General features: G+C 68.1%; 105 protein-coding genes and 1 riboswitch (1 of these 106 cut by a window edge). Of the genes, 52 read left to right on the top strand and 53 right to left on the bottom strand.

Translation table 11 applies throughout. The features are described from left to right. Positions 1-71 precede the first annotated feature (71 nt). The 6 genes from AC5JCN_RS00005 to AC5JCN_RS00030 all read right to left on the bottom strand — a co-directional run bounded on the left by AC5JCN_RS00005 (position 72) and on the right by AC5JCN_RS00030 (position 7,625). Positions 72-1,163, bottom strand: coding sequence for an ABC transporter ATP-binding protein (locus tag AC5JCN_RS00005; protein WP_495752946.1), 1,092 nt, complete (start codon positions 1,161-1,163; stop codon positions 72-74). Between the two features lie 42 nt (positions 1,164-1,205). Then, the gene (locus AC5JCN_RS00010; RefSeq protein WP_495752947.1) at positions 1,206-2,084 is read right to left on the bottom strand and encodes a carbohydrate ABC transporter permease; all 879 of its coding nucleotides are present in this window, start codon (positions 2,082-2,084) and stop codon (positions 1,206-1,208) included. A 4-nt stretch (positions 2,085-2,088) separates the two neighbouring features. Beyond that, positions 2,089-3,111, bottom strand: coding sequence for a carbohydrate ABC transporter permease (locus AC5JCN_RS00015; protein WP_495752948.1), 1,023 nt, complete (start codon positions 3,109-3,111; stop codon positions 2,089-2,091). A 68-nt stretch (positions 3,112-3,179) separates the two neighbouring features. Next, complete coding sequence (locus tag AC5JCN_RS00020; protein ID WP_495752949.1) at positions 3,180-4,706, bottom strand: extracellular solute-binding protein; 1,527 nt, start codon at positions 4,704-4,706, stop codon at positions 3,180-3,182. A 249-nt stretch (positions 4,707-4,955) separates the two neighbouring features. Further along, positions 4,956-6,851: a sigma-54-dependent Fis family transcriptional regulator gene (locus tag AC5JCN_RS00025; protein WP_495752950.1), complete on the bottom strand. Its 1,896-nt coding sequence runs from the start codon at positions 6,849-6,851 to the stop codon at positions 4,956-4,958. Between the two features lie 315 nt (positions 6,852-7,166). Further along, complete coding sequence (locus AC5JCN_RS00030; protein ID WP_495752951.1) at positions 7,167-7,625, bottom strand: GNAT family N-acetyltransferase; 459 nt, start codon at positions 7,623-7,625, stop codon at positions 7,167-7,169. A gap of 51 nt (positions 7,626-7,676) precedes the next feature. Between AC5JCN_RS00030 and AC5JCN_RS00035 the strand changes: the two genes are divergently transcribed. Next, entirely contained in the window at positions 7,677-8,705 is a 1,029-nt protein-coding gene (locus AC5JCN_RS00035) for a polysaccharide deacetylase family protein (RefSeq protein WP_495752952.1), read from the top strand. 159 nt (positions 8,706-8,864) lie between these two features. Here AC5JCN_RS00035 and AC5JCN_RS00040 read toward each other — a convergent pair whose 3' ends face one another. Beyond that, positions 8,865-9,773 (bottom strand): LysR family transcriptional regulator, encoded by a 909-nt coding sequence (locus AC5JCN_RS00040; protein WP_495752953.1) that lies wholly within the window; start codon positions 9,771-9,773, stop codon positions 8,865-8,867. A 131-nt stretch (positions 9,774-9,904) separates the two neighbouring features. Here AC5JCN_RS00040 and AC5JCN_RS00045 point away from each other — a divergent pair, with 131 nt between their 5' ends. The 8 genes from AC5JCN_RS00045 to AC5JCN_RS00080 are packed head-to-tail and all read left to right on the top strand — an operon-like array spanning position 9,905 to position 16,918. Continuing rightward, a complete protein-coding gene (locus AC5JCN_RS00045) occupies positions 9,905-10,912 on the top strand; it encodes an ABC transporter substrate-binding protein (protein ID WP_495752954.1) in 1,008 nt (335 codons plus the stop codon). 22 nt (positions 10,913-10,934) lie between these two features. Next, the gene (locus tag AC5JCN_RS00050; RefSeq protein WP_495752955.1) at positions 10,935-11,699 is read left to right on the top strand and encodes an ABC transporter permease; all 765 of its coding nucleotides are present in this window, start codon (positions 10,935-10,937) and stop codon (positions 11,697-11,699) included. A gap of 5 nt (positions 11,700-11,704) precedes the next feature. Next, a complete protein-coding gene (locus AC5JCN_RS00055; RefSeq protein WP_495752956.1) occupies positions 11,705-12,481 on the top strand; it encodes an ABC transporter ATP-binding protein in 777 nt (258 codons plus the stop codon). Beyond that, positions 12,482-13,246, top strand: a complete 765-nt coding sequence (locus tag AC5JCN_RS00060; RefSeq protein ID WP_495752957.1) for an SDR family NAD(P)-dependent oxidoreductase — start codon at positions 12,482-12,484, stop codon at positions 13,244-13,246. 29 nt (positions 13,247-13,275) lie between these two features. Then, on the top strand, positions 13,276-14,295 hold the full coding sequence (gene speB, locus AC5JCN_RS00065; protein WP_495752958.1) for an agmatinase: 1,020 nt from the start codon (positions 13,276-13,278) through the stop codon (positions 14,293-14,295). Continuing rightward, a complete protein-coding gene (gene speB, locus AC5JCN_RS00070) occupies positions 14,292-15,272 on the top strand; it encodes an agmatinase (protein WP_495752959.1) in 981 nt (326 codons plus the stop codon). Before speB (AC5JCN_RS00065) ends, speB (AC5JCN_RS00070) begins: the two co-directional genes overlap by 4 nt. Positions 15,273-15,285: 13 nt before the next feature. Next, a complete protein-coding gene (locus AC5JCN_RS00075) occupies positions 15,286-15,996 on the top strand; it encodes an SDR family NAD(P)-dependent oxidoreductase (protein WP_495752960.1) in 711 nt (236 codons plus the stop codon). A gap of 10 nt (positions 15,997-16,006) precedes the next feature. Continuing rightward, positions 16,007-16,918 (top strand): polysaccharide deacetylase family protein, encoded by a 912-nt coding sequence (locus AC5JCN_RS00080; RefSeq protein WP_495752961.1) that lies wholly within the window; start codon positions 16,007-16,009, stop codon positions 16,916-16,918. 263 nt (positions 16,919-17,181) lie between these two features. Here the strand turns inward: AC5JCN_RS00080 and uca are convergent, their stop codons facing one another. The 7 genes from uca to AC5JCN_RS00115 form a co-directional block, all read right to left on the bottom strand. After that, entirely contained in the window at positions 17,182-20,733 is a 3,552-nt protein-coding gene (gene uca / locus AC5JCN_RS00085; protein WP_495752962.1) for an urea carboxylase, read from the bottom strand. A gap of 3 nt (positions 20,734-20,736) precedes the next feature. After that, positions 20,737-21,390, bottom strand: a complete 654-nt coding sequence (locus AC5JCN_RS00090) for an urea amidolyase associated protein UAAP2 (protein WP_495752963.1) — start codon at positions 21,388-21,390, stop codon at positions 20,737-20,739. Positions 21,391-21,402: 12 nt separating this feature from the next. Beyond that, a complete protein-coding gene (locus tag AC5JCN_RS00095) occupies positions 21,403-22,227 on the bottom strand; it encodes an urea amidolyase associated protein UAAP1 (RefSeq protein WP_495752964.1) in 825 nt (274 codons plus the stop codon). Beyond that, complete coding sequence (locus AC5JCN_RS00100; RefSeq protein ID WP_495752965.1) at positions 22,224-23,045, bottom strand: ABC transporter ATP-binding protein; 822 nt, start codon at positions 23,043-23,045, stop codon at positions 22,224-22,226. Before AC5JCN_RS00100 ends, AC5JCN_RS00095 begins: the two co-directional genes overlap by 4 nt. Then, positions 23,042-23,863 (bottom strand): ABC transporter permease, encoded by an 822-nt coding sequence (locus AC5JCN_RS00105; protein WP_495752966.1) that lies wholly within the window; start codon positions 23,861-23,863, stop codon positions 23,042-23,044. Before AC5JCN_RS00105 ends, AC5JCN_RS00100 begins: the two co-directional genes overlap by 4 nt. Positions 23,864-23,887: 24 nt before the next feature. After that, positions 23,888-24,952 (bottom strand): putative urea ABC transporter substrate-binding protein, encoded by a 1,065-nt coding sequence (locus tag AC5JCN_RS00110; RefSeq protein WP_495752967.1) that lies wholly within the window; start codon positions 24,950-24,952, stop codon positions 23,888-23,890. 68 nt (positions 24,953-25,020) lie between these two features. Next, positions 25,021-25,128, bottom strand: a riboswitch (guanidine-I (ykkC/yxkD leader). A gap of 174 nt (positions 25,129-25,302) precedes the next feature. Then, the gene (locus tag AC5JCN_RS00115; protein WP_495752968.1) at positions 25,303-26,583 is read right to left on the bottom strand and encodes a TadE/TadG family type IV pilus assembly protein; all 1,281 of its coding nucleotides are present in this window, start codon (positions 26,581-26,583) and stop codon (positions 25,303-25,305) included. A gap of 415 nt (positions 26,584-26,998) precedes the next feature. Between AC5JCN_RS00115 and AC5JCN_RS00120 the strand changes: the two genes are divergently transcribed. Then, positions 26,999-27,970 carry a FecR domain-containing protein gene (locus tag AC5JCN_RS00120; protein ID WP_495752969.1) on the top strand — a complete coding sequence of 324 codons (972 nt, stop codon included), beginning with the start codon at positions 26,999-27,001 and terminating at the stop codon, positions 27,968-27,970. A 29-nt stretch (positions 27,971-27,999) separates the two neighbouring features. Then, positions 28,000-30,813: an EAL domain-containing protein gene (locus AC5JCN_RS00125; RefSeq protein ID WP_495752970.1), complete on the top strand. Its 2,814-nt coding sequence runs from the start codon at positions 28,000-28,002 to the stop codon at positions 30,811-30,813. A gap of 19 nt (positions 30,814-30,832) precedes the next feature. Here the strand turns inward: AC5JCN_RS00125 and AC5JCN_RS00130 are convergent, their stop codons facing one another. Both AC5JCN_RS00130 and AC5JCN_RS00135 read right to left on the bottom strand, forming a co-directional pair. Continuing rightward, on the bottom strand, positions 30,833-31,729 hold the full coding sequence (locus tag AC5JCN_RS00130) for a DUF2950 domain-containing protein (RefSeq protein ID WP_495752971.1): 897 nt from the start codon (positions 31,727-31,729) through the stop codon (positions 30,833-30,835). A 14-nt stretch (positions 31,730-31,743) separates the two neighbouring features. Continuing rightward, positions 31,744-33,234 carry a DUF3300 domain-containing protein gene (locus tag AC5JCN_RS00135; RefSeq protein WP_495752972.1) on the bottom strand — a complete coding sequence of 497 codons (1,491 nt, stop codon included), beginning with the start codon at positions 33,232-33,234 and terminating at the stop codon, positions 31,744-31,746. Between the two features lie 246 nt (positions 33,235-33,480). Between AC5JCN_RS00135 and AC5JCN_RS00140 the strand changes: the two genes are divergently transcribed. Both AC5JCN_RS00140 and AC5JCN_RS00145 read left to right on the top strand, forming a co-directional pair. Next, on the top strand, positions 33,481-33,759 hold the full coding sequence (locus AC5JCN_RS00140) for a hypothetical protein (protein ID WP_495752973.1): 279 nt from the start codon (positions 33,481-33,483) through the stop codon (positions 33,757-33,759). A gap of 126 nt (positions 33,760-33,885) precedes the next feature. Continuing rightward, on the top strand, positions 33,886-35,475 hold the full coding sequence (locus AC5JCN_RS00145; protein WP_495752974.1) for an acyl-CoA dehydrogenase family protein: 1,590 nt from the start codon (positions 33,886-33,888) through the stop codon (positions 35,473-35,475). A gap of 6 nt (positions 35,476-35,481) precedes the next feature. Here AC5JCN_RS00145 and AC5JCN_RS00150 read toward each other — a convergent pair whose 3' ends face one another. After that, positions 35,482-36,759, bottom strand: coding sequence for a hemolysin family protein (locus AC5JCN_RS00150; protein WP_495752975.1), 1,278 nt, complete (start codon positions 36,757-36,759; stop codon positions 35,482-35,484). A gap of 254 nt (positions 36,760-37,013) precedes the next feature. Between AC5JCN_RS00150 and AC5JCN_RS00155 the strand changes: the two genes are divergently transcribed. Continuing rightward, positions 37,014-37,247, top strand: a complete 234-nt coding sequence (locus tag AC5JCN_RS00155; RefSeq protein ID WP_495752976.1) for a hypothetical protein — start codon at positions 37,014-37,016, stop codon at positions 37,245-37,247. Positions 37,248-37,587: 340 nt separating this feature from the next. Here the strand turns inward: AC5JCN_RS00155 and AC5JCN_RS00160 are convergent, their stop codons facing one another. From AC5JCN_RS00160 to AC5JCN_RS00175, 4 genes are all read right to left on the bottom strand, one after another. Next, a complete protein-coding gene (locus tag AC5JCN_RS00160; protein ID WP_495752977.1) occupies positions 37,588-38,058 on the bottom strand; it encodes a hypothetical protein in 471 nt (156 codons plus the stop codon). 45 nt (positions 38,059-38,103) lie between these two features. Next, a complete protein-coding gene (locus AC5JCN_RS00165) occupies positions 38,104-38,337 on the bottom strand; it encodes a hypothetical protein (RefSeq protein ID WP_495752978.1) in 234 nt (77 codons plus the stop codon). Positions 38,338-38,471: 134 nt separating this feature from the next. Continuing rightward, positions 38,472-38,858: a hypothetical protein gene (locus AC5JCN_RS00170; protein ID WP_495752979.1), complete on the bottom strand. Its 387-nt coding sequence runs from the start codon at positions 38,856-38,858 to the stop codon at positions 38,472-38,474. A gap of 128 nt (positions 38,859-38,986) precedes the next feature. Beyond that, entirely contained in the window at positions 38,987-40,720 is a 1,734-nt protein-coding gene (locus AC5JCN_RS00175; protein ID WP_495752980.1) for a peptidoglycan-binding protein, read from the bottom strand. 82 nt (positions 40,721-40,802) lie between these two features. On the opposite strand from AC5JCN_RS00175, the gene AC5JCN_RS00180 reads away from it, so the two are divergent. The 3 genes from AC5JCN_RS00180 to AC5JCN_RS00190 all read left to right on the top strand — a co-directional run bounded on the left by AC5JCN_RS00180 (position 40,803) and on the right by AC5JCN_RS00190 (position 44,712). Further along, complete coding sequence (locus tag AC5JCN_RS00180) at positions 40,803-41,675, top strand: c-type heme family protein (protein WP_495752981.1); 873 nt, start codon at positions 40,803-40,805, stop codon at positions 41,673-41,675. Between the two features lie 61 nt (positions 41,676-41,736). Beyond that, a complete protein-coding gene (locus tag AC5JCN_RS00185; protein WP_495752982.1) occupies positions 41,737-43,119 on the top strand; it encodes a serine/threonine-protein kinase in 1,383 nt (460 codons plus the stop codon). 39 nt (positions 43,120-43,158) lie between these two features. Beyond that, positions 43,159-44,712 (top strand): adenylate/guanylate cyclase domain-containing protein, encoded by a 1,554-nt coding sequence (locus AC5JCN_RS00190; protein WP_495752983.1) that lies wholly within the window; start codon positions 43,159-43,161, stop codon positions 44,710-44,712. 3 nt (positions 44,713-44,715) lie between these two features. Here the strand turns inward: AC5JCN_RS00190 and AC5JCN_RS00195 are convergent, their stop codons facing one another. Further along, a complete protein-coding gene (locus AC5JCN_RS00195) occupies positions 44,716-45,444 on the bottom strand; it encodes a Crp/Fnr family transcriptional regulator (protein ID WP_495752984.1) in 729 nt (242 codons plus the stop codon). Between the two features lie 176 nt (positions 45,445-45,620). Between AC5JCN_RS00195 and AC5JCN_RS00200 the strand changes: the two genes are divergently transcribed. The 5 genes from AC5JCN_RS00200 to AC5JCN_RS00220 all read left to right on the top strand — a co-directional run bounded on the left by AC5JCN_RS00200 (position 45,621) and on the right by AC5JCN_RS00220 (position 49,036). After that, positions 45,621-46,307, top strand: coding sequence for a hypothetical protein (locus AC5JCN_RS00200; protein WP_495752985.1), 687 nt, complete (start codon positions 45,621-45,623; stop codon positions 46,305-46,307). A gap of 337 nt (positions 46,308-46,644) precedes the next feature. After that, positions 46,645-47,046 (top strand): hypothetical protein, encoded by a 402-nt coding sequence (locus AC5JCN_RS00205; RefSeq protein ID WP_495752986.1) that lies wholly within the window; start codon positions 46,645-46,647, stop codon positions 47,044-47,046. 290 nt (positions 47,047-47,336) lie between these two features. Beyond that, positions 47,337-47,618: a hypothetical protein gene (locus tag AC5JCN_RS00210; RefSeq protein WP_495752987.1), complete on the top strand. Its 282-nt coding sequence runs from the start codon at positions 47,337-47,339 to the stop codon at positions 47,616-47,618. 347 nt (positions 47,619-47,965) lie between these two features. Further along, positions 47,966-48,367, top strand: coding sequence for a hypothetical protein (locus AC5JCN_RS00215; RefSeq protein ID WP_495752986.1), 402 nt, complete (start codon positions 47,966-47,968; stop codon positions 48,365-48,367). Positions 48,368-48,580: 213 nt separating this feature from the next. Next, on the top strand, positions 48,581-49,036 hold the full coding sequence (locus AC5JCN_RS00220; RefSeq protein WP_495752988.1) for a hypothetical protein: 456 nt from the start codon (positions 48,581-48,583) through the stop codon (positions 49,034-49,036). A 74-nt stretch (positions 49,037-49,110) separates the two neighbouring features. Here the strand turns inward: AC5JCN_RS00220 and AC5JCN_RS00225 are convergent, their stop codons facing one another. From AC5JCN_RS00225 to AC5JCN_RS00235, 3 genes are all read right to left on the bottom strand, one after another. Beyond that, positions 49,111-49,434, bottom strand: coding sequence for a DUF1330 domain-containing protein (locus AC5JCN_RS00225; protein ID WP_495752989.1), 324 nt, complete (start codon positions 49,432-49,434; stop codon positions 49,111-49,113). Between the two features lie 111 nt (positions 49,435-49,545). Then, positions 49,546-50,031, bottom strand: coding sequence for a YbaK/EbsC family protein (locus tag AC5JCN_RS00230; protein WP_495752990.1), 486 nt, complete (start codon positions 50,029-50,031; stop codon positions 49,546-49,548). 196 nt (positions 50,032-50,227) lie between these two features. Then, on the bottom strand, positions 50,228-50,455 hold the full coding sequence (locus AC5JCN_RS00235; RefSeq protein ID WP_495752991.1) for a DUF1127 domain-containing protein: 228 nt from the start codon (positions 50,453-50,455) through the stop codon (positions 50,228-50,230). Between the two features lie 204 nt (positions 50,456-50,659). On the opposite strand from AC5JCN_RS00235, the gene AC5JCN_RS00240 reads away from it, so the two are divergent. From AC5JCN_RS00240 to AC5JCN_RS00250, 3 genes are all read left to right on the top strand, one after another. Next, positions 50,660-51,604: a carbohydrate kinase family protein gene (locus tag AC5JCN_RS00240; protein WP_495752992.1), complete on the top strand. Its 945-nt coding sequence runs from the start codon at positions 50,660-50,662 to the stop codon at positions 51,602-51,604. A gap of 61 nt (positions 51,605-51,665) precedes the next feature. Beyond that, positions 51,666-53,198 carry a hypothetical protein gene (locus tag AC5JCN_RS00245; RefSeq protein WP_495752993.1) on the top strand — a complete coding sequence of 511 codons (1,533 nt, stop codon included), beginning with the start codon at positions 51,666-51,668 and terminating at the stop codon, positions 53,196-53,198. A 119-nt stretch (positions 53,199-53,317) separates the two neighbouring features. Next, entirely contained in the window at positions 53,318-53,575 is a 258-nt protein-coding gene (locus AC5JCN_RS00250) for a hypothetical protein (RefSeq protein WP_495752994.1), read from the top strand. Positions 53,576-53,636: 61 nt separating this feature from the next. Here AC5JCN_RS00250 and gbd read toward each other — a convergent pair whose 3' ends face one another. From gbd to AC5JCN_RS00275, 5 genes are all read right to left on the bottom strand, one after another. Further along, the gene (gbd, locus tag AC5JCN_RS00255) at positions 53,637-54,767 is read right to left on the bottom strand and encodes a 4-hydroxybutyrate dehydrogenase (protein WP_495752995.1); all 1,131 of its coding nucleotides are present in this window, start codon (positions 54,765-54,767) and stop codon (positions 53,637-53,639) included. A 132-nt stretch (positions 54,768-54,899) separates the two neighbouring features. Then, a complete protein-coding gene (locus AC5JCN_RS00260) occupies positions 54,900-55,208 on the bottom strand; it encodes a hypothetical protein (protein WP_495752996.1) in 309 nt (102 codons plus the stop codon). A 91-nt stretch (positions 55,209-55,299) separates the two neighbouring features. Further along, positions 55,300-55,476: a hypothetical protein gene (locus AC5JCN_RS00265; RefSeq protein ID WP_495752997.1), complete on the bottom strand. Its 177-nt coding sequence runs from the start codon at positions 55,474-55,476 to the stop codon at positions 55,300-55,302. Positions 55,477-55,696: 220 nt separating this feature from the next. Then, a complete protein-coding gene (locus tag AC5JCN_RS00270) occupies positions 55,697-57,016 on the bottom strand; it encodes an HlyD family type I secretion periplasmic adaptor subunit (RefSeq protein WP_495752998.1) in 1,320 nt (439 codons plus the stop codon). A 100-nt stretch (positions 57,017-57,116) separates the two neighbouring features. Next, positions 57,117-59,060 carry a type I secretion system permease/ATPase gene (locus AC5JCN_RS00275; protein ID WP_495752999.1) on the bottom strand — a complete coding sequence of 648 codons (1,944 nt, stop codon included), beginning with the start codon at positions 59,058-59,060 and terminating at the stop codon, positions 57,117-57,119. Between the two features lie 205 nt (positions 59,061-59,265). On the opposite strand from AC5JCN_RS00275, the gene AC5JCN_RS00280 reads away from it, so the two are divergent. Continuing rightward, positions 59,266-59,466 (top strand): hypothetical protein, encoded by a 201-nt coding sequence (locus AC5JCN_RS00280; RefSeq protein WP_495753000.1) that lies wholly within the window; start codon positions 59,266-59,268, stop codon positions 59,464-59,466. Here AC5JCN_RS00280 and AC5JCN_RS00285 read toward each other — a convergent pair whose 3' ends face one another. Continuing rightward, the gene (locus tag AC5JCN_RS00285; protein ID WP_495753001.1) at positions 59,467-60,570 is read right to left on the bottom strand and encodes a hypothetical protein; all 1,104 of its coding nucleotides are present in this window, start codon (positions 60,568-60,570) and stop codon (positions 59,467-59,469) included. A gap of 93 nt (positions 60,571-60,663) precedes the next feature. Continuing rightward, complete coding sequence (locus tag AC5JCN_RS00290; RefSeq protein WP_495753717.1) at positions 60,664-61,665, bottom strand: GntR family transcriptional regulator; 1,002 nt, start codon at positions 61,663-61,665, stop codon at positions 60,664-60,666. Positions 61,666-61,955: 290 nt separating this feature from the next. Between AC5JCN_RS00290 and AC5JCN_RS00295 the strand changes: the two genes are divergently transcribed. From AC5JCN_RS00295 to AC5JCN_RS00380, 18 genes are all read left to right on the top strand, one after another. Then, positions 61,956-63,077 (top strand): ABC transporter ATP-binding protein, encoded by a 1,122-nt coding sequence (locus AC5JCN_RS00295; RefSeq protein ID WP_495753002.1) that lies wholly within the window; start codon positions 61,956-61,958, stop codon positions 63,075-63,077. 36 nt (positions 63,078-63,113) lie between these two features. Continuing rightward, positions 63,114-64,013 (top strand): ABC transporter permease, encoded by a 900-nt coding sequence (locus tag AC5JCN_RS00300; RefSeq protein ID WP_495753003.1) that lies wholly within the window; start codon positions 63,114-63,116, stop codon positions 64,011-64,013. A gap of 2 nt (positions 64,014-64,015) precedes the next feature. After that, positions 64,016-64,861, top strand: a complete 846-nt coding sequence (locus tag AC5JCN_RS00305; RefSeq protein ID WP_495753004.1) for an ABC transporter permease — start codon at positions 64,016-64,018, stop codon at positions 64,859-64,861. Continuing rightward, a complete protein-coding gene (locus AC5JCN_RS00310) occupies positions 64,861-65,598 on the top strand; it encodes an SDR family NAD(P)-dependent oxidoreductase (protein WP_495753005.1) in 738 nt (245 codons plus the stop codon). The genes AC5JCN_RS00305 and AC5JCN_RS00310 overlap by 1 nt, the downstream gene beginning before the upstream one ends. A 16-nt stretch (positions 65,599-65,614) precedes the next feature. Next, on the top strand, positions 65,615-66,370 hold the full coding sequence (locus tag AC5JCN_RS00315) for an SDR family NAD(P)-dependent oxidoreductase (protein WP_495753006.1): 756 nt from the start codon (positions 65,615-65,617) through the stop codon (positions 66,368-66,370). Positions 66,371-66,415: 45 nt separating this feature from the next. Next, positions 66,416-67,651, top strand: a complete 1,236-nt coding sequence (locus tag AC5JCN_RS00320) for an ABC transporter substrate-binding protein (RefSeq protein WP_495753007.1) — start codon at positions 66,416-66,418, stop codon at positions 67,649-67,651. A 62-nt stretch (positions 67,652-67,713) separates the two neighbouring features. Continuing rightward, positions 67,714-68,820 (top strand): ABC transporter ATP-binding protein, encoded by a 1,107-nt coding sequence (locus AC5JCN_RS00325; RefSeq protein WP_495753008.1) that lies wholly within the window; start codon positions 67,714-67,716, stop codon positions 68,818-68,820. Positions 68,821-68,833: 13 nt separating this feature from the next. Further along, the gene (locus AC5JCN_RS00330) at positions 68,834-70,207 is read left to right on the top strand and encodes an amidase (RefSeq protein WP_495753009.1); all 1,374 of its coding nucleotides are present in this window, start codon (positions 68,834-68,836) and stop codon (positions 70,205-70,207) included. A 41-nt stretch (positions 70,208-70,248) separates the two neighbouring features. Continuing rightward, on the top strand, positions 70,249-71,436 hold the full coding sequence (locus AC5JCN_RS00335; protein WP_495753010.1) for an oxidoreductase: 1,188 nt from the start codon (positions 70,249-70,251) through the stop codon (positions 71,434-71,436). A gap of 39 nt (positions 71,437-71,475) precedes the next feature. Next, positions 71,476-72,357, top strand: a complete 882-nt coding sequence (locus tag AC5JCN_RS00340; RefSeq protein ID WP_495753011.1) for a polysaccharide deacetylase family protein — start codon at positions 71,476-71,478, stop codon at positions 72,355-72,357. 199 nt (positions 72,358-72,556) lie between these two features. Next, positions 72,557-72,886, top strand: a complete 330-nt coding sequence (locus tag AC5JCN_RS00345) for a hypothetical protein (RefSeq protein WP_495753012.1) — start codon at positions 72,557-72,559, stop codon at positions 72,884-72,886. Further along, on the top strand, positions 72,879-73,976 hold the full coding sequence (locus tag AC5JCN_RS00350) for a CobW family GTP-binding protein (protein WP_495753013.1): 1,098 nt from the start codon (positions 72,879-72,881) through the stop codon (positions 73,974-73,976). The genes AC5JCN_RS00345 and AC5JCN_RS00350 overlap by 8 nt, the downstream gene beginning before the upstream one ends. Positions 73,977-73,994: 18 nt before the next feature. Continuing rightward, positions 73,995-75,263, top strand: coding sequence for an ABC transporter substrate-binding protein (locus AC5JCN_RS00355; protein WP_495753718.1), 1,269 nt, complete (start codon positions 73,995-73,997; stop codon positions 75,261-75,263). 84 nt (positions 75,264-75,347) lie between these two features. Continuing rightward, entirely contained in the window at positions 75,348-76,124 is a 777-nt protein-coding gene (locus tag AC5JCN_RS00360; protein WP_495753014.1) for a 5-oxoprolinase subunit PxpA, read from the top strand. 20 nt (positions 76,125-76,144) lie between these two features. Next, positions 76,145-76,384, top strand: coding sequence for an acetyl-CoA carboxylase (locus tag AC5JCN_RS00365; protein ID WP_495753015.1), 240 nt, complete (start codon positions 76,145-76,147; stop codon positions 76,382-76,384). A gap of 6 nt (positions 76,385-76,390) precedes the next feature. Then, a complete protein-coding gene (locus AC5JCN_RS00370; RefSeq protein ID WP_495753016.1) occupies positions 76,391-77,755 on the top strand; it encodes an acetyl-CoA carboxylase biotin carboxylase subunit in 1,365 nt (454 codons plus the stop codon). A gap of 21 nt (positions 77,756-77,776) precedes the next feature. Next, on the top strand, positions 77,777-78,652 hold the full coding sequence (locus tag AC5JCN_RS00375) for a 5-oxoprolinase subunit B family protein (protein ID WP_495753017.1): 876 nt from the start codon (positions 77,777-77,779) through the stop codon (positions 78,650-78,652). Beyond that, positions 78,642-79,613, top strand: a complete 972-nt coding sequence (locus AC5JCN_RS00380; protein WP_495753018.1) for a 5-oxoprolinase subunit C family protein — start codon at positions 78,642-78,644, stop codon at positions 79,611-79,613. The genes AC5JCN_RS00375 and AC5JCN_RS00380 overlap by 11 nt, the downstream gene beginning before the upstream one ends. A 153-nt stretch (positions 79,614-79,766) precedes the next feature. Here AC5JCN_RS00380 and AC5JCN_RS00385 read toward each other — a convergent pair whose 3' ends face one another. From AC5JCN_RS00385 to AC5JCN_RS00430, 10 genes are all read right to left on the bottom strand, one after another. After that, positions 79,767-80,333, bottom strand: coding sequence for a hypothetical protein (locus tag AC5JCN_RS00385; protein ID WP_495753019.1), 567 nt, complete (start codon positions 80,331-80,333; stop codon positions 79,767-79,769). Positions 80,334-80,341: 8 nt separating this feature from the next. Beyond that, entirely contained in the window at positions 80,342-82,051 is a 1,710-nt protein-coding gene (gene ade / locus AC5JCN_RS00390; protein WP_495753020.1) for an adenine deaminase, read from the bottom strand. Positions 82,052-82,125: 74 nt separating this feature from the next. After that, positions 82,126-82,452 (bottom strand): hypothetical protein, encoded by a 327-nt coding sequence (locus tag AC5JCN_RS00395; protein WP_495753021.1) that lies wholly within the window; start codon positions 82,450-82,452, stop codon positions 82,126-82,128. Between the two features lie 245 nt (positions 82,453-82,697). After that, positions 82,698-84,716: an ASKHA domain-containing protein gene (locus AC5JCN_RS00400; RefSeq protein WP_495753022.1), complete on the bottom strand. Its 2,019-nt coding sequence runs from the start codon at positions 84,714-84,716 to the stop codon at positions 82,698-82,700. Positions 84,717-84,970: 254 nt separating this feature from the next. Continuing rightward, on the bottom strand, positions 84,971-85,888 hold the full coding sequence (locus AC5JCN_RS00405) for a dihydropteroate synthase (RefSeq protein ID WP_495753023.1): 918 nt from the start codon (positions 85,886-85,888) through the stop codon (positions 84,971-84,973). A gap of 291 nt (positions 85,889-86,179) precedes the next feature. Then, complete coding sequence (locus tag AC5JCN_RS00410; protein ID WP_495753024.1) at positions 86,180-87,214, bottom strand: methylenetetrahydrofolate reductase; 1,035 nt, start codon at positions 87,212-87,214, stop codon at positions 86,180-86,182. A 16-nt stretch (positions 87,215-87,230) separates the two neighbouring features. Beyond that, a complete protein-coding gene (locus tag AC5JCN_RS00415; RefSeq protein ID WP_495753025.1) occupies positions 87,231-87,761 on the bottom strand; it encodes a methylenetetrahydrofolate reductase C-terminal domain-containing protein in 531 nt (176 codons plus the stop codon). Between the two features lie 13 nt (positions 87,762-87,774). Next, positions 87,775-88,089: a virulence factor gene (locus tag AC5JCN_RS00420; RefSeq protein ID WP_495753026.1), complete on the bottom strand. Its 315-nt coding sequence runs from the start codon at positions 88,087-88,089 to the stop codon at positions 87,775-87,777. 16 nt (positions 88,090-88,105) lie between these two features. Beyond that, entirely contained in the window at positions 88,106-88,849 is a 744-nt protein-coding gene (locus AC5JCN_RS00425; RefSeq protein ID WP_495753027.1) for a DUF1638 domain-containing protein, read from the bottom strand. A 4-nt stretch (positions 88,850-88,853) separates the two neighbouring features. After that, complete coding sequence (locus AC5JCN_RS00430) at positions 88,854-89,558, bottom strand: corrinoid protein (RefSeq protein ID WP_495753028.1); 705 nt, start codon at positions 89,556-89,558, stop codon at positions 88,854-88,856. Positions 89,559-89,850: 292 nt separating this feature from the next. On the opposite strand from AC5JCN_RS00430, the gene AC5JCN_RS00435 reads away from it, so the two are divergent. Both AC5JCN_RS00435 and AC5JCN_RS00440 read left to right on the top strand, forming a co-directional pair. Beyond that, positions 89,851-91,392 (top strand): trimethylamine methyltransferase family protein, encoded by a 1,542-nt coding sequence (locus tag AC5JCN_RS00435; protein WP_495753029.1) that lies wholly within the window; start codon positions 89,851-89,853, stop codon positions 91,390-91,392. Positions 91,393-91,403: 11 nt separating this feature from the next. Beyond that, a complete protein-coding gene (locus AC5JCN_RS00440; RefSeq protein WP_495753030.1) occupies positions 91,404-91,853 on the top strand; it encodes a GNAT family N-acetyltransferase in 450 nt (149 codons plus the stop codon). 24 nt (positions 91,854-91,877) lie between these two features. Here the strand turns inward: AC5JCN_RS00440 and AC5JCN_RS00445 are convergent, their stop codons facing one another. Then, the gene (locus AC5JCN_RS00445; protein WP_495753031.1) at positions 91,878-92,291 is read right to left on the bottom strand and encodes a type II toxin-antitoxin system HicB family antitoxin; all 414 of its coding nucleotides are present in this window, start codon (positions 92,289-92,291) and stop codon (positions 91,878-91,880) included. A 54-nt stretch (positions 92,292-92,345) separates the two neighbouring features. Then, entirely contained in the window at positions 92,346-92,543 is a 198-nt protein-coding gene (locus AC5JCN_RS00450; protein ID WP_495753032.1) for a type II toxin-antitoxin system HicA family toxin, read from the bottom strand. Positions 92,544-92,620: 77 nt separating this feature from the next. Here AC5JCN_RS00450 and AC5JCN_RS00455 point away from each other — a divergent pair, with 77 nt between their 5' ends. The 3 genes from AC5JCN_RS00455 (at position 92,621) to AC5JCN_RS00465 (ending at position 95,680) form a co-directional block, all read left to right on the top strand. After that, positions 92,621-95,050, top strand: coding sequence for a GcvT family protein (locus AC5JCN_RS00455; RefSeq protein WP_495753033.1), 2,430 nt, complete (start codon positions 92,621-92,623; stop codon positions 95,048-95,050). 109 nt (positions 95,051-95,159) lie between these two features. Further along, a complete protein-coding gene (locus tag AC5JCN_RS00460) occupies positions 95,160-95,417 on the top strand; it encodes a type II toxin-antitoxin system Phd/YefM family antitoxin (protein ID WP_495753034.1) in 258 nt (85 codons plus the stop codon). Continuing rightward, positions 95,414-95,680: a Txe/YoeB family addiction module toxin gene (locus AC5JCN_RS00465; protein WP_495753035.1), complete on the top strand. Its 267-nt coding sequence runs from the start codon at positions 95,414-95,416 to the stop codon at positions 95,678-95,680. The genes AC5JCN_RS00460 and AC5JCN_RS00465 overlap by 4 nt, the downstream gene beginning before the upstream one ends. 32 nt (positions 95,681-95,712) lie before the next feature. Here the strand turns inward: AC5JCN_RS00465 and AC5JCN_RS00470 are convergent, their stop codons facing one another. The 5 genes from AC5JCN_RS00470 to AC5JCN_RS00490 all read right to left on the bottom strand — a co-directional run bounded on the left by AC5JCN_RS00470 (position 95,713) and on the right by AC5JCN_RS00490 (position 103,788). Beyond that, on the bottom strand, positions 95,713-96,513 hold the full coding sequence (locus AC5JCN_RS00470; protein ID WP_495753036.1) for a DUF2189 domain-containing protein: 801 nt from the start codon (positions 96,511-96,513) through the stop codon (positions 95,713-95,715). A 227-nt stretch (positions 96,514-96,740) separates the two neighbouring features. Continuing rightward, a complete protein-coding gene (locus tag AC5JCN_RS00475; protein ID WP_495753037.1) occupies positions 96,741-97,850 on the bottom strand; it encodes a mandelate racemase/muconate lactonizing enzyme family protein in 1,110 nt (369 codons plus the stop codon). A gap of 4 nt (positions 97,851-97,854) precedes the next feature. Then, on the bottom strand, positions 97,855-99,000 hold the full coding sequence (locus AC5JCN_RS00480) for an iron-containing alcohol dehydrogenase (protein WP_495753038.1): 1,146 nt from the start codon (positions 98,998-99,000) through the stop codon (positions 97,855-97,857). A 104-nt stretch (positions 99,001-99,104) separates the two neighbouring features. Then, the gene (locus tag AC5JCN_RS00485; protein ID WP_495753039.1) at positions 99,105-101,117 is read right to left on the bottom strand and encodes a hydantoinase/oxoprolinase N-terminal domain-containing protein; all 2,013 of its coding nucleotides are present in this window, start codon (positions 101,115-101,117) and stop codon (positions 99,105-99,107) included. A 160-nt stretch (positions 101,118-101,277) separates the two neighbouring features. After that, a complete protein-coding gene (locus AC5JCN_RS00490; RefSeq protein WP_495753040.1) occupies positions 101,278-103,788 on the bottom strand; it encodes a GcvT family protein in 2,511 nt (836 codons plus the stop codon). Positions 103,789-104,074: 286 nt separating this feature from the next. On the opposite strand from AC5JCN_RS00490, the gene AC5JCN_RS00495 reads away from it, so the two are divergent. From AC5JCN_RS00495 to betA, 3 genes are all read left to right on the top strand, one after another. Beyond that, positions 104,075-105,622 carry a trimethylamine methyltransferase family protein gene (locus AC5JCN_RS00495; RefSeq protein WP_495753041.1) on the top strand — a complete coding sequence of 516 codons (1,548 nt, stop codon included), beginning with the start codon at positions 104,075-104,077 and terminating at the stop codon, positions 105,620-105,622. Between the two features lie 276 nt (positions 105,623-105,898). After that, complete coding sequence (locus tag AC5JCN_RS00500) at positions 105,899-107,584, top strand: formate--tetrahydrofolate ligase (RefSeq protein WP_495753042.1); 1,686 nt, start codon at positions 105,899-105,901, stop codon at positions 107,582-107,584. 157 nt (positions 107,585-107,741) lie between these two features. After that, on the top strand, positions 107,742-109,409 hold the full coding sequence (gene betA, locus AC5JCN_RS00505) for a choline dehydrogenase (RefSeq protein WP_495753043.1): 1,668 nt from the start codon (positions 107,742-107,744) through the stop codon (positions 109,407-109,409). 166 nt (positions 109,410-109,575) lie between these two features. On the opposite strand, the gene choV is transcribed toward betA, so the two are convergent. The 4 genes from choV to AC5JCN_RS00525 all read right to left on the bottom strand — a co-directional run. Further along, the gene (gene choV, locus AC5JCN_RS00510; RefSeq protein ID WP_495753044.1) at positions 109,576-110,781 is read right to left on the bottom strand and encodes a choline ABC transporter ATP-binding protein; all 1,206 of its coding nucleotides are present in this window, start codon (positions 110,779-110,781) and stop codon (positions 109,576-109,578) included. A gap of 1 nt (position 110,782) precedes the next feature. Further along, on the bottom strand, positions 110,783-111,637 hold the full coding sequence (choW, locus tag AC5JCN_RS00515; protein ID WP_495753045.1) for a choline ABC transporter permease subunit: 855 nt from the start codon (positions 111,635-111,637) through the stop codon (positions 110,783-110,785). A gap of 185 nt (positions 111,638-111,822) precedes the next feature. Next, on the bottom strand, positions 111,823-112,764 hold the full coding sequence (locus AC5JCN_RS00520) for a choline ABC transporter substrate-binding protein (RefSeq protein WP_495753046.1): 942 nt from the start codon (positions 112,762-112,764) through the stop codon (positions 111,823-111,825). 137 nt (positions 112,765-112,901) lie between these two features. Further along, positions 112,902-112,909, bottom strand: partial view of a VOC family protein gene (locus AC5JCN_RS00525; RefSeq protein WP_495753047.1) — the 3' end only. 388 nt of this gene lie beyond the right edge of the window; only the last 8 of its 396 coding nucleotides appear in the window; the start codon falls outside the window, past its right edge; the stop codon is at positions 112,902-112,904.

A 112,909-nucleotide genomic window follows, 5' to 3' on the forward strand; every position in this document is an offset into this window, starting at 1 on the left:
TCAACAAATCCTCACGCGGCAATTGCATCCCACTCGCCATCGCGTCCTCCCATGTTTGTCGTGCCGGGTCGTCAGAAGTAGGCGACGCCCGTCTTTCCAGAGAAAATGTGCCAGCGCCCGAGGTCGATATTGGCGTAGCAGCGCCCGCCCATCTCGCCCTTGAAATCCGGCTTCGTCTTGACCAGCAGCTTGGTGTCGCCGAACGAGACGTCCACCAGCATGTCGCCGCCGAGAGGCTCGGTGACCAGGATGTCCGCCGGAATCGCGCCGGCCGACTGGGTGAGGCTGATGGCGATCTGGTCGGGCCTCACGCCCATCCGGACGGTGCGCCCGTCCAGCCCCTGGCGCAGGAGCGCCGCCTGCTCGGGCCGCAGGAGCACGCGGAAGGCGCTGTGCTGCAGCCACATCGATCCGTCCTCCTCGACGATCTCGCAGTCGAGGAAGTTCATCGGAGGCTCGCCGACGAAGCCCGCCACCCACTCATTGGCGGGATGGTTGTAGACCTCCTGCGGCGTGCCGAGCTGCTGCAGCACGCCGTTGTGCATGACGGCGATGCGGTCAGCCATCGACATGGCCTCGAGCTGGTCGTGGGTGACGTAGATCATCGTCGTGCCCAGCCGGCGCTGCAGGAGCTTGAGTTCCCCGCGCATATGGGCGCGCAGCTTGGCATCGAGATGGGCAATCGGCTCGTCGAAGAGGAACAGCTTGGGCTCGCGCACGATGGCGCGGCCGATCGCTGTGCGCTGCTTCTGGCCGCCAGAGAGCTCCTGCGGCTTGCGCTCGAGCAGATGCGAGATCTCCAGCATTTCCGCCGCGCGCTTCACCTTCTGGTCGATCGTCGCGCTGTCGGCCTTCCGCAGGCGCAACGGGTTGGCCATGTTCTCGTAGACGGTCTTGTGCGGATAGAGCGCGTAGTTCTCGAACACCATGGCGATGTCGCGATCCTTGGGCGGCAGCTCGTTCACGCGCTGGCCGCCGAAGGAGATGGTGCCGGCCGAGATGTGCTCGAGCCCCGCCAGCATGCGAAGCGTCGAGGACTTGCCGCACCCCGACGGTCCGAGCACCGACAGGAACTCGCCGTCCGCGCACTGGATGTTGAGCTCCTTCACGGCGGCGGTCTTGCCGTAGTACTTCCACACGGAACTGATTTCGACGGACGCCATCGGGACCTCCCGTAGTCGATTGATCTTGTCGTTTGCGTCGCTCTACTCGCGCACGGCACCCATGGTGAGGCCGGTGACGAGGTAGCGGCGGATGAGAAGTCCGAGGAACATCATGGGGATCGTGGTGATCACGCCCGCCGCCATGATGCTGCCCCACTGGATGTTCTGAGGCTGGACGAGTTCGCGCGTCGCCACCGGAAGCGTCTTGGCCCCGCCCGACCCGATGATCGAGGCGAACAGGAAGTCGTTCCAGGCGAAGAGCACGCAGAGCACCAGGAAGGCGCCGATGCCGGGGGCGACCAGCGGCAGGATGGCGAGGAAGCCGCCGAACCGCGTGGAGCCGTCGCACATCGCGGCTTCCTCGACGGCGTAGGGCACGTTGTCGAAGAAGCCCTTCAGGATCCAGATGGCGAAGGGCAGGTTGAAGGTGGTGTAGGCGAGGATCAGGCCCGGCAGCGTGCCGACGAGGTCCAGCGAGCGGAAGATCGAGTAGAGCGGCACCATCACCGCCACGACCGGCGCCATCCGGGTCGATATGATCCAGAAGAAGACGTCGGGCTTGGCCTTGAAGTCATGCCGCGACAGGCCGTAGGCGCACATCGATCCCAGCACGACCGAGACCAGCGCCGAACCCAGCGCCGCCACCACGCTGTGCGTGAAGTAGGTGGCAAAGTTCAGGTCAAGGAACAGGTTCTGGTAGTGCTTGAAGGTTGGCGTGAAGTCGAAAAAGATTCCGATCTGCGACCACTGCCCCACCTGCGGAAGCCGGAATGCTTCGAGCAGGTCCTTGAAGGACGAGACGAACATCACGAAGATCGGCAACACCGTGAAGAGGATGTACCCGGTCAGGAAGATGATCGCGAGGACCTTCAGGACCTTCTTGGCGGGGCTGTTGTAAGTGACGATATCGCTGGAGGCCATGACGTCACTCCGTGGGCAGGTCGCCGCGCCTGGCGGCGGGCTGGTCGAAGACGCGGACGAGAAGCTTGCCGAGGATGATCGTCACGATGAGCAGCGTGAGGGCGATCGCGGCACCGCGTCCGAGCTTGAAGTAGTGGAAGGCCACGTCGAAGAGGTAGACGGGCAGAACGTTGGTCGCGTCCGCCGGCCCGCCGCCCGTCAGCGTCAGGATGACGTCGATGAAGCGGAAATTGTCCATGAACCGCAGCAGGATGGCGATCAGCAGGAACGGGTAGAGGTTGGGCAGCGTGACCGAGAGGAAGTTGCGCAGGTCGCCGGCGCCGTCGACCATGTTCGCTTCCAGCTGGTCGCGGGGAACCCGTTTCATGCCGGCCAGCGTGATCAGCGTGATCAGCGGCGTCCATTGCCAGACGTCGACGATGACGATGCCGTACATCGCGGTGTCGGCAGAGCCGAGGATCGACGTTCCGCCCAGGATGCCGAGGCTCTGGAAGAGCCAGTGGTACCAGCCGAAAGTGGAGTTGTAGAGGAAGTACCAGACCAGGCCGGCGATGACGGGGGCCATCATCATCGGCATGAGGATCACGGTGACGAGCACCTTCTCCCATTTCGATCCGTTCAGGAGAATGGCGAGCAGGACACCGATGATGATCTCGAAAAACAGGCACAGGGCGCTGTACTTGAGGAGCAGCGTCCAGCCGGCCCAGTACTTGCCATCGTTGACGACGGCGCGCTCGAAGTTCTTCAGGCCGACCCAGGCGTCGCCGCCATCGGCGCCGACATTGTGCAGGCTCATCCAGATCAGCCAGAAGAACGGATAGATGGTGATGGCGGCGAGCACGATGATCGCCGGGCCCATGAGCAGCCAGTAGTAATTCCGGGAGGCAACCGGATTCCGCTCCGCCGGGACGAAGTCGATGGTCAGCGCGCCGTCGGCGAACGTTTCTGCATGGGCGACGGCGGTGCCGTTCGACAGACCTCCACCCCGCCCGGGCAGGGCCGTCTCGGAATACGGAATCGTGGACACGTGAGCCTCCGGGACAGGCACTTGCGGGGGACGCGGCGCATGATGCGCCGCGTCCGTTCACGTCGGGATCAGAGGTCGTGGAGGTCGTCGACCTGCTTCTGGATCGCCTTGCAGGCCTCGTCCGCCGACTGCTTGCCGGCGATGCACTTCTGCGTCTCGGTCGCCACGATCTTGTGGTACTCGTTCGCCTCCGGAATCTTCGGGCCGAGCACGAAGTTCGGGTCCTTGATGCCGAAGTCGTAGACGGCGTCGAAGGTCAGCGCGTTCGGCATGGTCGTCGGACGCTGGCGGGCCTTCTGGACGTCCGGGAGATCCATCACGGACTTGCGGGTCGGGGTGCCACCGACGCCCTTCAGCACGCTGTACTGCGTGTCCTTCGACGTCGCCCAGATCGCGAAGAGATAGGCGGCGCGCTTGATGTCCTCGGAGGCGTTGCCGTTGATGCCGATGCCGCCGATGCCGCAGTTCGTGCCGTTGACGACCTTGCCGCCGTTCTTGACCCAGCTCGCCTCGCCCTTGGGGCAGGGTGCGTAGCCGGTCTTGCCTCCGGCGGCGCGGCTGGTCTTCTCGTCCTCCACCGAAGCGGCGAACTCGTTGTACTGCACCTGCATGGCGATCTGGCCGGCCTGGTAGACCGTGTTCAGCTGCAGCGTGCCGTTGGCGAGGTTGTCGGGGTGGCTGACGTCAGCCTGCTCCTTGAACTTCTGCATCATCAGCACGGACGTCTCGTCGCCCCAGTTGGTCGGGCCGGGCTTCTTGGAGCCGAGCTTGTCGTCCACCTTGAAGTCGTTCCACTGGCCGTGGCTGTACATCAGGCGCTGGATGTCCAGCTGGGTCGTCCACGCGAAGCTGCCCTGGTGCTGGGCGTAGCCGTAGGGCACGTCCTTGCCGGCGGCCTTCAGCTTCTTGAAGAAGGCGGCGAAGTCGTAGAGGTTCTTCCAGGTGGTGTCCTTGGTGAACTCCATCCGGTAGCCGTATTCCTTCTCGAAGTCCTTCGTGTACTGCTCGAACAGGTCCTTGCGGTAGAAGGTGCAGGCGACGGCGGAGTCGTAGGGGAAGGCGACGAGCCGGTCCCGGGTGTAGAAGTGGCCGCAGGCGTCGAGATAGTTCTCGAACCACGCGTCGGCGCCGACGCCCTCGGGGTCCTGCGGAAGGTTGTCGTCCTTCACGTACTTGCTGAGGTCGGCAAGCTGGTCGGCGAAGGGTGCGCCGATCGGCTTGTCCTGCACGTATTCCAGGATGAAGTCCGACTTTCCGCTGCGCAGGTCGATGCCCATCTTCTGCTGCACGACGGGCAGGTCATCGGTGAGGATCTCGACGGTGATGCCCGTGAGGTCGAAGAAGGGCTTCAGGTTCTCGCGGATGGCGAAGGACGGCGGCGTGTTCTCGGACAGGAACACGAGCTTGGAGCCGGAGAACTGCTTCCACTTGGCATCGGGTGAGGACGCGGCCTGCACCGGGGTCTTGGTGACGAAGGAGCCGAGGCTCGCCGCGATCGAACCAGCGCCGAGCGCAGTCGCCGCACCGCCGCCGAGCTCGAGGAACTTGCGCCGGGATACGCGTGAGTACAGTGCGTTCTTGGGCACGTAGAACATGGACCGTTTCCTCCCATTCATCACCGGCTGAAGCCGGCGAACCCTTGTTGGGGAGAGGATGTCAGCACGGGCCGTGCCAGACGGTGTTCACACTGTTTTCACTACGTTTTCCCCGCCAGGACCGTCGCATCTGTCGCAGGTGCCGCATGGGCCTTTGTGACAGTTGCGACACCTGTCGCAACAGGCGCGACACGCGCGTGAGCGCCTTCCGCGACAGTGCCGCGGAATGCGATGGCGGCCCTGGTGGGCTCACATGCGGCGCAGGCCGAAGACGTTGATCTTGCGATGCAGGGTGGCGCGCGAGATGCCGAGCCGCTGCGCGGCGCGAGAGACGTTCCAGTCCGTCTGGTCGAGCGTCAAGGTGAGGACGCGGCGCTCGGTCTCGGCCTTGGCCAGCAGGGCCGGGCCCTCGCCCTCCTGCTGCGCCGGGGCGCCGAGACTGGCGGGCAGGTCCGACATCTGGATGATCTCGCCCTCCGAGACGGCGAGCGCGTAGCGCGCGACATGCGAGAGTTCCCGCATGTTGCCCGGCCACGGATACTGCTTCAGCAGAAGAGCCACGTCTGGCGTGAGGCGGACCTTGCCGCGGCCCTGTGCCTCCGCCTCGCGCGCGAAGGCGGCAGTGACGATTTCCATCCGGTCGATGCGGTCGCGCAGGGCCGGAAGCGGGATGACCGCGCCGGAGAGCCGGAAGAAGAGATCCTCGCGGAACTTGCCCTGCTTCACCAGCGCGTGGATGTCATGCAGGCTCGCCGAGATGACCGAGAAGTCGACCCGGATCGGCTTGGTGCCGCCGACGGGCACGAACTCGCCTTCCGACAATACGTGCAGCAGCCGCGTCTGCAGGTGCAGCGGCATGTCGCCGATCTCGTCGAGGAAGAGCGTGCCGCCATTGGCCTCGACGAGCCGGCCCGGAGATCCCTCCTTGGCGGCACCGGTGAAGGCGCCTGGCCGGTAGCCGAAGAGTTCGCTCTCGATCAGCTCGGCCGGGATGGCAGCACAGTTGAAGGCGACGAAGGCTCCCTCGCCATGGGCGCTCTCGCGGTGAAGGGTGCGGGCGACGGTGGTCTTGCCTGTCCCGGTCTCGCCCTGCAGCAGGATCGGGAGGCGGCGGTCGACGAGGCGCTTGGTGATGCGAAGCCGCTCCGTCACCACCGGATCGTAGCCGACTAGCTCCGTCAGCGAGAACTCCGCCGGGCCCGGAACCCTCGCGGGTGCAGCGGGCGGCCGTTGCACCGGCAACGGGCTGCGGCGGCCGCTCTCGAGGCCGCGAACGAACAGCTGTGCGCCGGAGCGGGTCACGGCAGCCTGCGTCTCGCCTGACCCGTGCGGCTTGCCGAGCTCGACGACCTCGCCGAGCTTGCTGCCGATCAGCCGCTGCAGCGGAACGCGGAGGGCCTTCTCGGCGGACGGCGTGGCATCGACGATACGCTCGCCGGAGTCGAGGGCGAGCCAGTGCTCCTCGGCGATGTCGGCGAAGTCGTCATAGCGCGAGAGCCGGACCACCGTGCCGCCCGCGAAGCGGCGCGCAAAGTACATGCGCTCGATGCGCTGGGCCGCCCGGCTGAGGATGTCCCGCACGAAGCGCTGGGACGTGTGCTCGCACTCGTGGGGGGTCGTAACGTTGAGGACGCCGGCGACGCTGCCGCGCTCGCCGTGGATCGGGGCGGCATTGCAGGTGAGCTGGGTGAAGTCGACGGTGAAATGGTCGTCGCGCACGATGGAAACCGGGCAGCGCGCGGCCAGCGCCGTGCCGATGCCGTTGGTGCCGCGCAGGTCCTCCGACCATATGCTGCCGACCATGAGGCCGGCCTTGCGGCAGCCCTCGACGAGCTCCGGGCTGGAGCGCAGGAGCAGCGTCACGCCGGACTTCTCGTTCAGCGTGATGAAGTAGCCGTACGGGTTGAGGCGGGCGAAAAGCCTGTCCACCTCGCTGCGTGCCAGGGAGACGAGATCCTCGACCGGGGTGGTAACCTGGGCGAGTTCGGACCGCGTGAGAAGATCGACGGACCGCGCATGCTCGGGCTCGAGCCCGAAATCCTGCAGGCAGCGGCGCCAGGACTCGCGGACATAGTCCGGCCGGCCACCTTGCGCCGGTTGCCGGAGTGTCGAGATCACCTTTTCGCTGTGAGCGCTGGCCTGCATTTCCCGCTCCGCCCGAAACGCAGTCGTATCCGCGGTCGCGGGGAATACCGTAAGGCCGCCTCGAGTGAACGACAATGTCTTTTCTCGCTGCAGCGCAGCAAGCGGTTAGAGCTTTTGCCGGAATGCCGCGAGTTGTACAGCGTCTTGTTAGATTACTCTGAGGATATGACATCATCTCGGGCGAGAGAGGCGTGATTTGTGGAACCAAACGTGGCTGGAATACATGGCAGTAATTACTGATATACCAAAAAATCGACTGAGAAATGCGGGTCCCGAGTACGCGTGAGCGGCAGCGGACCCGGATCTGGCCTGTTTTCACGGTTTCGGCGGGTGTGTGCCGAGCTGGCGAGCGAGGAAGATGCGCGCGTGCCCCGGTGGGAAACCTGGGATGAGCCCGACACGGTCGAACCCGGAGCGCTCGTAGAACCTGGCCGTGCGTTCCTCGAACGTGTCCACATAAATCCCGGCGCACGCACTCGCCTCGGCTTCGGCGACGGCCTGGAGGAGAAGGGCTGTGCCCGTGCCGGCACCGCGGGCGTCCTCGGCTACCCACATCTGCCGGATGTAGAGCCAGCCCCAGTGAATGCTCCCTGTAATCCCTCCGATCAGACGGCCGTCGCACCGGGCCGCAAGGACGACGCGCCGGGGGCGGGCCTCGCCGAAGCGGGCCGTGATGTCTTCGGCGAGCCGTGCCTCGATTTCCGTGCCGGTGTCTCCGTCGGTCTCGCTCCCGATCGTGATCGGCGAGGGGCTTTCGCCGTTGCGGTGAAGCATGGCAACGCTCCTGCATCAGGGTAGTGTCGGGCAACGACCCGCGGAGGCGGCATGCACGGGATGTGCTGGATCACGGGCAGTGTCGCGGCGGGAGTTGCCGTCGGCAAGGGGTGGCGCGCCGCCATGGCGCTGGTGCTCGGGGCTGCCGTGCTTACGTCGCCTGTGCCGTCCCGTGCCGGAGACCCTAGCTGCGAGGTTCCTGTTCCTGCTCGCAGCGATCGCCTGGTGCAGTCCTACGCGCCGACCCTGGAGTTATGCGGGCACGGTGACGCCCGCCGCATCGCAATCCGCTCGATGCGCCTCGACGGGCAGCCGGCCTACCTGCTCGTCGACCCCGAGCGCCTGACGACCTCCCTTGAATCTGCCGCGTGCTGGTCCTGTACGCCGGCCAGCGACGAGGACATCGCCCAGACCCGATACGAGACGGTCGTGCGGCACGCCCGCGACCAGGAGGGCAAGGTGCTGGGCGAAGCCCGGCTCAACGCAGGAATGACGGGCATGACGGGCCAGGGAACGGCGGTGACGCTCGACCTCTGCCCGAGCCGGAAGCCCCTCGACCGGTGGATCCTGTCGGATATCGCTGCTCGCCAGCAGGCTGCGCCTGTCGCCTTGTCCGTGACCGGGGCGTGGATGCGCAGACATGGGCCAGACATGAACTGGCTGCGCGAGCAGGCCAGGGCGGGCGCCCTCGCCATCACCTGGGTCAACCATACGGACCTCCACCGCTTCGTCGCGGGCCTTCGTCCGGACCACAACCTGATGCTCCTGCCGGGGACCAATCCGGAGAGCGAGATCCTCGGGGCCGAGCGGCAGCTGATTGCTGAGGGCGAGACGCCGTCGGTGTTCTTCCGCTTCCCCGGGCTGGTCTCGACCCCCGCGCTGTCGGAAGCCGTCGCCCGCCACCACCTCGTCGCCATCGGCGCATCGGCTTGGCTGGCTCTCGGCCAGAAGCCCCGGCCGGGATCGGTGATCCTCGCCCATGCCAATGGCAATGAACCTCAGGGGCTCAGCGCGCTTGCCCGGCAACTCGAGGGCAACCCCGAAGTCCTCCCCCTGCGTCCCCTCACGGACCTTCGCTGAGACTGCCCGCGGCGAAGCTTTCTCCCGGCCGGGCCTGCTCATCTCACGAGGTCCACGAGCTACGGCGTGCGATTTCCCGTCCGGGTGGAGCAGACGATCGGATGGGCGAGATGGCCGATCCCGAGGCGACCAGCGACTGCCCGCTGGGGTGAACGTATCTCAGGCGATGGCCTTCTCGGTCTTGCCGGTCAGGCAACGAACGAAGTCCCGCTTCAGCGGCCTGAGCTCCCCGGAGGGATCCCAGGCGACGAGGAAGCGCGAGGTGAGGCCCCACTCGGCCGGACGCACCGCACGCATCCGGCCCTGGTCGACCCAGCGTCGTGCGGCATGGTCGGGGAGGAACCCGACATAGCGGCCGGAGAGAACGAGGATCTCCTGCGCCTCCATGTTGGACACGCTGGCATTCGCGGTGGCCTTGCCGAAGCGGTAGACGTCATCGAAATAGCGGTAGGCACGCACCGAGAAGCGCGCATCCATGAAATCCGCCCGGGAGATCGCCGCGTCCGGCATGTCAAACCAAGGGTGCCCGCGGCCGCAATACAGCGAATGCCGTTCGACGATCACGTCCCGGTATTCGAGCGACGGCACCGACTGGGAGAGCGGACCGATGACGATGTCCCGCTTTCCCTCCACGAGGCTGCGCTCCAGCGTCTGCGGGGCGCTGATCTCGAGGTCGAGAAAGACGTCCGGGTTGGCGGCGCCGAAGGCCGCGATGGCGCGGTCCAGACCAACCTCGTCCGACGTCACCACCGTGTCGAGCACGCCGATGCGGAACCGCCGGCCTGCAGATCCGTGCACCCGGCCCATCCGCGCCTCGAAGGCTTCGATGGAGCGGAAGAGGTCCTGCACTCCCTCATAGGTCTCCTCGCCCGCCCTGGTGAGAGCAAAGCCGCCGCGTCCGCGCTCGCAGAGCCGCGACCCCAGCTTCGCCTCGAGATTGGCGATGTGGGTGGAGAGCGTGGACTGCGAGATGTTGAGCGCCATCTGCGCATTCTGGAAGCCGTTGCACTCCACGACGGTGGCGAAAATCTTCAGCAGGCGGAGATCGATCCCGCTCAGGCGTCTCATGGGGCGGGCTCCTTTACATCGATGAATGCCGATGAAAGCCCGCCGATGTTCGTGATTCAAGTCGCTGCCCGGTCAGCGCTAGCCTCACGGTCCGGGATCATAGATCGTCCGCACGCCAGGAGCCGACCGACATGCGCCGTTTCCTCGCCACCGCCGCCTTCGCGGCCCTGCTTTCCTCTACAGTTTCGACCCTTCCGGCCGCTGCCGCCGACACCATCCGCGGCCTCGCGCCGACCTGGGTCGGGTTCGCCCCGGCGCTCGTTGCCGACAAGCTGGGCTGCTACGCGGAAGAGGGACTGACAGTCGACTTCAAGTTCGAGGACGATCGAAGCAACGTGCTGGCCGCCTACGCCCGCGGCGACATCGAGGTCGACATGCGGACCGTGGGCGAGCACCAGGGCCGCCCGCGCGACGCCAGCACGCCCGGGATCATCATCGGCACCATCGACCTGTCGGTCGGCGGCGACGGGGTGATCTCCGACGGGTCGGTCAAGTCGGTCGCCGACCTCAAGGGCAAGACGATCGCGGTGGAGCCCAACATCCCGGCCCGCCTGCTGCTGCAGATGGAGCTCGCCAAGGCCGGGCTCACCCTGAAGGACGTGACGCTGAAGGAGATCGCGACGGCCGACACGGTGGCTGTGTTCGCCGACAACTCCGTGGCGGCGGTGGGCACCTACGAGCCCTTCATGGGTCAGGCGGTGAAGACGGTCACCCAGCGCAACCCAAAAGTGCTCGTCTCGTCTAAGGATGCGCCGGGGCTGATCATCGACATCATCACGGCGCGGCAGGACGACCTCGCCAAGAACCCCGAGAAGTACAAGAAATTCCTGCGCTGCATCTACCGCGCGGTCGACTTCTACAAGAAGGACCCGGCCAAGTTCGCGGAGATTGCCGCGCCGCTCTACGGCCTGCAGCCGGCAGAGGTGACGGAGATCATCAACAGCTCGCTGGGCTACACCAGCTACGAGGACGCGCTGGCCTATATCGGGACCAAGGACAAGCCCGGCACGCTGTTCGGCTTCTTCGACACGGTCATGAAGCTCAACCTCGACTACGGCGCCGCCGACACCAAGCTCGATGCCAAGCAGCAGATCGACCCGTCGGTGATCACGGGCCTCTTCGACGGCAAGAAGCGCTGAAGGCAGGGCAGGGGCGGGGGCGATGGCACGCAGCCGGCGGCTTCGCCTGCAGGTCGCCGGTCTCGTCTTCGGCCTCGTCCTGCTGGGACTTTGGGAGCTGGCGGCGCGCTCCGGTTTCGTCGCGCCGCTGTTCCTGCCGCCGCCATCGACGGTCCTGGCAACGCTGTGGAACATGGCGACCCAGCGCGACCTGCTCTACCACGCCGCAGTGTCGACCGCCCGCGTCTGGGGTGCCTTCCTCATCGCAGTCGTCATGGCCGTGCCGATCGGCATCCTGATGGGCAGCTACGCCCTGGCCGGCAAGGCGCTGGAGCCGACGATCGACTTCGTCCGCTACCTGCCCGTGCCGGCACTCGTACCCCTCGCGATCATCTGGTTCGGGGTGGGTGAGGAGACCAAGATCTTCCTGCTCTGGATGGGCACCTTCTTCCAGCTCGTGCTGCTCGTCGCCGACGACGTTCGCCGCGTCCCGCACGAGTACGGGGAGATCGCAGCGACTCTGGGCGCACCGCGTGCCCGCGCCCTCATGGACGTGACGCTGCCGGCCATGCTGCCCACGCTGTGGGACAACATGCGCATCACCCTGGGTTGGTGCTGGAGTTACGTGATCGTGGCGGAGATCGTCGCAGCCGACAGCGGGCTCGGCTTCGTCATCTGGCAGTCCCGGCGCTACTTCAAGACGCCGGAAGTGATGGCCGGGGTCATCGCCATCGGCATCATCGGGCTGGCGACCGACCAGTTGCTCCGCGCCCTGCACGGGCGCCTCTTCCCCTACCTCGTCCGGTGAGCGCGATGAGCTATCTCGCCTTCGACGCGGTCACCAAGGTCTTCGACACGCAGGCGGGTCCCGTCCCGGTGGTCGAGCCCTTTTCGCTCGACATCGCCAAGGGCGAGATCATCGTCTTCCTCGGTCCGTCCGGCTGCGGCAAGACCACGCTGATGCGGATGGTCGGCGGGCTAGAGACACCGACGAGCGGGGCTATCCGTCTCGGCGGTGACATGCTTGGGCCGCCGGACCGCCGGCGCGGCATGGTGTTCCAGTCCTACTCGTCGTTCCCGTGGATGACGGTCGAGCAGAACGTCGCCTTCGGCATGCGCTACCGCCACGACCTCTCGGCAGCCGAGAAGCGGGAACGGGCGAAGCATTTCCTCGGCGTCGTCGGGCTGACGGAGTTCGCGGCCACCTACCCGAACCGCATCTCCGGCGGCATGCGCCAGCGCGTGGCCATCGCCCGCACTCTCGCCGCCGGGTCCGACGTCCTCCTGATGGACGAACCCTTCGGCGCCCTGGACGCACAGCGGCGCGAGGCGTTGCAGGTCGAGTTGCGGCGGATCCTCGAGGCGGATGCAAAGACGATCGTCTTCGTCACGCATGACGTCGACGAGGCCGCCTTCCTCGCCGACCGCGTGATCGTCTTCACCCGCCGGCCCGCGCGCATCCTGGCCGAGGTGGACGTGACCGCCGGGCTCGGCAGCCATCGCGATCTCGAGACGCGGGACGGGCGGCTCTTCTTCGAACTCCGGAGCGAGCTGCTGCATCTCGTGCGTTCCACGGCGGAGGACGCCTGAATGTCGCTGCCGGGGATCAGGGACAAGCGCGTGCTGGTGACGGGCGCCAGCCGCGGGATCGGCGAGGCGGTGGCGGCCGCCTTCGCCGCTGCGGGGGCGCGGGTCGTCATCCTCGCCGAGGATCCCGGCGTCGAGGAAACGGGGAGGCGCATCGGCGCCGTCGCCATGCATGTCTGCGACATCGCCGACGAGAAGGCCGTCGCCCGCGTCGCAGCTGCTGTCGGCGGGCTCGACGTGCTCGTCAACAATGCCGGCCTGGAACGCATGACGCCGATCGACGACGACTCGGCCACCACCCTCGCCGTGTTCCGCCGGGTGCTCGACGTGAACGTGGTGGGCACCACCATCGTCACGCAGGCCTTCCTGCCGCAGCTGCAGCCGGGGTCGCGGGTCATCAACACGGCCTCGGTGTGGGGCAGGGTCGCAGAGCCCCTGTTTGGCGCCTATGTCGCGTCGAAGCATGCCGTGATCGGCCTCACCAAGACCTGGGCCCGCGAGCTCGGCCCGCGCGGCATCGCCGTCAACGCCGTGGCTCCGGGCTGGGTGCGCACGGAGGGCTCGATGCGCTCGGCCGGCGTCATCGCCGCCCGCACGGGCCGGACGGAGGCCGAGGTCGTCGCTTCCGTCGAGGCCGCGCAGCCGTTGCCGGGCGGGCTGATGGAACCGCCCGACATCGTCGGCCCCTATCTCTACCTCGCCTCGGATCTCGCCGCGAACGTTACGGGCCAGACGCTCGGGATCGACCGCGGCGAGGCACCGTGGTGATCCGGACCTGCCAACAAAGCGAGAGCGCTATGGACGCCTTCGATCCCGCCTACCTTCCCGTCTCGGGCTTCGACCTGCCGCGTTTCGCGGGTATCCCGACCTTCATGCGGCTGCCGCATGCACCCTCGCCTGACGGCATCGAGGTCGGCATCGTCGGCGTGCCGTGGGACGGAGGCACGACGAACCGCCCGGGCGCCCGCCATGGCCCCCGCGCGCTGCGCGACTCGTCCAGCATGATGCGGATGTTCAACCAGGCGACGGCCGCGGCGCCGTTCCACACCGTGCGCTGCGCCGATCTCGGCGACGTCGGCCCCAACCCGGCGAGCCTCGAGGATACGCTGGCACGCATCGAGAAGGCCTATGCCGGTTTCGTGGCTGCCGGTGTCACCCCGCTGACGGCGGGCGGTGACCACCTCACCAGCCTGCCCGTGCTGCGCGCCGTCGCGAAAGCTGGCCCGGTGGGCATGATCCATTTCGACAGCCACACCGATCTCAACGACGACTATTTCGGCGGCTTCAAGCTGACCCACGGCACGCCGTTCCGCCGCGCTGTCGAGGAGAACCTCCTCGATCCCCGCCGCATCGTGCAGATCGGCATCCGCGGCACGACCTATGACGGCGAGGACCGCGAGTTCGCCGTCGCCTCGGGCGTTCGCATCGTCAGCATCGAGGAGCTGATGGACCGCGGGCACGCGGCCGTCATGGCGGAGGCTCGCTCCATCGTCGGTGAAAAGCCGGTCTACGTCTCGTTCGACATCGACGGCATCGACCCCTCCCAGGCGCCCGGCACCGGTACGCCGGAGATCGGCGGCTTCGACACGTTCACGGCGCAGAAGATGGTGCGGGCGCTGGACGGGCTCGACATCGTCGGCGCCGACCTCGTCGAGGTCTCGCCGCCCTTTGACGTCGGCGGGATCACCGCGTTCGTCGGCGCGTCCATCATGTTCGAACTGCTGTGCGTCACGGCGAACGCGGTGGCCCGGCGGAAAGGGCGGCCGGTCCTCGTCAACGAGCGGATCGCCGCCGTCGGGTGGAAGGCGAAACCATGAGCGACCCGAAGCCCGGCTCCAATGTCCGCAACGCCTATGACGGCGGCCGCCTCAACCTGCCCTTCGTCGGGATCTGCACCTTCGGGAAATGGCCCTACGTTTCTGACTGGGACGCGATCGACGCGGACGTCGCGGTGATGGGCGCGCCCTTCGACTTCGGCACCCAGTGGCGCGCAGGCGCGCGCCTCGGTCCGCGCGGCATCCGGGAGGCGTCTACGCTTTTCTCCTTCGGTCATGGCGGGGCCTATGACCACGAGGACGACGTGGTCTACCTGCCCGCGGGGCTCAGGCTCGTCGATATCGGCGACGCCGACATCATCCACACCGACACGATGAAAAGCCACGCCAACATCGAGCATGGCGTGCGCAAGATCCTGGAGGCCGGCGCACTGCCGGTGGTGCTGGGCGGCGACCACTCCATCAACATTCCCTGCATCAACGCGTTCGAGGGGCGGGGCGACATCCACCTCGTGCAGATCGACGCGCATCTCGACTTCGTCGACGAGCGTCACGGCGTGCGTTACGGGCACGGCAATCCGATGCGCCGCGCGGCCGAGAAGCCCTATGTCACGGGGCTCAGCCAGATTGGCATCCGCAACGTGTCCTCCACCGCCAAGGAGGGTTATGACGACGCGCGCCGGATGGGCTCGGACATCCTCTCCGTCCGGCACCTGCGCAAGCTCGGCGTCGAGGGCGTGCTCGACCGCATCCCGCCGGGCAAGCGCTACTACGTCACCATCGACATCGACGGCTTCGACCCCTCGATCGCGCCCGGCACGGGCACGCCATCGCATGGCGGGTTTCTCTACTACGAGGTGCTGGAGCTTCTGGCCGGCCTTGCGAAGCGCGGCACGGTCGTCGGCGTCGATCTCGTCGAGGTGGCGCCGGACTACGACCACACGGGCACCACGGCGATCCTCGCCGCCCAGATCCTCATGAACTTCATCGGGCGCATCATGCACGCCCGCAACGCCTGACGGGGAGGGACGAATGCGACCCCTCGAAGGCAAGCGGGCGCTGGTGACCGGCGCTTCCAGCGGAATCGGGAGGGCTTCCGCTGAGGCGCTGGCGGCGGCCGGAGCGAGTGTCGTCGGTCTCGACCGGCAGGCGCCCTCCGGCCTCCTCACTCCCACCGTTCTCGCCGACCTCACGGACGAGGCGGCTGTCGTGGCGGGCGTGGCCGAGGCGGTGCGCCGGCTGGGCGGGCTCGACATCCTCGTCAACGTCGCCGGTATCATGCGGGAGAACCCGCTGGAGGCGGTGACGGCGGACGACGTGGACCTGCACTTCGCCATCAATGTCCGTGGCACGATCCTCGTCACGCGGGAGGCGCTGCCGCATCTCGGTGAGGGCTCGCGCATCATCAACTTCGCCTCGGAACTCGCCGCGCTGGGGCGGCAGAACGCGTCCGTCTACGTCGCGACCAAAGCGGCTGTCGTAGGCCTCACCCGGTCGTGGGCGCGCGAATTCGCGTCCCGCGGAATTCTCGTGAATGCGGTTGCGCCCGGACCAACGGACACGCCGCTGCTCGCCTTCGATACGATGACGCCCGAGCAGCAGGCCCTGGAGATCGCGCACCCGATGGGCCGGATCGGCAGGCCGGAGGAGATCGCCGCGGGCGTCGTCTTCCTCGCCGGTCCCGGCGCCACCTTCGTCACCGGCCACACCCTCGCCGTGAACGGCGGGGCGGCCATGTCCTGAGGAGCGCGGAATGATCGCCAATCCCATTCCCTGGCCGAACGGAGCCAAGTGCGCCGCCTGCCTCACCTTCGACATGGACGCGGACAGCCTCATCCATGTCGAGTACCCCAACTCGGGTCACGATCGCGTCTCGGCCATCTCCATGCTGCGCTACGGCCCGACGGTGGCAGTGCCGCGCATCGTGGAAACCTACCGGCGCCTCGGCATCCGCCAGACCTTCTTCATCCCCGCCTGGTGCATGGAGCAGTATCCGGAGGCGGTGGAGGCCGTGCTGTCCGGCGGCAACGAGATCGCCCACCACAGCTACATCCACGAGAACCCGCTGGAGCAGACGCGCGACGACCAGGCGCACTGGCTCGACGCCGGCATCGAGATCCACGTCAGGATGACCGGCCGCCGCCCGCGCGGCTGGCGCGCGCCGCTCTACAACTTCTCCGGCAACTCGCTCGACCTGCTGCTGGAGCGCGGCTTCGCCTACGACGCCTCGCTGATGGGCGACGACATCCCCTATCTCCTGGAGAGCCGGGCCAATGGCGGCCGCATCGTCGAGCTGCCGTCCTACTGGGGCATGGACGACTGGCCGCAATGGGTCCAGTCCTTCGACCTCGACTACATGATGCCGATCCGATCGCCGCGCAGCGGCTTCGAGATCTACGAGCAGGAGTTCGAGGCGGCCTATGCCTATGGCGGGCTGTGGATCCCGGTCATCCACCCCTTCGCCACCGGGCGGCTGGCCCGCTGGCACGTCTTCTCCGCCTTCCTCGAGCAGAAGGTGAAGCAGGGCGACGTCTGGTTCGCCCCGATGGAAGAAATCGCAGCGCATGTGAAGGAGCTCACCGACACCGGCGTGTACAAGCCCAGGGTCGAACTCATTCCCCAGTACACGGCGGCGATGGGACGGGCGCTGCCGAGGAGGCGCTAATTTCAAGCGCTCCTGCTGTCATCCCCGGCCGGAGCCGCACAGCGGCGGAGGGGAAGGGGATCCAGCGGCCTAAGTTCAGCTTTGAGTGACCAGCGCGGGCGAGAAAAGGCCCTGGATCCCCGTCCCGGCCGTCCGGGCCGCCGGGAATGGCACCCTTCTTCGTCCACTCACCGCTGTCCCATCAGCGCCGCCCGCCGGAGCGCGGGTCTTCAGACCCGCATGTTGCCCAAAGCGCGTCTGAAGACGCGCGGTCCAGCGCGCGCTCACCCCTCCACCAGCGCGACCACGTCGCCGCTGGCGACGGTGCGGCCGGGCTGGCAGCGCAGGGACGTGACGCGGCCGGCGACGGGGGAGGCGATCTCGATCTCCATCTTCATGGATTCGACGATCACGACCGGCTGACCGGCTTCCACGGCGTCGCCTTCCGCCACCAGGATCTTCCAGACAATGCCCGTGACCGGCGCCATGACCCCGTTCTGGCCGTCCGGCACCGCCTCCTGCGGCGAGGCCGAGGCGCTGCCATCGTCGCTGACGAAGGTGTCGATGCCCTTGCGCTTCCAGTCGGCGCGTTCCTCCTCAAAGGCGGCCTGCCGCTTCGCCTGGAAGGCGGCGATGGACGCCGTCTCCGGCGCCAGCCGCTCCTGGAGGCCTCGCCAGCTGAAGGTGCCGTCCTCGATCCGGACGGGGTATTTGCCATGCGGGAACGCTTCGCGGGCGTCCCGCAGTTCCGCCTCGTCGACCGGGTGGAAGTGGATGCGGTCGAAGGGGCGCAGCAGCCAGGGCGAGCCCTCCTCGAAGGCCGGGGTAGAGCGCCAGGAGTTCCACATCTGGATCGTGCGGCCGAAGAGCTGGTACCCCCCGGGACCCTCCATGCCGTAGATGCAGAGATAGGCGCCGCCGATGCCCACCGCGTTCTCCGGCGTCCAGGTGCGCGCCGGGTTGTACTTCGTCGTCACGAGGCGATGGCGCGGATCGACCGGTGTCGCGACGGGTGCTCCGAGATAGACGTCGCCGAGGCCGAGGACGAGGTACTCGGCGTCCAGGACGATGCGCCGGACGTCGTCCTCCGAGCCGAGCCCGTTGATGCGCCGGATGAACTCGATGTTGGACGGGCACCAGGGCGCGTCCGGGCGGACGAGCTCCTGGTACTTGCGCATGGCGAGCTGCACCGAGGAGTCGTTCCATGAGAGCGGCAGCACGACCTTGCGGGACGGAACCGTGACGTCCTTTGCGTCCGGGAGCCCATCCTCGATGCGCTCCAGCGCGTCGAGGAGACGGCCCCGAGCCAGGACCTGGCTGTCGAAATGGACCTGCAGGGAGCGGATGCCCTCGGTAAGCTCGATGATCCCCGGCAGCTTCTCCGCCCGCACAGCCTGCGCCAGCACATGCACACGCAGGCGAAGGCCGAAGTCGAGCACCATGGGGCCGTACTCGACGAGGATATTGTCGTCGCCGGCACGGCGGTAGACGACGCGGATTTCGCCATCGGTCCTCTGGCGCAGCACGCCACCGGGTGCGGGCCCGGATGCTGCACTCTGCCGGACCGACGGCGAAGCGACCGGGCGTTCCGCTTCGCCCGTGCGGTCGACGAAACGGACACCGTCGCCGGGCTTCAGCTGGCCGATCTTCCAGAGTTCGTCCCGCGCAACCACGGCCGGGCAGACAAACCCGCCAAGGCTGGGGCCGTCCGGACCCAGGATGATCGGCATGTCCCCGGTGAAGTCGATGGACCCGATGGCGTAGGGTGTGTCGTGGATGTTGGAGGGGTGCAGGCCCGCCTCGCCGCCATCGTGGCGCGCCCATGAGGGGCGCGGGCCGATCAGCCGCACGCCGGTGCGGGCACTGTTGAAGTGCACCTCGTAGCGGGAGGCGAAGAGGTCGGAAATGTCCTGGGGCGTGAAGAAGTCCGGCGCGCCGTGCGGGCCGTAGAGCACGCCGATGGTCCAGTCCCGGGTCAGCTCCGGCGCTTCCAGGGCGAGATCGTCGCGCGGCTCCCCGGCGGCCGCTTTGCCGATCTTCAGGATGTCCCCGGCCTTCACCGTCCCGGTCGCGTGGCCGCCAAAGCCTCCGAGCCCGAACGTCGCCCCCGAGCCGAGAAACAGCGGCACGTCGAACGCGCCGCGCACGGCCAGATAGGCTCGCTGCCCGGCCCCGGTGATGACCCCCATCGCAAGCAGCTGCCCGGCCCGGACCTCGACGGGTGCGAAGCGCCGGACGGGCTGGCCGTCCAGTCTCGCATTCATGTTGGCGCCGGTGAGCGCGACCACCGCGTCGCAATGGAACAGAAGGGCAGGTCCTGTCAGCGTCAGTTCCAGCGCCGCTGCGCCTTCCTCGTTCGCAACGATGCGGTTGGCGAGGCGGTGTGAGCGGTCGTCCATGGGGCCGGAGGGCGGTACGCCGACGTTCCAGTAGCCGATGCGGCCCGGCCAGTCCTGGACGGAGCTCTGCGCTCCGGGCGACACGATTTCGATGGCACGGGGCCTGAACGGGATCGCCGCGAGCGCGGCCGTGGAAACATGCCCGTCGAGAAAAACCTCCGAGCCCATCACGGTTCGCAGCAGGTCCAGGTTCGTCTCGAGCCCCGAGATGCGGGTTGTGGCGAGGGCGTCCTGCATCGCCGTGACGGCCTGCACCCTGTCCCTGCCGTGGACGATCACCTTGGCGAGCAGCGGGTCGTAGTGGGCCGTCACCTCCGAGCCGCGCTCGATCCAGCCGTCGACGCGGGGGCCCTCGGCCCAGGTGACTTCCGTGATACGGCCCGTCGATGGGCGGTAATTGGCCTGCGGGTTCTCGGCATAGAGCCGGACCTCGATGGCATGGCCGTCCGGAACCAGCGTCTCCTGCGCGGGCAGGACGAATTCGCCCGCCGCCTGCCGGATCATCCACTCGACGAGGTCGACGCCGTAGACCTCCTCGGTGACCGGGTGCTCCACCTGGAGGCGCGTATTGACCTCGAGGAACGACACCTGCTCGCGCTCGACGTCGTAGATGAACTCGACCGTGCCGGCCGATTCATAGGAAACGGAACGCCCGAGCGCTGCCGCAGCTGCGTGCATCCGTTCCCGCACCGAGGCGGGGAGGCCGGGCGCGGGTGTCTCCTCGACGACCTTCTGGTTGCGCCGCTGCAGCGAGCAGTCGCGCTCGCCCAGCGTGACGATGCTGCCGTTGCCATCGCCGAAGATCTGGACCTCGACATGCCGCGCCACCGGCACGAAGCGCTCCAGATAGACCCGCGCGTCGCCGAAGGAGGAGGTCGCCATGCGCTGCACGGCATCAAACCGGTCGCGCAGCTCGGCCGCGTCGCGGCAGAGCTGCATGCCGATGCCGCCACCGCCCGCCGTGCTCTTCAGCATGACGGGGAAGCCGATCCGCTCCGCCTCCGCCACGGCCTCGTCCGCCGTGTCGAGCAGACCGCTGCCGCCCAGCAGCGGCACGCTGCTCGCCATCGCCAGCTCGCGGGCGGTGTGCTTCAGGCCGAAGGCGCGCAGATGCTCCGGACGGGGTCCGATGAAGGCGATGCCGTTCTCCGTCAGCCGCTCGGCGAAGCCGGCGTTCTCCGACAGGAAGCCGTAGCCGGGATGAACCGCCTCGGCGCCGGTCGAGAGGCAGGCTGCCACGATGGCGTCGATGTCGAGGTAGCTGTCGCGTGCCGGGGCCGCGCCGATGCAGACGGCGTCGTCCGCCGTCAGGACGGGCCGCGTATAGCGGTCGGCCTCGGAGTGAACGGCGACCGAGGCGATGCCCATCCGTTCCAGGGTGCGGATGACGCGGCCGGCGATTTCGCCCCGGTTGGCGACGAGGACCTTGCGGAACATCGTTCAGGCCGTCGCCGGGTCGAAGATCATCACCCGCACCGGCGTCGGATTGAAGCCGTTGCAGGGGTTGTTGACCTGCGGGCAGTTGGAGATAGCGCAGATCACGTCCATGGCGGCGAGGATGTCGACATGGTCGCCGGGCTTCGACACCCCGTCGACGATGGCCAGCGTCCCGTCCTGTTCGATCGGCACGTTCATGAAAAAGTTGATGTTGGGGACGATGTCGCGCTTCGTCATGCCGTGGCGGGCCATGGCGACGACGAAGTTCTCGCGGCAGGCGTGCATGTACTTCGTGTGGTGGCCGAAGCGCACCGTGTTCGCCTCGCAGGAGCAGGCGCCCGCGGACGTGTCGTGCCGGCCGCAGCTGTCGGCGACAACGACGGCCATGACGTTCCCGGCATTCGAGATCAGCCGCGTCCCGGTGGAGACATAGGCGGCGCCCTGGCCCGCTACCGTGTCCTGCGCGCTGTAGCGCTCGCTCGTGTCAGCCAGCGCATAGAACAGCGTGTCGACGGCCTGCTGGCCCTCGAGGTCGACGATGCGCAGCACCTGCCCCTTGTGGACGATGCCGGTCCAGGGCGAGTTGGCGGGAATGACGTGGTCGTACACGGCGCGAGCCGGATCGAGCACGGACGTGGCGAGGAAGGGGCTGGGCACGGGCGAAATCCTTCAGTCGCGCAGATAGGATGCGTTGTTCTCGAAGCCGCGAAGTGCCTCGGCGGTGGCGGTCCGGCACAGGTCGTCAGGCGCGGGCGGCGACAGGCGGAAGGTGATCGCCTCGACCTCGCCGGGCGCGAACGACGTGTCCGGCGCCAGCGGGTGCGGGCAGTTGGACACCGCGACGACAAGGTCCATCTCTGCCCTGAGGTCGACGAAGTCGCCCTTGCGCACGACGCCATTGCGCCAGCCCAGCTTCCCTTCGGCGCCCGAGACGACAGGGGCGAAGAAGGTGACCACGGGTGCGAGGTCGCGCCGCCCGAGGCCGTGCTTCGACGCTGCCAGCAGCATGTTCACCGAGGTCGAGCGCAGGGTCGCGTCGCCGTATTTCCTCGCGTTGCTGGCCGGGGTCGAACCGCCGGCAATGGGGTCGTGCGCGCCGCTCGTGTCCTCGACGATGGAGAGCAGCACCCGGCCCATGTCTGAAAAGAGCACGCGGCCCTTCCTGAGCGCCGCCGTCCACTGGATCTTGACGGTGTCGGCGCTGTTGAAGCGCTCGCTCGTGTCGTGCGCGTTCCACGCGAAGAGCGAGACGCCATGCGTGCCGGATGTGTTGAGCAGGCGCAGGCCCTCGCCGCGCCGCAGGAGCCCGGTCCAGTACCAGCCGCCGGGAATCGTCTCGCTGTGCAGGATGTCGGCGTCGGCGATGGTCGCGCCGTCCATGGGGGTAGGGGGCGGCAGCGCCTTCGGAGCGGCGTTCTCGCCGGCGGCCTTGAGCTCTTCGTAGCGGCGGCGATTGGCTTCGATCCGCGCGCGCGCCTCGGCGGTGACGGTCACGGCAATGCTCCTTGGATGGCCTGTTCTGTTCGGCTCGTCGTTGTGGGTGGAGTGGGTTCGGCGGGAGGCAGGCCCCAGCCGGGGCGCCCGGCCTCTCGGCGGGGCCAGACCTCGAAATCGCGCGTCACGGTCGCCCCGTAGCGCCCGGCATCGGACGGTTCGTTGCGGCGCCGCTCGAAGACGACGACGCGGGTGGCGAGCGCGAAGGCTTCCGAGAGGTCGTGCGTCACCATCACTACGGTGAGCGGCCGCTCGTGCCAGAGCCGCTTCACCAGCTGGTGGATGTCGCCCCTTATGCCGGGATCGAGCGCTCCGAACGGCTCGTCCAGCAGCAGCACCTTCGGCCGGGCGATGAGGGCTTGCGCCAGGGCGAGGCGCTGCTGCATGCCGCCAGAGAGCTGCGCAGGGTACTTCGCGACACTGTCGCCGAGGCCGACGGCGGCGAGCATGGCGCGGGCCTCGTCCTCCGCCGCGCGGCGCCTGGCGCCGAACAGACGCCCGAGAAGCGGCGCCTCGCGCAGTTCGATCCCGAGCGCCACGTTGCCGAGCACGGTGAGGTGCGGGAACACCGAGTAGCGCTGGAAGACGACGCCCCTGTCGGGACCCGGCTCACCGGACAGCTTCTCGCCGGCGATGGTGATCGTGCCCTTGGTGGGCTTCTCCTCCGAGAGCAGCATGCGCAGGAACGTGGTCTTGCCGCAGCCCGATGGGCCGACCAGCGCCACGAAGGCGCGCGGCGCGATGTCGAGGGTGATGTCCTCGAGCACGACACGGTCGTCGTACTCCTTCCAGAGGTTGCGGATGGAGAGCGCGGTCATGCCGACGCCCTCGCATCCTCGAACCAGGGGAAGAGCCGCCGCTGCACGGGAATGAGCGCCCGGTCCATGAGGAAGGCGAGCAGCGTGATCCACGCGACATAGGGGATGATGACGTCCATCGCGAGATAGCGCCGGACGAGGAAGATGCGGTAGCCGAGCCCGGACTCCGAGGCGATGGCCTCGGCCGCGATGAGGAAGAGCCAGGCCGGCCCCAGCTGCAGGCGCAGCGAGTCGATGAGGCGCGGCACGGTCTGCGGGACGACGATGCGCAGCACGATCTGCCAGGTGGAGGCGCCGAGCGTCTGCGCCTTGATCAGTTGCTGGCGCGGCAGGTCGCCGACCCTGAGCGCGATGTCGCGCACGAGGGGCGGCGCCACGCCGATGACGATAAGGGCGATCTTCGATGCTTCGCCGAGCCCCATGGTGATGAACAGGATGGGAAGCAGGGCGAGCGGGGGCACCATCGAGATGACGGTGACGAAGGAACCGAGCGCCGCCCTGAGATAGGGCAGCAGCCCGACGACGATGCCGAGCACCAGCCCGATCACGACGGCGATGACGAGCGAGATGGCGAGGCGCCCGAGGCTTGCGGCGGTGTCGACCCAGAGCAGGAAGTCGCCGGTGCGCGGGTCGGGCACGAAGGCCATGCGCCAGGCGGCGCTGCCGAGAGTGGAGAAGGCGGGAAGCAGCTTGTCGGTCGGGTTCTCCGCCAGCCTCACGCCCGAACCGATCGCGTAGGCGATCAGCACGAGCGCGAAGGGCAGGAGCGCCAGGAGGCGCGCCGTGCCGCTCCGCGGAACGCGGTTGATGAACCGCATGGCCGGCCGCCCCGCCGCTCGCCGTCAGGGCTTCGCGGCCGCCATCCAGGCGTCGGTGAAGCGGAACTTCACGTTGGCCTTGTCGCCCAGCACGGTCCCGTCCGCGAGCTCGATGCCCACCACGTCCTTGGAGGGCGCGTTGTTGCCGAGAAGGTTGTGCTGGAAGAGGAAGCTGCGGACATTGTCCATCGTCTTCCCCACCTCCGGGCTGCGGGCGAAGGCAGCCGCCTCGTCCGCCTTGTAGAACATGCGCGTCGTCTTGAGCTGTGCTTCGAAGCCCGCGAGGTCCGTGGCAGAGGCCTTGCCCATCGCCTCTCGCGCCGCCTTCCCGGCGGGCGTTTCGGCCGACATCACGGCCATGGTCTCGTACCAGATGCCGGCGAGCGCCTTGCCGAGGTCCGGGTTGTCCTTCAGCGTCGCGGTGTTCACGACGAGCAGGTCCATGATCTCGCCGGGGATCTGCGAGGAGTTGAACACCGAGGTGGCGTTCGGGCTCTTCAGGATCTCCGCCACCAGCGGGTTCCAGGTCACGACGGAGGTGACGTCCTTGGTGGCGTAGGCGGCCACCATGTCGGCATCCGACGTGTTGACCACCTTCACGTCCTTCTCCGACATCCCGACCGTCGAGAGCGCGCGGGCGAGCAGATAGTGGGAGACGGAGAACTCGACGAGGTTGACGGTCTGGCCCTTGATGTCGGCCAGCGCCTTCTTGTCCTTCAGGATCACGGCGTCGTTGCCGTTCGAGAAGTCGCCGATGATGACGGCCGTGGTATCGACGCCGCCCACGGCGGGGATCGACAGCGCGTCCATGTTGGTGACGGTCAGCGCGTCGAAGCCGCCGGCCGTGTACTGGTTGATGGACTCGACATAGTCGTTGACCTGCACGACGTCGATCTTGATGCCGTACTTGTCGGCCCACTTCTTGACGATGCCCTGCTCCGCCGCCCACGGCCACGGCATCCAGCCGACATAGATGGACCAGGCGAGGCGGAACTCGGTCTTCTTCTCCGCTTGGGCCGACCCCGTCGCGAGGACGACGGTGAGGGCGCAAGCGGCCAGGCTCTTCGTGATCAGCGTCTTCAATGTCATCGCCCACTCCACGGCTGTTGGGCCTGCGGAACTGGCATCGACCCGAGTGCCAGTACCTGGCCACTGAGGTCTCCCGGGATTTTATCCCGCCGTGCGCTCCACGGATGTCTCCCGCGGAGCCGGCAGCTCTCGGACCAGCCGTCGCGGAGCGACGCGGAACCCTAGCCACCAACTCAATACGGTGAGCTTTGCAATGGGCGTGCCAGAGGGGCCGTGCTGCCGGAGCGCGCGTCTTCAGACGCGCTCTTTGCGACTGAGGGGGAACGAGCGGGTCTGAAGACCCGCGCTCCAGGCCCGGCGTGTCGCTAAATTGGGCAGGTGGCCAGAAAGCAGGCGAAGCTTCCGGTGCCTCACTTGGCGAGGTAGGGGGTGCGCAGGGAGTACGCGATCTTGTCCCAGGCAGCCTGGAAGGCGGTGGCATCGGCCGCGTCGAAATAGTAGGTCGCGTCCGTGGCGCATTTCGACAGCATCGTCTTTGCGGCCGTGTTCGTGACCATGAACGCCACCACGAAGACCTCGATCTTCTGAGCCTTCATGTTCGTGCAGAGGGCGGATGACGCCGTGTCTGCCGTCGTCTGCGACGTTCCGTTGTGAGTGCCGTCGGCGGACATGCTCACCGTGTTTTCGCCGTCCGTCATCAGCACGACTGCCTTGCGTGGCTTGCGATTGTTGGGGTCGTAGGCAGCGGCCTCGGTGTAGGGCACCGAGGAGGACAGGACGTTCCAGCCCCATGTCAGGCCGCCCGGGACATAGGTGCTGCCCGAAGCCTTCATGTTGCCGATCTGGGTCTTGAGATTTGTGAAGTTGGTCGAGAGTGGCTGGACAGGAATGACGGGGCAGGGGCTGGTAGAGCCCTGCACGATCATCAGGCCCGGATAGGCCGGGGATGTCGTATCCACCGTGTTGTAGCCGACCCGGGATGTCGCGCAGCCTGACCAGATGTAATTCGTGATCGTGCAGTTCTTGCCCTTTTTGTCGCAGTTTGTGCTGGTCGAATAATCTGCCGGCACGTTCATCCACGAAGCGGAGCGATTAGCGGTTCCGACGTTCACGTACTGCGTGAACGGAACAAGGCCGATCTTGACGCTGGCCTGCGGGTCGGAGGTGAGCGTGTCGATCAACTTCTTGGATTGAGTGATGAGGTTGGCGATTTTGGTCTGCCCGTTGGAGGCCGGATCGCCCATCGAGCCGGTGTTGTCGAGGACGAGTGCGAGCTCGAGCTGGCTGTCCTGGCCGCGGATGGTCTCGGACGAGGCACTCAGGCTCCAGAAGGTCTGGCCGATCAGCTGCGTGACCGTGCTCTTCACGCGCGCGCTCAGCGTTACGGTGATGGTGCGCTTGTCGGCGGAGATGCTGCTCGTGGTTGTGAGGTCCTGGAGGAAAGAGGAACTCGTGGCGAGCTGGGCGCGGGCGAAGGTGTCGACCGCACTCTGGACCTGCTGCGCGGTGGAGAGCGTGTAGCGGTTCGCGGCGAGCGCCGACGCGTCTGCGATCGTCTGCAGAGTGGTTCGTGCGTGGGAATACCGCGAATAGTCCAGGCTGCAGCCGATGGCGACAACCAGCGGGACGAGGGACAGCGCGAACGGCACTGCCAGCGACCCCCTCGTGTCCTTACGGAACTTCCTAAACATGGCACTCTCCTTCTGAAGAAGAGTGAACCGCATTCGTTTGAACATTTTGCTAAGTTGCAAAAAGGTGGGAAGTAAACAACCAGTTACATTTGTTGACAGCCTTTAACGGCCTTTCACATGTCCAAGATGGACTACAGCATGTCCTGAGAAAGAAAAAGGAGCCCTGCTTTCGAGACCGAAGAAACAGCAGCCAGTAAATTCATACGGTGCCGGCGGAACGTCTCCGCCACGCGGCTTCCTACTTCCGATCGGGTGGCTTTTGCATGCCTCGTCCGACGACTCATCGGATTGTCCCTAGCGACTTCATGCAGCTAAGTACCTGAAATTATTGACTTAAGCTCAGCCATTCAATCTGCTTTGCAGAAAATCAAGAAGTTCATGCCAGCGTTGCTTGGTTTCCAGGTGAGAGCGTGACGTGTCCCAGATCCGCGTACTAGCCAGCGCATTTGCGCTTCTCCTCGTCTCTCTGTGTGCTCCGGCTCAGGCCCAGACCTGGACGGTCGAGCGCGTGCAGGGCCCGGCCTGGATCCAGGACGGCACGAAACGAACTCCTGTCGAGGTGGGCGTCGTAATCGGTCCGGGCGTGCAGATCATCACTGCTCAGGGCGCGCGCGTGAAGCTGACTGGCCCGCAGGGTGGGATGATGGTCGGCCCCAACACCTCGATCGAGATGCGCCCTGGCATGGCTGGTCTCGAGACGACGGCTGTCCAGCGCAACGGGGTGGTCGAGTTCAATCTCACCAAGCACCAGCAGCCTTACTTCTCCGTCGAAACGCCTGCCATGGCCGCGGTGGTCAAGGGAACGCGGTTCGTCGTGATGGTGGCCGGGCCGCGGAGCGATGTCGGCGTCCGCGAGGGCGTCGTCGAGGTACAGGACTTCCGGTCGGGGTCGATGGCAACGCTGCGCGCCGGCGAGCGCGCGGCGACACGACAGAGCCTTTCCGGGCTTCTGGTCGGCGGGCCGGGCGCCCTTCCGACCATCCGCCCGGGCATGCCACGCGCTCCCCTCGTCCGCCCTCATCGCGTTCTGAACGCACCGCCGGTGGGCACCGCCTGGCAGATCGGCAATGATGGCTGGGCGACGGTGACGACCCAGGAGGGACAACTGGCCGCCGCCAAGGCCAGGGCGTCCGGCCCATCCGGGAAGGCGAACGGCCGCGACAATGCCGCCGACGGCGAGGCGGATGCCAGCAACGGACGCAGCGTTGCCGCGCGGGCAGCCGGAGGCAAGGCCGATGGCGGTACATCCTCTGCCGCCGCGAACGGAAAGGCCGGCGGCGCCGGCAACAGCAATGCCGGCGGAAATGGCAACGGCAACGCCGGTGGCAATGGAAACGGCAACGCCGGTGGGAACGGCAACGGCCGCGGAAACGGCAGGGGCGCCTGACGGCGCGGCATCGAGAGAGCGAGCCCCCGATGCCAAACCGCAACGCGACCGCAGGCGTGTACCCTCACGGCGTGCGGCGCGGCCTGGTCGTCGTCGCGCTCGCATGCGCCGCCGCGGCGCTCTGGCTCGGTGGCATTCTCTCGCCGCTGGCCGACGCGCTGCGTGACCAGAGGTTTTCGGTTTCGCCCCGTCCTGCTTCGGGTCGTGTCGTCGTCGTCGCAATCGACAGCTACAGCCTCTCGCGCGTGGGCATCTGGCCATGGCCGCGCGACGTGCATGCGCGCCTGGTCAATCTGCTCGCCGGCTTCGGCGCGGCCGACATCGCTTTCGACGTCGACTTCAGTTCCCGCTCGACCCCTGAAGGAGACCAGGCGTTCGAGAGCGCGCTCGCCGATGCGGACGGGAAAGTGCTTCTCGCGGCCATGCGTTCGCTTCGCTACGACGGCAAGGCCGAGCGCAAGATCATCCCGATGCAGCGCTTCGCCGAGCACTCCTGGCTCGGCCTCGTCGACGTTTTTCCCGACAGGGACGGCGTGCTCAGGCGCTTTCCGGCCGGTGCCGTCGTCGACGGCGTGAACATGCCGTCCATGCCGGTGCTGCTGGGCGGGCGCATCGATCCACCCCAGGGCGGCATCGGCATAGACTTCTCGATCCGGCAGGAAACGATCGAGCGGATCAGGGCGGCCGACCTGCTGGACGGCAATGTGCATGCCGACCGGGTCAAGGGCCGCAAGGTCATCATCGGCGCGACGGCGCCCGAGCTGCGCGACGTGTTCCACGTTCCCACGGCGGTCGCCATGCCGGGCCCCGTGGTGCAGGCGCTCGCCACCGAGACTCTCCTGCAGCGCAGGGAAATCCGGGACGCCGGGCTGCCCGCAGGCTTTGCGGCGCTCGCCATTCTGACGCTGGTAGCTCTCGTCGGCGCTCCCAGGCTGCGCCTGCCGGCGACGCTCGCCGGTGCGGCGGTCCTGGCACTGTGCATCGAGGCGGTCGCGATCTCCGTTCAGGTCACCCGCGGTATCTCCGCCGACACGTCCGTTCTCCATGTCGCGCTGCTCTTCTTCGTCTGCGGCGCAGTCGGGGCGGAGGTGGCGGAACGCCGGCGGCTGTGGCTGGCTGCCCGGGCCCAGTCCCAGGACCTGCGTGCGCTGCTCGACCGGGTCATCGACGACAACTTCACCGGGATTCTCGTCGTCGACCGCGAAGGGGTCGTGCGTGCGGCCAGCCGTGTCGCCGGAGACATTCTGCGCCGCTCGCGCGAGACGCTCGTCGATGCAGCCGCCGGGGACGTGCTGCCCCGCGACCTGCACCTCGCGGTAGCCGCGATGCTGGCGAAGGCAGTCCAGCCGGACAGGCCGCAAACGCGCACCGGCGAAACCGTGGTCGGCAGCCGGGAGGGGCCGCGCACGATCGAATACGTCGCGACGGTCTCACGGCTGTCCTCGTCCGATCCCGACGGGGCCAGCGACGCCGGCTCCGTTGCCGTCTGCCTCACGTTCCGCGACGTGACAGAGGAGCGGGAGGCGGCACGGCGGATCGACTTCCTCGCCCATTTCGATGCGCTCACCGGGCTGCCCAACCGCAACCGCTTCATGGCCGATCTCACGACTGCCCTCTCCGGCGGAGATTCAGGGCCGGAGCGCGCGGTGCTGATCGCCGACCTCGATCGCTTCGGCTGGGTGAACGACGCCCTGGGGCAAGCGGCGGGCGACGAGGTTCTGCGCGAGGTGGCGCGGCGCATCGCCGAGGTCATCGGAAACAGCGGCATGCCTGCCAGGCTCGGCGGCGACGAGTTTGCCGCGCTTCTCACCTGCGGGGACAGCACCGCGCTCGAAGCTCTCGCCGGGCGGCTGGCCGCTGCCCTCGCCGAACCCCTCGACCTGTCACGGGTGCGCGGGCCCATGGCGATCAGCCTGGGCCTCGCGCCGCTGGCGCCGGGGGATAGCGCTGGCTCGGCACTGAGGCGCGCCCATCTCGCGCTCGCGCGAGCGAAGTCTGAAGGCGGGGCTCGTTTTCACATCTATGACGAGGAGCTCGAGCGCGCCGCTGCCGAGCGGCGTGAGATCGAACAGGATCTCTGGGTCGCTCTCGCTGACGAGCAATTCGAGGTCCACTACCAGCCGCAGATCGATCTCGCGACAGGAGAGGTGACGGGCGCGGAAGCGCTGTTGCGCTGGCATCGGCCCGGCAAGGGGTCGGTGTCACCCGGGGTCTTCATTCCACTCGCCGAAGAGCTTGGCCTGATCCACCAGATCGGTGCGTGGGTGCTGCGCAAGGCCTGCTCGGACGCGGCACAATGGCCGAAGCCGATCAAGGTGGCTGTCAACGTCTCCGCAGCGCAGATCGCCCGCGGCGACCTTCCCGACACCGTTGCCGCGGCGCTGGCCGAAAGCGGACTCGGGGCTGACCGGCTGGAACTGGAGCTGACGGAATCGCTCTTCCTCGAAGCAGATCCCAGCCTGGGCGCGATGCTGTCCGACCTTCGCGCGCGGGGCATCGGGCTCGCGCTCGATGATTTCGGCACCGGCTACTCCTCGCTGGGCTACCTGAAGTCGTTCCCCTTCACCAAGCTCAAGATCGACCAGTCCTTCGTTCGCGATCTGCCGCACCATGCGGGCTCGGCGACGATCGTCGCCGCGCTCTTCACGCTGGCGCGCGGCCTGGACCTGTCGGTCGTCGCCGAGGGGATCGAGACGGAAGAGCAGCGCGTCTGCCTGTCGACGCTGGGGAGGATCACGGGACAGGGGTACCTGTTCGCCCGGCCGATGCCGAACGGGCGCTTTCAGCGTGTCCTGGACAGGGCGGCGCCGGGATCACGTCCCGCCCTGCAAGACGCCGGCTGACCTGAGGCAGACCCCGGCCTCAGGGCTGCACGGGTTCCCATCCCGGTCCGGGATTGAAGGAGCGCATCTTCAGCGCGGCCTGCCGTGTGTCCGCGCCGAGGTTCTTCTGCCAGACCTGGCCCCGCTGGTCGCACAGGAAGGTCATCACCCCCGTCTCGCCCCATGTCTCCGGGAAGGCCATGAGGGCGAAGCCTGCCAGGAGCCGTCCGCTCACCTTGTAGTCATAGGCTCCACCCGGCGCATACGGGCCCTGCTCGGTGAGGATGCGGTAGACGTAGCCACGGTAGGACTGCAGCTTGCGCGGATCCCCAGCCTCGTGGGCGATGCGATCGCCGAGGGGGCTGCGGTCTGCGGGGTCGCGCGGCTCCCACCACAGGCCGTCCTGGCGTCCGGGCGAGCTGATCAGCCGGGCCGCGTACTGCTGCACGGGCTGGCCGTCGCGCAGCTGGGAGAAGTATTCGCGCTGGGCAGCGACATAGTCGCTGCAAGCGTTGATGGCCTCGGTTTCGTTGCGGCCGATGCGCCTGTCCAGGATGATTTGCTTGCCGGCCGCGAGGTCGAACCGCCACGCCTCCCCCTCCTTGCGCAGCGGAATGGGGAACTCCCAGCCGCCGCTGCCGAAGGTCAGTGCGGTCGTGCCATCCGGGCGCTCCGCCTTGCCGCTGCCGTTTTCGGCCAGCGCCAGGAAATCGTCGAGCCGCTTGCGGTCGGTGTCGGCATCGCCGGACGACAGCAGGTCTTTCGCGCCCGGACCAAAAATTCGGTCGAGCATGCCGCCCTCCGGGCTCCGGGCAGCCTCGACGAGCGACTTTGCCGCATCATCGGGCGAAGCGAAGGTCTGCTGCGCACGGGCCTGGGGAGCGCCCGCGAGCGCCGTTGCGAGCAGGGCGGCGAGAAGGAGGAGGAGGTTTCGCATGACTCGTTTCCTTCTCAGCGCCCGCGGCCGCCACGGCCGCCGCCGCCGCCGCGCTGGATCTGTTGCCGCCCGCCTCCGCCGCCGCCCATCTGGGGCCGGCCCCCGCCACCGCCCATCTGGGGCCGCCCGCCTCCGCCGCCGCGGTTGAAGTCGGGACGGGGAGCGCTGGCGGGGCGCTGCACCGCCTGACGGCTCGCCGCGCCGCGCTGCTCGAACTGCTTCGATGCGCCACCGAGCCGGGCATCTCCGAACGCCGTGTCCCGGGGTGGCGCAGGCCGCGTTGCCGGCCGTACAGCACCGGGGTTCTTGACCTCGGGCCGCTTGCCTTCCGGTCTCTTGGCTTCCGGCCGCTTGGCCTCGGGCCTCTTGACGTCGCGGGTATCCGGAAGCTTCGGGTTCTGGATCGCGGGGCGTGTCTCCGGCCGCTGGCCAGCGCCGCCTGCATTCGGCCGGCTGCCGGGCTGAACGGCCGGGAGCGTCGTCGGCCGGTTCAGATTGCCCGGGGCAGACGGCCGGTTCGCCGTTCCACCCCCGGGCCGCCTGTCGGGATTGGCCAGTCCCGGCTTGGACCCCTGACCGGGGCGGTAGCGGTCCCCATCGGGCCGCCAGGGCCGGGTGTTGCCGTTCCCGGTGTTGCCGCCCCCGATGGTGTTGCCGCCGCCGACAATGGTGTTGCCGTTGCCGATATTGACGTCACGATCGATGTTGATGTTGTTGTTGCCGTTCCAGCCCGGCCGGTAGCCGGGATAGCCGGGCCAGCGCGGCGGATAGACCCAGCCGCGGCCCCAATCCCAGACATTGTCGACCGCCACGCCGACCGCGACACCGAGCCCGAAGCCGATGAGGCCGGAGGCGACGTTCGAACCGGTCACGTAGGATTCGTCGTAGACGAGCATGGGATCGTAGGCGGGCACGTAGATCACCTGCGGGTCCGTCGGCTCGATGACGATGTACTCGGTCTGGCTGGTCCCCTGCTTTTGCGAGGTGACGCGCTGCTGCTTCGTCGTCTTCAGGGACCCTGCCTTCTGCGCTTCGCGCCGCAGGTCCTGGATGACCAGCGCCACCTCGTCGGGCTGGTTGACGAACGCGTCGCCAAGGTCGGTCGTGGCGTCGAGGTCCGCGTTCAACTTCTCGACCAGGTCCGGGAAGCGGGCCAGCGCCTTGACGGATGGGTCCCAGGCCTGAGCGTCGATGCCGGAGAAATCCTTCTTGGCAATTGCCGCCTTGTTTTTCGAGAGCCAGCGGGAGGCCTGCACGATCTCGATCGGGTAGGCGCTGGCGGGAAGCAGCTGGGCGAGCAGGGCGTCGGGGAACAGCGCGTAGGGCGCCAGCAGCTTGCGCAGCTCTTCGCGGGTGAAGGCGGTGTCGGCGGGAGTTTCCGCCGGGGCGGCCACGGCGGGCTGTGCCGCGTCCTGTGCCCGCGCAGCAGGCGCGGCGGCCCACAAGGCCAGCACCATGCCCATCGCTGTCCCGGCGATCCCGCCGAGTGTCCGTGCTGTCAGCATACGCGCGTCCCCCGCCGCATGGGTCCGGCTTCGTCGCCCAATGACCCACCTTACGTGCGGCATACGTTAAGCTGAAGCTCAACGAGACTCAAAGCATTTAGCCATCGGAACTCAATCCGACGGGACTGGAGGGGGCCGGGTCGTGCCCCGTAAACCATCGGTGCCGACGCCGACCGGGGCACCCCGGACGGTCTGGAAACAAGCCGGGTCCCGAGCGTTGTGGGTCTTCCAGATGGAGGACTTGAAATGCTGAAAACCACCATGATTTCCCTCGGCGCGCTTTGCCTGCTCGCCACGGCCGCTCCCGCCCAGGAGGTCCGCATCGGACCCGGCGGCGTCACGGTAGGGCGTGACCACGATGACAACTGGGAGCGCCGCCAGTGGCGCCGCGAGCACCGGTATGACCGCGAACGGACGGGCACCATCGTCGAGCGCCGCTACGGCGAGCGCTGCCGGACCGTTGTCATCCGCAAGGAGACTGACGACGGCGACATGGTGACGCGCCGCGTCCGCCGCTGCGGCTGACCCACGGCTTTCTCCGGCGCGGCGCAGGGATTTGTCCCCGCCCGCGCCGGTTGACCCGGCTGGCCCGCGCGGCGCATCGTCCCCGGCACGCGCGGGGCCCACCCGCCCGGCACGGACGGGCCATCGATGAATCAGCCGCCTCTCTTTCTCGACCGCGACCTGTGGGGCGAGGACGCGGCGTTGCGGGAAGCGGTCGTCGCGAACGGCGGCGACCCAGGGCGCCTGGGGCTGGCCGCGTTCGGGCGTGAGTGCGGCTCCGCCGAGATGGCCGAGTTCGCGCGCGCCGCAAACAAGAACCCGCCGAACCTCCGAAGCCTCGACCCCCGCGGCGAGCCGCTCGACACCGTCGACTTTCATCCGGCCTGGCACATGCTGATGGATCACGGCATGGCCGCCGGGCTGCATGTTCCCGTCGGGCTGGCCGGTGCGCCACAGGGCGGTCACGTCGGGCGTTCGGCGCGTCTCTATCTCGAATGCCAGGCCGAGGCGGGACATGTCTGCCCGCTCACCATGACGCAGGCGAGTGGTGCCGCGCTGGCCCGCGAACCCGGCCTTTTCGCCCGGCTGGCGCCGAAGCTGGCCGGCCGCTCCTACGACCCCGGCTTCGTGCCGTGGTGGGAGAAGGACGCCATCACCATCGGGATGGGCATGACCGAGCGCCAGGGCGGCACGGACGTGCGCAGCAACGAGACACGGGCGGTGCCGGACGGCGGCGCTTGGCGGATCGACGGCGAGAAATGGTTCATGTCCGCGCCGATGTGCGATGCCTTCCTGGTGCTCGCGCAGGCGCCTGCAGGGCTCACCTGCTTTTTCCTGGCCCGGCACCGGCCCGACGGCGAGGTGAACGGCCTTCGCTTCAATCGGCTGAAGGACAAGCTGGGGAACCGGTCGAACGCGTCCTCCGAGGTGCGGTTCGAGGCCTGCCACGCCGAGCGCGTCGGGCCGGAAGGCGAGGGCATCCGGACGATCCTGTCGATGGTCCAGATGACGCGGCTCGACTGCATCGTCTCTTCGGCCGCGATGATGCGGCTGGGGCTCGCCATGGCCGTGCATCACGCCCGCCACCGCAGTGTCTTCCAGCGCAGGCTCGTCACCCAGCCGGCCATGCGTCCGGTGCTAGCCGACCTCGCGCTCGAGGTGGAGGGCGCGACGGCGCTGGCCCTCAGGCTGGCGCTCGCCTTCGACGGCGCCGGCGATGCGGAGCAGGAGGCTTATGCGCGCATCGTCACGCCGGCTGCCAAGATGCTCGTCTGCAAGACGGCGCCCGACCTCCTGGCCGAGTGCATGGAAGTGCTGGGCGGCAATGGCTACGTCGAGGATTTCGGCCTCGCGCGGCTCTACCGGGAGGCGCCGGTCAACGCAATCTGGGAGGGCTCGGGCAACGTCATGGCGCTCGACGTGCTTCGCGCCCTGCGCAAGGCGCCGGACGCTGCCGCCCGGCTGCTCTCGCGACTGGCTGCCGACGCGACCGCAACGGGCCGTGCCGCTGCGCGGGAGGCCGCTTCGCTCGCCGGGGGAGGGGACGCGGAGCAGCATGCCCGCAGGATCGCGCTCGTCATCGCCAGGCTGGCCGCGTCGTCGGCGCTGCGGCGAACGCAACCCGCATTGGCGGCGGCTTACGAGGAGGCCCGCCTTTCCGGATCGGGCCGCGGCCTGTGGGGGGCGGCCTCGGTGCCGGAATCAGACACGCTAATCGCGAGGGTCCTGCCGGAGTAGGCAAGCTCACGCCTCGCGTATGGCCAGCACCTTGTCGATGCGACGCCCGTCGAGGTCCACGACCTCGAAGCGCCAGCCCATGGTCGTGACATGGTCGCCCGTCGCGGGCAGCTGGCCCATCGCGTGGATGACGAAGCCGGCCACCGTGTCGTAGCCGCGATTGTCGGGAAGGTCGATGCCGAGCCGCTCCGCCATCTCGTCGGCCGGCATCCATCCCGCCAGCAACCAGGAGCCGTCGTCGCGCTGGACGGCCTCCGGCTCCTCCGCACCCTCGTCGGACTTGAATGCGCCGGCGATGGCGTCGAGCAGATCGGCGGGCGTGACGATGCCCTCGAAATGCCCGTACTCGTCATGAACCAGCGCGACCGGCACGTCGGCGTTGCGCAGCACGTTGAGGACGCCGAGTGCGTCCATCGTGTCGGGCACGATCGGCGCTTTCCGCACGTACATCGCGATGTCGAGCGGCTCGCCCCGCATCAGCGGGCCCATGAGCTCGCGCACCTGCACCACGCCGACGATGTTGTCGGCCTCGCCGTCGGAGACGGGCAGCCTTGCGTGCGAGGTCTGCGCCAGCCTGGCCCGTTGCGCGGCAGGGCTCTCGCCGAGGTCGAGCCACTGCACCTCCGTCCGCGGCGTCATGACGGCACGGACCGGCCGGTCGCCGAGGCGCAGCACCGCGGAAATCATCTCCTGCTCCTCGCCCTCGATGACACCCGCCGACTGGGCCTCCGCGACGATGGTGCGCAGTTCTTCCTCGGTCACCACCGCGTCGGCCTGCCCTGCGTCGCCGAAGATGCGGAAGATGAGGCGGGTGGACGCGTCGAGCAGCCAGACCACGGGCGAGGCGACGCGCGAGACGAATTTCATCATCGGCGCGACGAGGCAGGCGATGCCCTCGGCATTGCGCAGGGCGATGTTCTTGGGCACGAGCTCGCCGATCACCACGGACAGGTAGGTGATCGCGCCGATCACCGCGACATAACCCACCGTGTCGGATGCGGCGCGCGAGAGACCCGTTCCCACGAGGATGTCGGCCAGCTGGCGGCCGAGCGCGGCGCCGGAGAAGGCACCCGCGAGAATGCCGACCAGCGTGATGCCGATCTGCACCGTGGACAGGAAGCGGCCGGGATCCTCTGCAAGGGCCAGCGCCGTGGCCGCCCCACGGCGGCCATTGTCGGCAAGCGTTTTCAGCCGGACCTTCCGGGCAGAAACGATGGCGAGTTCGGAGAGCGAAAACAGCCCGTTCAGGGCAATCAGGAAAACGGCGACGAAGAGTTCAAACACTCTCTGCGAGGTCCGCCCGGGCGTCCGGCGCAGACCCCTCCACTCTGTTGACGGGAGCCGTCAGGGTCGCATTCGCCCGCCCCCGCGTCAAACGCCCTCCCGCGGCCATCCCGTCGCGGAGGCCGCCGGCGCGGTTTCGTGCCGAGCCGGTTGTGGCGCACTTCACAGCGGCGGATGCGATGAGGTCCTACGCCTTGGTCATGGGCGCTGGACGCCCACCGGCCGGAGCGCCGGACAGGACTGGGGAGATCGCCATGACCAGCCGCAGCGCCCACGCCGGATCCATCCGCACCCGCAGCCCCGGTCTCGCGCAGCCCTTGCCGACATGGCTGGAGCGCCTCGGCATCTCGGCTGCCAACGAGCCCGCCGGCCCTGCCGTCCGGGTCGTGCTGGAGCGGGGTCCGGCTGCACCCTTCCGGCCCGTCCGCAGCCTGGCTGGCCGGACTACCACGGTCATCGCCGGCTCCCAGCTCGACGTCGTCGCCTGAAGCGAGACAGGTTGGGGATCGCAGGCAAGAGCGCTGCCGGAGCGCGGGTTTTCAGACCCGCTTTGTTTCGGTCATGTGAAAAGGCAAGAGCGCGTCTGAAGACGCGCGCTCCGGGTGGGAGCGCGGGTCTTCAGACCCGCCTTTTTATTCTAACCACAGGCAAGAGCGCGTCTGAAGACGCGCGCTCCGGGTCGAAGCGCGGGTCTTCAGACCCGCCTCCATATTCCAACCACAGGCAAGAGCGCGTCAGGAGTCGCGCGGTCCCGTGTCGGAGCGCGGGTCTTCAGACCCGCACTTTTCGCTGGGAGGCTCCGAGCGCGTCCGCCGACGCGCCGTCCGATCAGAAGGCGTGGAGATCGCCGTAGGATGCGAGCGAGGAGCTCGCGCCGTGCACGGAGACGCTGGCGTCGTCCCCCATAGCGGAGCCGGACAGGACCTGGGATGCCACCGCGCTGACGGGGCCGACAACGAAGTTGCCCAAGCCGTTCCCGCCGATGGCCGTAGCGCTGTTTTCGCCGCCGATGTCGAGATGGGCCAGGGGCCCCTCGACATGGCCTGAAATGTCCTGGTGGGCGGCGGCCGAAATGCCGCCGAGAACCGCGTTGCCGATGCCGTTGCCGGCGAGCGCAAGCGCCTCGTTGTGACCGAACAGGGCATGGTCCTCAGGACCGCCCTGGAACGACTGGCCGGCCAGGGCGCCCACATGTCCGGCGACGATGTTGCCGACGCCGTTGCCGGCGAGGACGGAAGCGAGATTGAACGCCCCGTGAAGGTCGGCACCGAAAGCTGCTGCCCAGCCATGGTCGGTCATGACGGCGTCTCCCTTGCCCGTGGGGCGGCACGGCCGCTCGCGGCGTCAGTGGAACTTGCGGCGAATGTCGGAGGGGTCGAGGCACAGCGTGGTGCGCACTTCGTCGAAGGAATCGACGATGTCCTCGATGGCCGTGCCCTCGACGAGCATTTCCTGGAGCACGCCCGCGACCATCACGACGATGTCGTCGTAGTCCATGCCTTCGGTGAGCTCGAGGATGGCGTCGCCCTCGTCCTGGCGTTGCATGTCGCCGGTGTGCTGAGCAAGCCGCGTGAACATCTCTGCCTCCTGTCGCCCGGCCCCGGGGGCCGGGTTTTCGTTCGATTAGGCCAGTGTCCCTCTTTGGGACGGCCTCCGCTGTGACCCGTCTCACATCGGGCCGGTCTTTCGGCCCTGAACCGCCAGCAGCCCCCTCACGTCCGGTTCCGGAGCCCGGCCAGGAGCGTCAAGGCTCCCGCAAAGGCAATGACGAGGGCAGCGTCGACATCTTCGAGCAAGAAACCGGCCAGCCGCGCAAAGGCTCCGTCCCCTGCAGCGCAGCCGCCGATGGCGGCGCCACGACCGAGACCGCAGAAGGACGCGTCGGGCCAGTAGCCGAGCTGCAGGCGAGCCATGAGGCTCGATACCAGGAGGATCCCCGCCAGCCACAAGGCACCGGCGCCGACCGCGGCGAGCCCCATCGCGAAGCGTCCGTAGTCAGGGCCTCCCTTGGGCTTGCGCACGCCCCGCACCGGGGGTGCGGCCGTCGCCACGGGCAGGCCGTGCGGCTCGTCCGGCATGCTGAAGAGAAGCGTGAGCATGGTGTCCTCCGCCGTTGGCGCCGGCGAGAGCCGGTCTGGGCGAGGGCGCACCATGGACGCCGCGATCGGCCGCGGGCTGTGAAGGAGGTCACACGTGGGGGATTGGCAACGGCAGCGGCGGCGGCCGCTCAGTCGGCTGCGAGCAGCGCCTGGTACTGGTCGAGGGTGAGGAAGCCGGTCTCGGCGACGCCGCGGCTCTTCTGGTACCAGCCGATCGCCTCGCGCGTCATCGGCCCGAGATTGCCATCCACCTTGCCGGAGTAGAGGCCGATATCCCGCAGCTTCTCCTGGATCCGCCGGCGCTGGTCCTGGCCGAGCTTGGCCTCGTCCAGCGGGATGGACGGCCTGGACGATTCCGCCGCTGGCGGGGGAGGCTGCACGGCGGGCTGGGGCTGGGGTTGCGGCTGTGCGGCCTGAGTTGCCAATGCGGCGAGCTTCTGGGCCGCGTCGGCCTCCGCCCTCTCCTTCGCCTCCTTGGCCCGGTCGGCCTCGGCGCGGGCGAAGGCTGCCTGGTCCTCGAGCGCCTTGGCCTGCGTCCTGACGCGCTCGGCCTCCGCGAGAGCCTCCTGCTTCGCCTTTTCGGCGCTGGACAGGGCCTCCTGCTTGGCCTGCTCGGCAGAGGAGGCGGCCTCCTTGCGGATCCGCTCGGCCTCGGCGATGGCGTCCCTTCGTGCCTGCTCGGCCTTCTGCGCTTCCGCGAGCGCGTCCCGGCGGGCCTTGTCGGCTTCCGCCTTGGTCCGCTCGGCCTCGGCGAGGGCCTTCTGCGCCTCGGCCTGGGCGCGCTGCGCCTCCGATTGTGCCTTCTGCGCCTCGGCCTGCGCACGCGCCAGATCAGCCTGCGCCTTGCGGCTGTCGGCTTGCGCCTTCTGCGTCTCGGACTGAAGGACCTGGACGCGGCCCTCCTCGTCCCGGGCCTTCTTCTCGGCGGCCTCGCGGGCCAGCCTCTCGGCCCTCAGCTTGGCCTCGGTCTCCGCCTGCTTCGCCGCGTCCTCGGCCTGGCGCGCGAGGTCGGCGGCGGGCGGGGCTGCCGGTTGCTCCGCCGCCGGGGCGGGGCCGGACAGGTCGACCGGCGGCGCGGTGCCCACGACAAAACCAAGATCACCCGCCGCGGCAACCCTTGCTGCGTCGGCGAGGCTCGATCCGGGAGTCCGGAGCGCCTCGGCGAAGGCGGATGCCGCGTCCATGCCGGCACCATCGACTCGCGAGAGCGGAATCCTGGGCGAGTTCGAGATCGTGGCCACCACGTTGGGCAGCACGTCGGAGGCATATTGCGGGCGGGAGTCGAGCCCCTCCATCGCCTGCGGGAACGACGGCACCGTCATGAAGAAGAAGACGCCGCCCTGCTTCGCCCGGCTGACGATCTGGGCGATGTTGGCCACGGCTAAACCACGGGACATCAGGTCAGTCGCCCGGCTGATCTCGGTGTTGGCGGGCAGGAAATAGGTCTGGCCCCCGGTGGCGATGCCGTGGCCGACGAGCACGGCGATGGCGAGGTCGGCGCCGGACGTCTTGACCGAGAAATCACGCAGGCTGGCGCGGCCGCCCGCATTGGTCGGGTTGGCGGCGAAGATGACGTCGTAGCCGCGCTCCTCCAAAGCCCCCGCGATATCCCGGGCGCGGCTCACCCCGATCGTCGATTTCGGCAACCCTGTGTAGTCCTCAGCCGCAAGAACAAGCGCTACGCGCGATCCTGCGGCCGCAGGCGATGGCATGAGGGGTGCAAGTGTGAAAAGGCACAGCACGGCGAAAAAGCCGGGCGTAGCACCGAGAAGGCGGATCAGGCCTGCGGTCCGGCAACGCCGGGCACGAACGGTCCGGGACCCGACTGCACATCCCAACTTCTGGTTCACGGGCGTTCCCATGGTACCGCTTCACCAACTGGGCTATGAATTGAACGGAGTTGACCGGACAAGGACATTTCAGTCGGCGGTTGGGGTTTTTCGCATGGGCTTGAGGCTGAGATTCAACCTGATTTTGGCCGTCTGCTACGTGCTTGGGCTTTGCCTGTCGCTTTATCCTTTTTATCATCTCTCCAAGCGTGAAGCCATAGAGCAGCTGCAGTCGCAGGCCGATGTGCTGCGCGCGCAGGCCCTTGCCGTGCGCAAGTACACGTCGGAGGAGATCCAGCCCCTGCTCGCCGACCAGTCGAGCATCCAGTTCCTGCCGCAGACGATCCCGTCCTTCTCGGCCCAGACAGTGTTCCGCAACTTCCGGGACCAGTACCCGCAATTCTTCTACAAGGAAGCGGTGCTGAACCCGACCAACCCGGCGGACCTCGCACATGACTGGGAGGCCGAGCTCATCGAGAGGCTCCGCCAGAACCCGGGGATCTCCAGCGACGTCAGCTACCGCACCGTCGACGGTGTCACGCACTTCACCGTCAGCTATCCGCTCATCATCAAGAGCGAGTCCTGCCTCGCCTGCCACTCCACGCCTGACAAGGCGCCGCGCTCCATGGTGGCGCTCTACGGCAGCAAGAACGGCTTTGGCTGGAAGCTGAACGAGACCGTCGGCGCGCAGATCATCTCCGTCCCCATGACGGTGGCCGAAGCGAAGATCTGGTGGAACCTGGCGCTCTTCGTCGCCATCACCAGCGCGATCTTCCTGGTGCTCCTTCTTCTCCTCAACGTCATGCTGAACCGGTACGTCATCGGCCCGGTCACCCGCATGGCGAAGACCGCCGAGGCGGTGAGCATGGGCGACGATTCCGTGCCGGAATTCGAGTACCCCGGTTCGGACGAGGTCGCCTCGCTTTCGCGCTCCTTCAACCGCATGAGGCGAAGCCTCGACAGTGCCATGAAGATGCTGGACCGGTGACCAAAGGCCGCCCCACCCTCCTCCCGACCGGACGCGCCGCGCCGCGGCGGGGAGGTGCGGCATGAGCGGGGCGGGACGGGGAAGAATCCCTGCCAAGGTCGGCAAGTACCGGATCGACGGCGTCGTCGGGCGTGGCGCCTCCGGCATCGTCTACAAGGGCTATGACGAGCAGATCGACCGGCCGCTCGCAATCAAGACGTTGCGCCCCGACCTCCTGGGCGACGGCCCGGAGAACGAGGAGCTTCTGAAGCGCTTCGCCGCCGAGGCACGGTCGGCGGGACGCTGCCTGCATCCCAACATCGTCACCGTGTTCGACTTCGTCGAGCACGAGGGCGCGCCCTACATCGTCATGGAGTACGTGGACGCCGGGACGCTCGAGAACGTCATCGCGTCGGGGGCGCTGCTGCCCGTTCGGCAGGTCGGCGAGATCATGGCGCAGCTGCTTCTCGCGCTCGACCACGCCCATTCCAAGGGTGTCATCCATCGCGACGTCAAGCCGGCCAACATCCTGTGCCCCTCCGCCGCGTCCATCAAGGTCGGCGATTTCGGCGTCGCGCAGATCGAGGCTCTGAACATCACCAAGCCCGGCGGGCTCGGCGCCATCGGCACGCCGAACTACATGGCGCCGGAGCGCTTCCTCGGCCGCACGGCGGATGCGCGATCCGACATCTTCTCGGCCGGCGTCGTGCTTTTCCAATTGCTGACCGGCGCCAAGCCCTTCGTCGCCAACGACCTGCCCGACCTCATGCGGCAGCTGATGAGCCAGTCGCCGCCCTCGATCCTGACCTATCGGCCGGAGCTGTGGCCGGCCCTCGATGCCGTCGTCCAGAAGGCGATGGCCCGCAACCCGGACGACCGCTACGCGAGCGCGGACGCCTTCGTGGAAGGCCTGAACGCCGCCGTGAACGCGCAACCCTCCGACGCCTTGCCGCCGCTCGACCTCACCAAGCTCGCCGACCCGCGGCCCAGGGACGTCGCGCCCGTTGCGAAAGACGAACTCACCCATACGCTGGCCGACAGGCTGTCCCCCGCCACTCTGGATTCGCTCAGCAAGTCGCTTGCCCGGGCGCTCGGCCCCATCGCCCGGCTGGTCGTCAAAAAGGCCTCCCAGCAGGCCACCGACATCGACAGCCTGCTCGACTCGCTCTCTAGGCAGATCGCCAATCCGGAGGACATCGCGGAATTCCGGCGCCAGGCCGAGGAGACTCTGCGGCGGGACGCAGGCCTCGCTCTGGCGCAGATGGAGGCCGTTATCTCGCAGGCCGAAGTGCGCGAGACGACAGAGGCGCTGCTGCCTGTTCTTGGTCCCATGGCGCGGGTGCTGGTCGCCAGGCAGGCCGCCACGGCGGTCGGGCGCGACGACTTCATCCGCCGCCTGGCCGATGCCATCCCCAACGAGCGCGACAGGACGCTCTTCCTCCGCCGGCGTGGTAAGCTCGACTGAGCTCCAGGCCCCGCGACCTGAAAGGACCCGGACCGACCGATGGAGAAAGCGCCCGACGCAGCCGCACCCGGACGCGAGCGAAGGCGCCGCCTGCGCGCGGTGTTTGCCGCCGATGCCGCGAATTTCGGCGGGCTGGTCTCGGTGGACGAGACCAAGACACTCGACAGCCTCTGGACGACACGCCGTATCGCCACGCAGGAACTCGGCAAGCATGGCGGCTGGCTGTTCGGAATGCCCGGCGACGGCATTTTCGCGCTATTCGAGAGCTCGGTGGATGCGGTGCGCTGTGCGCTCGACATTCAGGGCCGGCTCGCAGAGCAGCCGGCGGCCACCATCCTGAACCTGCGCGTCGGCATCCATCTCGGCGAAGTGCTGTTCCAGGACGAGTTGCCCTTCGGCGAGGCGCTGGTCATCGCGGCGCGCCTGGAGGGCCTTGCAGAGCCCGGCGGCATTCTCGTCTCGCAGTCCGTGATGGAGGCTGTAGCGCCAAGGATCCAGGCCGTTTTCGTCGACCAGGGTGTCCGGTCCCTCAAGCACAGCCCGCGGCAGATCAAGACCTACACGGTGCACCCGCCTGGTGCGCGCAAGGAAGAGGAACCGCCACCCGCCGAACCGCTGGACCTGACGCTCGTGCCGAACATTCGCACGACCATGCCGGCCGAGGCGGGCACGGTGCGCGGGCCGGTTCGGTTAGGCGCCGTGAGGACGGGCTCGTCGCCGACGGTGGAAGAGACGCCGCTTCCCCCACCGGCCATTCCACGCGCGACGCCTCAGCTGCCCCCTGCCGATCCAGCCGCCTTGCCGGCTGCTGCCGGACCGGAAGCTTTTTTGACCGACCGCACTGTATTCATGCCGGGGCGGCAGATCGCGGCTTTGCTGGATGGGGCGGGCGCAGCAGACCGCCCGGCCGACACGCCGGAAGCGGACGATCCTGCCTTGGCCGACACCGGTCCTGTGCCAGCGGGCGAGACTGGCACCGAAGCCCCGGCACCCGAACCGGTGGGCGTCGAAGCCCTGGAAGTGCAACCAGAGCCGCTTCCTGCTGATCCCGTCGCAGAGGACGAAGGCGATGTCACCGCCAAAGTCTCGACATCCCTCGAGCCGGATGCCCCCTCTGAGCCGGCGGAGGCCGCAATGCTGGTGGATGACTTCCCTCCGGCGGACGCCGAGGCCGGGCCGGAGGTGATCCCGGAGCCGGAGTTCGATCCCGACAGAACGGTCGTCCTGCCGCGCCGGGCGCTGAACGTCAGCTGGCGCCCGAAGCCGCTGCCGAAGGCATCGCCCTTCGAGGTGCCTGACCTGACCGCTCCTGCGCCGCTTCCTGTACAGGAGCGACCGTCCGATACGGCTGCCGCCCGGCCGCCGGCCGTTGATCCCGCCACGTGGGCGAGGGTGCAATCCGCGATCCCCGACGTCGCCCAAGCGCTCACCACCTACCTCGGACCAATCGCGCGGGTTCTGGTGAAGCGCCACGCCGAACGCTGTGACAGCCCGGAAGCACTCGTCGAGTCGGTCGCGATGGAGATCCCCGCCGAGGCGGAGAGGCAGGCGTTCCGGGACCGCGCCGCCATCCTCGTGGCCCGGCTGGGCTGACGCTCAGGCCTCGCCGAACTCGGCGATCTCGTCGATGCGCTCTAGGTCGCGAACGAGCAGGCTCCTGCGGTCCTGGGCCAGCAGCCCCTCGTCGGCCCAGCGGTTCAGCGTCTTGTTGAGGCTCTCGCGCGACATCGCCGTCCACTGTGCCAGTTCGCCCTGGGTCAGCTGGATCGAGACCTCGATGCCCTTGGGCGTCTTCTTCCCGTGGTCGCGGGCGAGGTGGCCGAGGATGCGCGCGAGGCGCTGGGGCGCCTGCCGAAGCGCTGCGTCCTCCATGCGGGCGCTCGTCCAGCGCAGCCGCTTGCAGAGCACGTCGATGACGTTGCGGGCGAGCTTCGGATCGTTGTCGAGCGCGTCGAAGAAGGTGCGGCGCGAAATGGCGATCAGCTCGGTCGCGGCCATCGCCGAGGCTCCGGCCGTGCGGACGCTGCCATCGAGCATGCCGATCTCGCCGAACACCGCGCCTTCCGTCAGGACGTTCAGCGTCACCTCGGAACCGGAGGCGGCGACCGTCCAGATGCGCATGCGTCCTTCGGCGACAACGTAAAGGGCATCCGACTCGTCGCCGACATTGAAGAGGAGTTCGCCCTTCGCAAGGGTCCGCTTCTGCGCGAGCCGGGCCATCTGGTCGAGCGTCCCCGGAGCCACGCCGGTGAACATGGCGAGCGCGGAGAGGCGAGCGAGGCGGGTCTCGGCAGCGGCCGCCCTGGGAGCCGGGGTATCGGTCATGGCCGTGGCCTCCGCGTCGGCTGAATTTCCCGTTGAGTTTAGGCGCTTGTTCCGCTTGCGCAATGCGTGAGCTGCCATCCTGTGACGTGGGTCACAGACTCCGCGGGCCTCTTTCCCGGAAATGGAAGCACGCGGCTTCGTGCCGTTCCCTCCGGTTCTCATTGCAGGGGCGTCAGATGTCCAATCTCGACTGGTTCAGGCTCTGGACGATGGAGCATGACAAGCAGCCAGTGCTGCCGTCGTCGGAGCAGGGCCAGGGCGGCGGCTTCGGTGACCCCGGCGGCGAACGCGATGGGCGCATCGGCGACCGGGACGGGTTCGACGGAGACCGTGACGGGATCCATGGCAACCCGCACGCTCACGGCGGCGATTTCGGCTATGGCGGAATGAACTCGGGCCATTCCATCTGGGCACCCGGGGATACGGGCTGGCGGCCGCATTTGTTTTCGGAAACGAGCCAGACCGAGAACCCAACCTACGGCTCCGGCCGCTCCTTCGGCCCGGATTACGAGGCACCCGGCCAGGGCTGCTCTCACTCGCCTTCCCCCTACGCCGCCCCGCACGGCGGTGACGACGGCCACGGGATCTTCGGTGGCCATGGCGGTGCCGGGGGTGACTTCGACGCGATCCTGTTCGGCCATCTCGATGCCGGCGGGCTCCATGCCGGCTTCGGCCCCGGGGCGATCGTGGTGATCCCGATCGAGCATCTCGAGATCAACCAGAACACGTTGATCCAGAACACCAACATCCTCTTCGACGCGCATGACGGGGGATCGGTCTCGGTCGGCGGCAACGTGACCGCCGTGTCGTCGCAGACCGGGCTGATCGACCACCAGCCCGATATGCACGCGATCGCCGCCTGAAACTTCTGACCGCAGCGATGCAGGCCCCGCGCTCCGGCGCGGGGCTTTTGCGTTGCGTATGAGCGGTTCGCAGCGTCCTGCCGTCCTTGCGAGGAGCTCGGTGACGAAGCAACCCCGCCACCGGGTTCAAAGCTGGCGAAAAGGCCTGGGTTGCTTCGCTTCGCTCACAAGGACGATCCTTGGCTCGCAACGAGGATCGCTCCGACGAAGAAAAAATCGCTCCTGTGAGGCACTTCACATCGAAAGGGCGGGGGCTGCGGCAAAGTCCATTCATCGGAGCCGCAGACGGCGGGGCTCCAAGATCCACCCCCTCCCGCCGCGACATCAGGAGAGCATCATGAACTTCGGCAGCAACTCCGCCACCGTCGTCGCCGGCAACGGCGCTGGAAACATCATCGCTGGCGACGTCAGCGCCGTCGCGGACCAGCACATCGGCGATCACGGCTTCGGCGGGTTCAACTTCGGACCCGACGCCAACCTCGGCTCCAACGCCGCCACGGTTCTGGCCGGCAACGGCGTCGGCAACGGCATCGGCGGATCGGTGACGGCGATCGCCGACCAGCACATCGGCGACCACGGCTTCGGCGGGTTCAACTTCGGACCCGACCTCAACCAGGGCACCAATGCCGCCACGGTTCTCGCCGGGAACGGCGTCGGCAACCTCATCCTCGGCGACGTGTCGGCCACGGCCGACCAGCACATCGGGGACGCCGGCTTCCACCTGCCCGTCCTGTTCTGACCTTCAGACCTGCCAAAACCCTCCCCCACGAAGCCCCGCGCCACCGCGCGGGGCTTTTTCGTTGCGCGCGGGCCGTTGCGTCGCGGCCAGGAGCTCCGCGGCGAAGCAGCCGGCTGTCGCCGGCTCGCGGGACCTCACCCGGCCGTACGCCGCCGCAAAAGGCCGGCCCTGTGAAGCACTTCACATCGGCCGGTCCGGGGATCGTTCAAAGTCTATCCATCGGAGCCGAGCCGGCGGGGCTCTCCGATCCAGCCTCCCATCCTCCCGCCCGAGCACAGCAGGAGACCACCATGTTCCCCTTCCTCGACCAGAACTCCGGAAGCAACTCCGCCACGGTCGTCGCCGGCAACGGCGCCTTCAACGGCATCGGCGGCTCGGTATCGGCGACCGCCGACCAGCACGTCGGCGATCACAGCTACGGCGGCTGGGACTTCGGCGGCGCCAACACCGGCGCGAATTCCGCCACCGTGCTGGCCGGGAACGGCGTCGGCAACCTCATCCTCGGCGACGTCTCGGCCACGGCCGACCAGCACATCGGCGACAGCGGCTTCCACATGCCCGTCCTCTTCTGATCTTCTGATCCGGAGAACGCCTTTCGAACGATGCCCCGCGCTCCGGCGCGGGGCATTTTTCGTTGCACATGAGCGGTTCGCAGGGTCCTGCCGTCCTTGCAAGGAGCTCGGCGACCAAGCAGCCCAGCCACCGGGTTCAAAGCTGGCGAAAAGGCCTGGGTTGCTTCGCTTCGCTCGCCATGACGACCCTTCGCTCGCAACGAGGATCGCTCCGACGAAGAAAAAGTCGCTCCTGTGAGGCACTTCACATCGAAAGGGCGGGGGGTGCGGCAAAGTCCATTCATCGGAGCCGCAGACGGCGGGGCTCCAAGATCCACCCCCTCCCGCCGCGACATCAGGAGAGCATCATGAACTTCGGCAGCAACTCCGCCACCGTCGTCGCCGGCAACGGCGCTGGAAACATCATCGCTGGCGACGTCAGCGCCGTCGCGGACCAGCACATCGGCGATCACGGCTTCGGCGGGTTCAACTTCGGACCCGACGCCAACCTCGGCTCCAACGCCGCCACGGTTCTGGCCGGCAACGGCGTCGGCAACGGCATCGGCGGATCGGTGACGGCGATCGCCGACCAGCACATCGGCGACCACGGCTTCGGCGGGTTCAACTTCGGACCCGACCTCAACCAGGGCACCAATGCCGCCACGGTTCTCGCCGGGAACGGCGTCGGCAACCTCATCCTCGGCGACGTGTCGGCCACGGCCGACCAGCACATCGGGGACGCCGGCTTCCACCTGCCCGTCCTGTTCTGACCTTCAGACAGGTCCAAACCCTCCCCCACGAAGCCCCGCGCCACCGCGCGGGGCTTTTTCGTTGCGCGAGGGCGTTCGCCCGAAAAGCCGCATGCCTGTGGTCCAGCTCACATCGAAAAAGCAGCCCGGGCTTCAGAGTCAATCATCGCCAGAGAGTACCGGCGGACTACCGCGGCGCCCCGCCGCTCCCTTCCAGCGCAAAGGAACGAGACGATGATGAACCCCCTTCTCGGTGCAGGTCCCGACCTCAACATCGGCGTCAACGGCGCCAGCGTCGTCGCCGGCAACGGTGCCGGCAACCACATCGGCGGCGACGTGACAGCGGCTGCCGACCAGCACGTGGGCGACCACGGCTTCGGTGGCGGGCTCGGCGGCGGCTTCGGCATCCCCGGCCTGAACGGCGACATCAATGTCGGCGTGAACGCCGCCACGGTCGTGGCCGGCAACGGCGTCGGCAACGTCATCGGCGGTGACGTGACCGCGAACGCCCACCAGGGTGTCGGCGACTACGCCTACCACTTCGACAACCCGTTCGGCGGCGACATCAATGTCGGCGTGAATGCCGCGACCATCGTCGCCGGCAACGGCGTCGGCAATGTCATCGGCGGCGACGTGACGGCGGACGCCTTCCAGCACGTCGGCGACCACGGCTTCTTCCCGGCCTTCTGACCGGACTCCGGCTCCCGCCGGACAGGAACGGGCCCCGCCGCAAGGCGGGGCCCGTTTCGTTCATGCGCTGTGCATCAGGCGGCGAGGATGTCGGTCGCTCGGTGCGTCTCGTCGCAGCCCTCGATCAGGAAAGCCTCGCCCACCGCGTTGCGCAGCCGGAGCGGCAGGATCTCGCGGTAGGAAGGCGAGTCGTACCAGCCGCGGGCGTTCTCCATGTCGGGGAACGCGATGACCACGAGGTCGCCCTGGAAGTCGCCTTCCAGCGGGCTGGGCCTGGCCCCGTGCACGAGGAAGCGGCCGCCATAAGGGGCGAGAGTGGAGTCGATCTTCTCGAGATAGGTCACGATGTCCGGGCCGACATCGACGGAAAGGAAGTGGCCGACTGCATAGGCTGTCATGTCTCGTCTCCTAGGTTCGGGCCGCCCCGATGGCGGCCGATGGGGAGACGATGACGGGCACCGGCGCGCGGGTCGATGACGCCGGAGGTAATCAAACCCGCGCCTGGTCGCTCATGTCTCCCTGCGCGGCTCTGCCGGCCGGAGGCACACGTCGACCCACGCCGCGCCCGTCAGCCCGGCCAGCCGGTCGGGCGAAAGCCGCACCGCCACGTCCGGGGCGACGGCGGCCGGGAGGACTTCGTCGAAATCGCGGAGCGACACGTCGCAGTAAACCGGCAATGGCGTGGCAAGGCCAAAGGGGCATACGCCCCCGACCGGGTGGCCGGTGAGCGCCTCGGCTTCACTCGCATCGACCATCCGGCCCTTGCCGCCGAACGTGTCCTTGAGGCGCCGGTTGTCGAGCCGTGCGTCGCCCCGCGCGACCAGCAGGAACGTGCGCTCGCCGACGCGCAGCGTCAGCGTCTTGGCGATGCGGCCGGGCTCCACCCCGAACGCTTCCGCCGCGAGGGCCACGGTCGCCGTGCTCTTCCCCGGGCGCAGGAGGGCGATGTCGGGTGCCTTCTCCGCAAGGAAAGCCTCGACTGTCTCCACGCTCATGGACGCTCCTGTGCGATGTCCGCCCTTTGCCGCGCAGTAGCGGCGCAAAAGCGCGAAGGCAAGGATGGCGGATCGCCGGTGGCGTTCCTGCGCGAGGTTCGGGATGAACTCGGAGGGATGTGGGAGGGGGGACCTGCAGGCTTCGAGGGGCCGGCGCGCCGCCGTCACGACGCGCCGGCCGGCTCGGGACAACCGTTCATTGGCCGCCGCTCACCGAGCGGGCGACGCTTTCGATCTGCGACCGGTGCAGCCCGATGTCGGACAACATGTGGTCGTCGAGCTGCATCAGGGCCCGGCGGGTCCTGTAGAAGCCATAGGCGCGGAAAGCGGCCGACAGGAACGAGGTGCCGAAGCCGGCAATCCCCGGCCTTTCGGCCGCCTTTTCCAGTGCAGAAAAACTCATCGAATACTGTGTCGTGGACATGGACATGTCTCCTTCCGTGAGGCAGGACCATAGATGCACCTCGCCCAGTCTGGCGTGCGGCCGCGCACGGAGCAGCTGACGCTGCACGTTCTTCGGGTTTGCGTTCCGCAGCGTTGGACCCGATCCGGATATCTCCCTGGCCACGTTCCCCTTGCCGATGCTCCCGCGCCTTGCAGAATGCCCGGCAACAGGGAGGGACAAACCATGCGCTACGACGTGTCCGTGATCGGGCTCTACATCCTCGACGTTCTCGGGCGGCCTGTGACGCGCATTCCCGACCGCGGGAATGTCGACTTCATCGAGGAGATCCGCCTGACGGTCGCCGGGACGGCGGGCGGTACGGTCGTCGATACCGCCAAGCTCGGCCTGCGCAGCCTCGCCGTCGGCGCGGTGGGCGACGACGAGAAGGCCGACTGGGTGCTCGCCACCATGGAAAAGCACGGCATCGACGTCTCCGCCATGCAGAGGCTGCCGGGCGTTCCGACCTCGGCCACGATCCTCAACGTGCGGCCGAACGGCGACCGGCCGGCGCTTCACGTGCGCGGTGCATCCGACCATTTCGACGTTCCGGTGGCGCTGTACGACCAGGTGTTCGATGCGCCGATCGTGCATCTCGGTGGAACAGGCCTGCTGAAGAGGCTGGACGGCGAGCCGAGCCGGATCCTGCTCGAACAGGCGAAGAAGCGCGGCCGGACGGTGACGTTCGACCTCATCGCAGCCAGCGCCGAGACAGCGCACCTCGTGCTGCCCCTGCTGCCCTTCATCGACTACTTCATGCCCTCCATCGAGGAGGCTCGGGACATGTCGGGGGCGGGCTCTGCCGAGGATTGCGCCGACTTCTATCTCGGCAAGGGCGCAACCTGCTGCGTGTTCACGCTGGGAGGCGAGGGCGCATACTACGCCCACAAGGATGGCACCCGCTTTCGTGCGCCGGCCTTCGACATCCAGGTGGTCGACACCACCGGATGCGGCGATGCGTTCGACGCTGGCTTCATCGCGGCCCTGCACAAAGGCATGGAGCCGCGCATGGCCGTCGACTTCGCCCAGGCCGCGGCCGGTCTCGTCGCGACGGGGCTCGGCTCCGATGCCGGCATCCGCTCCTTCGAGCAGACGCTCGACTGCATGAACACGTGGCAGCGGAAAGCCTGAGCGTTATCGAAGCCTTGACCATGGCATGACACCGTCCTGCCCCGGAGGCAGGAGCGGGTTCATGACTCTCCCGGCGCTCGGGACAGGAGACAGCATTACGAGGGCCGCGTCCATTTCGCGCGCCCGCGAAGCGGCCAGCGCGGTCCCGCTCGCCGCCGGTCTCATCGTCGTGGCCGGCTTCCTGCTGCGCGCCCTCGGGGTGCGCGGTGACCTCTGGCTCGACGAGATCTGGACAATCGAGCTCGTCCGGCCGCTGTCGGGCTGGTGGCAGGTCTTCACGGACATCCCGCACGACAACAATCACTGGCTGAACTCGGCCTGGGTGATGTTGGCGGGACCGGACGCGCCCACGCCGGTGCTGCGTGCCGCGAGCGTGGTCTTCGGCACGGCAGCAATCTGGGCGGCCGGGTTTGCGGTGCGCGGAACGCCCGCGCGCCTCTCGGCCATGGCGCTGGTCGCCCTGTCGCCGGGACTGGTCAACTACGGGTCGGAGGCGCGTGGCTATTCCGGGCTCGTGCTCGCCACGCTGCTCGCGATCGGCCTCGTCAGGCGCGAGCTGGAACGACCGTCGACGTCCGGCCCCGTCATGCTCGGTGTCGTGGCTCTCTTCGGGCTCTTCTCCCATGCCTTCATGGTCGAGACGTTGGCCGTCCTGATGCTCTGGGCCTGTGCCGCACGGTGTGCTGAAGCGGGCAGTGCAGCAGGACTGAGGCTCGCCGCACGCCTGCTATGGCCTTCGGCCCTGGCCTGCGCGGTGTGGGCGGGCTGCCTTGCATGGGCCGTGATGCGGCATGGCTACGGCTTCGGCGGCATGTTCATCGCCAATCCGGCCGACTTCGTCTCCGGCTGGGCGGAAGCACTGCGCGTGGTGTTCGGGCTGCCCGCCGCATGGCCGGTCGCGGCCTGTCTCGGCGCAGGGGCGGCCGTGGTGGCGTTCGTCGGCGTCTTCTGCCGCGACCGGTTCGGTCTGGTCTGCGCCGCCGCCTTCCTCGGTATTCCTGCTCTTCTCTTTGCCCTGGCGATCCCGAACACGGTGTTCGGGCGCTATTTCCTCGTTGCCTGCCTGTTTCTGCTGCTCGCGCTCGCCCAGGCCTTTGGCCATGCGATGCGTCACCGCGGCCCGGTGCGCATCCTCGCCGGGGCGGGACTTGCCAGCATGCTCGCGCTCCAGGTCGCCGGCACCACTGACTTCTTGGCCCTCGGACGGGGACAGTATGACGAAGCTGTCTCGATCATGCGCAGGGATGGCGGCGAGGCGAGCTATGGCAGCGACCGCGCGGCGCGGGCACAGCGGATCGTGTCTTATTATGCGGCGCGGCAGGAACTCCCCACGCGCCTCGTATCCGACGAGGCGTGGTGCGCCGACCCGCCCCGCTGGATGATCCGCGACACCCGTGGCCTGCCGGCCACCCTCACGATCTGCCCTGATCAGCCGCATGCCTACCGGCTTGCCGGGAGGTGGGAGAGCTGGCGCCATTCCGGTGCGCCGTGGAGCCTTTACCGGCTCGAGGACAGGTCCGGCGCCCGGGCGGGCATACCTTTGACCGACACGTCCTCTCTTGCTCATGAGCCCGGATTGCGGCCGAGCCTCTAGGCCGCTTTCGTCAACCGGGTGTTAACCAAAGGGGCGCTGCAATGGCGAACTGGGAAACCGGAGGTGGGGGTTGCGCGTCGTCCAAGACACGACGCCGCCTGCTCGGAAAGGAGGTTTCCGTGAACGACGGCTACTACAGCGCAGCGAAAGTCTGCATCGGCAGCGCGGCCGAGGATCTCAGCGAACTCCAGCGCTCGATCGAGGGACTGGCCACGGCCAGGCTCGGCGTGAGGGTCGGCCATCGCCGCCTCGCGCTCGAACTCGCCGTACAGCGAGCCCGGTGGGACCTCATGCGCTGCTGGGACGAGTTCGACGCAGAGTGGCGCAGGGACGACGTTCATTCCGGCGACATCCCGCCCGCGTCGACGAGGCAGTGAGGACGGCGCGCCGGATAGTGGCGACGTGCTCGCTCCGGGGCTCTGTCCTTGCTGCACAGCGTCAGAAGGCGCTTTCTAGGATCGCCTGATAGTCAGCGGCAGTGGCCTTGCGCGGGTTGGACGCGCTTGAGTGATCGAGGACGGCGGCCTCGGCGATGGCGGGAAAGACATCCGCCGGCACTTTCATCTCCCCGAGGCTGCGCGGAAGCCCGAGCCGCCCCACGAGGTCGTGCACGGCCTGCCCGATGTCGGCTCCGGCCGGCAGCCGCATGGCCTGTCGCAACGCGTCGTAGCGCGACCCCGCCACGTCTGCGTTGAAGCGCAGCACATGCGGCAGCAGCACGGCGTTCAGCATGCCATGGTGAAGCGCGAGGTGCTTGAGGCCCCCGAGGGGATGCGACAGCGCATGCACTGCGCCGAGGCCCTTCTGGAAGGTCAGCCCGCCATGAAGCGCCGCGACCATCATCTCGTGCCGCGCCGCGCGGTCTGACCCGTCTCTCGTCGCCCGCTCGATGTTGTCGGTCGCCCGCCGCAGCCCGTCGAGCGCGATTGCATCCGCGGTCGGGTTGTCGCGCGGCGACAGGTAGGTCTCGATGCAATGGGTGAGTGCGTCCATGCCGGTCGCGGCAGTCAGCACGGGGGGCAGGCCCAGGGTGAGTTCGGGGTCGCAGATGGCGCGGCGGGGAATGAGATGGGGCGAGATGAAGCCCAGCTTCCGGCCATCTGCCAGCGTGATCAAGGCCGCGCGCCCGACCTCGCTGCCGGTCCCGGCCGTCGTCGGGATGGCGATGAGGGGTGCCACCGCCGGCGTGATGCGGGCCAGCCCGCCCAGGATGACGGCGTACTGCTCCAGCGGGCCGGGATGCGTCGCGAGAAGCGCGATGCCCTTGCCGAGGTCGATGGGAGAGCCGCCGCCGAAGGCCACGACGCCGTCGCAGCCTTCCTGCCGGTAGAGGTCGAGAGCGGCGATCGTCGCCTCCTCGGTGGGGTTGGTGGGCACGTCGGAGAACACGGGCGCCGAAGCCAGCGCGGGTGCCGCGGCGCGCAGCTTGTCGAGGAGGCCGGCGGCGAGGATGCCCCTGTCGGTGACGATCAGCGGGCGGGCGATCTTCAGGTCGATCAGGTCCTGGCCGATCTCGCCGAGCGAGCCTTCTCCAAGCCTGATCGTGGTGAGATAGGTGATGATGCCCATGGCGTCCCCGCGCGCTTGCGCCCGGCGGTTCGACGGCCGCCGTGGCCTTGCGGGCAGTCTTAGCGTGCTGCCGGGACGGGACATAGCCTGGGGGCGCAGGGCGGCCCGCCCGGCGCCGCAAGGCTGGGCCGATCAGGCGAAAACGGACCGGTAGCGCCAGGTGCGCGTGCGCGACGGGGTGCGGATCCACCAGATCGTCGCGGGCAGCGCGTCGTTGCCGAGGGTGCAGGACAGGCCCCGCTCGCAGGCGCCGCGAAGGCCGGGGAGGGGCTGTTCTGCCACCTGCGCCATCTCGGGCAGCGGGGCCACGGGCGCCCCCTTCAGCGTCGGTGCAGCGGAAGCGGAGAGCGTGTTGGCGAGGATCGCCACGGCGGCCCAGAGGTTGTGGACCGGGAAAGCCGAGATCGCCGGGAAGAGGCGGGCTGCGGACACTGCGATCATCTTGCCCTCCTCTGGCTTGCGGTGACTGGCTGGATGCTGCGCCTGGCGAGCCCGGTGCGCTGTGGCCCCCCTCACAGGGGCGACGAAAAATTCACCAGGTCGGGTCGTCCGGGAGGCGTGGTGCTGCGGCGCGCGCCGGACGAGCCGGTGCCTGCAGGCGTGCCGCGGGGCTGCCGGTGAGGGATCGCCCGAGGATGGCGGAGATCTCGCTGCGGGCTGCGGCGTGGCGGACGATGCGGTGCGCGTCGAAGTCGATCCGGTTGGCCATCAGAGCCTCCTGTGGTCAGGGGCCCGGCATGTCCCTGGGCCCTGTCCTATGAGGCGAGTTTCCCGCGGATCGCCGGGTGCGGCTGTGAAGACGTTCACAGGGCAGGACTTTTTCGGAGCGCGCGTCTTCAGACGCGCCTTTCTCTTGAACAGGCGAAGGGCGGGTCTGAAGACCCGCGCTCCATGTCGTTCCTGCGGTCCCCTCTCCAGGAAGGCCGCCTTCACTCCTCGCGGAAGGCCAGCCCGATCTTCTCGGTCAGGGGGTGGGTGAGGTAGGTGATGACGCGGCGGGACTCGCCCTTGATCAGCACCTCCGCGGGCATGCCGGGCGAGAGCTCCTTGCCATGCAGCTTGTGGCGCTCCTCGTTCGGCACCGCGATCTTGACGGTGAAGTAGGCCTCGCCCGTCTTGGCATCGACCACCTTGTCGGCCGACAGGTTGGTGACCTCGCCGTCGAGTTCCGGTGCCACCGGCAGCTTCAGCGAGCTGACGCGGATGATGGCGGGCTGCCCGACATGCACCTGATCGACCTCGTCCGGCCGCACCTTGGCGCTGACCACGAGGGCATCGGAGATGGGGATGATCGACATCACGGTCTGCCCGGGCCCGACGATCCCGCCCACCGTGTGGATGGCGAGTTCCTGCACATAGCCGGCGCGCGGTGCCTTGATCTCCAGACGCTGCAGCCGGTCGATCGCGGCGAGGCGCTGCTGCTCGGCGTCGGAGTATTGTGCGCTGATGTCGCTGAGCTGCGAGAGGATCTCGGAGCGGGCGCTGCGCGTCACCTCGGCCATCTTGAAGGCCGTCTCAGTGAGCTGCGACTGCGCGCTGGCGATGCGCGATTCCACGTCGCCCATGTCGCCGCGCAGGCGGCTGACATCGCGCTCGGACTGGCGCAGCACGGGGCGGCGGATGAGGCCCTTGGACTCCAGCATGCGCATGTCGGCGAGCTCGGCAGAGGCCTGCTGGAACTCCTCCTGCAGCGACTTCAGCTTGTCGCGCAGGCCGTCGATCTGGCTCTCGGTCTGGCGCTTGCGTTCCTGAAGCTGGGAGACCTGGCTCGACCGGGTGGAACGCTTCTCCTCGAGCAGGTTCTGCTGCTGCGCGATGGCGAGGCGGAAAGCCGTGGCGGCCTGCTCGCCGGGGACGGGCGGGGGCGGCACCTGGATCTGGTCGAGATTTTTGTCCTCGGCCTCCAGCCGCGCGCGCTGGGCGGCGAGGTCGATCAGCTTGCGCTCCTGGATCGCCGTCTCGGCGATCACCTTCTGGGCGTCGAGCCTCACGAGGACCTGGTTCTCCTGCACCAGCTGCCCATCCTTGACGAGGATGGCGCCGACAACCCCGCCCTCGAGATGCTGCACGGCCTGGGCGCTGGACTGGACGACGAAGGTACCTCCCGTCACCACCGCGCTGTCCACCTTGGCCGCGACGGACCAGCCGCCGACCGACATCAGCACGGCGAGCGAGCTCACGGTGAAGATGCGCATCAGGCGGGTCAGGGACGTCTGGTTGGAGGCGAGGTCGGTCTCGAACCCGGTCATGGCTGGCTCCCCGGTCAGTCTCTTGGTGTCCTTCCCGGCCGCGCCGGGCAGGTGTCGCGGCGACCCTCGCCCGAAGCGGCCGGGAGGTCTGTGAAGCGGTTCACATGGCGGGGGCTGCGGCAATCCTGACGCGTGTCTGGTCGAGCGCCGCGGCCGCGTCCATCTGCGCTGCCTGTGCGATCTGGGCAGCCTGCGCAGCGGATGGCGCCTGCGCCGGGGTGGCCGTGAGAGGCCGCTGCGACACGATCGTGCCCGTCGGGAGCTGGTCCTGCGTGACCGGCGCGCTGACGGCCAGCGGGTCGGCGGACAGGTCGGCGACCGGCGCCGGCTTGTGCGGCTGGCCCATGCGGGGGAACAGGGCGGCGAGGACCTGCTTCTTCGGCCCGAACATCTCGGCCCTGCCGTGGCGCAGAGAGAGGATCTTGTTGGCGGCGAAGATGGCGCTCGGCCGGTGCGCCACGATGACGACGATGTGCCCCTTCTGGCGCATGCGCTGGATCGCCTCGTTGAGGGACTGCTCGCCCAGCGGGTCGAGGTTGGAGTTCGGCTCGTCGAGGACGACGAGGAAGGGTTCGCCGAACACGGCGCGGGCCAGGCCGATGCGCTGGCGCTGGCCGCCGGAGAGCACCATGCCGCCCTCGCCGACGGGGGTGTCGTACCCGCGGGGGAAGCTGAGGATCATCTCGTGAACGCCGGCGAGGCGCGCGGCTTCCACGACCTGCTCGGTGGAGGCGTCCTTGCGGAAGCGGCAGATGTTCTCGGCGATGGTGCCGTCGAAGAGCTCGATGCTCTGCGGCAGATGGCCGATGCAGTCGGCGAGCGTGTCGGCCGAGTACTGCGAGATCAGGGCGTCGTCGAAGCGCACCTCGCCGCGGGCGGTCGGCCATGCGCCGACGAGGGCGCGGACGAGCGTGGACTTGCCGCAGCCGCTGGGGCCGATGATGCCCAGCGCATCGCCGGCCTCGATCTCGAAGGACACGCCCTGCACCGTGGCCAGAGGATAGCCGGGGGGCACGATGGCGATGTCGCGCACGGCGAGGCGACGGCTCGGCTTGGGCATGGAGTGGCGCCGGTCGGCCGTCTTCGGCAGGCGCGCCATCAGGGTGCGCATGCGCTTCATCGCGCCCATCGCGGCCGAGGTGTGGCGCCAGTGGCCGATCACGGCGTCGATGGGAGCGAGAGCGCGGGCGAGGATGATCGAGCAGGCGACCATGGCCCCGGGCGACATCTGGTTCTCGATGACGAGGAAGGCACCCAGCGCCAGCATGCCGGACTGGAGGACGAGGCGCGCGGTCTTGGACATCGCTCCGAAGACGCTTGCCTGGTCGGCGAGGTCACGGGATTGCGAGATCGCACCGACGTAGCCGGCGCCCCAGCGCTTGCAGAGGTCGTCGCCCATGCTCATGGCTGCCGCCGCCTCGGTGTTGCGCTTGGCGTCGACGAGCAGGGTCAGGGTCGAGATGTGCTGGCGCTGGGCCGCGGCGGCGATGTCCTTGGTGAGCATCTGGTTGGCCATGCTGAGCGCGATCAGGAACAGCGCGCCTCCCCCGGCGCCGAGCGCCAGGACGGGGTGGACCAGGTAGAGGATGCCGAAGTAGATCGGGATCCACGGCAGGTCGAGGAGCGCTGCCGGGCCCGGCCCCATGAGGTAGTTGCGGATCGCGGCGAGGTCCTGAAGCGGATCGTGCTCGCGGGCATGCGGGCCGAACTGCAGCGGCAGGCGCAGCGTCGCGTTGAACAGCATTGGCGCGAGGCGGTGGTCGAAGGCGATGCCGACGCGGGCCATGACCTTGCCGCGCAGCCCTTCGAGCAGGCCGTAGAAGACGTAGAGCAGGAGGGCGAGCAGGCTGAGCGCGATCAGCGTCGGCATGCTCTTGCTCGACAGCACCTTGTTGTAGACCAGCATCATGAACATCGGCCCCGTCAGCATCAGGACATTGCCGATGCAGCTGATGGCGCTGACCCCGATCATCGGCCCGCGCATCGAGCGGATCGTGTCCTTGAGCTGGGCGTCGGCGCCTTGCGGGGTGGGACGATTGGTCATGACGGCAGGACCTCCAGATCGGCAGGAGCCATTCGCGGCTCCTTGCAGGCGATCCTCGGCGCTCGTCACACAGGCTTCTGTGAAGGGCTTCACACTTGGGGGGATGACGGGCCAGCGGCTGCCCCGCCGCGTGCGCCAGGACACAGGCCGGGCCTTGCACGTAGGCGTGCTTGGAACGCGCGATGCACGGGAGCATTGTGGTGACATGTCCCGTTTTCTGCGTAATCCCCTCCACAGGGCCGCATTGGTCGTGCTCGTCTGCGCCGGCGTGCTCGGCTATGCGCTACCGGAACTCGTGGTGGGCCATACGCCTGCGAGCGCGGTTCTCACGGCTGCGGCTGTAGCGGGCCTGCTTGCGACGGTGTGGCGGGCCGTGCGTGCGGCGCGGCGCCGGCGCGGCGCCTGATCAGGCGGGCGCGAGGAAATTTGCGTCCCATGGGACGCTCGCCGCGCTTCCCTCGCCCGCGACGCGGATCGCCCCCTTGGCGGGCGTGACCGATCCAACCTCTTTCCAGCCCTCGCCGGCCGGCAGCGCTCCCATCACGTGGCGAACGGAGACGAGTGTTCCGGGCGCGAGGCGGAACGCGGTCGGGATGGCGTCCTCGTTCCACGGATTGGGCATGGTCGCCGCGCGGTGGCCGAGCGCCGAGTAGCAGCGGGCGTCCTCGATGCCGAGCACGCCGGTGTGGCGCCCGTTCCAGGGCGCGTAGTCGCGTCCGCCATTGCTGAACCAGAGCAGAGTGACGGGAAGCTCCGCCGGATCCTTCAGCACGACGAGGACGTCGCGCTCCTCGTCACGCAGGATGGCGGTCCAGCCCGGCCCCTCGTGCGGAGCCTCGGCCATGGCGACGAAATCCTCGTGCCTGTCCGCGATGGGGTAGGAGCGAAGGTCCGTGTCGCCGCCCGATGCCAGAGGGAAAAGGCCCGGCTCGTCGCGCCGTGCCGGGTATTGCAGCGCGAAGCGTCCGATGGCGGGATCGGGCTCGAGCGGCGTCGGCGGTGTCTCGACGAAGCGCTTGGGCGAGAAGCTCAGCCGGCCGGTGCCGGAAAACCGCACCATCGGGTGGTGGGCGACGGACAGTGCTCCCTGCCCGCCCTCGAAGATGTGGCGCTGGTACACGAAGGGATGCCCATCCCGCAGCGTGATCTCCTTGGTGAGCCGCGCCCCCATGACGCGCCGCTCCAGGGCGAAACGCGCCGTGACGCCGCCGGGGAACGACACCGTGTCGACGCGGTGCCAGGCGCTGTTCGCGGGCCAACCGTGCGGCGGCGCCTCCTCCACGTCGGCCAGGCCGAAGGGAGCGCAGAAGAAATCGCCGGAGAGCCCTCGAAGGTTGGGGACCAGCGACGCATCGCGGCGGATCGCGTCGTCGTCCGCCCAGGGTGCCCGGTGCAGGGGAGACAATGTCCGGCCACCCGATTCGATCTCGAGCGCGGCGATATGGCCGATTTCCAGGTCGAGCGAGAGGCGAATGCCGCGGGCTTCGAGATGGGAGAGGGGAGCGGGCATGGCTGGGTCCTGCGCGCGGCCGTGATGGCCCGCTCGCGGACGATCCTACCGGTGGTCCTGCCACCCGCAAGCGCGGGCTGTGCCGTGAGGGTTCTATTCCACCGGTGTCAGGTAGGGTGCGAGTCGCTGCGGCTCGGGGATGACGGCGACGATCTTCAGCCGCGCGATGCTGCGCTGCTCGGTCATGGCCAGGTGATCGCGCCAGAACTCGGCGGCCGGGCGCACCGCGTCGGCCAGGAGGAGGTCGATCACCATCCTGACCTCCGAGACAGCGGCCCGGTCGCTGGGCAGGCCGAGATGGCCGAGCAGCCGGTTGGCGGCGCGCAGGGGCAGCTGGTTGTGCCGGATCGCCTCGACGAGCTGGGCATTCGGCGCGGTGAGGATGCACAGGTCGAGGAAGGCGGTCTCGATCTCCTCCCAGGCACCAGCGTCCTCGCGCACTCCCGCGGCGTCGGCGCGGGCACGAAGGGCCGCGAGCTCCTCGCGGTCGGTGAGCGGCGCGGCGTCGAGAAGGGCGGCTGGCTCGAGGATGCGCCGGAGTTCGTAGCGCTCCTTGATCGACTGGGCCGTCAGCGGTCCCGCAACCCAGTGGGAGCTCTGGTTCTTGCGCACGAGCCCGCGTTCCTGCAGGCGGCCCAGCACGTCGCGCACCACGGTCCGGCTGACGTGAAAATGTTGGGCGATCTCCGTCTCAATGATGCGGTACTCACCGAAGATCAGGCAGGAGGCGACGGCATCCTCCACCGCCATGGTGATACGCTCCCATGAGCCGCGGCTTTGCAGAGCCTCGTCAACATCGCCGGGGACGGCCAGGCCGAGGCGGCGCAGGTCGAGGCGGCGCGGCTCCGGGTTCGTTTCCGGACCAGGACCGCAGACGAGATACCCGCGGCCCTCGAAGCGTCGGACGAGGCCATCGGTCTCCAGGAGATGCAGGGCCTTCTGAACGGGCGCGCGGCTCGTCTGCAGCAATTCAGCGATGGGGCCCTCCAGCAGCACCAGGCCGGGCGGGAGGCGCCCGCTCTCGATATTGTCGCGCAGCACGCGCTCGACGAGCTCGTAGCGCTTCTCGAAAGGCTGGTCACGGAACCCGTTCATCGCCGCCCCGCTGGCCGTCCGCCCGGCATCCTGTGCAGCGATGGATCGCACGTTTCGCCCCGTTTCGTCTGCTTCCACTCTAAAATGGCGTTTGCATACTGCGCAATGCCGGGTTGATCGCGTGTCAGCAGCATTCCGGCACAGAAGCCCGATCCTATGCTGTGCAATTGCCCAGTCCTTAGGCTTTTGCGCGCACTCAAACTGAGCTTGCATACAAAAGTCACTGCGGCTAGCGTCCTTGGGTCGGGAGGGGTCACGGCCTGCCTGACGCTCCGGGAGAGAGGGTATCGATGGCGGCCACTGCCGAGTTGCGCCTTGCCGAGACCGCCGTGCGCAACCCGCCCGAGGTGCTTCGCCTCGAAGGCGTGACGAAGCACTATGATGGCAGGGCGGCGCTCGATGGCATCAGCCTCGCAATCCCCGGTGACGCCTATATTTCGCTGCTCGGTCCAAGCGGCTCCGGCAAGACGGTGCTGCTGCGGGTGATCGCCGGCTTCGAGGCGCCGGACTCAGGCACGGTGCAGTTCGGCGGCAAGCGGATCGACACGATGCCTGCCCATTTGCGCGGCATCGGCTTCGTCTTCCAGAACTTCGCCCTGTTTCCGCACCTCAGCGTCTTCGACAACATCGCCTTCGGCCTGACCAACCGCACGGACAATCCGGTGACGGACCAGTCCCAGCTGCAGCGCAAGGTGGGCGAGATGATCGAGCTCGTAGGCCTGACGGGCCTCGAGGAGCGCGGCGTCCACCAGATCTCCGGCGGGCAGAAGCAGCGCGTCGCGCTGGCGCGGACGCTCGTCACGCAGCCACGCATCGTCCTGCTCGACGAGCCGCTCGGCGCCCTCGACGCCAATTTGCGCACGCGCATGCGCGGCGAGCTTCGCCGCATCCGCAGCCAGCTCGGCGTAACCTTCCTGCACGTGACCGGCAGCGAGACCGAAGCCCTCGCCATGGGCGACCGGGTGGTGGTGCTCGACCGCGGCCGCATCGGCCAGTTCGACGCGCCGGATACCGTTTACAACACGCCCGCCAGCCCCAACGTGGCGCGGTTCCTCAACTGCTACAACATCTTCGAGGGTCGCATCGAGCAGGGCGCCTTCCTCGCCGAAGGAACGCGCTTCCCCGTGGCCAGCACGCTCGGCCGCGCCGCAGCGCCGGCCTATGCAGTCCGCCAGGACCTGATCGCCATACGCCCGGAAGTCGAAGGGCCCGGCCCCGGCGAGACAGGGCTCGTCGCCGAGTTCCTGACCAGCGAATATTCGGGATCGGCCGTCATGTACTTCTTCCAGCTGCCGAGCGGGAAGGTGGTGGAGGTGGAGAACCATCTCAGTCATCGCGCCCCGGCGGACCTGGAGCCGCACCACCGCTACAGCCTCGTCTGGAAGGTGGCGGAGCCGGTGGTGTTTGAGTGAGGGAGCGGAGCGCGGCGTGAAGACGAGAGACCACCGATGACCACCGTCACCGACGCCAGCCTGCCCGTGGGGGAGGCGGCAGCCCAGGCGAAGGCCTCGCGTGGCGCCTTCTGGCTGATCGCGCCCGGCGTGATCTGGATGGTGCTCTTCCTCGTCGTCCCGATCCTGATGATGGTCTACGTGTCGTTCTGGACGCAGACCACCTTCAAGATCGAGCCGGTACTCACGACCAAGAGCTGGGTCACCTTCTTCTCCAGCGACACCTATATCGGCGCGCTGTGGACAACGATCCGGATCTGGCTGCTGGTCCTCGTTGCGACGCTCGTCGTCGGCTATCCGACCGCGCTCTATGTCGGGCTCTTCGTCAAGAACAAGACGGTCGCGACCGTCCTCCTCGTTCTCTGCGTGATCCCGTTCTGGACGTCCTTCCTGATCCGCGTGCTCGCATGGCGGCCGATGCTGGGCAAGGAAGGCGCCATCAACATCATCCTTCAGGGCGCCGGCATCACCAGCGAACCCATCGAGGCACTGCTCTTCACCGACCTGTCGGTGATCATCGGCATGACGCAGATCTACTGCGTGTTCATGGTCGGCCCGATCGCCTTCATGCTGGGCCGCATCGATCCCAACGTGATCGAGGCGGCGCGTGACCTCGGCGCCGGCTTCGGTCGCATCTTCCGCACCATCATCCTGCCGCTCAGCATGCCGGGCGTGGTCGTCGGCGCCATTTTCGTGTCGGTGATGGTGCTGGGCGAGTTCGCCACCTCCGCCGCGCTCTCCGGCCGCAAGGTCAACCTGCTCGGCAACATCATCGTCACCCAGGTCGGCTCGCTCAAATGGGCGTTCGCAGCCGTGGCCGGCGTGGTGCTGACCGTGATCATGGGCATCGTCGTGGCGGGACTGTTGCGCTTCGTCGACCTCAAGCGGGAGCTCTAGAGATGCAGAGCACCGTCCTGCGCCCAGCGCTGGCCTTCTACACGGCCCTTTTCATCCTCTTCCTCTACGGGCCCTTCATCGTCCTCGGCATCCTGTCGTTCCAGGCGGGTCCGGAGGGCGGGCCGCAATTCCCGATCATCGAGTGGTCGACCTACTGGTACCGCCACATCCTGGGCCTGACGCCGCCCTCGCGCATCGCGCCGCTGCCAATCGGCGAGGGGCTCGTACGCTCGCTCGTCCTCGCCTTCGCCACCATGGTGGTCTCCACCGTGCTGGGCGTGATGTCGGCGCAGGCTTTCCGGCGCCGCTTCCGCGGCTCGGGCGTGGTGTTCTATCTCATCGTGCTCGGCATGATGGTGCCGGGCGTCCTCGTCGGGCTCGGGTCCGCGCTGGTTGCCAACTCGCTTGGCATCGACCGGCACTGGTACTCGACGGCGTTCGTCCTGCACGTCGTCTACACCTTCCCCTTCGCCTTCCTGGTGATGCTGGCGATCTTTAACCGCTTCGATCCCTCGGTGGAGGAAGCGGCGTGGTCGATGGGTGTGACGCCGGTGCGGACCTTCCGCAAGGTGACGTTCCCGCTGATCTTCCCCGGCGTGCTCTCCGCGATGCTCTTCGCCTTCACGCTCAGCTATGACGAGTTCTCCCGTACGCTGTTCTCCTCCGGCCGCGACCTGACGCTGCCGCTGGCGATCTACGGGACCTTCTCGGTCGAGATCCATCCGAACATCTTCGCCTTCGGCGTGCTGACGACGATCTTCTCGCTCGCCCTGCTCGCGGTCTACGCGATCCTCATGTCGCTCTCCGTGCGACGGGCGAAGCGGGTCGCCATCCAGGAGGACGTGTGATGGGCGTGGGACTTGCGATCGTCACGGGAGCCGCGTCCGGCATCGGGCGTGCCGTCGCCCACCGGCTGGCGCGGGACGGGCACTCGGTCGCCGTCGTGGACCTCGACGGCACCAAGGCGCAGGCCGTCGCCGAGGAGGTCGCGGCCGAGGGCGGGGCCGCGAAGGCCTGGCAGGCTGACGTGTCCAGCGAGGCGGACGTCTCGCGTGTCGTCGGCGAGGCGGAAGCCGCATTCGGGCCCACGACGGTGCTCGTCAACAATGCCGGCCATGTCCATCAGGCCTGGTTCAAGGATTTGAAGATCGCGGACGTCGACAGGATGTTCGCGGTGCATGTGCGCGGTACCTTCCTGTTCACGATGGCGGTGCTGCCCGGCATGCTGGCGCGCAAGGACGGCGTCATCATCAACACCGCCTCGCAGCTCGGCCAGATCGGCGGGCAGCAGCTCGTGCACTACAGCGCGGCCAAGGCGGCCATCATCGGCTTCACCAAGTCGCTGGCCCGCGAGGTGAGCACCCAGGGTGTGCGCGTCAACGCCGTCGCGCCCGGTCCCATCAACACGCCCCTCGCGCTCTCGATCTCCGAGGAGTGGCGCAAGGCCAAGGCCGCCGAGCTGCCCTTGGGCCGCTATGGCGAGCCCGAGGAGGTGGCTGCGACGGTGGCCTTCCTGGCCTCGCCCGAGGCGAGCCTGTTCGTCGGCCAGACGCTGGGTCCGAATTCCGGCGACGTGATGCTCTGAGCGGGGGGAGAGAGGAATGACGGAGACGGTTTTCATCACGGGCGGAGGCATCGGCATCGGACGCTTCACTGGGCTGGCCTATGGCAAGCTCGGCCATCGCGTGATCGTCACCGACGTCCTCGACAAGGAGGGCGAGGCCGTTGCCGCCGAGATCCGCGCGGCGGGGGGCGAGGCCGAGTTTCATCACCTCGACGTCTGCTCCACGCGGGAGGCGGAGAAGGTGGTCGGCGACGTCATCTCTCGCTTCGGGATGATCGACACCCTCGTCTGCAATGCCGGGATCGCCCACCGCGTGCCGCTGGAGAAGCTCACCGACGAGAAGTGGGATCACACCTTCGACGTCGACCTCAAGGGCATGATCCGCGTCATCCGCCCGGCCGTTCCCGCGATGAAGGCAGCCGGGAAAGGCAACATCATCTGCATCTCGTCCATCATGGGCGTGGCCTATGGCTGGGATGAGCACGTCCATTATTCCTCGGCCAAGCATGGCGTCGTCGGCCTCGTGCGCGGGCTCGCGGTGGAGCTCGCCAAGGCGGGCATCCGCGTCAACGGCATCGCGCCCGGCTACATCCGGACGGCGCAGCTCCTGTCGGAGGAGCACTCGCTCGGGCAGAAGGGGGCCGAGGAGGCCCCGGCCTGGATTCCCATGGGGCGCATCGGCGAGCCGGACGACATCGCCGACGTCGTGACTTTCCTGTCTTCCAGGGCCGCCCGCTACATGACGGGGCAGGTCGTGGTGGTCGATGGCGGGCTCCTTGTCGGACGCTACTAGAGCCGCCAGCGGCGAATACGTGAGTTTTTTCGGGAGGTGGAACACATGACAGACAAGACGGAACTCAGCAGGAGGCACCTGCTCAAGGGAAGCGCCGGCGCGATCGCGCTGGCGCTCGGAGGCGGCACGCCGTTCGTGTCGTCTCGCCAGGCCTGGGCCGCGGCCAGCGACATCGCCAAGCAGCAGCTGCGCACGATCGGCCTTTCGGTCACCGTGCAGGAGCGCATCCTCGACGACTTCAAGAAGAAGTCGGGCGTGGGCGGCACCCAGGGAACGGCCGCGACCTTCCCGGACGCGCAGACCAAGATCCTCTCCGGCTCGAAGGACTTCGACTGCTGGGAGACGATCGGCGAGCGCCTGCCGGCGGTGGTCCAGACCAACAACATCGACCCGATCCCGGCCTCGTCGCTGAAGAACTGGGCGAACATCCGCGACACCTTCACCAAGCCCAACCCGAAGTGGGATGCGAAGTCGCAGATCACCGGGCAGATCTGGGCCGACGAAGGCCATACCAAGCTGTGGATGGTTCCGGCCGTCTACAATTACGACTCCGTCGGCTACAACCCCGACGTCGTCAGCGCCGAGGAAGCCAACACCTGGACGGCCATCTTCGACAAGAAGTGGAAGGGCAAGTCGGGCCTCAACACCGACCCGCTCATCGCCTTCGGCCAGGCCGTGATGGCGATGAACTCGCTCGGTCTCTCCAACGTCAAGAACCCTGGCAATCCCAACGCCAAGGAAATCGACGAGGCGGCGAAGTTCCTCGTCTCCAAGAAGAAGGAAGGCCAGTTCCGCGCGCTGTGGGGTGACTTCGGCGAGCTCGTCAACCTGCTCGCCTCTGGCGAGATGGTGGTCTGCGACGCCTGGCAGCCGGCCGTGATGGCCGTGAAGGCTCAGGGCAAGCCCTGCAAGTACGCGGTGCCGAAGGAAGGCTATCGCGGCTGGAGCATCGGCCCGTCGATGATCACGGGCAGCCCGAACAAGGACGCGGTCTTCGCCTATGCCGACTACTGGCTCTCCGGACCTCCCGGCGTGACCGTGTCGGAGCAGGGCTACTACTCGCCCACGACCAACGTGAAGGCGGCGTTCGATCCCGACAAGTACGCCTTCTGGTACGAGGGCAAGCCGTGGAAGGGCGCGCCGGAGCGCGGCATCAAGGAAGGCGACCTGCGCGACGGCGGCTCGCTCGAGACCCGCGCCGGCAACGTCGCCTACTGGCATCAGTGGCCGGACGAGTACGACCACCTCATCCAGAAGTGGGACGAGTTCCTCAGCGCCTGAGGACCTGACGAAGGGCGGGGGCCACGCGGCCCCCGTCCCCATTCCAGCGAGCGGGGATGCGCGTGGCCTACGATCTGCAGCTCACCAATGTCGGGAAGGTCTACGACAACGGCACGCCCGCGGTCATCGACTTCAACCTCGACGTGGAGAAGGGCGAGTTCATCGCCTTCCTGGGCCCGTCCGGCTGCGGCAAGACGACGACGCTGCGCATGATCGCCGGCTTCGAGGCCATCACGTCCGGCGACCTCGCTATTCGCGGCAAGCGCTACAACGACGTTCCGCCCGAGCGGCGCCCGACGTCCATGATCTTCCAGAACTACGCCCTGTTCCCGCACATGACGGTGCGCCGGAACGTCGGCTACGGGCTGGAAGTGAAGAACATGCCGAAGGCCGAGCGGGATGCGAAGGTGGAGCGCATCCTCGACAAGCTCGGCCTCACCGACATCGCGGACCAGCGGCCGGACAGGCTGTCCGGCGGCCAGCGGCAGCGCATCGCGCTGGCCAGGGGCCTCGTGGTGGAGCCGGACATCCTGCTGCTCGACGAGCCGCTCGGCGCGCTGGATGCCAATCTGCGCAAGGCCATCCAGGCTGAGCTGAAGCTCCTGCAGCGCAACCTTGGCATCACCTTCGTCTTCGTCACGCACGCCCAGTCGGAAGCGCTGACGCTGTCGGACCGCATCGTGGTGATGAACCAGGGGCGGGTCGAGCAGATCTCGAGCCCCTACGAGCTCTACACGCGTCCCGATACGCCGTTCGTCGCCCAGTTCATCGGCCGCAACACGATCTTCGCCGGCACGATGGAGAAGGTGGACGGGGACGTCGGCCACATCGCCACGGAATTCGGCCACTTCACGGGCCGTCTCAACGGCCGGCTGTCGGGCGGCGACATCGCCCGCATCGTCGTGCCGTCGGAGTCGTTCGACGTGCATCCCGCCAGCGAGGCGCAGCGCGACGGCTTGCTTCCCGCCTACAAGGGCAACGTCATCGCGGCCAGGGTCGAGCAGCGCGACGTGGTCGGGCACCTCGTGCAGCTCGAGGTGACGCTCGACAGCGGCCGCTCGGTGGCTCTCGAGGGCCATGTCGAGAAGTATCGCCGCGACAGCCTGCTACCGGGCCAACAGGTGTGGCTCGCCTGGAAGGCTCAGGAAGCCACCGTCATCCCCGCCTGAACGGAGGCATCCCATGCCCGGCTCACCCGTCGACCTCACCTCGCGTTCCGCACTGCAATGGGCGGCGCTGCTCGCCTCCGGCACGCTCGATGCGTCCGAAGGCACGCGGCAGACGCTGGCCGCCATCGATGCCTGCGAGGACAGGGCGATCTTCACCCTGCCCACTCCGGAGCGGGCCGCCGCGCTCGCCGCCGCTTCCGCTGCGCGGCACAGGGAAGGGCGGCCGCTCTCCCTGCTCGACGGCGTGCCGGTTGCCTACAAGGACCTGTTCGATCTCAAGGGCGTCCCGACGACGGCCGGCTCGCGGGTGCTGGCCGATGCGCCGCCCGCGGCGCGCGATGCGGCGCTCGTGTCGAACCTCGAGGCGGCCGGCATGATCGGCGTGGGCCGCGTCAACATGACGGAATTCGCCTTCTCGGGCATCGGGCTGAACCCGCATTACGGCACGCCCGTGAACCCGCATGGCGAGGGCCGCGTGCCAGGCGGCTCATCGTCCGGATCGGCGGTCGCGGTGGCGAAGGGCCTCGTGCCCGTCGCCATCGGCACGGACACGGGCGGCTCGGTGCGCATTCCCGCCGCGTTCAACGGGATCGTCGGGTACAAGACCTCGGGCGGCCGCTGGCCCATGGACGGCGCCTATCCGCTGTCGCGCACGCTCGACACGCTGGGCGTCTTCGCGCATTCCGTGGTCGACGCCGTGCTCGTCGACGCCGCGGCGCGTGCGCTGGCGGCTCCCGACATCAGGCGCGGCGAGGTCAAGGGGCTGCACGTCGTCGTCCCCACCACCCTGGTGCTCGACGGGTGCGACGAGGCCGTGCGCGCCAATTTCGAGGCAGCGCTGGAGAGGCTCGCGCGGGCGGGTGCGAAGATCGAGCGCCGGGCTTTTCCGGTCTTCGAGGAGATCCTCGCCCTCAGCGCCAAGCACCTCGCCATCGTCAATGCCGAGGCCTACGCCCTGCACAAGGAGCGTGTGGAAGGTCCGGACGCGAAGCGCATGGATCGTCGCGTGGCCGCCCGAATCGCCATGGGTCACGCGGCGCCGCTCACCGCCTATGTGGCCGTGATGGAGGCCAGGCAGCGCCTTGTGGCGCAGGTCGCGGCGGAGCTGCAGGGCCATGTCGTCGTCGCGACGCCGTCGGTGGCGCATGTCGCCCCGTCCATCGCAGCGCTGGAGGCCGACGACGACCTCTTCGTCCGGACGAACCTGAAGACGCTGCGCAACACGCTGCTCGGCAATTTCCTCGACTGGTGCGGCGTGTCCATCCCGAACGGGACCGACGCCGAGGGCATGCCGACTGGCTTCCTTCTGTCCGGCGCGCCCGGGCGCGACGACCACCTGCTCGCCGTGTCGATGGCGGCCGAGGACATCGTGCGCGGCCGGGGCTGACACTTCGCGCCTGACACCAGGCGCATCCATGGGAGGGGACTGTGGCCGAAGCGTTTCCGAAACTGTTTGCGCCCGGCAAGCTTGCCGGGGTCAGCCTGCGCAACCGCGTCGCGCTTGCTCCATTGACGCGCCAGATGGCGGAGCCCGACGGCACGCCGACGGACGAGATGGTCGCCTACTACGCCCGTCGCGCGCGTGGCGGTGCGGGGCTGCTGATCAGCGAGGGCACCTATGAGGAGGAGCGGCACGGCTGCCGCGCCTACCTGTCCCAGCCCGGAATTGCGAATGCGAAGCATGTTGCCGCGTGGCGGAAGGTGACGGAGGCGTCGCACAAGAACGGCGCCGCGATCATCTGCCAGCTGATGCATGGTGGCCGCGTCACCGACCCGCGCTGTCTCGCCCAGGGCGAGAAGCCGGTCAGCGCCAGCGACACGCAGAGCGGCGGCTGGGTGCTCTACACCGACAATGACTACGAGGCCCGGATCCGGGGCATCACGGGCGCGTGGCCCAAGGTGACGTTCGGGCCCGCACGCGCGCTCACCGAAGCCGAGATGGTCGAGGTGGCGGACGGCTTCGCCGAAGGTGCCGCCCGCTCGGTCGAGGCGGGCTTCGACGGTGTCGAGATCCACGGCGCCAACGGATACCTGCTCTACCAGTTTATCCATGACCGCACGAACCTGCGCACCGACGCCTATGGTGGCTCGCCCGAGAACCGCGTGCGGTTCCCGCGCATGGTGCTGGAAAAGGTCCGCAAGGCGATCGGCCCGGACAAGATCCTGACGCTGCGCCTGTCGCAGGATGGCGTCGACGACTTCATGGGCGCGTGGGCGGGTGGCGTCGAGACGGCGCGTGCGATCGGCAAGGCGCTCCGGGGCTGCGGCGCCGACGCCCTGCATTGGTCGAGCTTCGGATGGAAGGACAACCGCGACCCGAATTCGGATGTGCCGATGCCTGTCGCCATTCGCGAGGCGAGCGGCCTGCCGGTGATCGTCAATGGCGGCATCGACCAGGGCGCGGCGGCCGAGGAAGTGCTGGAGAGCGGCGCAGGCGACTACGTGGCGGTGGGCCGCCCGATGTTCGCCAACCCCGACTGGCCCGCCATGGTGCGCGCCGGACAGCCGGTCGACCTCGTGCCGTTCGACCGGAAATACGTGATCAAGCCGCCGCTCGATTACGAGTTCGCCTATCCGGCCGACTACGAGGCGCCGGACTGGGCAACCAGCTGGTGAGAACGGGACACCCCGAACAGACAACAAAGGAGAGGATCGATGGCCAAGGAAATCCTGTGCGGCTTCGGCGTCGATGTGGATGCGGTCGCGGGCTGGCTCGGCAGCTATGGCGGCGAGGACTCGCCTGACGACATCTCGCGCGGCATGTTCTCCGGCGAGGTCGGCAGCCCGCGCCTGGTCAAGCTGTTCGACCGCCTCGGGATCAAGACGACGTGGTTCATCCCCGGCCACTCGATCGAGACCTTCCCGAAGGAGATGAAGATGGTGGCCGACGCCGGCCACGAGATCGGCATCCACGGCTACACCCACGAGAACCCGATCGCGATGACCCGCGAGCAGGAAACCGAGATCCTCGACAAGTGCATCGATCTCGTCACCAAGCTCTCTGGCCGCCGGCCGACCGGCTACGTGGCGCCTTGGTGGGAGTTCTCTCCCGTCACCAACGAGCTGCTGCTGGAGCGCGGCATCAAGTACGACCACTCGCTGATGCACCACGACCACGTGCCCTACTACGTGCGGGTGGGCGACAGCTGGACGAAGATCGACTACTCCAAGAAGCCGTCGGACTGGATGGTCCCGCTGAAGCGCGGGCATGAGACGGACCTCATCGAGATCCCGGCAAGTTGGTATCTCGACGACCTGCCGCCGATGATGTTCATCAAGAAGTCGCCCAACAGCCACGGCTTCGTGAATCCACGCGACATCGAGCAGATGTGGCGTGACCAGTTCGACTGGGTTTATCGCGAGTACGACTACGCCGTGTTTCCGATGACGATCCATCCCGACGTCGCCGGGCGGCCTCATGTGCTGATGATGCTGGAGAGGCTCTACTACCACATGATCAGCCACCCCGGCGTCCGGTTCGTCACCATGGACGAGATGGCCGACGACTTCGCGCGCCGGTCGCCGCGGAAGAAGTGAGTTACACGCCGGAGGGCGCGGCACGTGCAGTGCCCTCCTGCGTTATCCCGGCTGCAGCGAAGCGAAGAGCCGGGATCCGGGACGACGGCATCCCGTCGTGCGAAGAGAGCCGAAGGCTGCAGTGGTCCGGGATCCCGGGTCCGCGGATCGGCACAGCTTGCTGCACAGCGCCCGGGATGACGAGGACAGGAGACGGACCATGTGCGCGTTGTGCGGCGTTCTCGGCGGGTCGGAACACTGGACGGATGCGGTCGCGCGGCCGGGCGTGTTCACGCGCAACACCGACTCCGTCGAGCGCCGCCGCGAGCGCATGCTGCGGGTGGCCCATGCGAACCGCATCCTCAAGCATTTCGGGCTGAACCTGGCGGACTGGCAGGGGTCTTCGTTCGTGTTGTCCACGGTCACCGGCAAGTCGGAGATCGTGGACAACCTGGCACATCTCTGGGCCACCGCGGAGCGGCTGACCGGCCGCCCCTGCGACCCGCTCGACCCGGGGCTCGTATCGCGGCTGGAGGCGGCGCGTGGGTGACCATCCCGCCTTCACGCCCGTCAACCTGATCACCGGCTTCCTCGGCTCGGGCAAGACGACGCTGCTGCAGGCACTGCTGCGCGATCCCGCGCTGGCAGACACCGCCGTGCTCATCAACGAGTTCGGCGAAGTTGGGCTCGACCATCACCTCCTGGAGCGCATCGACGAGACGATGGTGCTGCTGCAGTCGGGCTGCCTGTGCTGTACCATCCGCGGAGAGTTGTCGGACGCCATCAAGGACCTGCACTCGAAGCGCGACCGTGGGGTCATCCCGCCTTTCCGCCGCCTGGTCGTCGAGAGCACGGGGCTCGCCGATCCCTTTCCGATCCTGTCCACCGTCCATGCCGACCCCGTGCTGAAGCACCACTTCCGCCTGGGCAATGTCATCGCCACCGTCGACGCGGTGAACGGGCCGGCGCAGCTCGACAGGCAGCCTGAGTCGGTGAAGCAGGTCGCGGTGGCCGACCGGCTGGTGCTCACCAAGACCGACCTCGTCGAAGAGCCCGCTGCTGATGCGGTGGCAGCCCGCATCCGTGCTCTGAATCCCGCCGCACCCCTGTGGCGTGGCGCGGCGGAGGTCGACGCCGAGGCGCTGCTCTCGCACGACCTTTTCGAGCTCGCGGGCAAGAGCGAGCAGGCACGCAAATGGTTCGCGGCGGAGGTCGACGCGGCCCGGCAGGGCCGTGGGCATCACGACCACGACCACGGGCACGAACATGCGCATGGCCTTGCACACCGCGAAGGACATGCGCACGACCCGAACCGGCACGGCGAAAGCATCCACGCCTTCTCGCTGGTTTTCGAGGCGCCGCTCGATTGGACGCTGTTCGGCATCTGGCTGACGATGCTGCTCAACCGCCATGGCGAGCAGGTGCTTCGGGTGAAGGGCATCCTCAACGTGGCGGGAGCTCCGACGCCCGTCGCTGTGCACGGCGTCCAGCATCTCGTGCATCCGCCCATGCACATGGGAGCCTGGCCGGATGACGACCGCCGCTCGCGGCTGGTCTTCATCGTCGACGGGCTGGACCGGACGGCGGTGGAGCGCTCGCTGATGGCTTTCGCGGGCCTCGGCGTGCCGGCACCGGCATGAGGTGACGGGGTGGAACGGTTGACCGACGCGCCCGATGCGAGGCGCATTCAGTCGCCTGCCGTCCATACGGCGGGCAAGCCGCATCTGCGCGTGCTGGGCACGGAGATCACGCTGCTCGAGGAGGTGAGGCGGCAGGCCGAGCAGGATCTCGGCATCACGATCACCTTCGAAATGCTGGACTTCCTGGGCGCGCAGCACAAGGCCGCGACGGAACCACGGACTTTCGACCTCTACGACCAGTGCTTCCACAACCTCGACATCGTCTGGTTCTGGCGTGCGGTGCAGCCCATCGATACGCAGCGCATCCGGCTCTGGGACGAGGTGAGCGACCTCACCAAGACCGGCCGCATCAACGACTATGCGCCGACGGGGCGCGGCGACGCGCCGGTCAACAAGCTGTACGTGCAGCCGGGTCTCTCGCTGGGGCCACGTCCGTCCCGCCATGTCAGTATGCTGCCGACGGTCTACAACCTCGACGGCTTCGCCTGGAGGCCCGACCTCTACGACGCGCCAGAGGGCGAGGAGCCGAGCTGGGGCTGGCTGCTCGACGGCAGGGCCAAGGGGCGCATGGCCCTGGTCGACGAACCCGCCATCGGCATCTTCGACGCCGCGCTTTCCCTGCAGGCACTTGGCGAGGTGCGGTTTCGCGACATCGGCAATCTCTCCGTTGCCGAGATCGACCAGATCATCGCCCGCCTCGCGGTCCGCAAGCGGGAGGGGCATTTCACCGGCTTCTGGAAGACGGCGGCCGAATCCGCCGTGTTCATGACCGAGGGCCGCGCTGCCATTCAGAGCATGTGGTCGCCGGGTCTGTCTGCAGTGATGCGAACGGGGCTCCCTGTCTCCGAGGCGGTGCCCAAGGAGGGCTACCGCGCCTGGCACGGCGGCCAGTGCCTGTCCGCGCATCTCGACGGCCGCATGCTGGACGTCGCCTACGAGTACCTGAACTGGTGGCTGACCGGCTGGCCCGGCGCGGTGATGGCGCGGCAGGGCTACTACATGTCGGTGCCCGGCCGGGTCCGCGGCCATCTCGCCCCGGAGGAGTGGGACTATTGGTACGACGGACGGCCGGCGGCGTGCGATCTTGCCGGGCCGGACGGCCAGGTGACCGTGCGGGCGGGCTCGAGGCGTCCGGGCGGCGGCTGGTGGGAACGGGCCAGCCATATCGCGGTGTGGAACACGACGATGGACGAGCACAACTACCTCGTCCGCCGCTGGTCGCAGTTCGTCGGCCGGGAAGGACGCGCGGCGGGAGCCCGTGCGGCGGAGGCCGCGCTGGCGCCATGACGGATTGAAGGACGGGGAGGCGGGCGTTAGCGTGGCGGGGATCCCTCGCCTTCAGGGCGCGAATGCCGGATGGAGGACGAAGCCGTGGCGAAGACGATCGATTTCAACTGCGACATGGGAGAGGCGCTCGGCCTCTGGTCCCTTGGCGATTCCGTCGATGCCGACGTGATGACGCTGATCAGTTCCGCCAACATTGCCACCGGCTTCCATGCGGGCGATCCCAGCCTGATGGACCGCACGGTGCAGCTCGCCAAGGCGAACGGCGTTGGGGTCGGAGCGCATCCCGGGTTCCGCGACCTGCACGGCTTCGGGCGGCGCCACATGGGCGGCACCCCGGAGGAGCTGACCAACGAGGTGCTGTACCAGGTGGGCGCCCTGCGAGAGTTCGCCCGCCGGCACGGCGTCCCGCTCCAGCACGTGAAGCCGCATGGCGCGCTCTACATGCATGCCGCGAAGGACCGCGAGTTCTCCAGGCAACTCGTCGATGCGATCCAGCAGGTCGGACCGGAGCTCTACCTCTTCTGCATGGGCGTGGCCGTGACGTACGAGATCGCCAAGGCCGCGGGCCAGCCCGTAGTGCGGGAGTTCTACGCCGACCGCGATTACGACCGCACCGGCTCCATCGTCTTCACCCGCCGCGGCGAGAAGCTGGATGCCAAGCGGGTCGCCGACCGCGTCGTGCGCGCCTGCCTCGACGGCAAGGTCGACACGGTCGAGGGCGACACGATCGACATCCAGTTCGAGTCCGTCTGCTTCCACTCCGACACGCCCGGCGCGCTCGCCATCGCTCGGGCCATCCGCGAGGGTTTCGACTCCAACGGAATTGCCGTGCAGCCGGTCAGCAAGACCGTTCCCCGCTGATCCATCCTTCAGGAGACACCATGCCCAAGACCATCCCGGCGCCGCTCCCCGGCACCTTCTACCGCAAGCCGGCACCCGACCAGCCGAACTTCAAGACGGAGGGCGATGCGGTCGCCATCGGTGACACGGTGGGGCTGATCGAGGTGATGAAGACCTTCACGCCCGTGACCGCCGAGGATGCCGGCAAGATCGTCAAGTTCCTCGTCGACAACGAGGAGCCGGTGATGGCGGGCCAGCCGCTGTACGAGCTCGAGGACTGAGCCGGAATGGCACTTCGCAAGATCCTCGTTGCCAACCGGGGCGAAATCGCCGTGCGGATCATCCGTGCGGCGCGCGAGCTCGGTATCGCCACCGTGCAGGTGCACAGCGCGGCCGACACCGACATGCTTGCCGTCCGCCTTGCCGACGAGGCCGTCAACATCGGTCCGCCGCACGCGGCGAAGTCGTACCTCAACACGGACGCGATCCTGAAGGCGGCGGCCGATAGCGGGGCCGACGCGGTGCATCCCGGCTACGGTTTCCTCTCCGAGAACGCTGCCTTCGCCGAGGCGGTGGAGAAGGCCGGGCTGGTCTTCATCGGCCCGACACCCCACGCCATCCGCGAGATGGGCGACAAGGCCAGGGCCCGCGAAGTGGCGGCCAAGGCAGGGGTGCCGACCGTCCCGGGCACCGAGGGCCGCGTCGCGGATCCCGAAACAGCGCTGCGCCTGGCCGGGGAGATCGGCTACCCCGTCATGATCAAGGCCTCGGCGGGCGGAGGCGGACGTGGCATCCGCGTGGCGGCCGATGCCGCCGAGCTCGCCACTCTTCTGCCCCAGGCGAGCGCCGAGGCGCAGGCTGCGTTCGGTGATGGCGGGCTTTATCTCGAGCGCTTCATCGGCAGGGCGCGGCACGTCGAGGTTCAGATCCTCGGCGACGGGCATGATGCTATCCATCTTTACGAGCGCGAGTGCTCCCTGCAGCGCCGCCGCCAGAAGGTGTGGGAGGAGGCACCGGCCGCTCCGCTCTCCGACCCGGTGCGCGAGGCGCTCTGTGCCTCCGCCGTGAGGCTCGCGCGGTCCGTGAACTACCGCGGCGCGGGAACGCTGGAGTACCTCTACGACGAGACCACCGGCGAGTTCTTCTTCATCGAGATGAACACGCGCATCCAGGTGGAGCATCCCGTGACCGAGCTGGTCACGGGCGTCGATCTCGTGCGCGAGATGATCCGCATCGCGGGCGGCGAGAAGCTGCGGCTGCGCCAGTCCGACATCAGGCTGAACGGACATGCCATCGAGGTGCGGATCAACGCCGAGGATCCGTCACGGAACTTCCTGCCCGGCCCCGGCACGGTGACGAGCCTCGTCGTGCCCGGCGGGCCGGGCGTCCGCTTCGACACGATGCTCTACCCCGGCTACACGGTGCCGCCCTTCTATGACAGCCTGCTTGGCAAGCTGATCGTGTGGGACGAGACCCGCGAGGCTGCCATCGCCCGCATGGCGCGCGCGCTGGCCGAGCTCGAAGTCGAGGGCATCAAGACGACGAAGACGCTGCACCAGGCGCTGGCCCGTGATCCCGAGGTGGGCGCGGCGCGCTTCCATACGCGATGGCTGGAGGGCTGGCTCGAAGCCAATCCCCTCCCGCCCGGCTGAACCCCAGGAGGCTGACCGCCGATGACAACGCGCTATTCGTTCGGAGGGGACGAGCACATCTTCGTCGAGATGGACGAGGAAATGTCGCTCGAGGCCTTCTTCAAGAGCCTCGCCCTCTGCAATGCCGTCAAGGACAGCGGCATCAAGGGCGTGACCGAGATCTGCCCGGCCAACGCCTCCATGCAGGTGAAGTTCGACCCGGACGTGATCGCGCCCGACGAACTCCTGAAGGAGATCCAGGCGCTGGAAAGCCACGCCGAGAAGGCGGAGAAGGTGCTCGACACTCGTATCGTCGAGATGCCGCTGTACTACAACGACCCGTGGACGCACGAGACGCTGATGCGCTTCCGCGAGCGTCACCAGGACCCGTCGAGCACCGACATCGACTACGCCGCGCGCATCAACGGCTACGAGAATGTCGACGCCTTCATCAAGGCGCATTCGGGCGCGCCCTGGTTCGTGTCCATGGTCGGCTTCGTCGCCGGCCTGCCCTTCATGTACCAGATGGTCGAGCGCTCAAAGCAGATCGAGGTGCCGAAATACCTGCGGCCACGCACCGACACGCCAAAGCTCACCGTGGGCCATGGCGGCTGCTTCGGGGCGATCTATTCCGTGCGGGGCGCGGGCGGCTACCAGATGTTCGGCATCACCCCGATGCCGATCTACGACCCCAGGCAGGAGATCAGCTATCTCCGCGAGTTCATGTGCCTGTTCAATCCCGGCGACATCATCAAGTTCAGGCCGGTCGGCCGGGAGGAATACGACGAGGCAGTCCGCCAGGTGGACAGCGGGCGCTACCAGCCGGTGATCCGCAAGGCGCGCTTCGACCTCGCAGCCTTCCAGAAGGACCCCGACGCCACCAACCGCAAGCTCGACGAGGTGCTCCATGGCCATTGAGGTCAAGAAGCCGGGACTGGCCACCTCGGTCCAGGACCTGGGCCGCCCCGGCTACTACCATCTCGGCATCCCGATTTCCGGGGGCATGGACCGCTACGCATTGCGCGCCGCCAACATCCTCGTCGGCAACGACGAGGGGGCCGCTGTGCTGGAAGCCGTGTTCATGGGGCCGGAACTCCTGTTCACGCACGACGCCGTCGTCGCCGTGGCCGGCGCGGAACTCCCGCCCAAGGTGGACGGGGAAGCACGCGAGACGTGGACCTCCTTCCCCGTGAAGGCGGGGCAGACCCTGTCCTTCGGCGTGCTGAAGGCGGGTGCGCGCGCCTATATCGCCGTCTCCGGCGGCATCGACGTTCCCGTCGTGTTGGGCAGCCGCTCGACCTACATGCTGGGGGCGCTCGGCGGCTTTGAGGGCCGCGCGCTGAAGGCGGGCGACGTTCTCCAGACCGGCGCATCGGGGGGAGGCAAGGCGGGCCGCAGCATCCCGGAGGCGCTGCGCAGGAAGCCGGCCTCCTCGCCAGAGCTGCGCATGCTGCCGGGCCTCTACTGGCATCGCCTTACCGAGGCGGCGGGCCAGCACTTCTTCGAGGACACGTGGAAAGTGGCGCCCGAGGCCGACCGCATCGGTTACCGCTTCCGCGGCGGCCGGCCGATGGAGTTCGTCGCCCGCAAGCAGCCCTTCGGCGCGGGGTCGGATCCCAGCAACATCGTCGACAGCTGCTATCCCTACGGGTCCATCCAGATCCCGGGCGGCACGGAGCCGATCGTACTGCACCGCGACGCGGTGTCGGGTGGCGGCTACTTCATGGTGGGCACGGTGGTCTCGGCCGACATGGATTATATCGGCCAGATGCAGCCGCATACGCCGGCCCGCTTCGTAAAGGTGACCATGGACCAGGCGCTCTCCGCCCGCCACGACCGCCGCGCGCAACTGGCAAAGGTGCGTGAGGCAGTGGGGTAGGGGAGGGCGGCTTCTCCGTCGCCGGAGGTGCGACTGCGCGTCTGAAGACGCGCGGTCCGGCAGGAGCGCGGGTCTTCAGACCCGCCCCTTTGGCCCCCACAAGTCATCCCGGCCGGAGCGCAGGACTGCTCCGCGCTCGGGATGACCACCCGGTCAGCGCGCGGCGCCGATCCAGTCCCGCAAGGCCCGTCCCATCGCCCGCACCCCTTGTCCGGCGGCGATGGCGGCGCGCCACAGCGCTGTTCCGCGCATCCGGCCGAGCACCGCGTCCCGGACAGCGGCGAGCCGGACCATGATCCACGCGAACCAGCCGATGGTGAGGAGCTTGTGCCGACCTGCATGGTAGATGCGGTCGACCACGACGAGTGTCATGAGGTGGGCGAAGACCTGGGCGGTCACGCCCAGCGCGAGCCGCCCCGAGGCGATCCACCAGAGCGAGACGATCTTCAGCGGCTCGGCCAGCGCGAACGGAACGGCAAGCAGCGCCAGAATGCCGTAGGGCGGGAGCATGGCGATGCCACGCTCGGCCGCCGCAAAGATGCGCAGCGAGAACAGCCACCGCAGCAACGGACGAAAGAGCGGCCCGGCGACTGCGTCGAGCAGCACGACCACCCCGACGATCGCGTCCACCGGCGCGAGCAGGATGGCGACCGGGAGCGAGCGTCTGCGCGGCGTGTCGGGGACGCCTGGGGCGGCCCCTCCCTTGGTGTCCTCTTCCATGCCGGGGATCAGGCCCCGACGAAGGCGAAAGCGTCGACGTCGACGAGCCCCTTGTCGGTGATCTTCAGGTGCGGAATCACCGGCAGCGGCAGGAATGCGACCTGCAGGAACGGTTCGGGCAGCGTCACGCCCAGCCGTTTCGCGGCGGCTCGCAGGGGGATCAGGCGGTCGTGCACGTCCTCATGGGTTGCGAGGCTCATCAGGCCGGCGACCTGCAGCGGCAGTTCCGCCAGGACCCGGCCGCCGTCGACGACGACGAAGCCGCCCTCGATCTCGCCCAGCCGGTTCACGGCAAAGGCCATGTCCGCTTCGTCCGCGCCGACGACGCAGATGTTGTGGCTGTCATGGCCCACGGAGGAGGCGATCGCGCCCCTCTTCAGGCCGAAACCCTTGACGAAGGCCCGGCCGATGCCGTGACCGCGCCCGTGGCGCTCGACGACTGCCACCTTGATGATGTCCTGCTCGGTGTCGGTGCCGCGCTCCCCGTCGGCAAAGGGCAGCTCGGCGGTGAGGCGGTCGGTGATGATGCGCCCGGGCCGCACACCGATGACGGGCGTCGTCGGCCCCGGCCCGCGTATGACGAAGTCGTGCGCCGCGACCGGCTTCGCCCTGACGCTGTGCCGCCCGACGGGATCGACGTGAGCACGGGCAGCGAACAGCCCGGCATCCACGACGCGGCCAGCTGAGATCACCTGCCGCACGGCACATGCATCGAGATCGTCGAGGATGACGAGGTCGGCCCGCCATCCCGGCGCCACGAGGCCACGGTCGCGCAGGCCGAAGGCGCGCGCGGCGGAGATCGAGGCCACCCTGTAGGCGTCCAGCGGGCGCGCCCCGGAGGCGATCACGGTGCGGATGATGTGGTCGAGGTGGCCTTCCTCCGCGATGTCGAGCGGGTTCCTGTCGTCCGTGCAGAAGGCGAGGAAGGGCGCCAGGTCCGGCGTGACCAGCTCCTTCAGGGCGGCCAGGTCCTTGGACACCGACCCCTCGCGGATCAGCACGGTCATGCCCTTCGAGAGCTTCTCCCGCGCCTCGGCGGCGGATGTCGTCTCGTGGTCCGTGCGGATGCCCGCGGCGCAATAACCGTCGAGGTCGCGGCCGCCGACGAGGGGAGCGTGGCCGTCGATCTGGCGGCCCTGGAAGGCGGCGAGCTTGGCCATCATGCCGCTGTCGCCGGCGAGCACGCCGGGGAAGTTCATCACCTCGGCGAGCCCCAGGACCTTGGGATGCCCGGCGAGCGGCAGGAGGTCTTCGGCCTCCAGCCGCGCACCCGACGTCTCGAGATGGGTGGCGGGGACGCAGCTCGACAGCTGCACGCGCAGGTCCATCACCGTCGCGAGCGACCACTCGAGCATGTAGCGGATGCCCTCGGTCCCCAGCACGTTGGCGATCTCGTGCGGGTCGCAGATGGCTGTCGTCACGCCGCGCGGCAGGACGCACCGGTCGAACTCGCCGGGAGTGACCAGGGACGACTCGATGTGAAGATGCGTATCGATGAAACCGGGGACCACGAAGCGGCCGCGGGCATCGATTTCCCGCCGTCCGCGATACTCCCCGCCTGTCCCGACGATGCGATCGCCGGAGATGGCGACATCGCCGACGTCCAGCGCGCCGGTGACGAGGTCGAAGATGCGCGCTCCCTTGACGACGAGGTCGGCATCGGCCGAGCCGCGGCCCTGGGCGATCCAGCGGGCGATGTCGTCTGGGCTTGGCTGCATCGTCGTTCTCCTTTCGCATCCGACGATGGCGAAGGCAGCGGGCCGCGTAAAGCGCGGCCGCAGTTCATGGGAGATCAGGCAGTCGCGTGTGCGGCGATGGCGCCGTGAGCGGCCGCTTCGGCCGGCACGGTGGGCTCGAACACCAGGCGCATCACACCGGCCCGCGCCGTGTCGACCACGGGAACGTGCCAGTAGAACGGCCCCATTTCCGGGAAGCTCGCCATGTCGAGCTGGATTTCAGCCAACGGAATTCGGTGACGGCGCGCGGCAGCCAGCGCTCCGTCGAGCAGCGCCTCGAGCGGGCGGGTGCCGTCCGGTGTGTCTGTCACCACGAAAGCCATCCGTCCGGGAGCGCTCGCGAGCATGCTGTCCAACGTGCGCAACAATTCCCGGACGTCCATGGCCCGCCTCTCCGACCTGGGTATGTGACGGCAGGATGAACGATATGGTGCGGTGCGAAAAGGCAATCTTTAGTTTAGGATTAACATATTAACATTAAGCTTGCAGAGTGCATTGAAAGCGCGCTGAAAAACAGCTCTTGGTGCGGTGCCGCATTGAAAGAACCGGCCCGTGCCGCGCTCGAAGGGATTAGGCCGGGTGGTGCTCCGCTGGGGTGGCCTGTTATGCCAGCGGCAGCGCAGCGTCACTACCCCTCCCGGCGCCGCCGGCGGCGGCCTTCGCCCTCTGCATGCTCGATGATCTTGGGCGGGGGAAAGGCGACGACCTTCGACAGTTCCTCGAAGGGGTCGAGCTTGTTGGGGATCGCCATCGCCGCGACGAAATGGTCCTGGAAGGCGGGCTCCAGCGCCGTCTCGATCTTCTCGATGCGCCGGACCACGTCCTGGATCTCGCCGCGTGAGGCCGCGTTCAGCAGGGCGATGCGTGCGCCCGTGCCTGCGGCATTGCCCGCCGATGCCACCTTGGCGAGGTCGCAGTCGGGGATGAGGCCCAGCACCATGGCGTACTTCACGTCGATATGGCTGCCGAAGGCACCCGCCAGCGTGATCCGCTCAACCTTGTCGACGCCGTATCGGTCCATCAGAAGCTTGACGCCCGCATAGAGCGCCGCCTTGGCAAGCTGGATGGCGCGCACGTCGTTCTGGGTCACGACGATCCGCGGCTCGCCCTCGCGGACGAGGTAGGAAAAGGTGCGCCCGGTCGCCTCGATCCTCGGCGTGCGGGCCGCGAGCGACCCGTCGACCACGCCGTCCTGCGTGATGATCCCGGCCAGCCACATCTCGGCGATGATCTCGATGATGCCGGAGCCGCAGATGCCGGTGACGCCGGTGGAGGCGGTGGCCTCGTCAAAGCCCGGCTCGTCCGACCACAGGTCGCAGCCGATCACCTTGTAGCGCGGCTCCAGCGTATCGCGGTCGATGCGGATGCGCTCGATGGCCCCTGGCGCGGCGCGCTGGCCGGATGAGATCTGCGCGCCCTCGAAGGCGGGCCCAGTCGGCGACGAGCAGGCGAGCAGGCGCTGCCGGTTCCCGAGCACGATCTCGGCATTGGTGCCGACGTCGACAAGCAGCGTGAGCTCGTCCTTGAGATAGGGGCCCTCCGACAGCACGACGCCGGCAGCATCCGCGCCGACATGGCCGGCGATGCAGGGCAGCGAGAAGACGAAGCCACCCGGCGCGATGGAAACGCCCAGTTCGCGCGCCCGTGCCTCGTAGGCGCCGTCGATGGTGAGGGCGAAGGGAGCGCCGCCGAGTTCCACGGGGTCCAGCCCCAGCACCAGGTGGTGCATGATGGGGTTGCCGACGATCGTCATTTCCAGCACGTCGGTCCGGTCGATCCCCGCTTCTTGGGCCACCTCGCCGACGAGCCCGTCCAGCGCCTCGCGGACCGACGAGGTGAGCTCCTTCTCGCCGCCCGGGTTCAGCATGATGTAGGAGACGCGGCTCATCAGATCCTCGCCGAAGCGGATCTGCGGGTTCATGAGCCCGGCAGAGGCGACCACCTCGCCCGTGATCAGGTCGGTGAGATGGGCGGCGATGGTGGTGGAGCCGACATCGACCGCCATGCCGTACGCCTTCTCGCGCAGGCCGGGCCAAAGGGCGACGAGATGACCCGTCTTGCGCACCGCCGCGGTGACCTTCCACTCGCCCTGCCGCAGCGCTTTCTGGAGGCCGGCGAGGACCGGGAGGTCGGCCGTGACCCGCTCGACGCCCCACTGCTCGGCCAGCGCGTCCTGCAGACGGCGGAAGTCCGAGGCGGGGTCGTGCATGTCGGGCTCGGCGACCTCAACGTAGCAGAGCCGCACCACGGGATCGATCTGGATGGGATGCGCCTCGGCGCGCTTGCGCACGACCTGGCGGTGAACCTGGCTGTCCGGGGGCACGTCGACGACGAGGTCGCCGCACACCTTCGCCTGGCAACCCAGCCGGCGTCCCTCGGCCAAAGCGCCGCGCTTGGAGACGTAGCGCTCCTCCACCGCATTCCAGCCGGTGACGTGGTCCGTGCGGGACTCGATGCCGTGCTTCGGGAATGAGCCCTCGCCCACCTCGACCTGGCAGCGCCCGCAAATCCCCCGCCCGCCGCAGACGCTGTCCAGGTCCACGCCGAGCTTCCGTGCGGCCTGAAGCACGCTGGTGCCGTCGACGAACCGCCCGCGCTTGCCGGAGGGGGTGAAGACGACGAGGTGGTCGGCGGAACTCTCGGACACGGAGAAGGGACCCTCAGCTCAAGCAGGCATGGGCGTGTTTATGGCGCGCAACGTGAAAAGAAAGCCCCAATGTGTCGCGCGTCGCATCGCCACCGGGAAAGTGCGCGGGAAGAGCGCGGGAACCCTCCCCCGCCTGCGGGGGAGGGCAGGGAGGGGGGCCGACCGAAGGGCACCAGACGCATAGTGCACCGCTCTGTCGGGGGGCGCCGACATCTCCCCCGCGATCGGGGAAAGCTGCCGGAGCCCGCTGGGCTTCACGCCTCCCGGGCCCGGCGGCGGCCTTCACGGCCGCGGCGGCCGCCGGCACCTTCAGCGGCGCCCTCGGGGGCGGGCTCGCGGAACTTGCGGATCCAGGCGGCGCAATTTGGGTCGTTGCCCATGACGACGTCGGCGCCCAGGATCGCCTGGATGTCCTCGACATGCAGCGGGTTCATGATGGCCGAGGTCATGCCGGCGCCGATCATCATCGGCAGGAAGGCGGCGTTGAGGCCCCGCCGGTTGGGCAGTCCGAAGGAGAAGTTGGACGCGCCGCAGGTGGTGTTGACCTTCAGCTCCTCACGCAGGCGGCGCAGCAGCCGGATGAGCTGGCGGCCGGCATCGTTAATGGCGCCCACCGGCATGACGAGCGGGTCGACGACGATGTCCTCGCGCGGGATGCCGAAGTCGGCGGCACGCTCCACGATCTTCTTGGCCACCGCGAAGCGGACGTCCGGGTCCTCGGAGATGCCGGTCTCGTCATTCGAGATGGCGACCACCGCCGCGTTGTACTTCTTGACCAGCGGCAGTACCTGCTCCAGCCGCTCCTCCTCGCCGGTCACCGAATTGACGAGCGGCTTGCCGCGGTAGACCGCCAGCCCGGCTTCCAGAGCCGCGACAATTGAACTGTCGATGGAGAGCGGAACGGGCACCGTGTCCTGCACCAGCTTGATGCACTCGGCGAGGATCTTCGGCTCGTCGACCAGCGGAATGCCGGCGTTCACGTCGAGCATCTGCGCGCCGGCCTCGACCTGCGCAACGGCATCGGCGACGACGCGGCTGTAGTCGCCGGCTGCCATCTCCGCTGCCAGCAGCTTGCGCCCGGTCGGATTGATGCGCTCCCCGATCATGACAAAGCGATGCTCGAAGCCGATCGTCACCTTGCGCTTTTCGGACGTGATCACCGTTTCGGTCATGGTCGTACCCCCTGCGCCGCCGAGACGGCCGTCCCCGATATCCTGTCGTTGCCCTGCAAGCTAGTTGGCCGTGCGCGACACCACTAACACGGGAGCGACATGTGCTCCCGAACGGACGAAGCGGGCGGCGTTCGAGTGCGCATCTTCCCCGGCGGCAGCTGATGCCGGTACGGGAGGCCGGTCCTGTCGCTCCGGGCCCAGGATCCCCTTCCCGGCCTGCTCCGCAGGCCGCCGGGGATGACAAGGATGGGCAAGGGAGGCCGCCGGGATGTGTCGAGAGGGGCAACCGCCTCAGGCGGCTCCGAGGCTCTCCACCGCCTGCATCATCGGCTGGAAATCGCGGCGCCATGGCGTGCGGCCCGCAAGCACCCCGGATTCGTGCACGATCTCGGAGACGTACTCCTCCTGCCGGTAGGCCATGACGTGTACGCCCGAGACGCCCTTGATCTCGCGGATGCGCTGGATCAGCTCGATGCAGATCTTCTTGCCCTCGGCCTTCTGGTTCTGCGTGCCTTCCAGCCTCGCTATGACGTCGTCCGGGATGTGCACGCCCGCCACGTTGGCGCGCATCCATTTGGCCGTGCGGGCGGAGGCGAGGGGACCGACGCCGACGAGGATGAAGCACTGCTCGTCGAGCCCCATGTCGCGCACGCGGTCCATGAAGCGTTCGAGCAGCGGAATGTCGAAGCAGTACTGCGTCTGGCAGAACTGGGCGCCGGCCGCGATCTTCTTGGCGAGGCGAAGCGGGCGGAAATCATAGGGCGGGGCGAACGGGTTTTCGGCCGCGCCCATGAAGACGTCCGGCGGCGAGGTGATCTTGCGGCCGGAGAGAAAGGTTTTATCGTCCCGCATCTTGCGGATGACCTGCAGCAGCGAGGTCGAGTCGAGGTCGAAGACCGGCTTGGCTTCCGGGTGGTCGCCGCATTGCACGCCGTCGCCCGTCAGGCACAGGATGTTGCAGACGCCGAGCGCCGCGGCTCCCAGCACATTGCCCTGGATGGCGATGCGATTGTAGTCGCGGCAGCTGATCTGCATGATCGGCGAGTAGCCAATCCGGGTGAGCAGCGCGCAGATCGCGACGCTCGACATGTGGCAATGCGCGCCCGAGCCGTCGGTGGCGTTGATGCCGTCGACCCAGCCCTCGAAGATGTGCGCGCGCTCGTAGACGTCCTCGGCGTCCGCGCTGTCGGGCGGGTTGAGCTCCGCCGTGACCGCGAATTCGCCGCGCCGGAGAACGCGTTCGAGGCGGCCGCGCGAGGAGTGGCCTGGCAGCGGCGGCAGGGGGGCGTGGGGCTCGGGGCCGATGTCGTCGGGATGCGGGCGCATCGTCGGTGCTCGCGTGTCAGTGGGGCTTGGCGGGAGGCGTGGCGGTCCCGGTCTTCTCGCGCATGACGCGCAGCCAGGAGGACGTGCCCTTCAGGCGGTGGTCGACCGGCGGCTGCACCTCGCGGATCCTGTCGCCGTCCGTCATCTGCCGGCTGCCTTCCCAAGCCTTCACCCAGACGCAGGGCATGTCAGGGTAGACCTCGCAATTGCCGTTGGCCCGCACGCCGCCGCACGGGCCGTTGCGCAGGTTCTTCGGGCAGTTCATCGGGCACGACATGCCGGTCGAGGACAGGATGCACTGCCCGCACATGCGGCAGTCGAAGAGCGCGTCCTTCACCAGCTTCTCGACAACGGCCACTGGGCGCTCGGCCCTGTCGTAGCCGATTTTGCGGAAGAGCGGTTCCATGGCCACGAAGGCCGGCTCGAACACGCCGTAGAGCCGCTCCATGAAGCGGGCGTGCCGGACCGACACGAAGCGCATGCGGAACGCATTGGCGGCCGGCGGGCGCTTGCCGCGCGGCTCGAAGGCTGATGGCGTGAGCGACATGGCGGAACCCTGGTCAGGACGGGGAGGAGCCGGGGGCGCGGCCGTGATTGTCGACGAGGGCGAGAATGCGGGGGCGGTCGTACTCGGCCTCCAGCCGTGCGGCAGCCGCATCGGCCTCCGCCTCGAGGTCGTCGCCACATTCCACGGGGTCGGCGCGCCGCCAGTCGGCGAGATAATCGTCCGTGGCCGCCGCGCCCGATCGCATGGCGGCCATGTCGATGGCCTGCACGAAGCGCTCCGTCAACTCGCGCTTGGCGCTGCGGCGGCCGGCCTTGACGATCACCTGCGCGGGGATGTCTCGCCAGTACACGATGGTCAGCTGGGCCATGGGCAAGGGGTCCGGATCAGGCTCGGGCGGCGGGAGCGGTGGAGGACAGGAAGGGCGTCAGCCCGTCGAGGCCGGTGAAGCGGCGTTCGCAGGGCAGGCCCAGCCGCGCCGCAGCCCGGCGGGCGGCTTCTGCAAGCGTCTCGTCCTCGAACTGGGCGAGATGCACGACGCGCCTGTAATTGCCGAAATAGACCGGCAGCAGCTCGGGATGGCGGTCGAGCCCGAGGCCGCGGATCATCAGCCGATCGAAGTGCCGCACGAGATAGTCGGTCAGGTAGAACGTCGCGGGTTCCGCGTCGGCGAGCGCCGTGAAGTCCGGCGTGCCCATGAAGAACTCGTAGCAATGGGCGCCCTCGATGCGCTCCACGTCTTCCTCCGCCAGCATGACGTCGAGCGCACCGCCGGTTCCGCAGTCGCCGTAGAGGCAGAGAATGCTGTCGAAGCGGCCCCGGTTGGCCCGGATCTTGGCGCGCACGGCTTCGGTGATCTTCTCCGGCCGGTTGTGGAGGATGGCGGGCAGGCACGTCACCTGCATCGCGTCGAGGCGGTTCGCCTCGATCACCGCCATCAACTCGCGTGCGAGAGCACCACAGGCGATAACGAGGGTCGTCGGCACATGTCCGTCGCCCGTTGCCTTGCGCGGCAGGAGCGGCGCGGGCCGCACCCGCTGCTGCGTCTCGACCGCTGGTGCCGACGCGGTGTCTCGCCGCCGGCGGTGCGAGACCCTTCCCCGGGCCGGGCGGGCGGCGGGGGCGGACATGGCCTCAGCGCTGCGCCGCGGCCGAGCCCTGGCGGCGGGCCATGAAGGACTTGGCCGTCTCCACCGCCACGGCGGCGTCACGGCAATAGGCGTCGGCGCCGACATTTTCGGCGAAGGCCTCGTTGAGAGGGGCGCCGCCGACGAGCACGACATAGTCGTTGCGCATGCCCTTTTCCTTCAACGTGTCGATGACGACCTTCATATAGGGCATCGTCGTCGTCAGCAGCGCGGACATGCCGAGAATGTCGGGCTGGTGCTTCTCGATCGCCTCGAGATAGTTCTCGACCGGGTTGTTGATGCCGATGTCGACGACCTCGAAGCCGGCGCCCTCCATCATCATGCAGACGAGGTTCTTGCCGATGTCGTGGATGTCGCCCTTCACCGTGCCGATGACCATCTTGCCGATCTTGGGCGCGCCGGTCTCCGCGAGCAGCGGGCGCAGGATGAACATGCCCGCCTTCATGGCGTTGGCCGACATCAGCACTTCCGGCACGAAGAGGATACCGTCGCGGAAATCCTCGCCGACGATGCGCATGCCCTCGACGAGTGCCTCGGTGAGCACCTCGTAGGGTGTCCATTCGCGCGAAAGCAGGATGCGGACGCCTTCCTCGATCTCCTCCTTGAGACCGTCGTAGAGATCGTCGTGCATCTGCTCGACGAGTTCGTCGTCGGACAGAGCGTTCAGATCGAGGTCGTCCTCACCAGCCATCGGCCTTGTCTCCACCGGTTCGGCGCCGGGCGCACCCGGGCGCCTGCGACTGTGTATGGGTTTGCTCTAGCGCATTGTCGCCGGGAAGACACCCGTTGCGACGAAAGCGACAGCGTTCAGGTACAGCAATCGCCTCAACAAAGCGTGCGCGGCTGGCACGCCTGACGCAGGGTCGCTGAAGGGTAAGCGGGAGTCGGAGGCAGGCCATTTCGGCGATTGTGCATCGCAGAGACTGGCGCCGCTTTCGCTCGGCGCATCCGGGCACATGACGCGCTGACAGGGGAGCCTGCGGATGGACACGGGATCGGAAGCGCGCGGACGCAGGGGCCGGCGCGCCGGGCGGGGGGAGGACGGCCCCGTTGCGGCGAAACCGCAGCCCTCGCTCCCCTTCGAGCCGGTGCCCGCCGTGTCCGCCGACGAGCTGGAGGCGATCCACGAGGCCTCGCTGACCATCCTGGAAGAGATCGGGATGGACTTCCTGCACGACGAGGCGCGCGCGATCCTGAAGGCGGAAGGCGCGGAGCTGGAGCCCGGCAGCGAGCGCGTCCGGTTCCCGCGGGAACTGGTGAATTCGAAGATCGGACTGGCGCCCAGCAGCTTCACGCTGCACGCCCGGAACCCGGCACGCAGCGTCCAGATCGGCGGCAAGGCGCTTGCCTTCTGTACCGTTGCCAGCGCGCCGAATGTAGCGGATCGCGAGCGGGGCCGCCGCCCCGGAAACCGCGCGGACTTCGACAACCTGATCCGGCTGGCACAATCGCTCGACCCCATCCACGTGCTGGGCGGATATCCCGTCGAGCCCGCCGACATCCATGCCAGCGTCCGCCATCTCGACGCGCTGTTCGACATGCTGACCCTGTCGGACAAGCCGATCCACGCCTATTCGCTCGGTCGCGGCCGGAATCTCGACGCCATCGAGATGGCGCGCATTGCCCGCGGCATCGACGACGAGACGCTGGAGCGCGAGCCGTCGCTCTTCACCATCATCAACTCGTCGTCGCCGTTGCGGCTCGACCATCCGATGCTCGAAGGCATCATCCAGATGGCGCGGCGCAACCAGGTCGTGGTGCTGACGCCCTTCACGCTGGCGGGTGCCATGGCGCCGGTGACCGTGGCCGGCGCGGTCGCGCAGCAGAACGCCGAGGCGCTGGCCGGGCTCGTCTTCGCGCAAACCGTGCGGCAGGGCTCCCCGTTCGTCTATGGCGGCTTCACTTCCAACGTCGACATGAAATCGGGTGCCCCCGCCTTTGGCACGCCGGAATACATGAAGGCCTGCCTGCTCGGGGGCCAGCTGGCGCGGCGCTACGGGCTGCCTTACCGCTCGTCCAACACCAATGCCGCCAACACCCTCGACGCGCAGTCCGCCTATGAGAGCGTGTTCTCGCTCTGGGGTGCGGTGATGGGCGGCGTGAACCTGCTCATGCACGGGGCAGGATGGATGGAGGGCGGCCTGCACGCCTCCTTCGAGAAGATGGTGCTCGATGCCGACCTGCTCGCCATGGTGGCCGAGTTCCTCACGCCGCTTAAGACTGCGCCGGAAGAACTGGCTCTCGATGCCATTCGCGAGGTCGGGCCGGGCGGCCACTTCTTCGGCTGCGCGCATACGCAGGCGCGCTACCGCACCGCCTTCTTCGCCCCGATGATATCTGACTGGCGCAACTACGAGACCTGGCGTGAGGCGGGGTCGCCCACCGCCTATGACACTGCCAACAGGCTCTACCGCCAGCGCCTGGACAGCTTTGAGCCGCCGCCCACGGATCCGGCCGTGCGGGAGGATCTCGAGGCCTTCGTCGCTCGCCGCAAGGCCCAGGGCGGCGTCCCCACCGACTTCTGAGGAGGCCGCGAATGGCCGGGATCCGCATCGTTCCCGTTGCGACCGCGCATCGCGAGGCGTGGAACCGCCTCTATGCCGGCTATGCCGAGCATTACAAGGTCGCGCAGACGCCGGAGATGCGGGACAGGGTCTGGTCGTGGCTCCACGACTCCGCGCACGAGGTGAACGGCTTCGTGGCGCTGGGTGAGGATGGCACGCCCATCGGGCTGACCCATTTTCGCCCCTTCGCCCGGCCGCTGATGGCCAGCACCGGCGGGTTCCTCGACGACCTCTTCGTTGATCCCGCCCATCGCGGATCCGGTGCCGCCGACGCGCTGATCCAGGCGGTTGCCGAAGAGGGCCGCCGCCGCGGCTGGACCGTCATCCGCTGGATCACGGCCGAGGACAATGCCAGGGCCCGCAAGGTCTACGACCGGCTCGCGTCGAAGACGCAGTGGGTCACCTACGACATCAGGCTGTGACGGATGGGGCTGCGCCGCTTTCGTTCATGTCTCGGCGAGGATCTTTTCGCGCGCTGCCGACGCCAGGAAAGCCGAGCGCGTGAGCCCGCGTGCCTTTGCGGCCTCGTCGATGGATTGGAGAAGGCCGGCGTCCAGGGAGATGTTGGCCTTTGCCGGCCGTCCCGTTTCCACCAGGAGCGGAATGCAGAGGAAAGTCGCCCCTCGGGACAGAGACTCCCGCACGTCCTGCAACGCGTTCAGCGCGTCGAGACTCTTGGGGGCGGGAAGATCTTCGCCTGCGGCGATCGCATCCTCCGCCCACAGCCGGATCGCGTCGGCAGCGTTTCTCGAGAGCTCCTCAATCGACCTTCCCACGGCAATGCATCCCGGAAGATCGGGGAACCATGCGCCGTAGCGGCGCTTGCGGGAGGACTCGACGACGGCGACGTAACGGACCATGGGAGCGTTCCGGGGTTTCAGGAGTCAGGACGCCTTGCGCGTCGTTCTCTCGCTTCAGATCCACCCGGCGAGCTTTGCCAGGGCGCGGGCCAGACCGTAATCGAGATCCTCACGATGGCGTGGCATCACGATGCGTCCGGGCCGTTCAGGATGCCGGTAAACATCGTGCGGACCAGACTGCCGCTGCATGAACCATCCTTCAGCGACCAGACGCGTTCGAATTCGCCGCGGGTCGAGCTCGACCTTCGCCATCGCAACATCTCAAACAATGCGCAAATATATGCGCACAGCCCTCCAGAGGGTCAAGGTGCGCTTTTGGGAGCACAGATATGAAAACCCAGGCCCAGGTCGTGGTGATCGGCGGCGGTGTCGTCGGCTGCTCGGTGCTCTACCACCTGACCAAGGCGGGCTGGACCGACGTGCTGCTGATCGAGCGCGCGGAGCTGACGTCCGGCTCCACCTGGCATGCCGCGGGTGGGTTCCACACGCTGAACGGTGATCCCAACGTCGCCAAGCTGCAGCAATACACGGTGGAGCTCTACAAGGAGATCGAGGAGAAATCGGGCGTCTCCTGCGGGCTGCATCTCACCGGCGGGGTCATGCTGGCCGGCACCAAGGAGCGCATGGACTGGCTGAAGATGGCGCACGCGAAGGGGCGCTACCTCGGCATGCACACGGAGATCATCTCCGCCTCCGAGGCGAAGCGGCTGATGCCGCTGCTGGACGAGAAGTGCTTCGCCGGCGCCATGTACGACTCATTCGAGGGGCATCTCGACCCCTATGGCACCACCCACGCCTACGCCAAGTCCGCGCGGCTGAACGGCGCCGAAATCGTCGTGCGCAACCGCGTGCTGGAACTCGCCCAGCGCGAGGACGGCACCTGGGACGTCGTCACCGAGCAGGGCACGGTGCATGCCGAGCATGTCGTCAACTGCGGCGGGCTGTGGGCGCGCGAGGTCGGGCGCATGGTCGGGCTCGAGTTGCCGGTGCTCGCCATGGAGCACATGTACCTGCTCACGGAGGACATGCCCGAGGTTGCCGAGGTCAACGCCTCGACCGGCAAGGAGGTGATCACCGCGCTCGACTTCGAGGGCGAGATCTACCTGCGCCAGGAGCGCGGGGGCATGCTGATGGGCACCTATGAGCGCGCCTGCAAGCCATGGTCGGAGAAGGTGACGCCCTGGGACTTCGGCCAGGACCTGCTGGAGCCCGACCTCGACCGCATCGCGCCGTCGCTGGAGGTGGGCTTCGAGCATTTCCCCGCGTTCCAGAACGCCGGCATCAAGAAGATCATCAACGGCCCCTTCACCTTCGCGCCGGACGGCAATCCGCTGGTCGGGCCGATCCGCGGCCTGCGCAATTACTGGGTCGCGTGCGGCGTGATGGCGGGCTTCAGTCAGGGCGGCGGCGTCGGCCTCTCGCTCGCCAACTGGATGACGCAGGGCGATCCCGGCTTCGACGTGTGGGGCATGGACGTGGCCCGCTATGGCGACTGGGCGACGCTGGCCTACACCAACGCCAAGGTTCGCGAGAACTACTCCCGCCGCTTCCGGATCCGCTTCCCCAACGAGGAACTGCCGGCCGGCCGCCCGCTGCGCACGACGCCGATCTACGACCGGCTCGTCGCCGACAACGCGGTCATGGGCGAGTCCTACGGCCTCGAGTACCCGCTCTGGTTCGCCCCAAGGGGGGAGGAGCCGCGCGACGACTTTTCCTTCCGGCGCTCCAACGACTTCCCCGCCGTCGGCGAGGAATGCCGCCGCGTCCGCGAGGGCGTCGGGGTGCTGGAGACGTCCGGCTACGCCAAGTACTTCGTGACCGGGGAGGGCGCCGAGGGCTGGCTCTCGCACATCCTCGCCAACAAGGTGCCCGCCGCGGGCCGCATGGTGCTCACCCCCATGCTGAACGAGCGCGGCAAGCTGATCGGCGACTTCACGCTCGCCAAGCTGGGCGAGGGCCGCTTCCTCATCGTCGGCTCGGGGCCGGCGGAGCAGTACCACATGCGCTGGTTCGAGGCGCATCTGCCGACCGACGGCAGCGTGCGTGTCGAGGCCTGCGGGCCGTCGCTGGTCGGCCTCTCCGTTGCCGGCCCGCAGTCGCGCGCCGTGCTCCAGGCACTCACGGGGGCCGACGTGTCGGCGGCGGCCTTCCCCTTCATGGCCATCCGTGAGATCGACCTCGGCCCGGTGCCCGCCATCGTCGGGCGCGTCACCTTCACCGGCGACCTTGGTTACGAGATCTGGGTCAGGCCGGAATACCAGCGCACGTTGCTGAACCTGATCCTCGCGGCCGGCGCGCCGCACGGCATCGGTCATTTCGGCCTGCGGGCGCTGAACTCCATGCGCCTCGACAAGAGCTTCGGCACATGGGCGCGCGAGTACCGCCCGATCTACGGCCCGTACGAGGCGGGACTGGGACGCTTCGTCGACCTGAAGAAGAACGCCTTCATCGGCCGAGACGGCGCTGCGCGAGAGCGCGAGGAGGGCGGCAAGCTCAGGCTCGTCACCTTCAAGGTGGACGCTGCGGATGCCGACTGCATCGGCGACGAGCCCGTCTGGCACAAGGGCGCGGTGGTCGGCTGGATCACCTCGGGCGGCTACGCCCACTGGTCCAGCGCGTCGGTGGCGATGGGCTACGTGCCCAAGGCGCTGGCGGGCGAGACCGATGGCTTCGAGGTGGAAGTCCTCGGCGAACGTCGCCCTGCCAAGCCGTTGGCCGAGCCGCTGTTCGACCCGAAGGGCGAGCGGATGCGGGGGTGATCCGCAGCGGTTCTGCGGTCACGGCCGACCAGGTAGCTCAATGCGCAGGGTGCTGGACAGGGTCTGGTCCAACGGTTATTGTACGCATCTGTGTACAGTGATGGTTTGAATGACCTACGTCTCTTCCTCTGAGCTTCGCCAGAATCTCGCGCGGTACCTCGACGAGGCTAGCGCCAGCCGTGCTCCCGTCGTTGTGACGCGCCAGGGCGGCGAGTCTGTCGTGATGATCGCCGAGGGCGAGTACGAATCCATCATGGAGACCATCCACCTGCTGCGTAGCCCTGCCAATGCAGCGCGCCTGTTCGATTCCATTGCCGAGGCCGAGGCCGGTGACATGCAGGAACGCGACATCGGCAGTGAGCGGTGAAGCTGGCGTTCACGCCGAGGGCGTGGGACGAGTACTGCTGGTGGCAAGAGCATGATGTCGCTACGACGGCTCGGATCAATGGACTAATCCGGGACACGCGCCGCTCGCCATTTCAGGGACTTGGAAAGCCAGAGCCACTAAAAGGCGCGCTTTCCGGCTGGTGGTCACGCCGCATCACGGGCGAACACCGGCTCGTATACCGGGTGAAAGGGGCTGGCGACGAGCAGGTGCTCGAAATTGTCCAGTGTCGCTATCACTACTGACACACGGGCAACTGCCGGCGAGTTCGCTGTCGTTAGCTCTCCTCCGGCTCCACGATCCGCCGGTAGAGGTGCCACGTCGTGTGGCCGAGCACCGGCAGGGCGACCAGCAGCCCCAGGAAGCCCGGCAGGCACGCGGCGATGAGGACGAGGGCCACGATCAGGCCCCAGCTCAGCATGGGCACAGGGCTGCGCGCCACGGCACGCACGCTGGTGATCATGGCGGTGATGAAATCCACCTCGCGGTCGAGCAGGAGGGGGAAGGACACAACGGTCAGCGAGAACAGGATCAGCGACAGAACCGCCCCGTCGAGATGCCCGAGCGCCAGGAACAGCCAGCCTTCGGGAGTACCGAAGAGTGTCTGAAGGAAGGTGCCCTCCTCGAAGGCATGAAAGCCGAAAAAGAGCGCGATGAAGAGCCTGATCTGGTACATCCAGATCAGGAAAACGAAGAGCGTGACGAACGCCATCCAGCCCAGTTCGCGGCCGCTCTGGGCAAAGACGCAGCCGAGCACGGCGCCCCAGCTGAGCGGCTGCCCGGCTTCCAGCCGCCGCGAGACCTCGTAGAGGCCCACCGCCACGAACGGGCCGATCAGCGCGAAGCCGGCCGCCAGCGGGTAGGCGAGGTAGGACAGGTTCCACGCCAGCACGGTGGCGACCAGGAGAAGCCCGCCGCCCGCGTAGATCGCCCCGAAGAACAGGCCGTAGAGCGGCGCGCGCTGGAAGTCGCGCAGTCCTGCCGCCAGCGCCTCGCCGATGTCGTGGAAGCCGATGCTGCGCACCCTTGGTTCAGCGCGCGGCGGCGCGGAACCGGCCTCGGCCTGATCGACCGCCATGTGAACGTCCTCCCGGCAGGGCACGGGGGATGCCCAGGCTCGCGCCATCGCAAGCGTGCCGGGATTTCAGCGCGGGACGGACGCGGTGGCAAGGGTGGTCATGGTTCCGGTCCGGTGTCATCCCGTGCTCTCCGCAGCGCGAAGCGGTGCGGCGCAGACACTGGACCGCGGACCACCAGGGACAGGGTGCCTGCTCCCGGCTCTCCGGCCGGGACGACAAGGCCCCCTCACGCCACCCGGGTCGCCTTCAGCCTGTCCTCGTCCAGCGCATAGCCCATGCCCGGTGTCCGCGGCAGGACGATCCAGCCGTCGTCGCCGACGTCCAGGGGCTCTGCCATCATGTAGTCGCGGCGGTCGAGGCCCCATTCCGGCGGGTCATAGGGGAACTCGATCCATGGCGCGTCGGCGACGCCGGCGACGAGGTGGCAGTTCGCCATCACGCCCATGCCGTTGGTCCAGGTGTGCGGGGTGAAGACGAGGTTCTGCTCCTGCGCCATGTATGCCACCCGGCGCAGGCCGGTGATGCCGCCCACCAGCGCGGCGTCGGGTTGCAGCACGTCGAGGCAGCCGTCGCGGATGAGATCGCGGAACTCGTAGAGCTCGCGGGTCATCTCGCCGCCCGCGACGCGCACGTCCACCATCTCGCGCAGGCGGCGCATGCCTTCGCGGTCGGAGCGGTGCAACGGCTCTTCCATCCAGAAGACGCCCAGCCGCTCCAGCTCGCGTGCCACCTTCACCGCATCCTTGAGCGACCAGGGAGCATAGGCGTCCCAGGGCATGCGCCAGCCCTGGTTGCAGTCCACCATCAGCTCCAGCCGGTCGCCCACGCGCTTGCGAACGGCCTCCAGCGCCGCGATGTCCTTGCGCCAGTCACCCCTATGGAAGCGGATCTTCAGCGCGCCGAAGCCGCGTGCGATATAGGCCTCGGCCGCATCGGCCAGGGCCTCGGGCGCCCGGAGCGTGCCGGAGGAGGCGTAGGCCCGTACGCGGTCGGAGAGACCGCCCAGCATTTTGTAGACCGGCATGCCCGCGATCTTGCCCGCGAGATCCCAGAGAGCCAGGTCGAGCGGCCAGCAGCGGCCGTAGTGGAAGCCGATATTGTTGATGATGCGGTAGTGGCGCTCGATGTCGAGCGGGTCCTGCCCGACGAAGAGATGCTCGTGGCCGGCGAAACCGACCATGGCGTCGCCCGAGCCGACGCCCGTGACCCCCTCGTCCGTATGCACGCGGACGATGGTGGCGTCGAAGGCGGTGCGGGGCTTCGTGTCCCAGCTGGCGTGGAAGGGCGGGTCGTATTGCAGCCGATGATGGCTGATCTCGATGCCGGTGATCTTCATGGCGTCAGGCCTGCGCGAGCACGGTGCGGGCAAAGCCCAGGAGTTCGCCCTCGCTGGGCTGGCGGACATTGGACTGCAGCATGGCGACGTTCTCCGGCCGGACCAGCTGGTCAGCGAGGTCCTCGGGCGACACTCCCGAAAAATCTTCGCCCAGAGCGATCTTCACCCCCGTTGCGCGCATGAGCCGCTCGAAGGCGGGTGCGACACGGCCGGGGTCCGCCGGTTCGCCAAGGGCGGAGGCGACAGCTGCGAAGCGCGGATCTCCGGCGGCATTCCAGGGCAACGTCGCGACCATGGCGACCCCGACGGCGCGGCCGTGGTGGATGGGACGCAGGGAGCCGAGCGCGTGGCCGATATTGTGGCCGATGGCCGTGCCGGCATTGTCGATGGCGACGCCGGCGAAAGCGGCCGCCAGCTGCATGCCCCCACGGGCGGCGAGGTTGCCGGGGTCGGACACCGCACGTTCAAGGTGCTCGGCGACGAGGCGGATGGCGGCGAGGCAATAGATGTCGTTGGCCGGGTTGGCGTTGCGGTTGGTGGCCGCCTCGATGGCGTGGACGAGCGCGTCGATGCCGGTCGCGGCAGTGAGGTGCGGGGGCAGTCCTACCGTCAACGCGGGGTCGAGGATGACCCTGTCCGCCTTCAGCTGCGAGCCCCAGAACCACTGCTTGGTGCCGTCCGGCGCGCTGATCACCGAGATGCGCGTGGTCTCCGATCCCGTTCCGGACGTCGTCGGGATGCAGATCTTCGGAAGCGCGGAGCGAGGCAGCTTCTCCGCGGCAAGCGCGAAGGTCATGGCCGGGCGGCCGTCGGCGGCGATGGCGGCCATCAGCTTGCCCGCATCCATGGCCGAGCCACCACCCATGGCAATGACGGCTTTGGCTCCCGCCTCGCGGGCAAGCTTCGCCCCGGCGTCCACCTGCCTTGCCGCCGGATCGCTCTTGATGTCGTCGTAGAGCACCGGCGAGAGACCCGCCGCGCGCAGGCCGGCGAGCGCCTCGTCGACCATGCCGGAGGGCTTCAGGCCGGGATCGGCGACGAGCAGGACGGCGCTGCCCTCTCCGGCAAGCCGCGCTGCCTGTGATCCGAGCTCGGCGAGCGCGCCTTCGCCCTGGACCATGCCGGGGATGGGTTCGAGCGTCACGGGCACGTCCGGTTCTCCTTGCAACGACCGGCGCTGGCTTAGCGCTTCGAAAGGCGGGAGTCATCCTGGAGCGCAGAGGCTGGAGCGGCGCTCATCGCCGCAGCGCAGCCTCAGTCACGCGGCGTCGCCCAACACTCCGCCACTATGGTGGCCGCGATGAGCCCGCGGTCGCCGTCCATGCCGGGGATGTCGACACGGTCGATATGGACGTCCACCTGCAGGTCCGACCCGGCGCCGCCTGCCTCGGCGCGCTGGCGGGCCTGGCTCAAGGCAAGGCCGCGCGCCGTCGCCAGAACCTCGGCATGGTCGATGACGACGATGGGGTCGCCTTCCGCGTGGATGATCCAGGTGCCAACGCCCGGCGAGGTCACGTCCACCACGGCCTGCACCTTCACCACGCCCACCGCCGCGCCGACGGCGTTGGCCACGTCGCCGTCCTCCAGCACCACCGTCTCGGCACCGAGCCGGCGGCCGACTTCCGGGTAGAAGACCGGCGCCGGCCCGCCGACCGCGACCACGGGCACCGTCGGGGTCAGCGCAACCTTGAGCATGCCGTGCTTGCCGCTGCCGCCCGCCACGGCGTCGACGAGGCTGCGCGCCCCGTCCATGGGCTCGCCGGCCAGCGTGTCCAGCAGGATGCGGCCCGTGGACAGGACAACGGCGTCGAAGACCTCTCGTGCGAAAGCTCGCGCTGCCGCATCGACGGCCTCTCCCGTGCGGAACGGCGCCATGCGCAGCCGGCGTTCGGTGACGAGCGCGCCGATCCTCGCCGCCTCCGCATTCCACTGCGACTGAAGGCCGAGAACGTGCGCGGCGTCGCTGGGCGTCATCCCCGACAGGGCAAGGCGGCCCTGCGCGACGAGACGCTGCAAGACGCGTTGCTGCGTGGGTCCGTGCACCACCTCGGCATAGGGATGTGCCTTGCTGCCGACCCGCTCGAGCAGCGCGAGTTCGCGTGGAGCGAGGTCGGCCGGCATCGGCCCGGAGTCCTGACCGCCGAACGGCCGCAGGACGAAGCGGCCCGCCGCGGGCTCTCCCTCCGGATCGTCGAGTTGCCGCCGCAGGATGTTCAGCGCCTCCGGATGAACGGCGGCGAGCAGGGACAGGGGCACGATCCGGCCGGTGCCGAGCCCGACCTTGCCCTGGGGATCCACCAGCACCTCGCTGTCCCCGCCGAGCCCGTAGGTGCGCATGTCGATGGCGCGCACCAGCGTGCGCCGGCCGCCGACCAGCGCGCCCGTGCGGTCGAGCCGGGGCCAGCCCTTCTCGAGAACGGCCACGTCCGTCGTCGTGCCGCCGATGTCGGAGACCACGAAGTCGGACAGTCCGGACAGGAAGCGGGCACCGATGACGCTGGCAGCCGGGCCGGAGAGGATCGTCTCGATGGGCCGCAGCGCAACGACGTCCGCCGCGGCAAGCGTGCCGTCGCCCTTCACGATCATCAGCGGGGCCGAGACGTCGTGCTCCGCCATGGCCCGGCGCACGGCCGCGATGAGGGCGGCGATCCGGCCGACGATCCGGGCATTGAGAGCCGCCGTCAGGGCGCGGCGCGGCGCGTCCAGCGCATGGGCGAGGTCTGACGACAGGGAGGCGGGCCTGCCGGCGATTTCCTCGACGAGGGCGCGCACCCGGTGCTCGTGGGCGGGATTGCGGACGGACCACTGTGCCGCCACGGCGAAGGCGCCGACATCTTCCGTCCCGGCGATGAAGGCGCGGATGGCGGCCTCGTCCAGCGGCGCCTGCTCGGTGCCGGCATGGTCGTGCCCGCCAGCGGCCCTCAGCACGCGCGTGCCCGGCAGCGCCGACGCGATCTCCGTGCGGGCCGCCATCGCGTCGTCGAAGCCGACGAGGATCGTGGCGATGGGTGAGCCGTGCCCCTCGACGATGGCGTTGGTGGCGAGCGTCGTGGACAGCGAGACGAGGCCGATGTCCCGTCCCGACGGACCGCCCCGAGCGGCGCAGGCTGCGAGCGCGCGGTCGAGGGCTTCGGCAACGCCGACTGCGAGGTCGCCCTTCGTCGTCAGCGCCTTGGCCTTGGCCAAGATGCGCTGCTCCCGGGCGTCGATGACGACCGCGTCGGTATAGGTCCCGCCGGTGTCAATGCCGATCGCGTAGCGTGTCATGCCAGCCGCCACGCCCTGTCATCCCCGGCGGCCCGAAGGGCGGGGAAGGGGATCCAGGCCTTTGTTGGCAAGGGCGCTGACGCCTTGAGCGCCGGGAAGGAGGGGATCCACTGGGTCCCCTTCCTCTCCGGGGCTTCGCCGCTCCGGCCGGGAATGACAGTCACGCCCTCAGCCGCTCGTTCTGCGGATCGAAGGGGCTTTCCTCGATCACCGTCACCTTGTGGCGCTTTCCGAGAATGGCGATCTCCAGCTCCGTTCCTAGTTCGCCGAGATCCGGGCGGACCATTCCGAGCGCGAGCGACTTGCCGAGGCGCCAGCCGAAGCCGCCGGAGGTGGCGCGGCCGACGACCTCGTCACCCATGTAGATGGGCTCCGAGCCGCGGGCGTCGCAGTCCGTGACGCCATGCACCTCCATGGTGACGAAGCGGTTGGCAAAGCCCTTCTGCTGCCACGCGACCAGAGCGTCGCGGCCGAGGAACTGACCCTTGTTGGGGTGCACGAAGCGCTCCAACCCCGATTCAAGCGCGGCATACTCGATGGACAGCTCCCGCCCGACGAGGCGGTACGACTTCTCCAGCGCCATCGCCATCATGGCGCGGATGCCGAAGGGCTTGATGCCGAACTTCGCGCCCTCTCTCATCACGAGGTCGAACAGGGCGTTCTGCATCTCGATGGGATGGTGCAGCTCCCAGCCGAGCTCGCCGACGAAGTTCACGCGCAGGGCATTCACGCCAACATGGCCGACGGAGATTGGCTTGCCCGTGAGCCAGGGGAACGCTGCGGTCGACAGGTCGGTGTCGGTGAGCCCCTGCAGCAGCTCGCGCGAGCGCGGGCCGGCGACGATGAAGACGCCATAGGCTGTCGTGATGGGCTGGAAGCTGACGCTGCCGTCGCGGGGCAGGAGCTTGCGCAGCACGTCGTGGTCGTGGCGCTCCAGCGCGCCGGCGGAGACCAGGTAGAACTGCCCCGGCGCGCGCTCATAGACGGTGAACTCGGCCCGCGTGCCGCCCGTGGCCGAGAGCAGGTGGCAGAGCGCGATGCGCCCGCGCTGCTTGGGAATGCGGTTGGCGAGGATGGAGTCGAGCCATTCCCGCGCGCCCGGCCCGGAGACGAGCGCCTTGGCGAAGGGCGTCATGTCCTGCAGGCCGACATTGGTGGTGACGTTCTTCACCTCCTCGCCGACGAAGGGGAAGTAGTTGGAGCGGCGGAAGCTCCATTTCTCCTTGACCTTGCCGTCCTCGGCCGGGGGAGCGTGGTTCTCGTTCGTCAGCACGTCTTCGACGCCGAGCTCGGCCGCGGACACCTCGTAGCCCGCGGGGGCGAACCAGTTGGGTCGCTCCCACCCATAGACGCTGCCGAACACGGCGCCGAGAGCCTTCATGCGGTCGTAGCAGGGCGCCGTCTTCAGCGGCCTCGCCGCAATGCGCTCCTCGTCCGGATAGTGCGGCGTGAAGACGTTGGCGTACGCCTCCTCGTTCTTCGCCCGCAGGTAGCCGCGCGAGGCATACGGGCCGAAACGGCGGGGATCGACGCCCATCATGTCGATGGTCGGCTCTCCGTCGACGATCCAGTTGGCGAGCTGCCAGCCGGCACCGCCCGCCGCCGTGACGCCGAAGGAGTGGCCCTCGTTGAGCCAGAAGTTGCGGAGCCCCCAGGCCGGGCCGATGATCGGGCTGCCGTCCGGCGTGTAGGCGATGGCGCCGTTGTAGACCTTCTTGATGCCGACCTCGCCGAAGGCGGGCACCCGCACGATGGCGCTTTCGATGTGGGGCTCCAGCCGCTCCAGGTCCTCCTGGAAGAGCTCGTACTCGCTCTGGTCGTCGGGTCCGTCGACATAGCAGACGGGCGCGCCCTTCTCGTACGGGCCGAGGATGAGGCCGCCGGCCTCCTCGCGCATATACCAGGACGAGTCGGACTCGCGCAGCACGCCCATCTCCGGCAGCCCCTGCCGGTGCCGCTCCTGGATGGCGGGGTGCGGCTCCGTGACGATGTACTGGTGCTCGACAGGGATCACGGGAACGTCGAGGCCGACCATGGCGCCGGTGCGGCGGGCGAAGTTGCCGGTCGCCGAAATCACGTGCTCGCAGGTGATGTCGCCCTTGTCGGTCTTCACCAGCCACTCGCCCGCCGGGGTCTGCTCGATGCCCGTGACGGTGGTGTAGCGATAGATCTCCGCTCCGCCGGCGCGGGCCCCGCGGGCGAAGGCCTGTGTCAGGTCGGCGGGCTGGATGTAGCCGTCGTCGGGATGCTGGATGGCGCCGATGATACCGTCCGTGTTGCAGAGCGGCCAGATCTCCTTCACCTCGGCGGGGGTGAGCAGGTTGACGTTGACACCGATCGTGCGGGCCACGCCGGCGTAGTACATGTACTCGTCCCAGCGGTCCCTGGTGCGGGCGAGGCGGATGTTGGAGACGGTGCGCAGGCCGACATGCTGGCCGGTCTCGGCCTCCAGCCCCTGGTAGAGCGCGACCGAGTACTTGTGGATCTGACCCACCGAGTAGCTCATGTTGAACAACGGAAGCAGGCCGGCGGCGTGCCAGGTGGAGCCCGACGTCAGCTCCTTGCGCTCGATGAGGACGACGTCCGACCAGCCCTTCTTGGCCAGGTGGTAGAGCGTCCCGACGCCCACCACGCCGCCGCCGATCACCACCACGCGCGCGTGCGTCTTCATCCCGCTTCCCCTGAACTTCCGGCTGCGCCGCAGGCGCGCGCCGTCCCCATCATGACAGGCGCCGACTTTCGGGGGGAGGGGGCATCGGGGCTCACCGGTCGACGACCGGAAGTGTCGAGGCTGCGTCACCCCGGCGTCGCTGTCGCATTCGCGACGTGCGTGACGGGGGCGGACAAGTCCATGCCGCACGGGCAGGAGTGCCGGGGCGTGTCGAGGGGCTAGGCTCGAAGCACGTCATCCGCTTACCGGGCCCGCCATGGCGGACCCGCATCTCCGGGAGGATCGCATGAGCGAACAGGCTGAGACCGCCGGACGCGAGGGCCGGCGCGGACGCGAAGCCCGTCGCGCCGCCCGGGCGCAACGCTCGGCCGTTTCGATCCCCTACATCACGCGCAACATTCCCACGACCGAGATCCTCTCCGAGGAGGGGCTCGCGCTGATCGAGCACAATGCCGAGACGATCTTGCAGGAGATCGGCATCGAGTTCCGCGACTATCCCCGCGCGCTGGAGCTGCTGAAGGGTGCGGGTTGCGACATCAAGGGCGAGCGCGTCCGCTTTCCCCGCGGCCTCGCCCGCCAGCTGATCTCGACGGTGCCGTCCGAGTACACGCAGCACGCGAGGAACCGCGAGCGCAGCGTGCACATCGGAGGGAAGTCGACCGTGTTCGCGCCGGTCTATGGCTCGCCCTTCGTCCACGACCTCGAGAAGGGCCGCCGCTACGGCACGATCGAGGACTTCCAGAACTTCGTGAAGCTCGCCTATCTCTCGCCCTACATGCACCATTCCGGCGGAACGGTGTGCGAGCCGGTCGACCTGCCGGTCAACAAGCGCCATCTTGAGATGGTCTATTCGCACATCAAGTATTCAGACAAGCCGTTCATGGGGTCGGTGACACACCCCGACCGGGCGCAGGACACGGTGAACCTCGCGGCCATCGTTTTCGGCGAGGATTTCATCCAGTCCAACACCGTGGTGACGAGCCTCATCAACGCCAACTCGCCCATGGTGTGGGACAACACCATGCTGGGTGCGGCGGACGTCTACGCCCGGAACAACCAGGCAGTGATCATCACGCCCTTCATTCTCTCGGGCGCCATGAGCCCGGTGACGGTGGCGGGCACGCTGGCGCAGGTCCTGGCCGAGGTGCTGGCCGGGGTCTCCTTTGTGCAGCTGGTGCGCCCGGGGGCGCCCGCCATCTTCGGCACCTTCGTCTCCACCCTCTCCATGCAGTCCGGTGCGCCCACGTTCGGCACGCCCGAGGCGGCGCTCGCCATCTACGGCGCGGCGCAGCTGGCCCGGCGCTGCCGGATGCCGTTCCGCACCGGCGGCTCGCTCTGCGCCTCCAAGATCCCCGACGCGCAGGCAGCCTATGAGAGCGCGCAGACGCTGGTTCCCACCGTCCATGCCGGAGCCAACTTCGTCCTGCATGCCGCGGGCTGGATGGAGGGCGGCCTTGCTTCCTCTTACGAAAAATTCGTCATGGACTGCGACCAGCTCGGCATGATGCACGTGCTGGCCAAGGGCATCGACCTCAGCGAGAACGGCCAGGGCATGCAGGCCTTCCAGGAGGTGGCGCCCGGCGGCCACTTCCTCGGCTGCGGCCATACTCAGGCGAACTTCGAGACGGCGTTCTACCGCTCTTCCATCGCCGACAACAATTCGGTCGAGCAGTGGGAGGCGGAAGGGCGCCTCGACGCGCCGCAGCGCGCGGCGCGCCTCGTCAAGAAGATGCTCGGCGAGTACGAGGCTCCGGAGATCGACCCCGGAATGGACGAGGCGCTGCGCGACTACATCGAGCGCAAGAAGGCCTCGATGCCTGACGCGACGCACTGACGGGAACGCTCGAACGGAAGACGGCGGGTCTGAAGACCCGGGGTCCGGGACGGCACAAGGCTCGGCGAGCCGGAGGCTCCGGTCCGGAGCGCGCGTCTTCAGACGCGCAGTTTGGCTTGGCACGGTCGAGGGCAGCCGGAGGGCCGATCCTATACGGCCTGACGCTTTCAGGCCAGAAGGGGACGAGCGGCGCTTTGCGCGGATGCCGGGCGTCGGACATGATCCGCGCCATCGGACGAGACCGCCGGCAGCGGCGGCGTGAGGGGGAGTGACACCATGGCGACGGACCTCGACATCGCGCGGGCGGCGAAGATGAAGCCCATCCAGGATGTCGCGGCGACGCTGGGCATTCCCTACGACGCGTTGCACCCCTACGGCCACCACATCGCCAAGGTCGGCTACGACTTCATCGAGGGGCTGTCCTCCCGTCCCGACGGCAAGCTGATCCTCGTCACCGCCATCAGCCCCACCCCCGCGGGCGAGGGCAAGACGACCACCACTGTCGGCCTGGGCGACGGCCTCAACCGCATCGGCCGCAAGGCGATGATCTGCCTGCGCGAGCCCTCGCTCGGCCCCTGCTTCGGCATGAAGGGGGGCGCGGCGGGCGGCGGCCACGCCCAGATCGTCCCGATGGAGCAGATCAACCTGCATTTCACCGGCGACTTCCACGCCATCACCTCCGCCCACAACCTTCTGGCGGCGCTGCTGGACAATCACATCTACTGGGGCAATGCGCTCGGCATCGACGAGCGCCGGGTCAGCTGGCGCCGCGCGCTCGACATGAACGATCGCTCGCTGCGCAACATCGTCACCTCGCTCGGCGGTGTCGCCAACGGCTTCCCGCGCGAGGACGGCTTCGACATCACCGTGGCCTCCGAGGTCATGGCGGTGTTCTGCCTGGCCCGCGACCTCGCCGACCTCGAGAAGCGCCTCGGCGAGATGATCGTCGCATATACCCGCGACAAGAAGCCGATCCGTGCCGCCGAACTCGCGGCGCCCGGCGCCATGAGCGTGCTGCTGAAGGACGCCTTGCAGCCCAACCTCGTGCAGACGCTGGAGAACAACCCGGCCTTCGTGCATGGCGGCCCCTTCGCCAACATCGCCCATGGCTGCAACTCGGTGATGGCGACGCGCACGGCGCTGAAGCTCGCCGACTATGTCGTGACGGAAGCCGGCTTCGGCGCCGACCTCGGCGCCGAGAAGTTCTTCGACATCAAATGCCGCAAGGCGGGCCTGGAGCCGGCGGCGGCCGTCATCGTCGCCACGGTACGGGCACTGAAGATGCATGGCGGCGTCGCCAAGGACCAGCTCGGCAAGGAGGACCTCGACGCGCTGCGCAAGGGCCTCGTCAACCTCGGCCGCCATGTCGCCAATGTGCGCAAGTTCGGCGTCCCCGCGGTGGTCGGCATCAACCACTTCGTCACGGACACCGACGCCGAGCACCGGCTGATCCAGGAGGTCTGCCACGCGGAGTTCGGCGTGGACGCCGTCGTGTGCAGCCACTGGGCCAACGGCTCGGCCGGCATCACCGGCCTCGCCGAAAAGGTTGTTGCGCTGGCCGAGGCACCGCGCTCGCAGGACGGGCGTGGCTTCAAGCCGCTCTACGCCGACGAACTGCCGCTTTGGGACAAGATGCGGCTCGTCGCGACCGAGATCTATGGCGCTGCCGACATCATCGCCGACCAGGGCGTCCGCAACCAGTTCCGCGACCTGCAGGCCGGGGGGTTCGGCCACCTGCCGATCTGCGTGGCGAAGACCCAGTATTCCTTCTCGACGGACCCCAACCTGCGCGGTGCGCCGAGCGGCCACATGGTGCCGATCCGCGAGGTGCGGCTCTCGGCCGGCGCCGGATTCCTGGTGGTGATCTGCGGGGAGATCATGACCATGCCCGGACTGCCCAAGGTCCCCTCGGCCGAGCACATCCGTCTCGACGCGGAAGGACGGATCGAAGGGCTGTCGTGAGAGATCAGAAAGCGAGAAGAGTTCTCGTCATCCCGGCCGGAGCGAAGTCTAGAGCCGGGATCCAGGACCGAAGCGCTGGAATTTCCTGGGTTCCGGGTCTGCGCAGCACCGCTTCGCGCTGCAGCGCGCCCGGGATGACACGCTGTCAGGTAACGGAATGAGTGACGTCTTCGACTATGTGATCGTGGGTGCGGGTTCGGCCGGGTGCGTGATGGCGAACCGCCTGACCGAGGATGGCCGGACCACCGTCGCGGTACTGGAGGCGGGCGGCAGCGACCGCTCGGTGTTCATCCAGATGCCGAGCGCGCTCTCCATCCCGATGAACTCGCCGAAATACGACTGGCGCTACGACACCGAGCCTGAGCCCTATCTCGACGGCCGCCGCCTGCACACGCCGCGCGGCAAGGTGCTGGGCGGGTCGTCCTCCATCAACGGCATGGTCTACATTCGCGGCCATGCGCTCGACTTCGAAACATGGGAAGAGCTCGGCGCCAGGGGCTGGGGCTACCGGCATGTGCTGCCCTACTTCCGCAAGGCCGAGACGCGCGAGGAGGGACCAGACGAGTACCGCGGCGGGGACGGGCCGCTCTATACGAGCTACGGCAGACTGGACAACCCGCTCTACCGCACTTTCGTGGAGGCCGCGAAGCAGGCCGGCTACGCCGAGACGGACGACGTCAACGGCTATCGGCAGGAGGGCTTCGGCCGGATGGACCGGACCATCCATGACGGCCGCCGCTGGAGTGCGGCGAATGCCTATCTCCGGCCCGCCATGCAGCGGCGGAACCTGGAGGTCCGGACCCACGCCTTCGCCACGAGAATCCTGATGGAGGGCCGCCGGGCCGTCGGCGTGGCCTATCGCGTGGGTGGACCGGGCGGCCCGGAGAAGGTGGTGCGCGCGGGCAAGGAGGTGATCGTCGCGAGTTCGTCGATCAACTCGCCGGCGCTCCTGAAGCTGTCCGGAATCGGCCCCGCCGCCGAGCTCAGGCAGCACGGCATCGAAGTCGTGGCCGACAGGCCGGGCGTGGGCGAGAACCTGCAGGACCACCTGGAATTCTACTTCCAGGTCGCGTGCCGCGAGCCGATCACGCTCTATTCGACGATGAACACCCTGTCGAAGGCCGTCATCGGCGCGCGCTGGCTCGCCCTGCACGACGGCCTGGGATCGACGAACCACTTCGAGACCTGCGGTTTCATCCGCAGCCGCGCCGGCATCCGCTGGCCCGACATCCAGTATCACTTCCTGCCCGCCGCGATCGCCTATGACGGGTCGACCATGATGACCTGCCACGGCTTCCAGGCACATGTCGGGCCCATGCGGTCAAAGAGCCGGGGCCACGTGCGCCTGCGCTCGGCCGATCCGTTCGACAAGCCGTCGATCCTGTTCAACTACATGAGCCACCCCGACGACCGCGAGGAAATGCGCGCCTGCGTGCGCCTGACGCGGGAGATCTTCGCGCAACCGGCCTTCGACCCCTACCGCGCCGAGGAATTGTCGCCGGGGGCGGACGTGGTGGACGACGACGCCATCGACGCCTTCGTCCGGGCGAAGGTGGAGAGCGCCTACCATCCCTGCGGCACCTGCCGCATGGGGGACCCGTCCGACCCCGGCGCGGTGGTCGACCCGGACCTGCGCGTCATCGGCGTGGAGGGGCTGCGTGTTGCCGACACGTCCATCATGCCGGTCGTCACTACGGGCAACCTCAACGCCCCCGCGATCATGATTGGTGAGAAGGCGGCGGACCACATCCTCGGCAAGCCCCTGCTGGCCCAGTCGAACGTGCCGTGGTTCGAGCATCCGGAGTGGCGAGATACGCAGCGGTAAACTCACCCTCACCCTTACCCTCTCCCAACATGGGAGAGGGCGGCTTCGGCGTCGTGCTTGGTCGGGAAGTGTTGTGCTTGGCGCCTCGGATGCGAACAGGCGAGGGGTCAATGTCCCCCTCTCCCATGAGGGAGAGGGTAAGGGTGAGGGACCCAGCCCTCCGCCCCTATTCCGCAGCGACCCCTTCGGGCGGCTTGCGGCGCAGGATGGCCTGCAGCATGTCGCGGACGCCGATGACGCCGACCAGACGGTCCTCGGGATCAAACACGGCAACTGCGCCCGCATCGCGCTGCATGGCGAGCATGACGGTACGCAAGGGAGTCTGCGCGCGGGCCCAGAAGGCGATGCGCGCGTCCTTGGGCAGCGGCTGTTCCACGTCCTCGCAGGCGCGCCACGTGGCGGGCTGGCCTTCCTGCCTGGCTTCCAGCACGCGCCTTTCGCCGTCCAGCCGGAAGCAGGTGGTGCGGCGGCGATCCAGCCACACCCAGCCCTCGTCGGCTGGCTCGAGGTCGCGGACGTCGCGCATGACGTTGTAGGCCGTGAGAACGTTCAGCGGGTTCACATGGGCCACGAACTCGCGGACATACTCGTTCGACGGCTTGAGGACGATGTCCTCCGGCGGGCCGAACTGGACGATCCGGCCGCCCTCCATGATGGCGATGTGATTGCCGATCTTCAGGGCCTCGTCGAGGTCGTGGCTGACGAAGAGGATCGTCTTCTTCAACTTGCGCTGAAGGTCGAGCAACTCGTCCTGGAGCTTGGTGCGGATCAGGGGGTCGAGCGCGGAGAAGGGCTCGTCCATCAGCAGGATGTCGGCGTCGGTGGCGAAGGCGCGGGCGAGGCCGACGCGCTGCTGCATGCCCCCGGAGAGCTCATGGGCGTACTTCCCGGCCCACTGGTCGAGCGCGACCATCTTGAGCTTCTCGCGCACGACGGCGTCGCGCTCGGCCTTCGGCACGCCGCGGAGTTCGAGTCCGAGCCCGACATTCTCGGCCACGGTCCGCCACGGCAGCAGCGCGAACTGCTGGAACACCATGGCGACGCTCTTGGTGCGCAGCGCCCGGAGGGTCGTGGGGTCGACCTTGGCGACGTCCACCATCCTGTCGCCGTGCCGCAGCAACACCTCGCCGCGCGTCACCTTGTTGAGGCCGTTGACGGCGCGCAGCAGGGTCGACTTGCCCGAGCCGGAGAGGCCCATGAGGACGCAGATCTCGCCTTCCTCGACACTCATGGAGGCGCCGGCGACGCCGAGCACGCTGCCGGTCGCCTTCAGGATCTCGTCACGGCTGCGGCCCTCGTCCAGGAGACGCACCGCCTCCGAGGATCGGTCGCCGAAGATGATGTCGACGTTGCGGAACTCGACAGCCGACATGTCACTGTCCCCCCGCCTTTTTGCGCTCGGGCTGCTTGAACACCCGGTCCAGCACGATGGCGAGGATGACGATGGCGAGGCCCGCCTCGAACCCCATCGAGACGTTGACGGAGTTCAGCGCCCGCACGACAGGCTTGCCGAGGCCGTCGGCTCCGACGAGCGCGGCGATCACCACCATCGACAGGCTCAGCATGATGCACTGGGTGATCCCCGCCATGATCGTGGGCAAAGCGCAGGGAAGCTCCACTTTCCAGAGCAGCTGGCTCTTCGTGGCTCCGAACGACTCCCCGGCCTCGATGAGCTGCTTCGGCACTGATGTGATGCCGAGATGGGTGAGCCTGATCGGCGCCGGAATGGCGAAGATCACGGTCGAGATCAGGCCGGGGACGACGCCGAGGCCGAACAGGATGAGTGTCGGGATCAGGTAGACGAAGGTGGGAATGGTCTGCATCAGGTCCAGCACCGGGCGCAGAGCCGTGTAGAGCCACGGCCGGTGTGCCGCGGCGATGCCGACGGGAACGCCGATGATGACGCAGGTCAGCGTGGCGAAGATGACCAGGGAGAGCGTCTCCATGGTCGGCTGCCAGTAGCCGAGGTTGATGATCAGCAGCAGCGCCAAAACGATGAAGAGGCTGAGCTTCCAGGAGCGGTGAAGCCACCAGGCTCCGCCGGCGAAGAGGGCGACGAGTATGATCGGCGGGATGGCGAGAAGCGTCGCCGTCAGCGCCTCGATCACGGTCTGCAGGACGACGGACACGAGGTCGAAGAAGCCCTGTGCGTTCTCGTTCAGCGAACCGACGAACGACTCCATCCAGTCACCGATCGGCAGCTTCACGCTGGTGAACCACTCTTCCATGACGGCGCCCCCCGGTCCCTGTCAGTTCAAGCCAAATCTGGCCCTGGTGCATGGCATCGCATCGCGCAGGCTCTTCCGGGTTGCTTCGTCGCTGCCTTCGCCGCAATGACGGCCGAGAGCCTTTCAACACGAGGGAAGGAGCCGCCCCTGGTCCGGCCGGCTCCCTCCTCGTGCCGCTGGCTCGATTACTTCACCCCGATCGAGGTCTTCACGGCTGCCAGCCCGGGCTTGCCGTCAAAGGTGGTCACGTCGGCCAGCCAATCGTCGAGCATCTTCGGGTTCTTCTTCAGCCAGGCCGTCGCGGCCTTGTCGGGATCCTGCTTGTCGAACAGGATCGCGCCCATGATCTCGTTCTCCATGCCGAGGGAGAACTTCAGGTTGGAGAGCAGCTTGCCTACGTTCGGGCAGTCCTGGGTGAAGCCGGCCCGGACGTTGGTGTAGACGGTGGCGCCGCCGTAGTTGGGCCCGAAGACGTCGTCGCCGCCTTCCAGGTACTTGATCTTGAACTTGGTGTTCATCGGATGGGGCTCCCAGCCGAGGAAGACGATCGGGTCCTTGCGTTTCGTGGCGCGCTCGACCTGCGCCAGCATGCCCTGCTCGCTGGACTCGACCACCTGGAAGGGCTTCAGGCCGAACTTGTCGTCCTTGATCATGCCGAGGATCAGGCGGTTGCCGTCATTGCCGGGCTCGATGCCGTAGATCTTGCCGCTCAGCTGCTTCTGGAACTTGGCGATGTCGCCGAACGTCTTGAGACCGGCGTCGTAGGTGTAGGCCGGGACCGCGAGGGTGTACTTCGCGCCTTCGAGATTGGCGCCGAGCACCTCGACGGACTTGTCGTCCAGGTAAGGCTTGCGATCGGCTTCCATCGTGGGCATCCAGTTGCCCAGGAAAACGTCGATGTTCTTGCCCTGCATCGACTTGTAGGTCACCGGCACGGACAGCACTTCGGTTTTCGGCGTATAGCCGAGGCCCTTCATGATGGCAGAGGTGGTGGCGGTAGTCGCGGTGATGTCGGTCCATCCGACATCGGAGAAGCGTACCGTCTTGCAGCTGTCCGGTTCGGCCGCGAACGCCGCGGTGGATACGAGTACGGCCGCGAAGGCTGCGGACGCCAGGGTCTTCTTCATTGCAAGGAACTCCCCTCGATTTCGTTTGCGCACCCTGTCTCTTTGGCGGGGTGTTGGGCGCATGGTGAATGACAAACCTGCGACGTGGAACTGGAATCACGACACTTCCCGTCGAGAGCGCGACCGGATACCGGCGCCTATGCGT

Source organism: Alsobacter sp. (assembly GCF_059501845.1).

Bases quoted from the DNA above. Each gene is read 5' to 3' on its own strand.
- AC5JCN_RS00005 (WP_495752946.1), bottom strand. From the start codon at position 1,163: ATGGCGTCCGTCGAAATCAGTTCCGTGTGGAAGTACTACGGCAAGACC.
- AC5JCN_RS00010 (WP_495752947.1), bottom strand. From the start codon at position 2,084: ATGGCCTCCAGCGATATCGTCACTTACAACAGCCCCGCCAAGAAGGTC.
- AC5JCN_RS00020 (WP_495752949.1), bottom strand. From the start codon at position 4,706: ATGTTCTACGTGCCCAAGAACGCACTGTACTCACGCGTATCCCGGCGC.
- AC5JCN_RS00025 (WP_495752950.1), bottom strand. From the start codon at position 6,851: ATGCAGGCCAGCGCTCACAGCGAAAAGGTGATCTCGACACTCCGGCAA.
- AC5JCN_RS00030 (WP_495752951.1), bottom strand. From the start codon at position 7,625: ATGCTTCACCGCAACGGCGAAAGCCCCTCGCCGATCACGATCGGGAGC.
- AC5JCN_RS00035 (WP_495752952.1), top strand. From the start codon at position 7,677: ATGCACGGGATGTGCTGGATCACGGGCAGTGTCGCGGCGGGAGTTGCC.
- AC5JCN_RS00040 (WP_495752953.1), bottom strand. From the start codon at position 9,773: ATGAGACGCCTGAGCGGGATCGATCTCCGCCTGCTGAAGATTTTCGCC.
- AC5JCN_RS00045 (WP_495752954.1), top strand. From the start codon at position 9,905: ATGCGCCGTTTCCTCGCCACCGCCGCCTTCGCGGCCCTGCTTTCCTCT.
- AC5JCN_RS00050 (WP_495752955.1), top strand. From the start codon at position 10,935: ATGGCACGCAGCCGGCGGCTTCGCCTGCAGGTCGCCGGTCTCGTCTTC.
- AC5JCN_RS00055 (WP_495752956.1), top strand. From the start codon at position 11,705: ATGAGCTATCTCGCCTTCGACGCGGTCACCAAGGTCTTCGACACGCAG.
- AC5JCN_RS00060 (WP_495752957.1), top strand. From the start codon at position 12,482: ATGTCGCTGCCGGGGATCAGGGACAAGCGCGTGCTGGTGACGGGCGCC.
- speB (WP_495752958.1), top strand. From the start codon at position 13,276: ATGGACGCCTTCGATCCCGCCTACCTTCCCGTCTCGGGCTTCGACCTG.
- speB (WP_495752959.1), top strand. From the start codon at position 14,292: ATGAGCGACCCGAAGCCCGGCTCCAATGTCCGCAACGCCTATGACGGC.
- AC5JCN_RS00075 (WP_495752960.1), top strand. From the start codon at position 15,286: ATGCGACCCCTCGAAGGCAAGCGGGCGCTGGTGACCGGCGCTTCCAGC.
- AC5JCN_RS00080 (WP_495752961.1), top strand. From the start codon at position 16,007: ATGATCGCCAATCCCATTCCCTGGCCGAACGGAGCCAAGTGCGCCGCC.
- uca (WP_495752962.1), bottom strand. From the start codon at position 20,733: ATGTTCCGCAAGGTCCTCGTCGCCAACCGGGGCGAAATCGCCGGCCGC.
- AC5JCN_RS00100 (WP_495752965.1), bottom strand. From the start codon at position 23,045: ATGACCGCGCTCTCCATCCGCAACCTCTGGAAGGAGTACGACGACCGT.
- AC5JCN_RS00105 (WP_495752966.1), bottom strand. From the start codon at position 23,863: ATGCGGTTCATCAACCGCGTTCCGCGGAGCGGCACGGCGCGCCTCCTG.
- AC5JCN_RS00110 (WP_495752967.1), bottom strand. From the start codon at position 24,952: ATGACATTGAAGACGCTGATCACGAAGAGCCTGGCCGCTTGCGCCCTC.
- AC5JCN_RS00115 (WP_495752968.1), bottom strand. From the start codon at position 26,583: ATGTTTAGGAAGTTCCGTAAGGACACGAGGGGGTCGCTGGCAGTGCCG.
- AC5JCN_RS00125 (WP_495752970.1), top strand. From the start codon at position 28,000: ATGCCAAACCGCAACGCGACCGCAGGCGTGTACCCTCACGGCGTGCGG.
- AC5JCN_RS00130 (WP_495752971.1), bottom strand. From the start codon at position 31,729: ATGCGAAACCTCCTCCTCCTTCTCGCCGCCCTGCTCGCAACGGCGCTC.
- AC5JCN_RS00135 (WP_495752972.1), bottom strand. From the start codon at position 33,234: ATGCTGACAGCACGGACACTCGGCGGGATCGCCGGGACAGCGATGGGC.
- AC5JCN_RS00140 (WP_495752973.1), top strand. From the start codon at position 33,481: ATGCTGAAAACCACCATGATTTCCCTCGGCGCGCTTTGCCTGCTCGCC.
- AC5JCN_RS00145 (WP_495752974.1), top strand. From the start codon at position 33,886: ATGAATCAGCCGCCTCTCTTTCTCGACCGCGACCTGTGGGGCGAGGAC.
- AC5JCN_RS00155 (WP_495752976.1), top strand. From the start codon at position 37,014: ATGACCAGCCGCAGCGCCCACGCCGGATCCATCCGCACCCGCAGCCCC.
- AC5JCN_RS00160 (WP_495752977.1), bottom strand. From the start codon at position 38,058: ATGACCGACCATGGCTGGGCAGCAGCTTTCGGTGCCGACCTTCACGGG.
- AC5JCN_RS00165 (WP_495752978.1), bottom strand. From the start codon at position 38,337: ATGTTCACGCGGCTTGCTCAGCACACCGGCGACATGCAACGCCAGGAC.
- AC5JCN_RS00170 (WP_495752979.1), bottom strand. From the start codon at position 38,858: ATGCTCACGCTTCTCTTCAGCATGCCGGACGAGCCGCACGGCCTGCCC.
- AC5JCN_RS00175 (WP_495752980.1), bottom strand. From the start codon at position 40,720: ATGGGAACGCCCGTGAACCAGAAGTTGGGATGTGCAGTCGGGTCCCGG.
- AC5JCN_RS00180 (WP_495752981.1), top strand. From the start codon at position 40,803: ATGGGCTTGAGGCTGAGATTCAACCTGATTTTGGCCGTCTGCTACGTG.
- AC5JCN_RS00185 (WP_495752982.1), top strand. From the start codon at position 41,737: ATGAGCGGGGCGGGACGGGGAAGAATCCCTGCCAAGGTCGGCAAGTAC.
- AC5JCN_RS00190 (WP_495752983.1), top strand. From the start codon at position 43,159: ATGGAGAAAGCGCCCGACGCAGCCGCACCCGGACGCGAGCGAAGGCGC.
- AC5JCN_RS00195 (WP_495752984.1), bottom strand. From the start codon at position 45,444: ATGACCGATACCCCGGCTCCCAGGGCGGCCGCTGCCGAGACCCGCCTC.
- AC5JCN_RS00200 (WP_495752985.1), top strand. From the start codon at position 45,621: ATGTCCAATCTCGACTGGTTCAGGCTCTGGACGATGGAGCATGACAAG.
- AC5JCN_RS00205 (WP_495752986.1), top strand. From the start codon at position 46,645: ATGAACTTCGGCAGCAACTCCGCCACCGTCGTCGCCGGCAACGGCGCT.
- AC5JCN_RS00210 (WP_495752987.1), top strand. From the start codon at position 47,337: ATGTTCCCCTTCCTCGACCAGAACTCCGGAAGCAACTCCGCCACGGTC.
- AC5JCN_RS00215 (WP_495752986.1), top strand. From the start codon at position 47,966: ATGAACTTCGGCAGCAACTCCGCCACCGTCGTCGCCGGCAACGGCGCT.
- AC5JCN_RS00220 (WP_495752988.1), top strand. From the start codon at position 48,581: ATGATGAACCCCCTTCTCGGTGCAGGTCCCGACCTCAACATCGGCGTC.
- AC5JCN_RS00225 (WP_495752989.1), bottom strand. From the start codon at position 49,434: ATGACAGCCTATGCAGTCGGCCACTTCCTTTCCGTCGATGTCGGCCCG.
- AC5JCN_RS00230 (WP_495752990.1), bottom strand. From the start codon at position 50,031: ATGAGCGTGGAGACAGTCGAGGCTTTCCTTGCGGAGAAGGCACCCGAC.
- AC5JCN_RS00235 (WP_495752991.1), bottom strand. From the start codon at position 50,455: ATGTCCACGACACAGTATTCGATGAGTTTTTCTGCACTGGAAAAGGCG.
- AC5JCN_RS00240 (WP_495752992.1), top strand. From the start codon at position 50,660: ATGCGCTACGACGTGTCCGTGATCGGGCTCTACATCCTCGACGTTCTC.
- AC5JCN_RS00245 (WP_495752993.1), top strand. From the start codon at position 51,666: ATGACTCTCCCGGCGCTCGGGACAGGAGACAGCATTACGAGGGCCGCG.
- gbd (WP_495752995.1), bottom strand. From the start codon at position 54,767: ATGGGCATCATCACCTATCTCACCACGATCAGGCTTGGAGAAGGCTCG.
- AC5JCN_RS00260 (WP_495752996.1), bottom strand. From the start codon at position 55,208: ATGATCGCAGTGTCCGCAGCCCGCCTCTTCCCGGCGATCTCGGCTTTC.
- AC5JCN_RS00265 (WP_495752997.1), bottom strand. From the start codon at position 55,476: ATGGCCAACCGGATCGACTTCGACGCGCACCGCATCGTCCGCCACGCC.
- AC5JCN_RS00270 (WP_495752998.1), bottom strand. From the start codon at position 57,016: ATGACCGGGTTCGAGACCGACCTCGCCTCCAACCAGACGTCCCTGACC.
- AC5JCN_RS00275 (WP_495752999.1), bottom strand. From the start codon at position 59,060: ATGACCAATCGTCCCACCCCGCAAGGCGCCGACGCCCAGCTCAAGGAC.
- AC5JCN_RS00280 (WP_495753000.1), top strand. From the start codon at position 59,266: ATGTCCCGTTTTCTGCGTAATCCCCTCCACAGGGCCGCATTGGTCGTG.
- AC5JCN_RS00285 (WP_495753001.1), bottom strand. From the start codon at position 60,570: ATGCCCGCTCCCCTCTCCCATCTCGAAGCCCGCGGCATTCGCCTCTCG.
- AC5JCN_RS00290 (WP_495753717.1), bottom strand. From the start codon at position 61,665: ATGAACGGGTTCCGTGACCAGCCTTTCGAGAAGCGCTACGAGCTCGTC.
- AC5JCN_RS00295 (WP_495753002.1), top strand. From the start codon at position 61,956: ATGGCGGCCACTGCCGAGTTGCGCCTTGCCGAGACCGCCGTGCGCAAC.
- AC5JCN_RS00300 (WP_495753003.1), top strand. From the start codon at position 63,114: ATGACCACCGTCACCGACGCCAGCCTGCCCGTGGGGGAGGCGGCAGCC.
- AC5JCN_RS00305 (WP_495753004.1), top strand. From the start codon at position 64,016: ATGCAGAGCACCGTCCTGCGCCCAGCGCTGGCCTTCTACACGGCCCTT.
- AC5JCN_RS00310 (WP_495753005.1), top strand. From the start codon at position 64,861: ATGGGCGTGGGACTTGCGATCGTCACGGGAGCCGCGTCCGGCATCGGG.
- AC5JCN_RS00315 (WP_495753006.1), top strand. From the start codon at position 65,615: ATGACGGAGACGGTTTTCATCACGGGCGGAGGCATCGGCATCGGACGC.
- AC5JCN_RS00320 (WP_495753007.1), top strand. From the start codon at position 66,416: ATGACAGACAAGACGGAACTCAGCAGGAGGCACCTGCTCAAGGGAAGC.
- AC5JCN_RS00330 (WP_495753009.1), top strand. From the start codon at position 68,834: ATGCCCGGCTCACCCGTCGACCTCACCTCGCGTTCCGCACTGCAATGG.
- AC5JCN_RS00340 (WP_495753011.1), top strand. From the start codon at position 71,476: ATGGCCAAGGAAATCCTGTGCGGCTTCGGCGTCGATGTGGATGCGGTC.
- AC5JCN_RS00345 (WP_495753012.1), top strand. From the start codon at position 72,557: ATGTGCGCGTTGTGCGGCGTTCTCGGCGGGTCGGAACACTGGACGGAT.
- AC5JCN_RS00365 (WP_495753015.1), top strand. From the start codon at position 76,145: ATGCCCAAGACCATCCCGGCGCCGCTCCCCGGCACCTTCTACCGCAAG.
- AC5JCN_RS00370 (WP_495753016.1), top strand. From the start codon at position 76,391: ATGGCACTTCGCAAGATCCTCGTTGCCAACCGGGGCGAAATCGCCGTG.
- AC5JCN_RS00375 (WP_495753017.1), top strand. From the start codon at position 77,777: ATGACAACGCGCTATTCGTTCGGAGGGGACGAGCACATCTTCGTCGAG.
- AC5JCN_RS00380 (WP_495753018.1), top strand. From the start codon at position 78,642: ATGGCCATTGAGGTCAAGAAGCCGGGACTGGCCACCTCGGTCCAGGAC.
- AC5JCN_RS00385 (WP_495753019.1), bottom strand. From the start codon at position 80,333: ATGGAAGAGGACACCAAGGGAGGGGCCGCCCCAGGCGTCCCCGACACG.
- ade (WP_495753020.1), bottom strand. From the start codon at position 82,051: ATGCAGCCAAGCCCAGACGACATCGCCCGCTGGATCGCCCAGGGCCGC.
- AC5JCN_RS00395 (WP_495753021.1), bottom strand. From the start codon at position 82,452: ATGGACGTCCGGGAATTGTTGCGCACGTTGGACAGCATGCTCGCGAGC.
- AC5JCN_RS00405 (WP_495753023.1), bottom strand. From the start codon at position 85,888: ATGACCGAAACGGTGATCACGTCCGAAAAGCGCAAGGTGACGATCGGC.
- AC5JCN_RS00410 (WP_495753024.1), bottom strand. From the start codon at position 87,214: ATGCGCCCGCATCCCGACGACATCGGCCCCGAGCCCCACGCCCCCCTG.
- AC5JCN_RS00415 (WP_495753025.1), bottom strand. From the start codon at position 87,761: ATGTCGCTCACGCCATCAGCCTTCGAGCCGCGCGGCAAGCGCCCGCCG.
- AC5JCN_RS00420 (WP_495753026.1), bottom strand. From the start codon at position 88,089: ATGGCCCAGCTGACCATCGTGTACTGGCGAGACATCCCCGCGCAGGTG.
- AC5JCN_RS00425 (WP_495753027.1), bottom strand. From the start codon at position 88,849: ATGTCCGCCCCCGCCGCCCGCCCGGCCCGGGGAAGGGTCTCGCACCGC.
- AC5JCN_RS00430 (WP_495753028.1), bottom strand. From the start codon at position 89,558: ATGGCTGGTGAGGACGACCTCGATCTGAACGCTCTGTCCGACGACGAA.
- AC5JCN_RS00435 (WP_495753029.1), top strand. From the start codon at position 89,851: ATGGACACGGGATCGGAAGCGCGCGGACGCAGGGGCCGGCGCGCCGGG.
- AC5JCN_RS00440 (WP_495753030.1), top strand. From the start codon at position 91,404: ATGGCCGGGATCCGCATCGTTCCCGTTGCGACCGCGCATCGCGAGGCG.
- AC5JCN_RS00445 (WP_495753031.1), bottom strand. From the start codon at position 92,291: ATGGTCCGTTACGTCGCCGTCGTCGAGTCCTCCCGCAAGCGCCGCTAC.
- AC5JCN_RS00450 (WP_495753032.1), bottom strand. From the start codon at position 92,543: ATGGCGAAGGTCGAGCTCGACCCGCGGCGAATTCGAACGCGTCTGGTC.
- AC5JCN_RS00455 (WP_495753033.1), top strand. From the start codon at position 92,621: ATGAAAACCCAGGCCCAGGTCGTGGTGATCGGCGGCGGTGTCGTCGGC.
- AC5JCN_RS00460 (WP_495753034.1), top strand. From the start codon at position 95,160: ATGACCTACGTCTCTTCCTCTGAGCTTCGCCAGAATCTCGCGCGGTAC.
- AC5JCN_RS00470 (WP_495753036.1), bottom strand. From the start codon at position 96,513: ATGGCGGTCGATCAGGCCGAGGCCGGTTCCGCGCCGCCGCGCGCTGAA.
- AC5JCN_RS00475 (WP_495753037.1), bottom strand. From the start codon at position 97,850: ATGAAGATCACCGGCATCGAGATCAGCCATCATCGGCTGCAATACGAC.
- AC5JCN_RS00485 (WP_495753039.1), bottom strand. From the start codon at position 101,117: ATGACACGCTACGCGATCGGCATTGACACCGGCGGGACCTATACCGAC.
- AC5JCN_RS00490 (WP_495753040.1), bottom strand. From the start codon at position 103,788: ATGAAGACGCACGCGCGCGTGGTGGTGATCGGCGGCGGCGTGGTGGGC.
- AC5JCN_RS00495 (WP_495753041.1), top strand. From the start codon at position 104,075: ATGAGCGAACAGGCTGAGACCGCCGGACGCGAGGGCCGGCGCGGACGC.
- AC5JCN_RS00500 (WP_495753042.1), top strand. From the start codon at position 105,899: ATGGCGACGGACCTCGACATCGCGCGGGCGGCGAAGATGAAGCCCATC.
- betA (WP_495753043.1), top strand. From the start codon at position 107,742: ATGAGTGACGTCTTCGACTATGTGATCGTGGGTGCGGGTTCGGCCGGG.
- choV (WP_495753044.1), bottom strand. From the start codon at position 110,781: ATGTCGGCTGTCGAGTTCCGCAACGTCGACATCATCTTCGGCGACCGA.
- choW (WP_495753045.1), bottom strand. From the start codon at position 111,637: ATGGAAGAGTGGTTCACCAGCGTGAAGCTGCCGATCGGTGACTGGATG.
- AC5JCN_RS00520 (WP_495753046.1), bottom strand. From the start codon at position 112,764: ATGAAGAAGACCCTGGCGTCCGCAGCCTTCGCGGCCGTACTCGTATCC.